103 protein-coding genes, 1 tRNA gene and 4 pseudogenes (1 of these 108 only partly in view) are annotated in these 114,642 nt (G+C 62.6%); 47 read left to right on the top strand and 61 right to left on the bottom strand.

Going from position 1 to position 114,642, the window contains the following annotated elements; translation table 11 throughout:
- Positions 1-373: 373 nt before the first annotated feature.
- From F6X39_RS06750 to F6X39_RS06785, 8 genes are all read right to left on the bottom strand, one after another.
- Positions 374-2,080 carry a fibronectin type III domain-containing protein gene (locus F6X39_RS06750; RefSeq protein WP_187616045.1) on the bottom strand — a complete coding sequence of 569 codons (1,707 nt, stop codon included), beginning with the start codon at positions 2,078-2,080 and terminating at the stop codon, positions 374-376.
- A 231-nt stretch (positions 2,081-2,311) separates the two neighbouring features.
- Positions 2,312-2,536 carry a hypothetical protein gene (locus tag F6X39_RS06755; protein ID WP_090807650.1) on the bottom strand — a complete coding sequence of 75 codons (225 nt, stop codon included), beginning with the start codon at positions 2,534-2,536 and terminating at the stop codon, positions 2,312-2,314.
- A gap of 115 nt (positions 2,537-2,651) precedes the next feature.
- Positions 2,652-3,074 carry a hypothetical protein gene (locus tag F6X39_RS06760; RefSeq protein ID WP_187616046.1) on the bottom strand — a complete coding sequence of 141 codons (423 nt, stop codon included), beginning with the start codon at positions 3,072-3,074 and terminating at the stop codon, positions 2,652-2,654.
- Between the two features lie 29 nt (positions 3,075-3,103).
- Positions 3,104-5,053: a putative bifunctional diguanylate cyclase/phosphodiesterase gene (locus F6X39_RS06765; RefSeq protein WP_187616047.1), complete on the bottom strand. Its 1,950-nt coding sequence runs from the start codon at positions 5,051-5,053 to the stop codon at positions 3,104-3,106.
- A gap of 330 nt (positions 5,054-5,383) precedes the next feature.
- Positions 5,384-6,325, bottom strand: a complete 942-nt coding sequence (locus F6X39_RS06770; RefSeq protein ID WP_187616048.1) for an ABC transporter substrate-binding protein — start codon at positions 6,323-6,325, stop codon at positions 5,384-5,386.
- Positions 6,326-6,444: 119 nt separating this feature from the next.
- Positions 6,445-7,473, bottom strand: a complete 1,029-nt coding sequence (locus F6X39_RS06775; RefSeq protein WP_187616049.1) for an ABC transporter permease — start codon at positions 7,471-7,473, stop codon at positions 6,445-6,447.
- A gap of 13 nt (positions 7,474-7,486) precedes the next feature.
- Positions 7,487-9,004: a sugar ABC transporter ATP-binding protein gene (locus F6X39_RS06780; protein ID WP_187616050.1), complete on the bottom strand. Its 1,518-nt coding sequence runs from the start codon at positions 9,002-9,004 to the stop codon at positions 7,487-7,489.
- A 91-nt stretch (positions 9,005-9,095) separates the two neighbouring features.
- Entirely contained in the window at positions 9,096-9,857 is a 762-nt protein-coding gene (locus tag F6X39_RS06785; protein WP_187616051.1) for a GntR family transcriptional regulator, read from the bottom strand.
- Between the two features lie 191 nt (positions 9,858-10,048).
- Here F6X39_RS06785 and F6X39_RS06790 point away from each other — a divergent pair, with 191 nt between their 5' ends.
- The 4 genes and pseudogenes from F6X39_RS06790 to F6X39_RS06805 all read left to right on the top strand — a co-directional run bounded on the left by F6X39_RS06790 (position 10,049) and on the right by F6X39_RS06805 (position 13,939).
- A complete protein-coding gene (locus F6X39_RS06790) occupies positions 10,049-11,344 on the top strand; it encodes an L-fuconate dehydratase (RefSeq protein ID WP_187616052.1) in 1,296 nt (431 codons plus the stop codon).
- 15 nt (positions 11,345-11,359) lie between these two features.
- A pseudogene (locus F6X39_RS06795) lies at positions 11,360-11,617 on the top strand (RidA family protein); the annotation flags it as partial.
- Between the two features lie 27 nt (positions 11,618-11,644).
- Positions 11,645-12,841: an aminotransferase class V-fold PLP-dependent enzyme gene (locus tag F6X39_RS06800; protein ID WP_187616053.1), complete on the top strand. Its 1,197-nt coding sequence runs from the start codon at positions 11,645-11,647 to the stop codon at positions 12,839-12,841.
- 78 nt (positions 12,842-12,919) lie between these two features.
- Positions 12,920-13,939 (top strand): D-cysteine desulfhydrase family protein, encoded by a 1,020-nt coding sequence (locus F6X39_RS06805; protein WP_187616054.1) that lies wholly within the window; start codon positions 12,920-12,922, stop codon positions 13,937-13,939.
- A 92-nt stretch (positions 13,940-14,031) separates the two neighbouring features.
- Here F6X39_RS06805 and F6X39_RS06810 read toward each other — a convergent pair.
- Positions 14,032-14,116 (bottom strand) — tRNA-Leu (locus tag F6X39_RS06810).
- A 265-nt stretch (positions 14,117-14,381) separates the two neighbouring features.
- Between F6X39_RS06810 and F6X39_RS06815 the strand changes: the two genes are divergently transcribed.
- The 4 genes from F6X39_RS06815 (at position 14,382) to F6X39_RS06830 (ending at position 17,108) form a co-directional block, all read left to right on the top strand.
- Positions 14,382-14,579, top strand: coding sequence for a hypothetical protein (locus F6X39_RS06815; protein WP_162634082.1), 198 nt, complete (start codon positions 14,382-14,384; stop codon positions 14,577-14,579).
- A 72-nt stretch (positions 14,580-14,651) separates the two neighbouring features.
- Positions 14,652-15,284 (top strand): glutathione transferase, encoded by a 633-nt coding sequence (gene yfcF, locus F6X39_RS06820; protein ID WP_187616055.1) that lies wholly within the window; start codon positions 14,652-14,654, stop codon positions 15,282-15,284.
- A 589-nt stretch (positions 15,285-15,873) separates the two neighbouring features.
- Positions 15,874-16,599, top strand: coding sequence for a cytochrome c oxidase assembly protein (locus F6X39_RS06825; RefSeq protein WP_262413544.1), 726 nt, complete (start codon positions 15,874-15,876; stop codon positions 16,597-16,599).
- A complete protein-coding gene (locus F6X39_RS06830) occupies positions 16,596-17,108 on the top strand; it encodes a CopD family protein (protein WP_184040088.1) in 513 nt (170 codons plus the stop codon). Before F6X39_RS06825 ends, F6X39_RS06830 begins: the two co-directional genes overlap by 4 nt.
- On the opposite strand, the gene F6X39_RS06835 is transcribed toward F6X39_RS06830, so the two are convergent.
- Entirely contained in the window at positions 17,072-17,584 is a 513-nt protein-coding gene (locus F6X39_RS06835; RefSeq protein ID WP_187616056.1) for a DUF2231 domain-containing protein, read from the bottom strand. The two genes, F6X39_RS06830 and F6X39_RS06835, sit on opposite strands and share 37 nt — an antisense overlap.
- Before the next feature lie 51 nt (positions 17,585-17,635).
- On the opposite strand from F6X39_RS06835, the gene coxB reads away from it, so the two are divergent.
- From coxB to F6X39_RS06875, 8 genes are all read left to right on the top strand, one after another.
- Entirely contained in the window at positions 17,636-18,322 is a 687-nt protein-coding gene (coxB, locus tag F6X39_RS06840; RefSeq protein ID WP_187616057.1) for a cytochrome c oxidase subunit II, read from the top strand.
- Complete coding sequence (gene ctaD, locus F6X39_RS06845; protein WP_187616058.1) at positions 18,319-20,856, top strand: cytochrome c oxidase subunit I; 2,538 nt, start codon at positions 18,319-18,321, stop codon at positions 20,854-20,856. The genes coxB and ctaD overlap by 4 nt, the downstream gene beginning before the upstream one ends.
- Positions 20,853-21,188, top strand: a complete 336-nt coding sequence (locus F6X39_RS06850) for a hypothetical protein (RefSeq protein WP_018423781.1) — start codon at positions 20,853-20,855, stop codon at positions 21,186-21,188. Before ctaD ends, F6X39_RS06850 begins: the two co-directional genes overlap by 4 nt.
- Before the next feature lie 51 nt (positions 21,189-21,239).
- Positions 21,240-22,565 carry a ferric reductase-like transmembrane domain-containing protein gene (locus F6X39_RS06855; RefSeq protein ID WP_187616059.1) on the top strand — a complete coding sequence of 442 codons (1,326 nt, stop codon included), beginning with the start codon at positions 21,240-21,242 and terminating at the stop codon, positions 22,563-22,565.
- A gap of 176 nt (positions 22,566-22,741) precedes the next feature.
- Entirely contained in the window at positions 22,742-23,512 is a 771-nt protein-coding gene (locus F6X39_RS06860; protein WP_187616060.1) for a tetratricopeptide repeat protein, read from the top strand.
- A 20-nt stretch (positions 23,513-23,532) separates the two neighbouring features.
- A complete protein-coding gene (locus tag F6X39_RS06865) occupies positions 23,533-24,231 on the top strand; it encodes a hypothetical protein (RefSeq protein ID WP_187616061.1) in 699 nt (232 codons plus the stop codon).
- Positions 24,228-25,145: a hypothetical protein gene (locus F6X39_RS06870; protein ID WP_262413550.1), complete on the top strand. Its 918-nt coding sequence runs from the start codon at positions 24,228-24,230 to the stop codon at positions 25,143-25,145. Before F6X39_RS06865 ends, F6X39_RS06870 begins: the two co-directional genes overlap by 4 nt.
- A gap of 267 nt (positions 25,146-25,412) precedes the next feature.
- Positions 25,413-25,802, top strand: coding sequence for a hypothetical protein (locus F6X39_RS06875; RefSeq protein WP_187616062.1), 390 nt, complete (start codon positions 25,413-25,415; stop codon positions 25,800-25,802).
- Between the two features lie 62 nt (positions 25,803-25,864).
- On the opposite strand, the gene F6X39_RS06880 is transcribed toward F6X39_RS06875, so the two are convergent.
- Together F6X39_RS06880 and F6X39_RS06885 are read right to left on the bottom strand one after the other, a co-directional pair.
- Positions 25,865-27,214 (bottom strand): MFS transporter, encoded by a 1,350-nt coding sequence (locus F6X39_RS06880; protein ID WP_187616063.1) that lies wholly within the window; start codon positions 27,212-27,214, stop codon positions 25,865-25,867.
- A 209-nt stretch (positions 27,215-27,423) separates the two neighbouring features.
- Entirely contained in the window at positions 27,424-28,011 is a 588-nt protein-coding gene (locus F6X39_RS06885) for an ATP-binding cassette domain-containing protein (RefSeq protein ID WP_262413553.1), read from the bottom strand.
- 288 nt (positions 28,012-28,299) lie between these two features.
- Here F6X39_RS06885 and doeA point away from each other — a divergent pair, with 288 nt between their 5' ends.
- The 9 genes and pseudogenes from doeA to F6X39_RS36620 all read left to right on the top strand — a co-directional run bounded on the left by doeA (position 28,300) and on the right by F6X39_RS36620 (position 34,322).
- Positions 28,300-29,520 carry an ectoine hydrolase DoeA gene (gene doeA / locus F6X39_RS06890; RefSeq protein WP_187616064.1) on the top strand — a complete coding sequence of 407 codons (1,221 nt, stop codon included), beginning with the start codon at positions 28,300-28,302 and terminating at the stop codon, positions 29,518-29,520.
- 65 nt (positions 29,521-29,585) lie between these two features.
- Complete coding sequence (locus F6X39_RS06895; RefSeq protein WP_187616065.1) at positions 29,586-30,677, top strand: alcohol dehydrogenase family protein; 1,092 nt, start codon at positions 29,586-29,588, stop codon at positions 30,675-30,677.
- Between the two features lie 192 nt (positions 30,678-30,869).
- Positions 30,870-31,229, top strand: a complete 360-nt coding sequence (locus tag F6X39_RS36615; protein WP_262413556.1) for a hypothetical protein — start codon at positions 30,870-30,872, stop codon at positions 31,227-31,229.
- Positions 31,229-31,732, top strand: coding sequence for a DUF4123 domain-containing protein (locus F6X39_RS06905; protein ID WP_184040040.1), 504 nt, complete (start codon positions 31,229-31,231; stop codon positions 31,730-31,732). The genes F6X39_RS36615 and F6X39_RS06905 overlap by 1 nt, the downstream gene beginning before the upstream one ends.
- On the top strand, positions 31,719-32,063 hold the full coding sequence (locus F6X39_RS06910; protein ID WP_184056866.1) for a hypothetical protein: 345 nt from the start codon (positions 31,719-31,721) through the stop codon (positions 32,061-32,063). Before F6X39_RS06905 ends, F6X39_RS06910 begins: the two co-directional genes overlap by 14 nt.
- Positions 32,063-32,686, top strand: coding sequence for a restriction endonuclease fold toxin 5 domain-containing protein (locus F6X39_RS06915; RefSeq protein WP_262413558.1), 624 nt, complete (start codon positions 32,063-32,065; stop codon positions 32,684-32,686). Before F6X39_RS06910 ends, F6X39_RS06915 begins: the two co-directional genes overlap by 1 nt.
- Before the next feature lie 7 nt (positions 32,687-32,693).
- On the top strand, positions 32,694-33,425 hold the full coding sequence (locus tag F6X39_RS06920) for an immunity 52 family protein (protein ID WP_184055001.1): 732 nt from the start codon (positions 32,694-32,696) through the stop codon (positions 33,423-33,425).
- 410 nt (positions 33,426-33,835) lie between these two features.
- The gene (locus F6X39_RS06925) at positions 33,836-34,081 is read left to right on the top strand and encodes a hypothetical protein (protein WP_187616066.1); all 246 of its coding nucleotides are present in this window, start codon (positions 33,836-33,838) and stop codon (positions 34,079-34,081) included.
- A pseudogene (locus F6X39_RS36620) lies at positions 34,082-34,322 on the top strand (hypothetical protein).
- A gap of 37 nt (positions 34,323-34,359) precedes the next feature.
- Here the strand turns inward: F6X39_RS36620 and F6X39_RS06930 are convergent.
- From F6X39_RS06930 to F6X39_RS06960, 7 genes are all read right to left on the bottom strand, one after another.
- Positions 34,360-35,757 (bottom strand): aspartate aminotransferase family protein, encoded by a 1,398-nt coding sequence (locus F6X39_RS06930; RefSeq protein WP_187616067.1) that lies wholly within the window; start codon positions 35,755-35,757, stop codon positions 34,360-34,362.
- Between the two features lie 44 nt (positions 35,758-35,801).
- Positions 35,802-37,325, bottom strand: coding sequence for an NAD-dependent succinate-semialdehyde dehydrogenase (locus F6X39_RS06935; protein WP_187616068.1), 1,524 nt, complete (start codon positions 37,323-37,325; stop codon positions 35,802-35,804).
- A gap of 166 nt (positions 37,326-37,491) precedes the next feature.
- A complete protein-coding gene (locus tag F6X39_RS06940; protein ID WP_187616069.1) occupies positions 37,492-37,983 on the bottom strand; it encodes an Lrp/AsnC family transcriptional regulator in 492 nt (163 codons plus the stop codon).
- Between the two features lie 7 nt (positions 37,984-37,990).
- Positions 37,991-39,028, bottom strand: coding sequence for a N(2)-acetyl-L-2,4-diaminobutanoate deacetylase DoeB (gene doeB / locus F6X39_RS06945; RefSeq protein ID WP_187616070.1), 1,038 nt, complete (start codon positions 39,026-39,028; stop codon positions 37,991-37,993).
- Between the two features lie 53 nt (positions 39,029-39,081).
- Positions 39,082-40,086 carry a cyclodeaminase gene (locus F6X39_RS06950; RefSeq protein ID WP_187616071.1) on the bottom strand — a complete coding sequence of 335 codons (1,005 nt, stop codon included), beginning with the start codon at positions 40,084-40,086 and terminating at the stop codon, positions 39,082-39,084.
- Entirely contained in the window at positions 40,083-41,114 is a 1,032-nt protein-coding gene (gene eutB, locus F6X39_RS06955) for a hydroxyectoine utilization dehydratase EutB (RefSeq protein WP_187616072.1), read from the bottom strand. The genes F6X39_RS06950 and eutB overlap by 4 nt, the downstream gene beginning before the upstream one ends.
- A 181-nt stretch (positions 41,115-41,295) precedes the next feature.
- On the bottom strand, positions 41,296-42,693 hold the full coding sequence (locus F6X39_RS06960; RefSeq protein ID WP_187616073.1) for a PLP-dependent aminotransferase family protein: 1,398 nt from the start codon (positions 42,691-42,693) through the stop codon (positions 41,296-41,298).
- 385 nt (positions 42,694-43,078) lie between these two features.
- Between F6X39_RS06960 and F6X39_RS06965 the strand changes: the two genes are divergently transcribed.
- Positions 43,079-44,515, top strand: a complete 1,437-nt coding sequence (locus tag F6X39_RS06965) for a PQQ-dependent sugar dehydrogenase (RefSeq protein ID WP_187616074.1) — start codon at positions 43,079-43,081, stop codon at positions 44,513-44,515.
- Between the two features lie 20 nt (positions 44,516-44,535).
- Here the strand turns inward: F6X39_RS06965 and F6X39_RS06970 are convergent, their stop codons facing one another.
- From F6X39_RS06970 to F6X39_RS06995, 6 genes are read right to left on the bottom strand one after another with little or no spacing between them, the layout of a single operon-like run.
- Positions 44,536-45,072 (bottom strand): chromate transporter, encoded by a 537-nt coding sequence (locus tag F6X39_RS06970; RefSeq protein ID WP_187616075.1) that lies wholly within the window; start codon positions 45,070-45,072, stop codon positions 44,536-44,538.
- A 44-nt stretch (positions 45,073-45,116) separates the two neighbouring features.
- Positions 45,117-45,743: a chromate transporter gene (locus F6X39_RS06975; RefSeq protein WP_187616076.1), complete on the bottom strand. Its 627-nt coding sequence runs from the start codon at positions 45,741-45,743 to the stop codon at positions 45,117-45,119.
- A gap of 9 nt (positions 45,744-45,752) precedes the next feature.
- Complete coding sequence (locus F6X39_RS06980; RefSeq protein WP_187616077.1) at positions 45,753-47,381, bottom strand: efflux transporter outer membrane subunit; 1,629 nt, start codon at positions 47,379-47,381, stop codon at positions 45,753-45,755.
- On the bottom strand, positions 47,378-50,695 hold the full coding sequence (locus F6X39_RS06985; RefSeq protein WP_187616078.1) for an efflux RND transporter permease subunit: 3,318 nt from the start codon (positions 50,693-50,695) through the stop codon (positions 47,378-47,380). Before F6X39_RS06985 ends, F6X39_RS06980 begins: the two co-directional genes overlap by 4 nt.
- A complete protein-coding gene (locus tag F6X39_RS06990; RefSeq protein WP_187616079.1) occupies positions 50,692-53,847 on the bottom strand; it encodes an efflux RND transporter permease subunit in 3,156 nt (1,051 codons plus the stop codon). The genes F6X39_RS06985 and F6X39_RS06990 overlap by 4 nt, the downstream gene beginning before the upstream one ends.
- Positions 53,848-53,862: 15 nt before the next feature.
- Complete coding sequence (locus tag F6X39_RS06995; protein ID WP_187616080.1) at positions 53,863-55,098, bottom strand: efflux RND transporter periplasmic adaptor subunit; 1,236 nt, start codon at positions 55,096-55,098, stop codon at positions 53,863-53,865.
- Positions 55,099-55,539: 441 nt separating this feature from the next.
- On the opposite strand from F6X39_RS06995, the gene F6X39_RS07000 reads away from it, so the two are divergent.
- Positions 55,540-56,430, top strand: a complete 891-nt coding sequence (locus F6X39_RS07000; protein WP_187616081.1) for a 2OG-Fe(II) oxygenase — start codon at positions 55,540-55,542, stop codon at positions 56,428-56,430.
- A 188-nt stretch (positions 56,431-56,618) separates the two neighbouring features.
- Here the strand turns inward: F6X39_RS07000 and F6X39_RS07005 are convergent, their stop codons facing one another.
- From F6X39_RS07005 to F6X39_RS07040, 8 genes are all read right to left on the bottom strand, one after another.
- Positions 56,619-57,626 carry a response regulator gene (locus F6X39_RS07005; protein WP_187616082.1) on the bottom strand — a complete coding sequence of 336 codons (1,008 nt, stop codon included), beginning with the start codon at positions 57,624-57,626 and terminating at the stop codon, positions 56,619-56,621.
- Positions 57,626-58,750, bottom strand: a complete 1,125-nt coding sequence (locus F6X39_RS07010) for a hybrid sensor histidine kinase/response regulator (protein WP_187616083.1) — start codon at positions 58,748-58,750, stop codon at positions 57,626-57,628. Before F6X39_RS07010 ends, F6X39_RS07005 begins: the two co-directional genes overlap by 1 nt.
- An 8-nt stretch (positions 58,751-58,758) precedes the next feature.
- The gene (locus tag F6X39_RS07015) at positions 58,759-60,114 is read right to left on the bottom strand and encodes a sensor histidine kinase (protein WP_090807732.1); all 1,356 of its coding nucleotides are present in this window, start codon (positions 60,112-60,114) and stop codon (positions 58,759-58,761) included.
- Between the two features lie 22 nt (positions 60,115-60,136).
- Positions 60,137-61,528, bottom strand: coding sequence for a class I SAM-dependent methyltransferase (locus tag F6X39_RS07020; RefSeq protein ID WP_187616084.1), 1,392 nt, complete (start codon positions 61,526-61,528; stop codon positions 60,137-60,139).
- Between the two features lie 101 nt (positions 61,529-61,629).
- The gene (locus F6X39_RS07025; RefSeq protein WP_187616085.1) at positions 61,630-61,872 is read right to left on the bottom strand and encodes a hypothetical protein; all 243 of its coding nucleotides are present in this window, start codon (positions 61,870-61,872) and stop codon (positions 61,630-61,632) included.
- Positions 61,873-62,080: 208 nt separating this feature from the next.
- Positions 62,081-62,488 (bottom strand): DUF2000 domain-containing protein, encoded by a 408-nt coding sequence (locus tag F6X39_RS07030; protein WP_090807737.1) that lies wholly within the window; start codon positions 62,486-62,488, stop codon positions 62,081-62,083.
- A 44-nt stretch (positions 62,489-62,532) separates the two neighbouring features.
- A complete protein-coding gene (locus F6X39_RS07035; RefSeq protein ID WP_187616086.1) occupies positions 62,533-63,375 on the bottom strand; it encodes an AraC family transcriptional regulator in 843 nt (280 codons plus the stop codon).
- 106 nt (positions 63,376-63,481) lie between these two features.
- Positions 63,482-63,994: a hypothetical protein gene (locus tag F6X39_RS07040; protein WP_410449883.1), complete on the bottom strand. Its 513-nt coding sequence runs from the start codon at positions 63,992-63,994 to the stop codon at positions 63,482-63,484.
- Positions 63,995-64,344: 350 nt separating this feature from the next.
- On the opposite strand from F6X39_RS07040, the gene F6X39_RS07045 reads away from it, so the two are divergent.
- Positions 64,345-66,852: an alkaline phosphatase family protein gene (locus F6X39_RS07045; RefSeq protein ID WP_262413566.1), complete on the top strand. Its 2,508-nt coding sequence runs from the start codon at positions 64,345-64,347 to the stop codon at positions 66,850-66,852.
- A gap of 66 nt (positions 66,853-66,918) precedes the next feature.
- Complete coding sequence (locus F6X39_RS07050) at positions 66,919-68,292, top strand: cytochrome-c peroxidase (RefSeq protein WP_187616087.1); 1,374 nt, start codon at positions 66,919-66,921, stop codon at positions 68,290-68,292.
- Positions 68,293-68,359: 67 nt separating this feature from the next.
- Here the strand turns inward: F6X39_RS07050 and F6X39_RS07055 are convergent, their stop codons facing one another.
- Positions 68,360-68,992, bottom strand: a complete 633-nt coding sequence (locus F6X39_RS07055) for an isochorismatase family cysteine hydrolase (RefSeq protein ID WP_187616088.1) — start codon at positions 68,990-68,992, stop codon at positions 68,360-68,362.
- 233 nt (positions 68,993-69,225) lie between these two features.
- Here F6X39_RS07055 and F6X39_RS07060 point away from each other — a divergent pair, with 233 nt between their 5' ends.
- Both F6X39_RS07060 and F6X39_RS07065 read left to right on the top strand, forming a co-directional pair.
- A complete protein-coding gene (locus F6X39_RS07060) occupies positions 69,226-70,221 on the top strand; it encodes an aldo/keto reductase (protein WP_187616198.1) in 996 nt (331 codons plus the stop codon).
- 93 nt (positions 70,222-70,314) lie between these two features.
- Positions 70,315-70,707: a hypothetical protein gene (locus F6X39_RS07065; protein WP_187616089.1), complete on the top strand. Its 393-nt coding sequence runs from the start codon at positions 70,315-70,317 to the stop codon at positions 70,705-70,707.
- A 10-nt stretch (positions 70,708-70,717) separates the two neighbouring features.
- On the opposite strand, the gene F6X39_RS07070 is transcribed toward F6X39_RS07065, so the two are convergent.
- Positions 70,718-72,358: an MFS transporter gene (locus F6X39_RS07070; RefSeq protein ID WP_187616090.1), complete on the bottom strand. Its 1,641-nt coding sequence runs from the start codon at positions 72,356-72,358 to the stop codon at positions 70,718-70,720.
- Positions 72,359-72,560: 202 nt separating this feature from the next.
- Between F6X39_RS07070 and F6X39_RS07075 the strand changes: the two genes are divergently transcribed.
- Positions 72,561-73,802, top strand: coding sequence for a cystathionine gamma-synthase family protein (locus F6X39_RS07075; RefSeq protein WP_187616091.1), 1,242 nt, complete (start codon positions 72,561-72,563; stop codon positions 73,800-73,802).
- A gap of 103 nt (positions 73,803-73,905) precedes the next feature.
- On the opposite strand, the gene F6X39_RS07080 is transcribed toward F6X39_RS07075, so the two are convergent.
- Positions 73,906-74,274 (bottom strand): NUDIX hydrolase, encoded by a 369-nt coding sequence (locus tag F6X39_RS07080; RefSeq protein WP_184030126.1) that lies wholly within the window; start codon positions 74,272-74,274, stop codon positions 73,906-73,908.
- Between the two features lie 246 nt (positions 74,275-74,520).
- Here F6X39_RS07080 and F6X39_RS07085 point away from each other — a divergent pair, with 246 nt between their 5' ends.
- Positions 74,521-75,432, top strand: coding sequence for a CHAD domain-containing protein (locus tag F6X39_RS07085; RefSeq protein ID WP_187616092.1), 912 nt, complete (start codon positions 74,521-74,523; stop codon positions 75,430-75,432).
- A gap of 564 nt (positions 75,433-75,996) precedes the next feature.
- The gene (locus F6X39_RS07090) at positions 75,997-79,821 is read left to right on the top strand and encodes an autotransporter outer membrane beta-barrel domain-containing protein (protein ID WP_187616093.1); all 3,825 of its coding nucleotides are present in this window, start codon (positions 75,997-75,999) and stop codon (positions 79,819-79,821) included.
- 285 nt (positions 79,822-80,106) lie between these two features.
- On the opposite strand, the gene F6X39_RS07095 is transcribed toward F6X39_RS07090, so the two are convergent.
- Complete coding sequence (locus F6X39_RS07095) at positions 80,107-80,358, bottom strand: DUF1488 domain-containing protein (RefSeq protein WP_018425166.1); 252 nt, start codon at positions 80,356-80,358, stop codon at positions 80,107-80,109.
- A gap of 69 nt (positions 80,359-80,427) precedes the next feature.
- On the bottom strand, positions 80,428-80,745 hold the full coding sequence (locus F6X39_RS07100) for a hypothetical protein (protein WP_184070281.1): 318 nt from the start codon (positions 80,743-80,745) through the stop codon (positions 80,428-80,430).
- On the opposite strand from F6X39_RS07100, the gene F6X39_RS07105 reads away from it, so the two are divergent.
- Positions 80,737-80,982 carry a hypothetical protein gene (locus F6X39_RS07105; protein WP_187616094.1) on the top strand — a complete coding sequence of 82 codons (246 nt, stop codon included), beginning with the start codon at positions 80,737-80,739 and terminating at the stop codon, positions 80,980-80,982. The genes F6X39_RS07100 and F6X39_RS07105 overlap by 9 nt on opposite strands.
- A 137-nt stretch (positions 80,983-81,119) precedes the next feature.
- Here F6X39_RS07105 and F6X39_RS07110 read toward each other — a convergent pair whose 3' ends face one another.
- Positions 81,120-81,725 carry a TetR/AcrR family transcriptional regulator gene (locus tag F6X39_RS07110; protein ID WP_187616095.1) on the bottom strand — a complete coding sequence of 202 codons (606 nt, stop codon included), beginning with the start codon at positions 81,723-81,725 and terminating at the stop codon, positions 81,120-81,122.
- A gap of 130 nt (positions 81,726-81,855) precedes the next feature.
- Between F6X39_RS07110 and F6X39_RS07115 the strand changes: the two genes are divergently transcribed.
- Positions 81,856-82,779: an NAD-dependent epimerase/dehydratase family protein gene (locus F6X39_RS07115; RefSeq protein WP_187616096.1), complete on the top strand. Its 924-nt coding sequence runs from the start codon at positions 81,856-81,858 to the stop codon at positions 82,777-82,779.
- 2 nt (positions 82,780-82,781) lie between these two features.
- Entirely contained in the window at positions 82,782-83,126 is a 345-nt protein-coding gene (locus tag F6X39_RS07120; RefSeq protein WP_187616097.1) for a DoxX family protein, read from the top strand.
- A gap of 258 nt (positions 83,127-83,384) precedes the next feature.
- On the opposite strand, the pseudogene F6X39_RS07125 reads toward F6X39_RS07120, so the two are convergent.
- A pseudogene (locus F6X39_RS07125) lies at positions 83,385-83,519 on the bottom strand (alkene reductase); the annotation flags it as partial.
- Between the two features lie 30 nt (positions 83,520-83,549).
- Positions 83,550-84,254 (bottom strand): SDR family oxidoreductase, encoded by a 705-nt coding sequence (locus F6X39_RS07130; protein ID WP_184004977.1) that lies wholly within the window; start codon positions 84,252-84,254, stop codon positions 83,550-83,552.
- Positions 84,255-84,589: 335 nt separating this feature from the next.
- Between F6X39_RS07130 and F6X39_RS07135 the strand changes: the two genes are divergently transcribed.
- A complete protein-coding gene (locus F6X39_RS07135) occupies positions 84,590-85,201 on the top strand; it encodes a TetR/AcrR family transcriptional regulator (protein ID WP_187616199.1) in 612 nt (203 codons plus the stop codon).
- Positions 85,202-85,450: 249 nt separating this feature from the next.
- Here the strand turns inward: F6X39_RS07135 and F6X39_RS07140 are convergent, their stop codons facing one another.
- The 4 genes from F6X39_RS07140 to F6X39_RS07155 all read right to left on the bottom strand — a co-directional run bounded on the left by F6X39_RS07140 (position 85,451) and on the right by F6X39_RS07155 (position 87,443).
- Entirely contained in the window at positions 85,451-86,167 is a 717-nt protein-coding gene (locus F6X39_RS07140) for an O-methyltransferase (protein ID WP_187616098.1), read from the bottom strand.
- A 74-nt stretch (positions 86,168-86,241) separates the two neighbouring features.
- On the bottom strand, positions 86,242-86,538 hold the full coding sequence (locus F6X39_RS07145) for a 4Fe-4S binding protein (RefSeq protein WP_187616099.1): 297 nt from the start codon (positions 86,536-86,538) through the stop codon (positions 86,242-86,244).
- 2 nt (positions 86,539-86,540) lie between these two features.
- On the bottom strand, positions 86,541-86,849 hold the full coding sequence (locus F6X39_RS07150; protein WP_187616100.1) for a hypothetical protein: 309 nt from the start codon (positions 86,847-86,849) through the stop codon (positions 86,541-86,543).
- A 12-nt stretch (positions 86,850-86,861) separates the two neighbouring features.
- Positions 86,862-87,443 (bottom strand): RNA polymerase sigma factor, encoded by a 582-nt coding sequence (locus F6X39_RS07155; protein ID WP_187616101.1) that lies wholly within the window; start codon positions 87,441-87,443, stop codon positions 86,862-86,864.
- Positions 87,444-87,748: 305 nt separating this feature from the next.
- Here F6X39_RS07155 and F6X39_RS07160 point away from each other — a divergent pair, with 305 nt between their 5' ends.
- A complete protein-coding gene (locus F6X39_RS07160) occupies positions 87,749-88,486 on the top strand; it encodes a transporter substrate-binding domain-containing protein (protein ID WP_187616102.1) in 738 nt (245 codons plus the stop codon).
- A 284-nt stretch (positions 88,487-88,770) separates the two neighbouring features.
- Here F6X39_RS07160 and F6X39_RS07165 read toward each other — a convergent pair whose 3' ends face one another.
- Entirely contained in the window at positions 88,771-89,967 is a 1,197-nt protein-coding gene (locus tag F6X39_RS07165; RefSeq protein ID WP_187616103.1) for a TIGR03118 family protein, read from the bottom strand.
- A gap of 261 nt (positions 89,968-90,228) precedes the next feature.
- Here F6X39_RS07165 and F6X39_RS07170 point away from each other — a divergent pair, with 261 nt between their 5' ends.
- Positions 90,229-90,564, top strand: coding sequence for a hypothetical protein (locus F6X39_RS07170; RefSeq protein WP_187616104.1), 336 nt, complete (start codon positions 90,229-90,231; stop codon positions 90,562-90,564).
- A gap of 247 nt (positions 90,565-90,811) precedes the next feature.
- Here F6X39_RS07170 and F6X39_RS07175 read toward each other — a convergent pair whose 3' ends face one another.
- The gene (locus tag F6X39_RS07175; protein WP_187616105.1) at positions 90,812-92,029 is read right to left on the bottom strand and encodes an FAD-dependent monooxygenase; all 1,218 of its coding nucleotides are present in this window, start codon (positions 92,027-92,029) and stop codon (positions 90,812-90,814) included.
- A gap of 172 nt (positions 92,030-92,201) precedes the next feature.
- Between F6X39_RS07175 and F6X39_RS07180 the strand changes: the two genes are divergently transcribed.
- Positions 92,202-93,146, top strand: coding sequence for a LysR family transcriptional regulator (locus tag F6X39_RS07180; protein ID WP_187616106.1), 945 nt, complete (start codon positions 92,202-92,204; stop codon positions 93,144-93,146).
- Between the two features lie 36 nt (positions 93,147-93,182).
- On the opposite strand, the gene F6X39_RS07185 is transcribed toward F6X39_RS07180, so the two are convergent.
- Positions 93,183-93,800: a dihydrofolate reductase family protein gene (locus F6X39_RS07185; protein ID WP_187616107.1), complete on the bottom strand. Its 618-nt coding sequence runs from the start codon at positions 93,798-93,800 to the stop codon at positions 93,183-93,185.
- Between the two features lie 405 nt (positions 93,801-94,205).
- Here F6X39_RS07185 and F6X39_RS07190 point away from each other — a divergent pair, with 405 nt between their 5' ends.
- Positions 94,206-94,382 carry a hypothetical protein gene (locus F6X39_RS07190; RefSeq protein WP_262413568.1) on the top strand — a complete coding sequence of 59 codons (177 nt, stop codon included), beginning with the start codon at positions 94,206-94,208 and terminating at the stop codon, positions 94,380-94,382.
- Positions 94,383-94,442: 60 nt separating this feature from the next.
- Here the strand turns inward: F6X39_RS07190 and F6X39_RS07195 are convergent, their stop codons facing one another.
- Both F6X39_RS07195 and F6X39_RS07200 read right to left on the bottom strand, forming a co-directional pair.
- Positions 94,443-95,510: a rhodanese-like domain-containing protein gene (locus tag F6X39_RS07195; protein ID WP_187616108.1), complete on the bottom strand. Its 1,068-nt coding sequence runs from the start codon at positions 95,508-95,510 to the stop codon at positions 94,443-94,445.
- A 57-nt stretch (positions 95,511-95,567) separates the two neighbouring features.
- The gene (locus F6X39_RS07200) at positions 95,568-96,224 is read right to left on the bottom strand and encodes a peroxiredoxin (RefSeq protein WP_187616109.1); all 657 of its coding nucleotides are present in this window, start codon (positions 96,222-96,224) and stop codon (positions 95,568-95,570) included.
- Between the two features lie 913 nt (positions 96,225-97,137).
- On the opposite strand from F6X39_RS07200, the gene F6X39_RS07205 reads away from it, so the two are divergent.
- Together F6X39_RS07205 and F6X39_RS07210 are read left to right on the top strand one after the other, a co-directional pair.
- A complete protein-coding gene (locus F6X39_RS07205; protein WP_187611630.1) occupies positions 97,138-97,419 on the top strand; it encodes a DUF4148 domain-containing protein in 282 nt (93 codons plus the stop codon).
- 516 nt (positions 97,420-97,935) lie between these two features.
- A complete protein-coding gene (locus F6X39_RS07210) occupies positions 97,936-99,918 on the top strand; it encodes an acid phosphatase (RefSeq protein ID WP_187616110.1) in 1,983 nt (660 codons plus the stop codon).
- A gap of 695 nt (positions 99,919-100,613) precedes the next feature.
- On the opposite strand, the gene F6X39_RS07215 is transcribed toward F6X39_RS07210, so the two are convergent.
- Both F6X39_RS07215 and F6X39_RS07220 read right to left on the bottom strand, forming a co-directional pair.
- Positions 100,614-101,579 carry a sterol desaturase family protein gene (locus F6X39_RS07215; protein ID WP_187616111.1) on the bottom strand — a complete coding sequence of 322 codons (966 nt, stop codon included), beginning with the start codon at positions 101,577-101,579 and terminating at the stop codon, positions 100,614-100,616.
- 8 nt (positions 101,580-101,587) lie between these two features.
- The gene (locus F6X39_RS07220) at positions 101,588-102,604 is read right to left on the bottom strand and encodes a YncE family protein (protein WP_260321023.1); all 1,017 of its coding nucleotides are present in this window, start codon (positions 102,602-102,604) and stop codon (positions 101,588-101,590) included.
- A gap of 317 nt (positions 102,605-102,921) precedes the next feature.
- Between F6X39_RS07220 and F6X39_RS07225 the strand changes: the two genes are divergently transcribed.
- Positions 102,922-104,232 carry an Nramp family divalent metal transporter gene (locus F6X39_RS07225; RefSeq protein ID WP_187616112.1) on the top strand — a complete coding sequence of 437 codons (1,311 nt, stop codon included), beginning with the start codon at positions 102,922-102,924 and terminating at the stop codon, positions 104,230-104,232.
- Between the two features lie 344 nt (positions 104,233-104,576).
- Here F6X39_RS07225 and F6X39_RS36340 read toward each other — a convergent pair whose 3' ends face one another.
- Together F6X39_RS36340 and F6X39_RS07235 are read right to left on the bottom strand one after the other, a co-directional pair.
- Positions 104,577-105,320, bottom strand: a complete 744-nt coding sequence (locus tag F6X39_RS36340) for a hypothetical protein (RefSeq protein WP_222945141.1) — start codon at positions 105,318-105,320, stop codon at positions 104,577-104,579.
- Between the two features lie 276 nt (positions 105,321-105,596).
- Complete coding sequence (locus F6X39_RS07235) at positions 105,597-106,928, bottom strand: PLP-dependent aminotransferase family protein (RefSeq protein WP_187616113.1); 1,332 nt, start codon at positions 106,926-106,928, stop codon at positions 105,597-105,599.
- Positions 106,929-107,018: 90 nt separating this feature from the next.
- Here F6X39_RS07235 and F6X39_RS07240 point away from each other — a divergent pair, with 90 nt between their 5' ends.
- Together F6X39_RS07240 and F6X39_RS07245 are read left to right on the top strand one after the other, a co-directional pair.
- The gene (locus F6X39_RS07240; RefSeq protein ID WP_090807823.1) at positions 107,019-107,615 is read left to right on the top strand and encodes a DJ-1/PfpI family protein; all 597 of its coding nucleotides are present in this window, start codon (positions 107,019-107,021) and stop codon (positions 107,613-107,615) included.
- Between the two features lie 56 nt (positions 107,616-107,671).
- On the top strand, positions 107,672-107,878 hold the full coding sequence (locus F6X39_RS07245; protein WP_187616114.1) for a hypothetical protein: 207 nt from the start codon (positions 107,672-107,674) through the stop codon (positions 107,876-107,878).
- Between the two features lie 186 nt (positions 107,879-108,064).
- On the opposite strand, the pseudogene F6X39_RS07250 reads toward F6X39_RS07245, so the two are convergent.
- The 7 genes and pseudogenes from F6X39_RS07250 to tssA all read right to left on the bottom strand — a co-directional run.
- A pseudogene (locus tag F6X39_RS07250) lies at positions 108,065-108,503 on the bottom strand (SET domain-containing protein).
- Positions 108,504-108,570: 67 nt separating this feature from the next.
- The gene (locus tag F6X39_RS07255) at positions 108,571-109,680 is read right to left on the bottom strand and encodes a DUF746 domain-containing protein (RefSeq protein WP_262413604.1); all 1,110 of its coding nucleotides are present in this window, start codon (positions 109,678-109,680) and stop codon (positions 108,571-108,573) included.
- A 352-nt stretch (positions 109,681-110,032) separates the two neighbouring features.
- Entirely contained in the window at positions 110,033-110,698 is a 666-nt protein-coding gene (locus F6X39_RS07260) for a hypothetical protein (RefSeq protein ID WP_187616116.1), read from the bottom strand.
- 62 nt (positions 110,699-110,760) lie between these two features.
- Positions 110,761-111,282, bottom strand: a complete 522-nt coding sequence (gene tssJ / locus F6X39_RS07265) for a type VI secretion system lipoprotein TssJ (RefSeq protein WP_184030273.1) — start codon at positions 111,280-111,282, stop codon at positions 110,761-110,763.
- Between the two features lie 13 nt (positions 111,283-111,295).
- Positions 111,296-112,393, bottom strand: a complete 1,098-nt coding sequence (gene tssG / locus F6X39_RS07270) for a type VI secretion system baseplate subunit TssG (protein ID WP_187616117.1) — start codon at positions 112,391-112,393, stop codon at positions 111,296-111,298.
- Positions 112,390-114,204 (bottom strand): type VI secretion system baseplate subunit TssF, encoded by a 1,815-nt coding sequence (tssF, locus tag F6X39_RS07275; protein ID WP_187616118.1) that lies wholly within the window; start codon positions 114,202-114,204, stop codon positions 112,390-112,392. Before tssF ends, tssG begins: the two co-directional genes overlap by 4 nt.
- Before the next feature lie 23 nt (positions 114,205-114,227).
- A protein-coding gene (gene tssA, locus F6X39_RS07280) for a type VI secretion system protein TssA (RefSeq protein ID WP_187616119.1) crosses the window boundary here: on the bottom strand, positions 114,228-114,642 show its end. The gene runs 1,166 nt beyond the window's last position; only the last 415 of its 1,581 coding nucleotides appear in the window; its start codon lies beyond the right edge, outside the window — the gene reads right to left on this strand; it ends in the stop codon at positions 114,228-114,230.

Consider the following 114,642-nt stretch of genomic DNA (forward strand, 5'->3'; position numbering starts at 1 on the left):
CCGCCGATCACCGCGCCGGTGCTACCGCCCACCGCGCCGCCGACCGCCGCGCCAGCGACGCCACCGAGCGCGCCACCGAGCATGTTGTTCATATCACCGGCGAGTGCCGGCAACGACGCCGCGGCGCTCAATGCAGCCACGGCAACCATCTGGATGATCTTCTTGGACATATCGGGTCTTTGTTTTAGTGAGACGGCGCCGAGTATAGCGGGGCTTCGGAAAGGGCTTTGTAACCTTGACAGTCCGTGGCGGTAAGACGTGTAACAAAATGAATGGGGCGTTGTTTTTTGCGGTGACCGTGAAAAAACAAGGGCCGCTCGTGATAAGCGGCCCCTGGAAATTGAATGCCGATCAGTGAATCAAATCTATCCTTCTACCCGCGCCGCTTCTTCTTCAATTCGATCGTCTCGAACAGATCGTATTCCGGTGTCGGCGTCTGATCCGCGCCCGGCGCGTGGTAGTAGTTCATCGTGATCGTGGTGTCGCCGCCCGGCTGCCCCGGATCGTAGTCGAACACCGCGATGCCGTAGCCGGTGCCGGTGTCGCGTTGGGCGGACCAGATCGCGTCTTCGACCGCGTCGGCGCTCGCGCGCACGAACGTGCCCGCGGCCGTCGACGGCACCGGGCGATTCGGCTTCGTGAAGATGCGCGCCTGCGGCAGGCCTGTGCCAGCATCGACGCCATACACGTCGAGCGGCGCGCTCGTGCCGCCGCCGCCGAGAATCAGGTGGATCGTGCCGTGGCTCGTATCGAACGTCGATGCGCCCGCCGATACCGCCGACATGATCGGCTTGGGCTGCAACGTATCGACCGGGTGCCCCGTCGCGATGTCGGTGCCCTTGTTGTGATTGCAACCGCGCACCGGATAGCTGCGCTCGTAGTCGTGATCGTGACCGCACAGCACGAGGTCCACGCCATAGCGATCGAACAGCGGCAGCCACGCTTCGCGAATGCCCTTGTCGGAACCGTTGCCGGTCTTCGACGAGCTGAGTGCGTCCTGATGCATCTGCACGATGATCCAGTCCACGTCGTTATCGTGCGACGCATGCTGCAGCACTTTTTCGAGCCAGCGTGTCTGCTCGCCATCGCTATAGCCGCGCACGTACAGCGACGTGCCCGCCGGAAGCGGCGGATTGCCGGTACTCGCGATCGGCGTCAGCGGCGCGGGACCGGCGACGAAAGCGGCGGCATCCTGATAGACGACGTCGTCCGCATCGAGCGAAATGAACAGCACCGAGCCGACGCGGAAGCTGTACCAGCGGCCCGGAAAACGCGTGTGGTTATCGGGCAGCACGTAGCGCGACAGATACGACGCAAGGCCCTGCTCGCCGTTGTTGAATTCGAGCTCGTGATTGCCGGGACACGGCATCCACGGCCGGTTCGACGCCGACGTCTGCGCGTTGTTGCCGAAGTCGCGCCACACCTCGGGCTGCTGCGTCGGATTCAGATTCGCATAGCAGAGGTCACCGTTCAGCAGATGGAAGAGCGGCTGAAAGCGCTCGACGGCCGCCACCGCGAAGCGGCTTTGCGGCGACGACAGCACCCAGTTCGTATTCGGCGTCGCGAGATCGCCGTAGCTCGTCCAGCGAAACGGCGCGCGGCCGCGCGGCGCAGTACGAAAACTCGCGGTGAAGGGTTGCGCTGCGTTGCCGTCGTTATCGGTCGTCACTTCGTACTGATAGCTCGTGTCGGCCTTCAACTCGCGCACGCGCGCGTGATAGTTGAATACGACCTCGCCGTTGATGCCGTCGGTGTAAGTGCTTTGCACCGCGTGCACCGTATGTTTCGCGTGGTCCCCGTTATTGGCGCCGCTTATGCGCACCTGCGGATTGACCGCGGGCGCGAGCGACGACCACGACACGGTAATTTCGCTCGTCGGGTCGCTGCCCCAGGTCAGATGGATCTGTTCGGGCGTGCCATCGGGTGTGCCGCTATTGGCGCCGCGCGCGGTCGATGCGAGCGCGCCCGCCGCCGTCGCGAGACTCGATGCGCCGGCGAACTTCAGAAAGCCGCGACGCGAGACGATCGATGCGCCGTGCTCATCGGCAGGCGTTGTCTTGACGATTTTTCTGTTCGACATGTCCGGTATGGTTGTTCAGGTGGAATAATGCCAGCGCAAAACAACGCCCCGCGGGGCGAGCGCGGACGGAAAGTGACGGACAATCGTAGCCGGACGGCGATGACAGCCCGATGAAACATCGGGCGAATAGCGGAAGGAGCGTTCGATATCGAAAGGTTTATAAAAACAGATTGCCGGTGCAGCGCGTGGTTCGATCGCGCGCATGCAACCGGCAATTCGCTTGACGTCCGTTCAGGTCTGGGAGCTTGTATCGTCCGCGGCTTGAGCGTTGTCGGCGTCGTCCTGTTTCTCTTCTTCTTTCTTTTCCACCAGCGATTCCAGCTTTCCAGCGCCTTCGAAACCGGCGATAGCGGCCACGCCTTTGGTCAGCAGACCCGCTTGTGGATCGACTTTCTCCGCGGCTTCAACGGCGGCAACCGCACCGGCAATCTTGCCCACTTCGTCCAGAAGTCCCATGTCGCACTCCCACAAAAATAAGTGAAATTGCATCGTCTCACGAACTTCGCGGCATGTCCTCAAATGTTAAACCGCTTGACCATGAAGCTTTCGGACTGAAATTTGAGCGGCTGCCTCACGCGCGCGCGGGCGGCTGCGGATTGTTCCCGGGATTCGTGTCGTACCGTGACACGCGAACAATACCGTTCGCGTCGATCAGCTTCGACAAGCCGGCCTCGAGGGCATCGGCGACGTCCTTGTCATAGACTTCGTCGCCATTCACATGGAGCGTGAACGACTGCAGGTACTTCGCTTTCTTCTCCGGGTTCTCGATGGTTTGCCGTGTCCATTGATAAAGCGGGTAGTTCTCGATGTCCATTCTCTGCGCTTCGCTCACGTAGTCGGCGAATGTATCGAACTGGCATTTGAGCGTTGCGTGATGCGTTTGCAAAATGGCACGTAGCGCTGGATGCGCGGCGCACGAAGGGTCCGCGCGCAGCGAGTTGGCGAGTTCCATCGACGCGGTGATTCGCAGTTGATATTGCAAGGGAGACGACATCACGACCTCGATCGCATCGGTAACGGATATCAAAAGTCCGCAGGCGCGGCCTTGTCGGCGACACGCGCGTCGAGCACCGCTTCGCACTGCTCGATTTCTTCGTTGCACATCGGCTTGCCGAGCAGATAACCCTGCGCATGCGTGCAACCGCATACGCGCACGAAATTGAGCTGCTCCTGGGTTTCGATGCCCTCGGCCGTGGTCGGCATGCCGATCTCGCGCGCCAGCGCGACGATGCCGCGCACCACGGCCGCCGATTCGCGCCGATGCACGGACTCGCGGACGAACGAACTGTCGATCTTCAGCTTGTCGAACGAGAAGCGCACGAGCGTGGACATCGTCGAAAAGCCGGTGCCGAAGTCGTCGAGCGCCAGCCCGATACCCAATGCGCGCAATCTGGTGATATTGCGGCGAGTCACTTCGTCGTCGTTCAGCAGTGCCGTTTCCGTAACCTCGAGATTGAGCCGCGTCGGCGGCAGCCTCGTTTTCCGAAGTATTGCCGTCACCGTCGATGCGAACGATTCCTCGCGCAATTGCACCGGCGATACATTGACCGCGACGATCACCTTGTCGCGCCACGCCGACGCCGCCGTGCACGATTGCAGCAGCACCCATTCACCCAATGCGAGGATCAGGCCGGTGCGCTCGGCGGTCGGAATGAACGCGGACGGCGACAACTCGCCGCGCGTCGGATGGGCCCAGCGAATCAGCGCCTCGCGGCCCGCTACCGCGCCGGTATGCAGATCGATGATCGGCTGATACTCCATGCGCAAACCATTGAACGACTTCAGCGCGCCTTCGAGGTCGCTGCGCAGCAGGCTCAGGCTTTCGTCGGATACGTGCTTCTCGGCATCGAAAATCGCGAACGCGCTTTTGCCGCTGCGCTTGACGCCGTACAACGCGCGGTCCGCGCAGACCAGCAATTGCGGACCCGTTTTCGCATGTTCGGGATAGAGCGCGATGCCGACGCTCGCGCCAATATGCACGAGCGCTTCGCTCAACACGAACGGCCGCGCCAGCGTTCTGACGATGCGATCGGCCAGCACGCGCACGTCGCGAAGCTGCCCGGCGTCGTCCGAAATCGCGACGAACTCGTCGCCCGCCAGGCGGCCAACGTGGTCGCCGCTCGGCAGCAGATCGCGCAAACGGGATGCCGCTTCCTGCAGAATCTGGTCGCCGGCGGCATGACCGAGACTGTCGTTGATCGCCTTGAAACCGTCGAGGTCGATCAGCAGCACCGCGAACGCCTCGCCCTGCCGCGTCGAACTCTCGCCGGTGCGTTCGATCAGCAGCTCGTTGATACGCGCGCGATTCGGCAAACCGGTCAGGCTATCCTGGCGCGCGAGGCGATGACTGTTTTCCCGCGCGAGCAGCAACGCAACGGTGTCGCGATTACTGCGCAGCGCGACCGTGAAGAAGCCGGCCGCGCAAAACGGAGCCTGAAATAGCAGCACGAGCTTGCCATTGCCCGGCGACATCGCCGCGCCGACACTCAGAAAGCCGAGAATAAAAACGATCTGCAATAACGCAAGCCGCGGCGTGCCCGCATTGCGTCCGGCCAATCCGCCGATCACACCGACCGCACAAACGTTTCCAAGCAGAAAAAGCGCGGGACTTCCGCTGATATTGCACAGGAATGTGCCAAACCCGAATAACGCGCTCCACAACAGACTCGCGAAAATAAACGCGGAAGTCGGCGTGGGCAGCCCAAGGGCGGCCCGCGTGCGGCATAACCAGATCAGCGTGAGCCGCGCGATCAGCAATGCGACGACCGCAATGCCCCACGCGGCATATAGAGGAATCGGATAAAGATAATACGCGGTTGCGCAAACGCTGATTTCGCAAATCGACGCGAAAACGATCGATGCGGTTCGCGTGAACAGGTTGGCAAGCAGAATCTGCCGGTTGTCCGGACTCAGGTTCTGGGCCGAGGACACGACCCACCTGGAAAATGGAGACCTTGGTTCGGTAAAAGCCATGACCTGCGCATTCGACGGTGGGTGGGTCCGAATCGGCATGCGAATGGACGGCTCGTGCAGCGATTACATCAACATAAAGTATCAGATTAATGCATGCAATGGCGTGAAATGACCGGCAGCCGTGGATCAAAAGCCCTGCATGAGCGCGAATCACGACTTGCTCGACGGAGTACGAGCGTTCGGATTACATGTTGTTGCGGCGCAACGGACCGCTCGATATAGCGCGATTCCGAAGTTGCGGAACGGCAATAAAAAAGAGGAAGATCGTGGCTCTCCCTCTTTGATGATTGTCGCAGCCTCGGCTTCCCGAGTCGCGATCGCCGGCCTCGCTTAGTCGTACAGCACGGCTGCGATCTTCGGATCGTTGATGTTGGTCTTGTCGTACCAGTAGAAACCGGTGTCGATCTTCTTCGGCAGCTTCTCGCCGTGCAGCGCCTTGACCGCCGAGTCGACCGTGCATTTGCCGATACCGACCGGATTCTGCGTAATCGCGCCGGCCATCAAGCCCGACATGATGTTCTCCTTCTGCTCCTTGCCGGAGTCGAAGCCGATCAGCACGAGTTTCTTGCCCGATTCCTTGACGCCGATCGCCGCGCCTTCCGCGGAACCTTCGTTTGCACCGAAGATACCCTTCAGGTTCGGATTCGCCTGGATCATGGTCTTGGCGATTTCCGCGGACTTCAGGTGATCGCCGGCGCCGTATTGCACGGACACGATCTTGATGTTCGGATGCTTCGACTTGATCTGATTGACGAAACCGTCGCGGCGATCGACACCGGTGCGGCTCGTCTGGTCGTGCACGATCACGCCGACTTCGCCGGAATTGCCGATCAGCGCGGCCATCTTGTCGGCGGCGAGCGCGGCGGCGGCGACGTTGTCCGTCGAGCAGGTCGTCAACGGAATATCGCTGTCGACGCCCGAGTCGAATGCAATCACCGGAATCTTGTCGTTCTGGGCGCGTTTGAGCAAGGGGATGGCCGCCTTACTGTCGAGCGCCGCGATGCCGAGCGCCTGCGGCTTCTTCGCGAGCGCGGCCGACAGCATGTCGATCTGCTTATCGACCATCGCTTCCGTTTCCGGTCCCTCGAACGTGATCCTGACGTTGTTCGCTTTCGCGGACTGCTCGGCGCCCGATTTGACGGCTTGCCAGAACTGATGCTGGAATCCTTTCGAAATAAGCGGAATATACGGCTCGTCCGCATACGCGAGACTACTTCCGCCGACGAGCGCACCGACACCGACCACGATACCGATTAGTCTTCTCTTCAACATGGGGCCTCCTCCAATGGTTGGGCTATCAAGCCGCTATCGAGCTTTCGAGGGAGCCTTCACGTGCCCTCTCTCTCCTGCTCCTGCGTTCCCTGCTTATTTGCTGCTGCCTTGCTCCTGCGTCAACTTCTCCGGCTGCGCCGCAGGATGTCCGCATACACCGCCAGAATGATGATCAAACCCGTCACGACGATCTGCCACTCCTGCGCGACCGACATGATGCGCAGTCCGTTGGTCAGCACGCTCATGATGAAAGCGCCGATGATGGTGCCGAGTATCGTTCCCGAACCGCCGCTCAACGACGTGCCGCCGATCACGACCGCCGCGATCGCATCGAGCTCGTAGCCTTGACCGAGCGCCGGCTGCGCCGAATTGAGCCGCGACGCGATCAGCAGACCCGCGATGCCGCAGATCGCGCCGCCCACGCCGTAAATCGCGATCTTCCAGCGATCGACATTGACGCCCGAGAGCCGCACCGCTTCCTCATTGCTGCCGAGTGCGAACGTATAGCGGCCGAGCGCGGTGCGATTGAGCGTAATAGAGCTGACGATCGCGAGAACGAACAGGATCAGTACCGCATTCGGAATCGGCATGCTCGGCAGGAAATAGCCGATCAGCGAATCCTGGGAAATACGGTAGAAGTTCTCGGTATCGGTGAAATAGATCGGCTTGTCCGCCGACACGACGAGTGAAAGACCTTTGAGCAGCATCATCATGCCGAGCGTCGCGATGAATGGCGGGATCTTCATTTTGGCGGTCAGCGTGCCCGATACCGTGCCGCATACCGCGCCCGTCGCGAGTGCCGCGAGCACGCCCATCCACATCGGCAGATGCCAATACGTGAGAAACACTCCGCAAATCACGGCGGTAAATGTCATCAACGTACCGACCGACAGATCGATGCCGCCCGTAATGATCACGAACGTGGCGGCGATCGCCAGCACGCCGTTCACCGCTGTCGCCTGAAAAATGCCGAGGATGTTGTCCATCTGCATGAAGGACGGCGACGCGAAGCTGAAGAACACCAGCAGCAGGATGAGGCTCGCGAACGCGAGCATCTTTTGCACGGCGGTCGGCGCGAAAATTCGCGCTTTCAGCCCGGAAGTGCGCCTTTCGTCGTCCAGCGCCGCGGCATTCGTTCGCAATGTCATGTCGTAGACCTCTTCAGGCTTGTACCGTTTTCTGGGTTTCGCGCAGCGTCGCGAGATGCATGATGCGCTCCTGCGTCGCTTCGCTGGCGGACAGCTCGCCGGTAATGCGGCCTTCGCACATCACGACGATGCGGTCGCTCATGCGCAGAACTTCCGGCAGCTCGGAGGAGATCATCACGATCGCCTTGCCTTGCGCCGCCAGCGAGCGCAGCAGCTTGTAGATTTCGCTTTTCGCGCCGACGTCGATGCCGCGCGTCGGTTCATCGAAGAACAGTACGTCGCAATCGCGCTCGAGCCATTTCGCGATCACGATCTTCTGTTGATTGCCGCCCGACAGGAGCCGCACCTGCTGCGTCGCCGAAGGCGTGCGAATCGCAAGCAGCTTGATGAAGTGCTGCGCTCTTTTGCGAATCTGCCCGCGACGCAGAAACATATTGATTGACAGGAACTTGCCGAGATCGGCCATCACGATGTTCGATTCGACGTCCATTCCCGTAGCGAGGCCGAAGCGCTTGCGATCTTCGGACAGGTAGCCGATGCCGCGCTTGACCGCATCACTGGGCCTCTTGATCGACGCCTTCACGCCTTTCACGAGTATCTCCCCCGATTCGACCGGATCGGCGCCGAACACCGCGCGCGCGACCTCCGTGCGGCCCGCGCCCATCAAGCCTGCGAAACCGAGTATTTCGCCCTTGCGCAATTCGAAACTGACGTCGCGCACGAGCGGACCTGCGACGAGATTTCTCACTTCGAGCGCGAGTTCGCCTTTCACCGGCGCGCTCTCGACCGGCGTCACGTCGCCCAGCGTGCGTCCGACCATCATGCCGATGATCGTCTCGACGCCGGTGCCCTCGGTCGGCACGGTGGCCACATACTCACCGTCGCGCATCACGGTCACGCGATCGGTGATCTGCTTCAACTCGTCCATCTTGTGCGAGATATAGACGACCCCGACGCCGCGCTCTCTCAATTGACGGATGATCCGGAACAGCTCGGCGATCTCGGCATCGTTGAGCGCGGACGTGGGTTCGTCCATGATCAGCACGCGCGAATCGAAAGACAGTGCTTTCGCGATCTCGACCATCTGCTGACTCGCGACGGTCAACGTGCCGACCATCGTGTGCGGATCGAGCTTCACGTGCATGCGGGCGAGGATCTCGCTTGCCTGTGCATTCAGTTTGTCTTCATCGAGAAAGAGGCCAAGACCCTTGCGCGGCTCACGGCCGATAAAGATGTTCTGCGCGATGCTCAGATGATTCATCAGTTGCAGTTCCTGATGAATGATGCCGATGCCGACAGCTTGCGCGTCGCGCGGACCTTGAAAATCGACGGGTTTGCCGTCGAAGAGAATTTCGCCGGAATCGCGCGTATAGACGCCGGCGAGAATTTTCATCAGCGTCGACTTGCCCGCGCCGTTCTCGCCCATCAGCGCATGGACCTCGCCGGCCATGAGTTCGAACCGGACGTTATGAAGCGCTCTTACGCCCGGAAAGCTCTTGCAAAGATTGCTGACGGAAATGAGTGGGTTCATGTGCTGATCTGTCGACGGCTGCCTATATCACCAACGTTTTTACGGTGGAGCTTTTTACGGCTTGAACAACGGCTTTCATTCCAGCTTTCATTCAAGGCGCGAACAGGTCGGGCCGCTCTTTTGCGGACCGGTGCAATTCGGCGACGACCTGGTCGAGATGATCGTGCATCGCTTTCGCGGCCGCATCGTCGTCGCCGGCGCAAAGGGCCTTGAAGATGCTTTCGTGCTCTTCCAGCGTATCCATGAGCCGTTCTGGACTCGCGAGCAATTGTCTCGCGCGGTCCAGCGCATTGCGCGACACCGCGACGATCTCCTTCACACGCGGCAGCTTCACCGCGTCGAGCAGGATTTCATGGAAAGCCAGATCGAGCGCGTGAAACGCCAGACGTTCGCCACTTCCAGCCAGACTGCGCTGCTGATCGAGATTGCTTGCCAATGCGTCGAGCGTCGCCGTGTCGTGCATCAGCGCGACCCCACGCACCGTCTCGACTTCCAGTGCGCTGCGGATGAACAGATGCTGGCGGATGTCGTCGAGCGCGATCGGTTTGACGCGCGTGCCGCGTTGCGGCAAAACCTCGACGAGACCTGCATGCGCAAGCCTCGCCAATGCGGATGACACCGGAAAGCGCGACACGCCCATCCGTTCGCACACGGCCATCTTGTCGATCATCATGCCGGGTTCCAACGCCAACGTAACAATCGCTTCTCGCAACGCCGCCTCGACCGCGTCGGTCAAGCTGCCGCGCTCGCCGCCGCCGACTTTTTGCAGTGCGACATACGGGTCCCCGGCGGCATTCTCAAGTTCGGTCGAGGAATTCACGAAGGCCTTGATTTCGAGAAGACATGCTAGCATGCTAGAAAGTGAATGCCGTGTTGTCAACGCGTACAAATGCCTGGAAATACTTGGGGATGCTTGGTATCTGGCAACTCCGGGCTTACCCGTATGCGCAGCAGGAACGCGCACACAGAGAACGTGCGCAAGAAACCGATCCGTCTGCGTCCGCAGACGACAAGCCGATAGCCACAGCCCCGGAGGGTGCGCAGATGACAACGATCACAAGGCTGTCCGTTCGGGACATCCGGTTCCCCACCTCACGTTCGCTGGACGGCTCCGACGCGATGAATGCCGCGCCGGACTACTCCGCCACTTACGTCACGCTCGAAACCGACACGCCGAATCTCACCGGCCACGGCCTCACGTTCACGATTGGCCGCGGCAATGAAATCTGCGTGACCGCCGTGAATGCACTCACGCCGTTGATCGTCGGCAAGAAGCTCGAAGATATCGCCGCGAATATGGGCGCTTTCTGGCGCGCATTTACTTCGGATAGCCAACTGCGCTGGATTGGCCCGGACAAAGGTGCGATTCATCTTGCCACCGCGGCGGTCGTCAACGCGGTGTGGGACCTGTGGGCGAAATCCGTCGGCAAGCCGGTCTGGAAGCTGCTGGTCGACATGAGCCCGGAAGAACTCGTGCGCTGCCTCGACTTTCGCTACGTGACTGATGCAATCACGCCGCACGAAGCACTCGCGATGCTGCATCGTCATGCGAAGACCAAAGGCGAGCGTGAAAAGGAAATGCTCGCGCACGGCTATCCGGCCTATACGACATCGGCGGGCTGGCTCGGTTACGACGACGACAAGATTCGCCGTCTCGCGCGCGAAGGCGTCGCGCAGGGATGGACGCATTTCAAGCAGAAGGTCGGCGGCGATCTGCAGGAAGACGTACGGCGCGCGCGCATTCTGCGCGAAGAGATCGGCGAGAACCGGAAGCTGATGATGGACGCGAACCAGGTGTGGGACGTCGATGAGGCGATCGCGAACATGCGCCGTCTCGCCGAGTTCGACCCGTGGTGGATCGAGGAGCCCACGAGTCCCGACGACATCCTCGGTCATGCGGCGATTCGCCGGCGGCTCGGTTCGATTGGCGTCGCAACCGGCGAGCATTGCCACAATCGCGTGATGTTCAAGCAACTGCTGCAGGCGCAAGCCATCGACTTCTGCCAGATCGACAGTTGCCGGCTCGGCGGACTCAACGAAGTGATCGTCGTACTGCTGATGGCCGCGAAGTTCGGTGTGCCGGTGTGCCCGCATGCGGGTGGTGTCGGCTTGTGCGAGTACGTGCAGCATATTTCGCTGTTCGACTATATCTGCGTGTCGGCTTCGCTCGAGAATCGCGTGCTCGAATACGTCGATCATTTGCACGAGCATTTCGTGGATCCCGTGGTGATCCGCAACGGGCACTATATGCCGCCGCAAAGGGCCGGGTATAGCATCGAGATGCTCGAAGGGACGCTGGACAGGTACTGGTATCCGGAAGGAGAAGCGTGGCAGGAATGATGCTGGAGGGTAAGGGTTGGTGTCGTCGCGCAGATCGTCACGGCGACGGGCGACCGGCTCGAGCGCGTGGTACGCATCGTGCGCCTGAACGTGTTCATCGCGAGCACGCCGGCATTCAGTGCTCAAAGCACGGTTGCCAATGGCGCGTCGGACGTGATCGTGCAGATCTTCGGTGACGCCGGCCGTCACGCGCGCAGCGCGGTGGGTGTTGCGTCGCTGCCGGCAGGGGCCGCCGTCGAAGTCGAAGCGGTTGTCGCCTTGAAGAACGTCTGAATTCAACTCATACACTCGGAGCCGCCAATGTCTTCTCCGCTGTCGCCCGCTGTCATCGACGCAATGCGTGCCCGCACACCCGGTGTGCGCAGTACCACGCACTTCAATCATGCGGGCGCGTCGCTGCCGTCGGCCGCCACGCTCGAAGCGATTCACGCGCATCTGTTGCGCGAAGCCTCGATGGGACCCATGGAAGCGGGCGCGGCTGCCCGCGAACAGACCGAACGGGCGCGCACGCTCGCCGCGCGACTGCTGAACGCTCAGCCCGCCGAGATCGCGTTGACGACGGGCAACTCGCCGGGCTGGGGCGCTGCTTTCGCGGCATTGGGTCCGTGGCGCGAGGGGCAACGCATCCTCGTTGCGCGGCACGAATGGGGCGGCAATCTCGCGACGATGCGTCTTCTGGCGCAGCGCGCGGGCGCATCGATAGAGACGATTCCTTCCGATGAGAGCGGCAGGGTCGATCCTCGCGCGCTCGAAGCGATGCTCGACGACCGGGTCCGACTGATTGCGCTGACGTGGCTGCCGGCCAATGGCGGACTGATCAATCCGGCCGCCGCGATTGGGCAGATAGCACGCCGTCACGGCATTCCGTATTTCATCGATGCGGCGCAGGCCGTCGGACAGCTTCCGATCGACGTCGTCGAAGTCGGCTGCGATGTGCTGGCCGGCGCGGGCCGCAAGGCACTGCGTGGACCGCGCGGCACCGGGCTGCTATACGTCCGGCGGGATTTTTTGCCCCGTTTGACGCCGGCCTTCGTCGACACATATTCCGCGCCGCTCGACGCCAATGGCGACCCTGTACTGCGCGACGATGCCGTGCGTTTCGAATCATCGGAAGCGTCGCTTGCACTGCATTGCGGATTGGCGAATGCATTGGACGAAGCGCTGGAAATCGGCATCGACAACATCCGCGCGCAGATCGATCGGACCGCGCAGACATTGCGCGAGCGGTTGGCCGCGATGGAGGGCGTGTGGGTGCTCGACCAGGGTGTCGAACGATCCGGTCTGGTGTCGTTCAATGTAGCCGGACTCGATGCCACGTCGGTGCGACGCGCGTTGGCGGCACAGGGCATCACGATCGGCTCGAATGGCGTCGCGTACACGCCGTTCGATATGAACAGCAGAGGGCTGACGCAGATCGCGCGTGCATCGGTCAGCTATCTGACCACCGACGCCGAAGTTGATAAATTACTGGCTGGGATACGGACGTTGACGCATTGAGCACTCGAGTCAAAGAGAACTTTGCGTCAGTCAAATGAATTGAAACCTCTCTTTCAACTCAATCGCCCGCACACGACCATGAACTCCGCCTCATCGCACCACCTCGATTTATCAAAGTTTCCGCGCCATGCCCTTCTCGAAGGCCCGACGCCAATTCAGCACCTTGCGCGTCTGAGCGCTCGCCTCGGCGGGGCGGACATCTACGTCAAAAGAGAAGATCTGACGGGACTAGGTGGCGGCGGCAACAAGTTGCGCAAGCTCGAATTCCTGATTGGCGAAGCGCTCGCGCGCGGCGCGGACACCATCGTTACCGTCGGCGCGCGGCAATCGAATCATGCGCGCCTCACGGCGGCCGCGGCGGCTCGCGTCGGACTTCGATGCGAGCTGGTGCTGACGAGAACCGTGCCACGTTTCGACCACGACTACATGGAGAACGGCAACGTGTTGCTCGATGCGCTATTCGATGCGCGCGTGCATGATCTTCCCGGCACGGCCAACGCATTGCAATTCGCCGAGGAACGCGCGAACGAGTTGCGCGCGCAGGGCCGTAACGTCTATGTGTGTCCGTTGGGCGGTTCGAGCCCGGTCGGTTGTCTCGGCTACGCGGACTGCGCAGCTGAAATCGTCGCGCAATCGCAAGCGCAAAACGTGGCCTTCGATCGCATCGTGGTGCCGAATGGAAGCGGCGGCATGCATGCGGGGCTGCTCGCGGGTTTTGTTGCACTGGGCCTGGATCCGTCGCGTGTTGCCGCATTCACGGTGTATGGGGATGCTGGCCACGCGCGCACGGTTACTTTGGATAAGGCGAATCAGACGGTCCGGCTGATCGATCCAGACCTAAGCGTGAGTGATGACGCCATCTCGATCGACGAAGCGCAGCTCGGACCCGGCTATGGCATTCCAACCGATAACATGCGCGCGGCTGTTCGGCTGATGGCATCGACGGAAGGTCTGTTGCTCGATCCCGTGTATAGCGGCAAAGCATTTGCGGGTCTTGTGGAAAACGTGAGCAACGGGAAGTACAGTGCCGGACAGAAAATTCTATTCGTGATGAGCGGCGGTGTTCCGGGGCTATTTGCCTATCGGAACGAGTTCTGAGCGCAGAAGCGGGACAACGCGATGGTCTGATACGGCCGCCGTTGTCTGAAGAAAGCGCGAAGCGCTTGAAGATTCGAATCGACGATTCGAAATGGTGCCCAGGGCGGGATTTGAACCCACACGCCTTTCGGCGCTACCCCCTCAAGATAGTGCGTCTACCAATTTCGCCACCTGGGCAGAGGGGCGCCATTGTATCAGCCTGATTATTTTTTTGAAGCCCCTTGCGTGATTTTGTCCTGCAGTTGCAATACCGGTCGAAAAACCGACGAGGCGTTCTCCCCGTATCGCTGCCCGGCGACCGATTCGAGCGCGGCCCGGCGCCTCGCAAGAGCTCGTAAGGTCTGACGCTTGTCGCCCGCTACTCGGGTGAATGCGACAAATGGCGGACCGCTATGCTCGTACGCTGATGCGCTGAAAGAGCGCCCTTCACGCCGAACATATCATGTCACCACGACGCACATCTTCTTCGCGACTTCGGTATCGTCTTTTTCTCGCGTCGCTGCTGACGTCGATAACGCTGCTGCAGGGTTGCGCAACGACGGCGGAGAACCTTGCCGTAGGATTTGGTCTCGGCGCGGTCGGCACCGTGTCGGCGTTAGGCTGCCTGCTCGCCTGCGAGATGGCCAATCCGCACTGGTGAAAGGCTGCACGGCGCGCGACGAGCAGCTAGTATTCGAAGTTCGACATCGATGACTAACGAAAACGGACCCCTGTGGCACACCCGCCCTTCCACCTCTACACCGACGCCCAATTCGCTAGCCCCTACGCGATGTCCGTCTTCGTGACGCTTCGCGAGAAGCGCTTGCCGTTCGACCTTTCGACCGTCGATCTCGCGAACAAGGCGAATCACGCCACCGACTATGCGGCCCGCTCATTGACGCGGCGCGTGCCGACCCTGATACACGAAGACTTTGCGTTATCCGAGTCGTCGGCGATCACCGAGTACCTCGAAGAGACTTTCCCGGACACCCCGGTCTATCCTCAAGATCGGCGTCTGCGCGCGCGAGCGCGCCAGCTGCAGGCCTGGCTGCGCAGCGATCTGCTGCCGGTTCGCCAGGAGCGCTCCACCGAAGTCATTTTCTACGGATCGCGCGGCGGCCCGCTTTCCGCCAGCGCACAAGAAGCGGCACAAAAACTCTTCGCCGCCGCCGATGCATTGCTTACGGCCAATTCGCCAAATCTGTTCGGCGAGTGGTGCATCGCCGATACGGACCTCGCATTGATGCTCAATCGCCTCGTGCTGAATGGCGATCCCGTTCCGCACAAGCTCAAGGAGTACGCCACGCAACAATGGCAGCGCGCCAGCGTGCAGCAGTGGGTCCAACTGGAGCGTCCACCGCTATAAAGTCGACCAGCGTGGCTGCCGCCACGCCGAAAAGTCATCGATAGAAGTGACAAAGACCAGCAAAAATAGCTGAATACGAAAGTATTAAAAGATGCAGTAAACGCGAATATTACATTCGCGTTTTATCAGAGCTTCGCTGCTCCGCCATGGCCCGATTCCGCGCCCGCTTCCTTTGCCGCCTCGCGCGTACGATGCTGACAACGATCAGCACGATCGCAAGCAATGTCAATTCGATCATTGCGGGAATTCGGATGGGATCATGAAACATGGCGGGCCTCCGTCACATGATTTCGTCATAGTACGCCGGGCAGGTAAGCCTGAAGTATTGCGCCGCACCATTGCAGTCTTACCGTCGCCATTACACCGGCCTTTATTCCGCCGGCAAATGCCTCGAGTGACAAATTGAAAACATTCTGTCACGCAAAAACTTACAGGATTCAGATAGCCGTCCCTAAAACAGTTTATTTGCGCTAGAGTACATGAGCGATCAGTTGGATCGTGAGCCGTCCCGACAATTCGAAGGCGTTATCTGTCACGCGTTTTCTTGCGTGTACTAAAGAAGCACCTGGACTCGTTGAAGACATCGCCCATGCCATATTTTCCTGTCGCCTACTGTGGTCCCGCGGCTGTTCCTGAAAGCTTGTGGCTGCGCTGGAATACGGATCCGCCATTGCTCGTCGCGCTCGCGGCGCTCGCATGGTTCGTGGCCAGCAACCGCTCGGCGAATGCACGGGCGGCATGGGGCGCCGTCGCATTGATGGCCCTCGTGTTCGTGTCGCCGCTCTGCGCGTTGTCCTCGGCATTGTTCTCCGCGCGCGTCACCCATCACATCATTCTGATCGCTGCCGTCGCCCCCCTGCTTGCCCTCGCGTTTCCGCTGCCGCGCCTCGCGCATCCGCCGCTCGTGCCGGTGGTCGCCGCGCATGCAGTGATCATCTGGCTGTGGCATGCGCCGGGGCCGTATGCATGGGGACTGTCGACCGTACCCGGCTACTGGCTGATGCAAATTACTTTGCTTGGCAGTGCATGGCTCATGTGGCGCAGCATCTTCTCGCCGTCGCTGCCGACCGGCCCCGCGCTGATGGCGCTCGTCGCGACGATCGGCCATATGGGATTGCTCGGCGCGTTGATCGTGTTCGCGCCGGTGCCGCTCTACGTCGCGCACTTCGCGACCACCGCCGCGTGGGGGCTCACCCCGCTCGCCGACCAGCAACTCGCCGGACTGTTGATGTGGGTACTGGCGATGATCCCTTATCTCGCGGCAGGACTTTCGCTCGTCTGGTCAAGCCTGCGCGTCAGAGAGCCCGCGCTGTGACGACCCTGCTGAAGTTCATTCATCTGGCCGCGATCGCCGTCTGGTCGGGCGGTTTGATCGTGCTGCCGTATCTGTTCTGGCAGCGCCGCGGGCTCGCGGCGGGCACCGAACTCGACCGGCTGCACCGCATCACGCGTCTCGTGTTCGTGGAGTTGACCTCGCCCGCCGCTTTCGTCGCGATTGCGAGCGGCACCGCGCTGATTTTTCTGCAGGCCACCTTCGTCGAATGGTTCACCGCGAAGATGGTGTTCGTCGGCATCATGGCGATGCTGCATGTGCTGGCCGGCCTCGTACTGCACGATCTGTATCTGCCCGACGGCAGGTTCAGCCGTGCCTCGGCGATCGCGCTGACCATCGCTTATCTGATCGTGATCGTCGCGATCATCTGGATCGTGCTGGCCAAGCCTCACATCGACTCGAACCTACTGGCCCCGCATCTGTTCGAGCCCGGTGGACTTGGCCGCTGGCTGCATCACTCCTTCGGCGAAACGAGAATTCCGACGCCATGATCGAACACGAGCTTGCCCCCATGCCAGCCGGCGAAGCCCGTCATCACCGAGCTGAGCGCCGACAGCACGAGCCCATGCGGCAGGATCTCATCGGGGTAATAAAGGCGCACGCCCCAGTTCGCACCCGCGAGCGCGACGAGCGTCATCGCGGCGACCGCATGCGACCAGCTCGCTTCCTTCAGGCGGATACCGCGCACCAGCAGCAGCTCGGCGGTACCGACCACGCTCGCAGCCACGCCGCTCCAGAACGCGAAGCCGGCGGCCCACAAGCCGACGCGAATCCAGAACGGGTCGCCCGTCCACCAGTAGATTACGTCGACGCCCAACGTCGCGACGACGAACGCGATCGGGAAATGCACCATCATCACGTGAATCGGATGACCGACGAGCGCCACCACCGACCCCTTGTCGAGCCGCAACAGCTCGAGCATCACTTCGCTTCGCGTCTCGTTTCCAGCATTGCCTTTGTTTGCCATGATGGTGTGTCCTCGCATCGAATGCCTGGTGATGCAAACCATCATAGCTGCTTGCGCCTGGCCGTCCAAGCCGGATCGCTCGCCGCGTTGTCCGGCTGCACCGGGCCGCTCTCGACGCTCGAGCCATCGGGTCCGGCCGCCGCATCGATCGCCGGGCTGTGGTGGGTGATGCTGGCGGGCGCCGCGATCCTGTTCGCGATGGTGCTCGTACTGTTTCTGATGACGGTCTTCCGGCCCGGCTGGGGCTCGCACGTTTCGCCCGCGCGCTGGATCGTGCTCGGCGGTCTCGTGCTGCCGGCAGTGATCCTGATCCCGTTGATCTGCTACGCGCTGTACGCGGGCGAGTTGCTGCTGCCGCTGCGCGCGCATGCGCCCGCGCGCATCGAGGCGATCGCGCAGCAATGGCGCTGGACCTTCCGCTATCCGGAACTCGGCAACGTCGAAACCGGGAACGTGCTGCATCTGCCAGCGGGTACGCCGGTCGATATCGTCGTGACGAGCCTCGACGTCGTGCACGCGTTCTGGATTCCACGCTTCGCGGGCAAGATCGACGCGGTCCCTGGCCACCACAACCTGCTGCGTATCCAGGCCGATCAGCCCGGCCAGTACGCCGGACAATGCAACCAGTTTTGCGGCATCGGTCATGCGGGAATGCACTTCACCGTGATCGTCGATCGTCCGGAAGATTTTCCGGCTGCTGTCAAAAACGCCGCCGCCAACGGGGAGGTGAAGAAATGAGTGTGCCCGTCGAGCCGCCATCACAGGGCATCACCGCGCTGCGGCTGCATCGCCAGCTTGCCGCGATCTGGGCCACCGGGCCAGGCGTGCAGAGGCTCGCCGCGGTCAACCATACGGTCCTCGGCTTGCGCATGATGATCACGTCGTTCGTGTTCTTCGCGATCGCCGGGATTCTCGGCATGCTCACGCGCGTGCAGCTCGCGACGCCGCATGCGGCCTTCATGGACGTGGAGACCTATAACCAGGTCTTCACGATGCATGGATCGATGATGCTGTTCCTGTTCGCGATCCCGATGGTGGAGAGCTTCGCGGTCTATCTGACGCCGAAGTTTCTCGGCGCGCGCGACTTCGCGTTTCCGCGCCTGACCGCTTACGGCTACTGGTGCTATCTGTTCGGCGGCACGATTCTGACCGTGTCGCTGATTCTGCGCAGCGCGCCCGACGGCGGCTGGTTCATGTACACGCCGCTCAGCTCCAACGTGTACACGCCGGGGTTGAACGCCGACGTGTGGCTGCTCGGCGTCACGTTCGTCGAGATTTCGGCGCTGTCGCTCGCGATGGAAATCGTCGTGTCGATCCTGAAGATGCGCGCGCCGGGCATGTCGCTGGATCGCATGCCGATCTTCGCGTGGTACATCCTCGTCACCGCGATGATGATGATCGTCGCGTTTCCGCCGCTGATTCTCGGCTCGATCCTGCTCGAGGTGGAGCGCGCGTTCAACCTGCCGTTCTTCGATCCGACGCGCGGCGGCGATCCGCTGCTGTGGCAGCATCTGTTCTGGCTGTTCGGCCACCCGGACGTGTACATCATCTTCCTGCCGATGGCCGGCGTGCTGTCGACGATGATCCCCGTGTTCGCGCGCCGCAAGCTCGTCGGCTATCGCACGATCGTCGTCGCGATCATCGCGCTCGCGTTCCTGAGCTTCGGCATCTGGGTGCATCACATGTTTACGGTGGGCATTCCGCATCTGGCGCTCGCGTTCTTCTCGGCGGGCTCGGCGATCGTCGCGGTGCCCACCGCGATCCAGTTCTTCGCGTGGCTCGCCACGCTGTCGCACGGCCGCCCGCGCTGGGACGTGCCGATGCTGTACATCTTCGGCTTCTTCTTCGTGTTCACGTGCGGCGGGCTGACCGGCGTGATGCTCGCGATCGTGCCGTTCGACTGGCAGGCGCACGACACCTACTTCGTCGTCGCGCACCTGCACTACGTGGTGGCCGGCGCGCTCGCGTTTCCGATGCTCGCGGCGTTCTATTACTGGTTGCCGCTGCTGACCGGGCGCACCGCCGTGCATAACCTTTCGGTGCCGGCGTTCTGGCTCGTGTTCATCGGCTTCAACATGACGTTCTTCCTGATGCACCTGACCGGCCTGCTAGGCATGCCGCGGCGCGTCTTCACCTATAGCGGCGACGAAGGCTGGAACTGGCTCAATCTGCTGTCGTCGGTGGGCAGCTTCGTGATGACGATCGGCTTCGCGCTCGTCGTGATCGACATCATCGCGCAGCTGCGTTTCGGCCAGCGCGTGCGACGCAATCCGTGGGACTCGACCACGCTCGAATGGGCGATGCCGATTCCGCCCGCGCCGTACGCATTCGCGTCGATCCCGCACATGGACGCCGAAACCGAACAGGTGCCCCCTGGCCAGCTAGCGACCTCTCTGGCGCGCGGCGAGGGTTACCTCGGTTTCACGCGCAACGGCTGGCAGGAGACGCTAGGCGTGCATATGACATCGGGCGAGCCCGAACAGCTGATCGTGCTGCCGAACTCGACGTATCTGCCGCTCGTCACCGCGCTCATGACCGCCGCCGCGGTGCTCGCGATGCTGTTCAAGTTCTATCTGCTGTCGGTCGCATTCGCATTCGTGACGTTTGGCCTCTTCATCTACGCGGGCCAGAGCGCGGGGCACGCGCGCGATTACGGCGCGCTGCCGGTCGGCCGAGGCGTCAGCGTGCCGCCGCATACCGAGGTCGCCGGTGCGCCGTCATGGCTTTCGATGATCTGCGCGCTGATCGCGAACAGCACGCTGTTCACCTCGCTGATCTTCGGCACGTTCTACCTGTGGATTGCCGCGCCGAACTGGCCGGCAGCCGTGACGCCGCATCCGAACCGCGTGCTCGCGCTCGTCGCGGCCGTCGCGCTCGCGGTGGCCGCAGCCGCCACGCGTGGCTCGTTGCGTGCGGCGGCCGCCGAGCGCAAACCGCACGGCACGATCGGGCTGAGCGCGATCGCGCTGATCGTCGCGCTCATCGCCTGCGTGATGCTGATCAACGGCGTGACACCGAATCCGCGCGAGCACGCGCTCGGCGCGACGGCCGCGGCGCTGCTCACGTACATCGCAGTTCACGCGGGCGTCGGGTTGTTGTTCCTCATCAGCAACGTGCTGCGCATCGGCGCGGGCTTCGTTTCCGCGCGACGCCTGACCGATCTGCGCCTCACCCGTCTGTGGGTCGATTACACGCTGGCGACAGGCATCATCGCGCTTGGACTCGTGCTCGCGCTGCCGAGCCTCGTCGCCGTGCTGGGAGCCAGACCATGAATGCGCGTCCGCTTTCGCCGCGACGGTTGTGGTGGCTCGCCGTCGGCTTCACGATCTGGTGTCTCGCGTTCGTGATCCTGTATGCGCTGCACGCGATCGGCTGCGCGTTCGCGTGGCCCACCGGCCCGCTGCGCGCGAGTCTCGCGATCATCCTGCTGCTGCATCTGATCGCGATCGGCTGGCTATGGCGCTATCGCGCCGCGACCCGCGACCCTGGTCCCGAACGCATCAGCTCGTTCATGCATACCGTCGTCGTCTGGACCCTGATCGCGGCGCTGGTCGCGACCGTGATCACGTTCGGGCCCGCGCTGCTGCTCACCACCTGCGTCTGAACGCGGACTGAGCACGAGCGGGACCGCCGCACCCGGCATGGAGAAGCACCGATGCAGTCTCGAGATCTCGTGCGCAAGGCCGTCTGGTCGGTCATCTATCTACTGTTCATTCTCGCGCCGCTGTTTGCGCTGCTGACCGGCACGCTCCCGCCCGCGCGCAACTTCGGCACCGAATTCTCGGTGGCGCTCGGCTATTCCGGACTCGCGATGATGGGCCTGCAATTCGGCCTCACCGCGCGCTTTCGTCACGTGACCGAGCCGTGGGGCGAAGACGTTATCTATCATTTCCATCGACGCGTGTCGCTGCTCGCGGTCAGCCTGGTCGTCGTGCATCCGCTGATCCTGTTCGCGATCCGCTCGGACAAGGTCGCGATGCCCGACTCGCTGCTCGAGGTTCCGTGGGGTGCGTGGTTCGCGTTCCTGTCGATCGGCTCGGTGATCGTGCTGGTGATCACCGCGCTATGGCGCAAGCAATTGAGGATTGGTTACGAGCTGTGGCATCTGTCGCATATCGGGCTCGCGCTCGTCGCGATCTTCGGCGGCGTGCTGCATATGATCGGCTGGGGCTTCTATCTGACCGATCCGTTCAAGCGCACGCTGTGGATCTGCATGACAGTATTCTGGGTAGCGCTGCTGCTGTACGTGCGTCTGTTCAAGCCGCTCTTCATGATCAGGCGTCCGTACCGGATCGCGGAAGTGCGCGCCGAACGCGGCGACACGACGACGCTCGTGATGCAGCCCGACGGCCACGCTGGCTTTCGCTTCAAGCCCGGCCAGTTCGGCTGGCTCAACGTGTGGGGCAGCCCGTTCAGGATCACCGGACATCCTTTTTCGTTCTCGTCGAGCGCCGAGGCCGCGAACGGCCGCGTCGAGATGACGATCCGCAATCTCGGCGATTTCACGAGCCAGGTAAAGACGATCGAAACAGGTCGGCGTGTGTATCTGGACGGACCGTATGGCGCGTTCACGATCGGGCATCCGACCGACATGCACGTGCTGATCGCGGGCGGTATCGGCATCACGCCGATGATGAGCATGATCCGCACGCTCGCCGATCGCGGCGACCAACGTCCGCTCGTGCTACTGTACAGCGGCAAGACTTGGGACTCGCTGACTTTCCGCGAGGAGCTCGATGCGCTGAAAGCGCGGCTCGATCTGCGCATCGTCTATGTGCTGTCGGACCCGCCCGAAGGCTGGAGCGGGGAAGTCGGGCGCATCGACGCCGCGGTGTTCCGGCGACATCTACCGCCCGAGTTCGCCGATCACGAGTATTTCATCTGCGGCCCGGACTCCATGATGGATGCGATCGAAACGGCGCTCGGCGAAATGAGAGTGCCGCGCATCCGCTACCATTCCGAACGCTACAGTTTCGTCTAGGAGACTTGCGATGCGCCGACTGTTGGCCAACCGTCTCGTCGTTGCCACCGGCGTGATCGTCGTGGCGTTGTCGCTTCTATTCGCGTATCTGCGGGTCGGTTCGCTGCATTAGGGCCCGGTTACGCCAAAGACGGGCTCGCGGCGCGCTTTTCCTCATGCTCGAAGGTTGAATCGATATGCCCTACTTTTTTGGAATTGGTCTTCACGTTTTCATCGCGATCTTTTTCGCCGTCCACGCGATGCGCAATAACCAGGGCATCTACTGGCTATTCATTCTGTTTGCTTTTCCGCTGCTCGGCAGTGTCGTGTACTTCTTCGCGATCTATCTGCCGGGTCTGCGCCACTCGCGCGGCGCGCGGGTGGCCACGCAGGCGATCACGCAATTCGTCGATCCGAATCGCGCGCTGCGTGAAGCGCGCGCCGATTTCGACCGCGCGCCGACCGTGCAGCATCGGATGCGGCTCGGCGAGGCCTTGCTCGCGGCCGGCAATCCGCGCGAAGCGCTCGAACATTTCCAGACCGCGGCGAACGGCCCATTTGCAAACGATCCTGCGCTGCTGCTCGGTCTCGCGCGCTCGCAGTTCGCGCTCGGCGACTACACGGCCGCGGATGCGACCTTGGCGGATCTGTTCTCGGTCAATCCGCGGGCACGCAACCAGGGCGAGCCGGCGCTGCTGAACGCGCGCACGCTGGCCGCGCGGAATGCGCCGGGCGCACGCGCGGCATTCGAACAGGCGCTGACCTGCGCGACCGACGTCGCGCCGCGCTGCCTGTTCGCCGACTGGCTCGCCGCGCAACCGGAAGATGCGGACCGCCGCCGCGCCGGCGCGCTCTATGCGGAAATCGTGCAGGACGCCAAACATTGGCCGCGCCACGCGCGCGAGCATAATCGCGAGTGGTTGCAACGGGCGCAGGCGGCGTTGGCGGCCGGCGCGGCTCGAACGTGAGCAAGCCGAGGAGAACTTCGATGCGACGCACGACCCGGTCTTTTGCTTCGGCGCTGTGCGCCGCGTTTGCGGCGATTGCATTCGGTGCCGGTGGCGCTTCGACTTCCGCGCAGGCTGCTGGCATGGACAAGCAGTTCGAATGGCCCGCGTCGTTCGTCGTGCTCGGCGATGGCTATCCGCACTCGGGCGATGCATGTCGGCGGCTCGGCGAGTCGGCCGCGACCGTGAACTATCTCGACCATATGGCGATGCTGGTCGGCTGTCCGGGCTCGCGCGACAGCGCCGCCGTGCGCGCGATCGTCGGGCATCAGCGGCACGCGCGCGTGGTCGGCGAAGCGGAAGGCGTGACGCTGATTTCGATTTCGACTGAAAGCGCTCAGGCCGGCTCGCAGAACGGCCACGGGCCCGTGAAGGAATCGCCTATCAGCGCGAGCGGCACGTTGCCGTGCGAGCGTGGCAACGGACAGACCAAAACGATGTGCAAGTTCGGCGTCGTGCATCACAGTGATCGATCGACTACGGTCGTGGTCTACTGGCCCGACGGCACGACGCGGGCGATTTTCTTCGGCGTCGACGGCCGGGTAGTCGGCACGGCCGTGTCCGCGAGCGATCGGCCGATGCCCGGCGACACGCTGACGCGCAAGCATGCCGGCATCAATCTGATTTCAGTTGGCAATGAGCGCTACGAAGTCGAGGACACGGTTCTGTCCGGCGGTTGAATTGCGTTGAAGCACATCGGCGCAAGCCATCCGCGGTCGAACGCCTGATTCGACGCGCGTCACGATTATTTCTATCCCCTTCGCTTCTCGGTAATGTCCCCGCGACGCTGACGCTGAACCAGGACGGCACGGAATCGCTCACCGTACAGAACGGCAGCAAAACGACCACCGTACCGGTCCTCAACGGCTTCGCGACGATCACGCTGCCCGGCACCTCCGGCGCCTTGACCGTTCAGTTGGCGCAACCGCCAACCGCCTTGACCGCGCAGGCGCCGACGCAGCAACTGACGATCGGCAACGACTTGCCCGCGCTTACCGGCACGCCGGCCCAACTCGCTCTCGTTACGACGAACGGCGTGCAGATTCCTGCTCTCGGCACCTTGGCCGGCCAGGCCTATCGCAAACGTTTCGGCACGATGAACCAGTCGAACGGCGGCACCGCCGTGCCCGCCACCGACATCTCCGGCGTAAATCGCGGCGCCGCGATGGTCACGAGCACGAATGGTTCGGCCGTGTCGAACATTCACGAAGTGATCCGTGTGCAGGGCGGCCAGTCGTACACGTTCACCGACTACGTGCTCGCCACCACCAACGCGACGGTGTTCCCCGGCGGCTCGATCCAGACCGACGACCCGAGCGGCACCGAGTTCGGCTGGGTGCTGAACACCAACACCGGCGCGATCGTGCGCGGCACATGGGGCGCGGGGCAAGCGACGGCGCTAAGCGCGGTGAAATCCGGCAACTGGTGGAAAGTGACGATGACGCTGACGGCACCGGCGGGATCGAACAACGCGCAGGTATTCATCGATCCGCCGACGTCGAGCAGCGCAGGCGTGCGCTCGCAGCAGGCCGCGTATCTGAGCGCGACGCACTACTGCCCGAGCCTCGCGATCCTGAGCGGCGCGAAGTCGTAAGCACGGTCAGCGCCACGCAGTTATCGATGATTCGTTGACGCGTCGCGCAATCGAAGGCACACTCGCTCACTATGCAAGCCCTCAAGTACCGCCCGACTGCAAAGCATCATCATGCGCATGCCCGCGTGGGACTGCCTGTGGGGACTCGCATACGCATACGCCTCTAGACATCATTCGCAGCGACATGCGCCAGAAAGCCCCGCCGGCAACGACGGGGCTTTTTGTTTTCCACGACCTTTTCCGCTCATCGAACGAAGGATTGCCGCCATGACACAGGAAGCACAGACGCCTGCCGTATCGAAGCCCTTTGCGACGCCCATCGATCTATACCGCGTGCTTGCACGCGTATGGGCCGGCGATACGTCGAGCCCCACGCACGCGTGGTCGTCGACGAATCCCGCGCAGAATCATTGCAGCGTTACGTCTCTGATCATGCAAGACTATTTCGGTGGCGAGATTCTGACGACGCGTACGTCGGGGGGCACGCACTTCTACAGCCTGATCGACAGCAGCAGATGGGATCTGACGGTCAGCCAGTTTGCCGAGCCGATTCCATTCGACGATACGCGTTCGAGTCGTGAGGCGGCGTTCGCTGATACGTCGCGGGAGAAATACGAACTGCTGAAGTCGAGGCTCGCGCAAAGCCAGCTGAAATAAACGCTCAATCAAACACGCGTGGCCGAACTGCATCGATACGCGGTTGGCCACGCCATGTCACTTCAACCAATCACTTCCTGCTTCCCCGGAATGCCTTGCCCGCGCAACGAACACCCGCGCGTTTCAGGCACGTAGACCAACGCAATCGCCCCCACGACGCACGCGGCCATCATGTAATAAGCGGGCACCAGCGCATTGCCCGTATGCGCGACCAGCCATTCGTTCGCCATCGGCGCCGTGCCGCCGAAAATCGACGTCGACACGTTATACGCAATCGCCATCCCCGCGTAACGGACCTGGGTCGGAAACATCGCGGGGAACATCGCGGAGATGCTGGCCAGTTGCGGCACGTACAACAGCCCGAGCACCGCAAAGCCGATGAACGCGCCCGCCACGCCGAGCTTCATCAGCAGGAACATCGGAATCGCCGCGACGAACAGGCCAATCAGCGAAAACCACCAGACGTTCTTGCGTCCCACGCGATCCGAGAACGTGCCCGCGAACGGCAGAAACACCATCATCGCGAGCATGCCGATCAGCGGTACGAGCAGGGACATGTTGTCGCTCATGCCGAGCTGCTTCTGCATGAAAGTCGGCATATAGGCGAGCAGCACGTAGTTGACGATATTCAAAGCAACCACGAGTCCACCGAGTTGGATCAGCGGTTTCCAATAGTCGCGCAGCAATGCCTTCAGCGTGACGCAGCTATGCTGCTCCTTGTGCATCGTTTGTTCGAGTTCGCGAAAGACCGGCGTGTCTTCGAGCCTGGAGCGCAGATAGAAACCGATCAGGCCGAGCGGCGCTGCAATCAGAAACGGCAGACGCCATCCCCACGCATGCATTGCCGTGTTGCCGAGCACGACGGAGCAGCCGAGCATCAGAAACGCACCGAGCGAGAAGCCCGACAGCGTCGCGAATTCGAGGAAGCTGCCACAAAAGCCGCGCTTATTGTCCGGCGCGTATTCGGCCATGAAAGTCGCCGCGCCGCCATATTCGCCGCCCGTCGAAAAGCCCTGGATCATCCGCAGAACGACGAGGATAACCGGTGCCCACCAGCCGATGCTCGCGTAAGTCGGCACGAGTCCGACCAGCAGCGTTGCGACCGACATCAGGATGATCGTCAACGCGAGCACGTGCTTGCGGCCGAGGCGATCGCCGAGCGGCCCCCAGAACAGGCCGCCAAGCGGACGCACGAGAAACGAAATGGCGAACGTCGCGAGCGCGAACAACGTGGCCTGCGCGGTGCTGCCGGGAAACAACGCGGCCGAAATATAGCTCAGGCCGTAGGCGTAAATACCGTAGTCGAACCACTCGGTCGCGTTTCCGAGTGCCGACGCCGCGATTGCGCGTCGCAGCAAGCTGCGCGCCTGCGGTTGCGCGCTCTGCGCGGTCCATGAATGTGCGTAGTGCATGTCTTCTCCTGGGATGTTTCTATGCGACACAGGCAACGTCGCCCGAATCCACGATACCGGCGACCCGCGCCTGCAACGATGTTCTAGGACGATGCAGGCATCGGGGTTTTCCATAAAGCCTGCAACGGCTGCGGTAATCCGTACGCGTGCGTCGGCGGCGCGTCGCGCGCGTTCGGGAAAAACAACATGATTGGCGTCGCGCAGTGCTCTCAGCGCATCAGCAACGGCAGCGTCATCAAACGACCCTGCTGTGGCCTCGCCTCGTTCTCGCCGCAAAGGTCGAGCGCGCGCCTCTCGGCCGACTCACGGCTCTCGCCCTTCGTCAGCATCGGCGCGAGCGTCACGTTGTCGAGCACGCTCTTGTGCGGAAACAGATTGAAGTGCTGAAACACCATGCCGATCTTCTCGCGCATCTTTTGCAGATGCCGTTCGTTCGCGGGCACCATCTGGCCGCCGCGCGGCATATGGAACAACTGTTCGCCGTCCACTTCGATATGACCGCCGTCGATCGTCTCCAGCGTCATCAGGATGCGCAGGATCGTCGTCTTGCCCGATCCCGACGGACCGATTAGCGCGAGCTTCTCGCCGGGCATCACGTCGAGCGACAGTTCGTCGAGCACGGTCAGCGCGCCATATCGTTTCGTGATCCGGTCGAGCCGGATCAATGGCTTGCTCGCCGGGCTTTCGTCTCGGCGCGCCGGTGTGCTTGCGGGGGCGACCGCGCGCTCCTCGGATGAATGACTCGCCGGGGCGATGCCTGAAGCGCTCAGCAAATCGGTGACTCGCGCGGTGTTCATATCGATTCGATCCCGTTCGTCGTACGTGTGGTGCGAACCAGAATACGCAGCCATATTTGCGATCCAGATTGCTCTAGAACAATTCTTTTCTACATGCGGAGAGGGGCGGCGCAGCGTGCACTGCAACAAACATCCAGCGTCCGTCGATAACGTCGCGAACATTGAACTAGCACATTCAGCGGCGTTTTTTCGCGGCATTAGACTGCGGCGAGAGATACCCGTGGCGCCGCATTCTCGTGCACCGCGCGCCACTTCCCGCAACGACGTCACGCTCAGAGAGAGGGGAAGATGTCAGATACGACGCTACACGAATCGCGAATTGAGGCGCCCGTCGTGCGCCTGCCGTTCGAACGCGACGAATACGCCGCGCGTCTCGCGAAAACGCGCAAGGCCATGCAGGCGTCCGGCATCGAACTATTGATCGTGTCGGACCCGACCAATATGGCCTGGCTCACCGGCTATGACGGCTGGTCGTTTTACGTGCATCAGTGCGTGCTGCTCGCGCTGGATGGCGAGCCGGTCTGGTTCGGTCGCGGTCAGGACGCGAACGGTGCCAAGCGCACCGTCTTCATGCAGCACGATCAGATCGTCGGCTATCCGGATCATTACGTGCAATCCACCGCGCGTCATCCGATGGACTACCTCGCGCGCGACGTGATCGCCGCACGCGGCTGGGCCAACGCGAAGATCGGCGTCGAAATGGACAACTACTATTTCAGCGCCGCCGCTTATCGCTCGCTCGTCGCGCATCTGCCGGACGCGAAATGGCAGGACGCAACCGGCCTCGTCAATTGGCAACGCGCGGTCAAATCCGCGCGCGAGATCGAGTACATGCGCGTGGCCGCGCGCATCGTCGAGAAGATGCACGCGCACATCGTCGAGCGAATCGAGCCGGGCATGCGCAAGAATGACCTCGTCGCGGAGATCTACTCGGCAGGCATTACCGGCATCGACGGTTATGGCGGCGACTATCCGGCGATCGTGCCGCTGCTGCCGACCGGCGCCGACGCGGCCGCCCCGCATTTGACCTGGGACGACACGCCGTTCGCGAAGGACGCCGGCACGTTCTTCGAAATTGCCGGCTGCTTCAAGCGTTATCACTGCCCGCAGTCGCGCACCGTGTACCTCGGCAAGCCGCCGAAGCATTTCATCGAAGGCGAACGCGCGGTGGTCGAAGGGATCGAAGCCGGGCTCGCCGCGGCGAAACCCGGCAATACCTGCGAGGACATCGCCAATGCATTCTTCGCGGTGCTGCATAAATACGGCATCGAGAAGAACAGCCGCTGCGGCTATCCGATCGGCGCGAGCTATCCGCCGGACTGGGGCGAGCGCACGATGAGCCTGCGCCCTGGGGACAAGACCGTCCTCGAACCCGGCATGACGTTTCACTTCATGCCGGGCCTGTGGCTCGACGACTGGGGCCTCGAAATCACCGAGAGCATTCTGATTACGCGGACCGGCGTCGAGCCCTTTTGCAAGACGCCACGCAAGCTGTTCGTCAAACCGTGATTGCGCGGGCGTCGTGCCCGCGTGAACTCGCGGAGCACGACGCCCGTTTCAACGAAAGGGGAAACATGCTTCCGAAAACGATGAAGGCCGTCGTGCTGACCGCGCACGGCGGCCTCGACAAACTGGTCTATCGCGACGACGTGCCGGTGCCCTCGTGCGCGGCTGGCGAGGTACTGATCGACGTCACCGCATGCGGTCTCAACAATACCGACGTGTGGGTCCGCCAGGGCGCCTACGGCACCGACGACGATCCGCAAGCGGTGTCGACGTGGCGACGCGGCCGCTCGACGCTGACGTTTCCGCGCATTCAGGGCGCGGATATCGTCGGACGCGTGGTCGCGGTGAGTCGCGGCGTCAGCGACGCGCGTATCGGCGAGCGCGTGATCGTCGACGCGTCGATCTACAACCGCGACGACGACAGCCTCGCCGATATCGACTACATCGGCCACGGCCGCGACGGCGGCTACGCCGAATACACGGCCGTGCCCGCGGAAAACGCGCATCGGGTCGACTGCACCTATTCCGACGCCGAACTCGCCACGTTCTGGTGCGCTTATCACACCGGCGAGCAGATGATCGAGCGCGCGGCCGTCAAGCACGGCGAAACGGTGCTGATTACCGGCGCGTCCGGCGGTGTCGGCTCGGCCATCATCCAGCTATGCCGCGCGCGCGGCGCGATTCCGTATGCGGTGGTCAGCAAGGGTAAGGAAGAGGCCGTGCTAGCGCTCGGCGCGCAAGGGGTGATGCTGCGCGACAGCGGCGATTTCGTCGGGGACGTCGAACGGATGACCGAGGGGCGGGCCGTCGATGTAGTCGCCGATCTTGTCGGCGGGGCGCTGTTCGGCAAGCTGTTGAACGTGTTGCGGCCTGAGGGACGATATACGACCGCGGGCGCGATCGCGGGGCCGGTCGTGCAGCTCGATCTGCGCACGATGTATCTGAAGCAGTTGCAGTTGAATGGATCGTCGCAGGGCACGCGCGGTGCGTTCAAACGCGTGCTGGACTATATTCAGAACGGGACGATCCGCCCGGTTCTGGCGGCGACTTATCCGCTGTCGAAGTTTCACGACGCGCAGACGCGGTTCATGGAGAAGCGCTTTGTGGGGAATATCGTTGTGATTCCGGATCGGCATTATGGCGAGGAGGCCGCGGATTAGTTTTCGGTAACTCCCGGTGCAATCGGAACATGCGAGCCCGCCCAGCAAGGCGGGCTTTTTTTTCGCGCTTGGCAAGTACTGGAATTGTGAAAACCTGTCAAAGCGGCTTTATCTCAATTTAAAACCGTTGACCTTGTCGTGATTTTGATGGTTAATTCCTCGACTGTGTTCTGAACAATCAGCAGAGGTCAAATGGAACAACGGAAACAGGATGAAACCGGGGACAAGGAAGAGTGCCAGCTTTGCCGCATCACCTATTCAATCTACTCAAACTTCCCGACAATGCCGTCGGCAATGGCGCTGAACGCCGAAACCGGCGAGTGGTTTCCGTTCGATAGTCTGAAGTCCTGTGCAACCGGTTACGAGATGGCCGAAGCCCTGGGTTACGCATGGGCATGCGATTGTCGCGGACGCGCCCCTGATGCCGTGCAGAAAAAAGGCCCGATATCGCTCGACGGCGCAACGCCCCGGTCGGTGCTTCCGCAGTCGTCCATCTGTCTCGAATGCATGATCCACGCTGCCGGGCAAGGCGCGATGACCCTGGAGCGCTGATGATCCCCGCCTCGGTCAATGAACAGCTTCGCAAGAACGGGGAACGGCACTTCAGTGGCCACGTGCTGGCGCTGGTGGACGGTATCCAGTACCAGCAGCATACCGGCCAGCAACTGATGCCCGAAAACGATAGGACGGTTTCGCTGTTCGCGGGCACGAGCGACATGGCACTCGCACACGCGGGGCCGTGGCTGTTTGATCCGAAGACGACGCCCGATCATCTTGCGGAGCTGCGCGAACTCGAACAGGCCCGCCCTGGCGTGATCTGGCTGATCACCTCAGAGACCCTGGAAAGGCAGGCCGCAAAGCTGCGCCCACACCTGAGTATCCGAATACCGGACGGACGATCCGCCCTGCTGCGCTTCTGGGACCCCAGGGTGTTGCATGCGCTCAATGTGGTATGCCACGGTAAGAGCGAGCGCGAGCTTTTCAGGTCTGCCGACGCGTGGCACTACCTCAACGAAGGACGACGGTTCACCATCAACGACAATGGAATTTACTGAAGGACAATGGGCGCTTCTGAAAGACTACGAAGACCGTAACTATGTGGACTTTATCCGTGGTCATATCGTGCGAGACTATCCCGCGCTGGCCAATGATCCGACCTTGCGCGACCGGCTTAATGCGGCCTTCGCGCAAACCAAGGTACTCCGCTTTACGCGTGACGTGCCGATAGTCGATTTCCTGTATGCGGAAGCCACCACGCCGGGGTTTTACTCGCTTCCGGCGGTCACGGCATGGCTGCACAAATCAGGCGTTCCGGCTGAACAGCAATTCGAAATGCTGCTACAGGCGACGGGTAAAAGACAACAGGAAATGAAGGAGAAACGCTGATGGGTATTCCATTCCCGGCGACGCTCGCACGCGCAGCAAACGCAATGGCGCAGGCAATGCCTATGCCTGTTCCGGTCCCCACCACCGCACCGTCTGCTGGTCCTGCGGGCAGCAGCGGCACTGGCGCGGGTGCAGACGGCGGATGGGGCGAACTGCCGCGTGACCGGAGCCGCGAACGAGAAAGACCGTGCAAGTGCCCGCCTGAAAAGAGCGGTGAAAAAGTGCGGCGAAACCACAATATGAATCCCAAGCCGCGACGTTACCAGGCCCGCATAACAGCGTTTGAGTATGGGATAGTCGCGGACGGAAATGGCAAGGAGACCAGCCAGGGCTGGAGCATGGAGTGGAGTTGGCTCGGCACAGACTTCGATGGGTTTCAGCCCTCCCAATGTCTCTTGCAGGAAGCCAAGGGGAACTATGACCAATTTATCGGAGGGAATGATAAGCCAAAGCCGTTTTTCGCGGGCTTCAAGAAAATGGCGGACCAGATAATAGACCAAGGGGCTAAAGTGCGCGCCAATCCCCCGGCAAGGCTAATGTGGTATTTCCAGACCCCAAAGACGAGGCAATATATGCTTTCGACGCTTCGGATCGCCGGAGTGCCGTCTGTCAATCAACCTTGATTCAATCATGAATCTATTCGCACAACATCGTGATAGCGGCGCCGTTTCCTCTTCGGCCTTTGAATTTCACATTCGCCGGCTGCGACTTCTTGTTGATTTAATCTCACAAAAAGACAGCACCTTGGCTAATTGGTATATTCAAGCTGATACGATCGTGGAGGCGTTGCAGTGCAACGTCTACGAGAACAATGAGCCATCTAAGGCCGCGATTCTCGCATTGTCCAATGAATACAAAAATGTAAGTCAGAGCGCGACAAAATCGATCGGAATTTGGAATGGCACCGAATCAGAGGAAGAAGGAGCCACCGCTTACGTTTCGTTCGATGGCGGGGGGGAAATTTCCCAAATGATTGATCTGGAGATGAGTGAGAAAAATTGTCACTCATCTAGATTGGGCGATTACAAATCCGTTGCTGAAGTTATAGCGAGAACGGTAGGAATTTATGAGTCGCTTTATGTGACGTTTGGACCGCGTAAGTACGCTACTGAAGCTGTTTTCGACGACCGCCCAGGCGTAAGCTGGATGCTCTACCTGCCGCACGTTCTCACGCTGGCCCAGGTGCCAGAAGCGCGCGCCCTGATTCAGGTCGTGCGCGACGGAGGACAACAAGGCACGATCATCGTCAGCGTGACGGATGAAGTCTTTGACGTGAACAACCGGGAGCATGTCAAGGCGGCAAACGATATCGAAATCCGCCTCGCCGATCAGAACCTGTTGCCGCGTTTCGTTGATCTCTGAGTCCGGCTTGCTACCCCGATGGTTTCCGCAGGATCGGCTTCGGTCGTATTCGACCGGTTACGCAATGGCCAAAGCCCTGGGTTACGCATGGGCGTGCGATTGTCGCGGGCGCGCGCAACAAGCGGACGACGTTAGCATGGCACGCTCGCAATATGGCAGCAGCCCGCCCATACCGCAGAATCTGGGCAATGCCCAGCCGTTCGAGTATTCTGACACTTCGACAGGCGGAGATGTGACGATCCTTGGTGCACGCGGTGTGGCGAACGGCAAGAGATCGAGTGCGAGATGGAATATGAGCGCAATATGATCGCGTGCAAGATGCTGTCAAAAACATACGGCGGCGATTTGAGAACTCGCTTTGCGTGCGAGCAACGTGCTTTTGAAACATACAACCAGTGCAGAGGCTATTGATGGTCCGAGACCTTGCTGTCGTCTTTATCTACGACGACGACACGAATACGCTCAAAATGAGCAACGTGTCGCGTCGTGCTATTCAATCAACCCTGGATCGGGCGATGTTCCTCGATATTCCTGAAGCACCGGAAACTCCATTGGATGACGAATCGGCCCGCAAGCTTGGAGCGATGGCACTTCGATGTCTAGGCGAAGCGCATCCGGATCTGGCCGCGCGACTGAATCTTTCAGCGCCAAAGTAGCTGTTCTTGCGATCTCAGGTCGCGCTATTTTTCGGCCTTTTCGTTCTGTCGATCTATTATGTCCACCCATACCCCTATCCGTGGACGGAAAGCGAGGCGCTCGCATGGTGGCGTGCTTCGGATTCTATATTTCGTAGTGTGGATGACTATTGAATTGATCGTGGCAGCGCTTGCCTACGTGACGATCATCAAGCTATGGCGGTACTACCGCACGAAGCAAATAAAAACCCCGACCGCATGACAAGACAGCAGCCGGGGTTCTCTTTCACCTCACTTGATCAAAGCGAAGCAGCCGGCGCAAACACCTGCGACGCCACCTCATCCACCGCCTCGCGCGTCAGCTTCACGATCTCGTCCACGTCGCCGCGCGACGTCACCAGCGGCGGCGCAAAGCCGAGAATGTCGCCGTGCGGCATCGCCCGCGCGATCAGTCCGCGCTGCATCGCGGCAGCGGACACACGCGGCCCGACCTTCAGCGCCGCATCGAACGGCGTGCGGACATCCTTGTCGGCCATGAACTCCAGCGCGGCCAGCATGCCCACGCCGCGCACTTCGCCGACGAGCGGATGCGAGTCGAACGCCGCATGCAATTGCTCCAGCAGATAAGCGCCGGTTTGCGCCGCATTCTGCATCAGGTTCTCGCGTTCGAGAATATCGAGGTTGGCGAGCGCCGCCGCCGCGCAGATCGGATGGCCCGAATAGGTCCAGCCATGCCCCAACGCACCCGATTCCTGCGATGCCTTATCGATCACGTCCCATACGCCTTCGCTGACGATCACGCCGGACAGCGGCGCGTAAGCACTCGTCAAACCCTTCGCGACAGTGATCAGATCGGGTTGAATGCCGTAGTGCTGCGCACCCATCTTCGAGCCGAGCCGGCCGAAACCGCACACCACTTCGTCGCAGATCAACAGGATGTCGTGCTTCTTCAGCACCTGCTGGATCGCGGGCCAGTAACCGGCCGGCGGCGGTACGATGCCGCCCGTGCCCATCACCGGTTCGCCGATAAAGGCCGCGATCGTATCGGCGCCTTCGCGCGCGATCAGTTTTTCGAGTTCGTCGACGCAGTACGCGACGAACTGCGTTTCGTTCATACCGGCCGGCGCGCGACGATACCAGTGCGGACACACGGTATGCTTGACGCGCTCGATCGGCAGATCGAAGAACTGGTGGAAGCTCGGCAATCCCGTGAGACTGCCGGTGACGATGCCCGAGCCGTGATAGCCGCGCTCGCGCGAAATGATCTTCTTCTTGTTCGGGCGGCCCTTCACATTGTTGTAGTACCAGACGAGCTTGATCTGCGTTTCGTTCGCGTCCGAACCGGACATGCCGTAGTACACCTTCTTCATGCCCTGCGGCGACCAGTCGATGATGCGCGACGACAGTTCGATGATCGTATCGGTCGAGTGGCCGACATACGTGTGGTAATACGCGAGCTTCTTCGCCTGCTCGTAAATCGCTTCGGCCACTTCGGTGCGGCCGTAGCCGATGTTCACGCAATAAAGGCCGGCAAATGCATCGATAAAAGTCTCGCCTTGATGGTCTTCGATACGGATGCCTTTCGCGCCGGTCACGATCCGGCCCGGCAGCGCGCCGCTCGCGTGATCGTGCGCGTGCGTCGACGGATGCATGAAGTGCGCGCGATCGGCGCTAAGCAGTTGATCGAATTGAGTCATGGGTCGCTCCTTCGTGTGATGTCTGGATGAATGAATCGGTAGGTTCAGGCCGTTGCGTCCGTCGCCATCGCATGTGCAGCGGCACGAGCGGGGGCGCTGTCGCTGACCGGCAAGCCAAGCTGGCCAAGGCAGAAATAACGTGTCTCGACGAACGGCTCGAAGCCTTCGACGCCGCCTTCGCGTCCAAGCCCCGACGACTTGATGCCGCCGAACGGAATCGGTGCGCCGGTGAATTTCGCGCCGTTGATGGACACCATCGCGAAGTCGAGTCGGCGGATCAGTTGAAACACGGTGTTCAGATCTTTCGCGCACACGTAGGCGGCGAGTCCATACTCGGTGTCGTTCGCGCGTTCGACCACTTCGTCGAGCGAATCGAACGGCGTGACCGCCGAGATCGGCGCGAAATTTTCTTCGTCGTAAATGCGCATGCCGGGCGCCGCATCGGCGACCACGGTCGGCTCGAAGAACCAGCCGCCGCGCTCGTGCGCCGCGCCGCCTACCGTGACGCGCGCACCCTTCTCACGCGCGTCGGCGACGCGCTGCACGGTCGTGTCGAACGCGGCCTGGTGCATCAGCGGGCCGACGTCCACGTTCGGGTCGAATGCGCCGCCCACTTTCAACGCCTTCACGGCATCGCTATATCGCGCGACGAACGCTTCATACAACGAACGCGCGACGAAGATCCGGTTTGCCGCGCAGCAGTCCTGGCCCGAGGTCTGGAACTTCGCCGCGACCGCGACGCGCACGGCCTGTTCGAGGTTCGCATCTTCGGTCACGATGAAAGGCGCGTTGCCGCCCAGTTCGAGCGCGGTCTTCTTGATGCCTGCCCGTGCGGCCGTTTGCATCACTAGCGCGCCGACACGCGTCGAGCCGGTGAAGCTGACCGAGCGCACGCGGCTATCTGAAACCAGCATTTCCATCGCCATTTGCGGCTCGCCGAGCACGACGTTGAACACGCCGGCCGGAAAGCCCGCTTCTTCGGCGAGTTGCGCGAGCGCGAGCGCGGAGAACGGCGTCTCGTGTGCGGGCTTCGCGACCACTGTGCAACCGGCGGCGAGCGCGGCGGCGGCCTTGCGGGTGAGCATCGCGCACGGGAAATTCCACGGCGTGATCAGCGCGGCCACGCCGACCGGCTCGATGATCGTGCCCAGATGAGCGCCATCGATATGCGTCGGAATCGTGCGCCCATTCAGGCGCCGCACCTCATGCGCGAACCATTCGACGAAGCTCGCGCCATACGCAATTTCGCCGCGCGCTTCAGCAAGCGGCTTGCCCTGTTCGAGCGACAGAATCGCGGCGAGATCCTGCTGATGACGCAGAATCAGTTCATGCCAGCGCAACAGCAGCGCCGAACGTTTGGCGACCGGCACCCAGCGCCACGTGTCGAACGCGCGCTGCGCGGCATCGACCGCGGCGGTGATCTGCGCCGCGTCGAGCATCGGCACATGGCCGAGCACTTCCTGATTCGCGGGATTCTGCACCGCGACGCTCGCGGCGCTCGCGCTATGAACCCAGCGTCCATCCACGTAGCACAGCGATTTGAATAAGACCGGATGACCCAGCAACATGACGACCTCCTGTGTGCGATGTCTGCTATCACTGTAGGTCCGGCGGCACTGCGGTTTTTTTTGTTGTCGCTTCTCGAAGGCTACGTTTTTTCTGCAATTCGCCACATGGTTATCGTTTTTTCGGGTGGGGCTTTTCGTCGTACTTCGACCGCATGTAGCGCGCCACTCAGCCGTTCTCGCCAATCGACTGCTCCGCCCATTCGGGCAAGCCTTCGGCCCCGCTTTTCACCACCTTCGTGACGATATAGGTGAAGTACTTTTCGATGCCCAATTCGTCGGTCAGCAACGTATCGATGAAGCGCTGATAGTGGTCGATATCGCGCGACAGCACCTGCATCACATAGTCGACACCGCCACCCGTCGCGAGGCATTGCACGACTTCGGACGCGGCCGCGATGCGCTCCTCGAAGCGCCGCATGTCCGGCGCGGTATGACGCGCGAGCGTGACCTCGACCACCACGCGGCTGCCTTTGAACGCGCGCACCCAATCGATATCCGCGCGATACCCGCGAATCACGCCCTCTTCTTCGAGGCGCTTCACGCGCTCCCATGCCGGCGAAATCGACAGATTGATTTCTTCGGCGAGGCTCGACTTCGTGATGCGTCCATCGCTCGCGAGAATGCGCAAAATCGCGAGATCGTAGCGGTCGAATTTCATCGCGTGTTCAGACCGTTACCGGTATGCCTCGTTCGAGCACGTCGGCGACCACCGCAACCGTGTCGCCGCTCTGCACGAGCCCCGGAAAATGCCGCGCGGCCAGCATGCCGCCGCGTCGCGCGCGATATTCGATCGGCGCGGCGCCGGTGCGCTTCGCGTCGTAGATCCGCGCGATCACCTCGCCGCCGTCGACCATGTCGCCGAGGTCCTTGCACAGTTCGAGCAGGCCATCGTGCTCGCTCGTCGTGTAGCAGGTGCCGTCGGGCATATCGAGCAGCGTCGTCGTGCGCGGCGCGCTCGCGCTCGAGTGACCCCTTGCTTCGCCTTGCCTGATGATTCCCGCATGCTGCAGAAAGCCGCGCACACCACGCTCCGTAATCGCCACGCTCTGCACGGTCGCCGTGCCGCCACCCCCGAGTTCGGTCGACACGAACACCTTGCCCGCTTCTTCGACGGCCGTGTCGTAAAGGCCGACGCTATCGAGTTCGAGCATCCGCATCGAGTACGGCGCGCCGAATGCACGCATCGCTGCCTCGCAGCGCGCCTGCTGCGTCGCGTCGGGCAGCACGTGAATCGCGGCGAACGGCACGAAGTCGAGCGTGCGGCCACCCGCGTGCAGATCGAGCACATAGTCGGCGAGCGGCAGCAGATAGCGCTGAAAATAATCGGCGATCTTCTCGGTCACGGTGCCGTCCGGCTTGCCCGGAAAGCTGCGATTCAGATTGCCGCGATCGATCGGCGACGTGCGCGTGCCCGCGCGAAACGCCGGAAAATTCATGAACGGCACGATGATCACGCGCCCGCGTACGTCACTCGCCTTCAACGTGGCGGCGAGCTTCGACAGCGCAATCGGCCCTTCGTATTCGTCACCGTGATTGCCGCCCGTTAGCAGCGCGGTCGGTCCCTCGCCGTTGCGGATCACGGTCATGGGGATCATCTCCGCGCCCCATGCGGAGACGTCGTGCGAATGAGGCAGCTTCAGGAAACCATGCTGTTCGCCGTCGGCGTTGAAATCGACCGTCGGTTGAATCGGGGATGCCCGCATCTGTGCTACTCCTTCTTGAGCCGCTGGCGCGGCGTATTGCCGTTCATCGCGTGTCATTTAGGCGGCGCGTCATTGCCAAATGTCGTTCCCGCCTTCGCGGCACGCGCGCGCTGCAATGCGAGCGCGGCGATAGCGGTGTCCTGCGCGCCGGTTCCGGTCAGATCGCAGATCGTCACGTCGGCGTCGCTCGTGCGGCCCGCGGCCTGTTTCGCGATCACCTGGCCCAATTCGACGATCGCCGCATCGTCACGCATCGTGCCCGCGGCGAGCGCGTGATGCAGTTCGCCGAGCACGCGCGTTTGCTGCGCGCGGTCGCATACGTAGCGCGCCGCCGCCAGCGCGGCCGGCGCGATTTCGTTCTTGTGCTCGGCGTCGGAACCCATCGCAGTGATGTGCAGGCCCGGATGCAGATCGGCCGCTTCGATCAGCGGCGTGCGGCTCGGCGTGGTGGTAATCGCGACGTCCGCTTCGGCGAGCGCATCATGAACGCTGGCCGCGACATCGCATCGCACGCCGGGCGTGTCGTTCACTTCCGCGGAGAAACGCAGCGCGCTCGCCGCGTCGCGCGCCCAGACGCGCACGTGTTCGACGCGGCGCACCAGCATCAAGGCCCGCAGTTGCAGACGCGCCTGCTCGCCCGCGCCGATCACCGCGACCTGCGGCGTGTGCGCTTTCGCGAGCCAGCGCGCCGCGACCGCGCCGGCGGCCGCCGTGCGTATCGCGGTCAGATAGCCGTTGTCGAGCAGCACCGCTTCGGTCAGCCCGGTCTTCGCCGACAACACGAGCATCAGACCATTCAGGCTCGGCAGACCGAGCGACGGGTTGTCGAAGAAGCCTGGACTGACCTTGATCGCGAAGCTGTCGAGGCGCGGCAGCCACGCGGTCTTCACGTCGACTTCGCCGTTATGCGCGGGCAGATCGAGCCGCAGGATCGGCGGCATCGCGACCGCCTCGGTCGCGAGCGCGACAAAGGCGGCTTCGATCTGATCGATGGCCGCGAGATCGAGCGGCACGAGTTTGCGGAGCTCGGCTTCGCCAAGGAGCGTGATCGAGGTCATGATGGGGTGTGTGAGTTCGGTGACGGCGCGGCTTGCGAGGTTTCGTTGCCGATGATCCGCCGATGCAGATCCATATCGATGTTCGCGCCCGTCACGACGAGCACGAGCGGCCCGCGCGCGATGCGTTCAGCGGGCAGCGCGTGATCGAGCACCGCGGCAATCCCCACCGCCGCCGCGCCTTCGACGACGAGCCGTTCCTGCCGATACGCATGCGCGATGCCGCGCGCGATCGACGCCTCGTCGAGCAGCACGGTCTCGTCGATCAGATCGCGCGTCAGCGCATACGTATAGCGGTTTTCGAGTCCGATGCCGCCGCCGAGCGAATCGGCGAGCGTGTCGACTTCCTCGACCAGCACCGGCCGTCCGACCGCGAGACTCGCATGCATCGCGGCGCCGCGCGCCATCGTGACGCCGGTCAGGCCAATCGTGGGATTGGTGCTTTTCGCCGCGAGCGCGATGCCGGCAAACAGCCCGCCGCCCGACAACGGCACCACGATGTTCGCGACATCGGGCAAGGCCTCGACGATTTCGAGCCCGATCGTCCCCTGTCCGGCGATCACGCGCGGATCGTCGAATGGCGGCACGTATGCATAGCCTTCTTCGCGCGCGAGCCGCAATGCTTCGTGCTCGGCCTCGTCCTGACTTTGGCCGGTAATCCGCACGTGCGCGCCGAGCGCCCGTACCGCGTCGACCTTGTTGGCGGGCACGAGGCGCGACAGACACACGGTCGCGTCCATACCGAGCGCGCGCGCCGCATGCGCGAGCGCGCGGCCATGATTACCGGTCGATGCGGTCACCACGCGAGTGCAGCCCTGCTCGGCCAACTGCGCCAGCGCATTGGTCGCGCCGCGCAGCTTGAAGCTGCCGGTCGGCTGCACGGTTTCGAGCTTCAGATAAACCGGCGTGCCCGCGTGCGCCGACAGGCTCGCCGATTCGACGAGCGGCGTACGGCATACGCGAGCGTCGATACGGCTGCGCGCGCGGTAAATGTCGGCTAACGAAAGATTGGCTGACGATGGAACGGACATGCATGAGGCCCTGCATCAAAGAGGTCGATTCGCTATTCGATGCGGGCACGGCTATCGCAGATAACCGCAGTGACTCGCGACCGCATCGCTTTCCATGCAGCCCAGTCTAGTGTTCTAAAAAAGGATTTCTATTGTCCTAGTTCATTTCGGTCAGCGTTACGCAATTCGCGCACCGGCGCGATCAGGTGAAATCGTGCACCTGCGGGTACTGCTCGAACACGTCGCGCATCGTTTCGAGCGCGGCTTTATAGGCGTCTTCGCTGACCTCGGCGCCGACGCAAACCCGCACCGCGTTAGGCCGGTCGGCGTCGCGCACGAGAAACGGATCGGGCGACGTGACTGCGATGTCGCGGTTGCGCAGTTCGCGCACCAGCCGATCGGTGCGCCAGTGATCGGGCACCCGCAGCCACGCCGATAGCGCCTGCGGATGCGCGCCCAGGACATATTTACCGAGCGTCTGCTGCAATTGCGACTGACGCCGCCCGAGCCGCTCGCGCTGAATTTCGACGAGCCGCGCGGCCGTGCCGTCGACGATCCAGCGCGTGGCGATCTCGGCCATCGGCGGCGTCGCCATCCAACTGCTCACGCGCAGCACGCTCTCGGCGCGCAGCGCGAGCCGGCGCGGCGTCGTCATATAACCGATGCGCAAGCCGGCCATCACCGACTTCGTAAAACTCGTGCAGTAGAACGAAAGATCCGGAATCAGGCTCGAAATGGGCGTGGAATGTTTGGCCGGCAACGGCCCGTACACGTCGTCCTCGATCACGTATACGCCATAGCGTTCGGCGATTTTCGCAATCGCGCGACGCCGTGAATCGGGCATCAACGCGACGGTCGGATTGTTCAGCGTCGGTGTGCAGACGAGCGCCGAGATGCGCTCGCTGTCGCACATCTCCTCGAAATGCTCGGGGTGAATGCCGTACTCGTCGATCTCGAGGCCCTTCAGCGTGAAGCCGAGCACGTTGGCCGAACCTATCACGCCGTGATCCGTCAGGCTTTCGCACAGCACGGTGTCGCCCGGCCCCACCAGCGAAGCGAGCGCGAGAAAAATGCCGTGGGCGGCGCCGTTCGTGACGAGCAGCGTATCGGCCGAAGCCGGCATGCCGAGCGACGCGAGCCATGCAATACCCGCCTGGCGATGATGCTCGAAGCCCGCGATCGGCCGGAACGCGCGAATCCACGGCTGATCGTCGAGCGTCGACAGCGTCGCGCAGACCTTGCGCCACATCGCGTCATGCTCGGACGTGTGAATGATGCGCGCGATCGAAAAGTCGACCACCGAACGCTCGGCCGTATCGAGCATGTAGCTCGACATCGTTTCGGTGACGCGAGCCGTGACGAAGCTGCCGCGCCCGACCTCGCAGCGGATCAGGCCTTGCCGCTCCAGTTCCTTGTACGCGTTGGTCACGGTTTGCACGCTGATCGCGAGTTCGGCGGCGACGTCGCGCTGCGGCGGCAGGCGCGCGCCCGGCGGCAGCGACGTGTTCTCGATGTCGCCGGCAATCGCCTTGACCAGCCGCTTGTATTTCGATTCCACGCCGTGCACCGCGCGCACGGCCTCGCGCCACTGCTCGATCACCGCTGCTCCTATGTTGTGGTGGATGCTGGCGCCGTGAGGAGTCGGCGTCGTCTCGCCTGATCTCCCATAGTGCGGCAGAAACGGGGGAGGAAATTAATGTCCTAGGGCATTTAACGCGAAAAAATGTGGGGCAGGATCTCGCCAAGCGGCGCCATCCAAGGATGACGGTTGAACGAGGCCACCTATTCCAGCGTCGCCAGTTCAACATGGAAAACGCGTGAGTGGACGTTATGCGGCTTGCGCGAGGTGGCGTGCGGCGGCAGAGAATTGGCGACCATTCGCGGGTGTGAGTCCTATCATTCAACCATTCACAATTCGCGAATCGCGATGCACATAGAGCGGTCAGCTGGTGTTTTTGTATTCAACTCGCGAACAGGAGGATAAGGTGTCGCCCCGTGTTTTCTGGCGGGCAACTCAGACCCGCGTGATCGTCATACTGGCAGCGCTGCTGGGGTTGGCATGTTTCGCCGATCCGGCGCACGCCGATCCTCCCAGGAACCCTGGTGTACCGACCTCCGTCGCCATTGGGCAATCGGTCACATGTCAGCCCGTCTCCACGACCCGGCCGCAGCCGGTGCTTCCAAAGGGATTTACGGAGCGGATTTTATACAGCGGTTGTCTCAATCAGCCGACGGCAATCAGTTTCAACGCAAGCCAGACCAGAGTCTTCATCGCCGAAAAAGGCGGCAGGGTTTGGAATTGCGACCTGGCGACGCCTACCTGTACGTTGATCGCCGACCTCAGCAATGAAGTCTGCAACGATGTCGACCGGGGACTTCTCGGGATTGCGGTCGATCCTCGGAACGACGGCAAAATTTACGTGCTTTACACGACGCCTCCAGCTACAGGGGCCTGTAGCGGAAACGTTCTGACTCACGGCCAGCTTTCGCTGCTGACAACGGCGGGAGCGGGCACGACCGAAACGAAGATCCTCCCTCCCGCAGGGTCAGGCAATCAAACGTGGTGTTTTTTCTACACGTCTCACAGTATTGGCGGACTAGTCTTCGGAGTTGACAACAGAACGCTGTACGTTAGCGCTGGCGACGGCGCGAGCTTCGATCAGGTGGACTACGGACAGTTGGATACTGCGTGCGGCGATGGCACGAATCTGCCGCAGGGCGCGTTTCGCAGTCAAGGCGTGTCTCCCTATAGCGACGGCGCTGTTCTCCGGATCACGAACCCGGGTTCGACAACTCAAAGCGTTGCCCTGGTTGCGCAAGGCTTACGCAATCCGTTCCGGTTCGCCCGCCTGCCTGGTAGTACGGACGAGCTGTATATCGGCAATGTGGGCTGGAACAGTTGGGAGGCAATCGATCATGTCACTGTCGACGGCCAGGACTTCGGCTGGCCGTGCTACGAAGGATGGAGCCCTGGCGCCAACTTCGCTGCGGCTCCCGAGCCCGACTATCAAAACACGGGCTACTGCGGAAAGTTCGCGGGTGCCACGGCGCCGTTTTATGCGTACGCTCACACGAGCTACATTTCAGCCGATGACAGTCGTGGAAGAACCTGCGGCGGCAAGCCGAACGGCGGAGGGCCGGACCGGAACGGCAGAGGGCCGGACCAGAACGGCAGTGTCATCTCTGCGATCGGGTTTACCGACGATACGAGCCCAACCTACCCTGCTCAATTCAAAAACGCACTGTACTTTGGTGATCTTCTGCGGCAATGCATCTGGACCATGCAACCTCCGAACAACGTGCCCCAGACTTTCGCAAGGGGTCTGCAGGGAGGACCGGTGGATCTGAAGGCGGGCCAGAATGGCGACCTGTTCTACGTGGATCTCGTGACCAGTACGATCAGGCGAATTACACACAACTAGGAAGAAGTATCGGTGGCGCGCTACAGCAACCCCGCAAAATGCGCCACCACGAACACAACCGCGCCGCCCGCGATCAGCACCAACGCATTGATACGCGTCGTCATCACGAGCACGGTCGCGATGGCCGCGGTGAGCCACGCAATCCACCCGCCTTCGAGCTCCTTGAGCAGCACATAGACGGCCGCGAGAATCAACCCGGCAGCCACCGGCCGCAACCCGGCCTGCAACGCATTCAGCCAGCGCGCGCCTTCGTGCCGGTTCCATACGTGCACGACGCCATACATCAGAAACGCAGTCGGCCCAAATAGCGCGACGGTCGCGACGAGCGCGCCACCGAGTCCGCCGACCTGATAGCCAATCAGCGTCGCGAGCAGCGAGCCGGGGCCGGGCGCGAGCCGCGCGATCGCGAAGTCGCTGAGAAATTGCGCATGGGTCATCCAGTGATGCACGTCGACGACCTGGCGCTGCACTTCGGGGATGATCCCTTGCCCGCCACCGACGGTGACGATCGACAGCGGCGCGAACACCGAAAACAGGGCGATAAGAGTTCTGAGCACGGCAGAAGCTTTTGTGGAGTTTGACTAGCGGCGATAAAAGCCGATCAGGGCTGGCGCGCCTCGCGCACGTATTCATAGCCGACGCTCAACCCGCCGGCGATCAGCACGGTCCACACCAGCGATACGCGAAACACCGCGGCGGCCGCGAACGTCGCGAGCAGCACCAGATACGGAAACACGCGGCGCGGCAGCCGGCGTGCGGCGGTGATCGCCATCGACAGCGACAGCCCGATCGCGCCGGCCGCGGCGCCAGCGAGCGCGATATGCGTGAGCGGAAACGATGCGATCGCCGAGAAGAACGCGCCGAGCAGAATGATCACGACGGCCGCCGGAAAGATGATGCCGCAGAATCCCGCAACAGCGCCGCGCCAGCCGAGCAGCCGGTAGCCGATCCAGATCGCCAGATTCTTCACGTTGACACCGGGCAGCGCCTGCGACAACGCGAGGCCGTTGAGAAATTCGTCTTCGCTCATCCAATGGCGGTCGTGCACGAACTCGCGCATGAACCATCCGCTCAGTCCGCCGCCGAAACTCGTCAGACCGATGCGGGCGAAGATCAGAAAGAGGCCGAGCGAGGTCACTTCGCGCGGCGGCGGTGCGTGGTGTGGCGCGTCGTCTTCGGGTGTCGATACCGGGTCGCTGACGTCTTGCCCGTGGATGCCTTTGGCCAATGCTCGTCCTTAGTCGTTTTGATCGTGCCGCACTGGCCGCGCGCCCGGCATGATAGCCGCAGACGTAGCCGATGACGTAGCCGATGAAGCAGACGCAGCCGAAGGCGAGGAAGCCGAAGAAGGTGCCGTGGATGAAGCCGCCGCCGGATGCCGCGGATTATGCAGCTCATCGGTCGACCACCCGCCGCCCAGATCGCCAAACAACGACGCCGCGTGCAGCAAGCGCGATTCCTGCACGTTCAGCGCGGTCTGCCGCGTCGTCAATTGCGTCGCTTGCGCAACCGCGACCGTCGTGTAATCGACGGTGCCCGCCTGGTATTCGTTGAACGCGATCTCCGCGCCACGGTCCGCGTCGCGCACCGCCGTTTCGAGCACGAGCGCCTGCTCGGCGAGAATGCGCAGGCCGGACAGATCGTCCTCGACGTTCTGGAACGCGCCCAGCACCGTGCCGCGATAGTTGGCAACGGCCGCGTCGTAGGCCGCCTTCGCCGCGTCGACATCCGCGCTGCGCAGGCCGCCGTCGAACAGCGTCTCGGTCGCGCTGCCGCCGAGCGACCACACGTAGTTCGCGGCCTTCAGCAGACCGGACAGCGGCGACTGGGTGAATCCGGCCACGGCCGACAGCGAGATGTCCGGGTAATACGCGGCCACCTCGACGCCGATCGCCGCATTTTGCGCGGCCATCCTGCGCTCGGCGGCGGCGATGTCGGGGCGGCGTTCGAGCAGCGTCGACGGCACGCCGACCGGCGCCGACGGCAGCGCCGGCATCGCGGTGCTGTGCGTGATCGACAGCTCTTCCGGGTTCTTGCCGACCAGCACCGCGATCGCATGCGCGTTCTGCGCGCGCGCGACGCCGAGCGCGATCAGATCGGACTTCGCGGTATTCAACTGGCTGCGCGCGGTGATCACGTCGCTCGGCGGAATCGTGCCCGCGCGATCCTGCTCGGTGACGACGTCGAGATAGTGCTGATACGCGACGACCGTTTGCTGCAGCAGGTCGATGTTCGCGTCGCTGGTGCGCAGCTCGATGATCGCGGTCGCGAGCGCGACCTGCTCGGAGAGCGTCGCATTCGCGAGCGTCGCTTCGCTCGACTGCGCACTCGCGGCGTTTTCCTCGACGGTGCGGCGCACCTGGCCCCACAGATCCGGCGCCCAGCTCACGTTGCCTTCCAGCGAGCCCGAATTGACGATGCGCGTCGCCGTACCATTGACGAAGCTTCCGGATGCACTGACCGAACCGCTGCTCGCGCGTTCGCGCGTCGCCGAACCGGTAGCGCCGATGGTCGGAAACAGGGCCGCGTGCGCGGCGCGCACTTCGGCGAGCGCTTGCTGGTAGTTCGCGTAGTCCACGCGCACGGTCTGGTTCGACACCGCGACGAGCGGTTCGAGTTCGTCGATCAACGGATCGTTGAACGCGCTCCACCATGTGCCCTTCGGGCCGGTCGCGTTCGGCTCGGCCTGGGTCCAGCCCGGCAGTTCCGAGTACGTGGCGGGCACGCTGACCTGCGGCCGGTGATAGTCCGGGCCGACCATGCAACCGGCGTTGAACAGCGCCAGCAGCGCGACGGCGAGCGTCGCGATGCTCGGCAACCCGGCGCGAGACCCTGTCATTCGTTCAGTCGCAATCTTCATCGTCATGCCTTCGTATCCGCTTGTCCCGGCTTCGCGTCGCGGTTCCAGCGCAGCCCCGCGGACCATCTGACCAGCCGTGCACGCAGACGGTCGAGATACAGATAAATCACCGGCGTCGTATAGAGCGTAAACATCTGGCTCAGGATCAGCCCGCCCATCACCGTGATACCGAGCGGCTGGCGCAGCGAGCCGCCCTGGCCCATGCCGACCGCAAGCGGCACCGCGCCGAGCACGGCCGCGAACGTCGTCATCATGATCGGCCGCAGACGGATCAGCGCGGCCGCGTGGATTGCGTCGCGCGCGGGCATCTGTTGCTGGCGCTGCAACTGGATCGCGACGTCGACCATCATGATGCCGTTCTTCTTGACGATACCGATCAGCAGGATGATGCCGATCATCGCGATCACCGAGAACGGCGTGCCGAAGATCAGCAGCGCGAGCGTCGCGCCGATGCCCGCGGACGGCAGCGTCGACAGAATCGTCAGCGGGTGGATCGAGCTCTCGTACAGCACGCCGAGCACGATGTAGACGACGCCGAGCGCCGCGAGAATCAGCAGCGGCACCACGCCCATCGACTGCGAATAGGCCGCCGCCGCGCCCGCGAACGAGCCGTGGATGCTCGCGGGCATGCCGATCTCGCGGATCGTTTCGTTGATCGCCGCGCCCGCCTGGCTCAGCGACCCGCCGGCCGGCAGGTTGAACGAGATCGTCGCGGCGACGAGCCCGCTCTGGTGGTTCACCTGCGTCGACGTATGGCTGTTCCTATACGAGGTCAGCACCGACAGCGGCACCATCGTTTCGGCAGCCGTGCTGTCCGCGCTACCGGTCGAACTGCCGCCCTTGCTGTTGGCGATGCTGTTGTTGGTCGCGTTCGACTGCGCGTCCGAGTTGCGCGAGTTCGTGTTCGACGACGTGCCGGTCGTGGTCGCGGTAGTCGTCGTCGCCGACACCGTGCCGCGCGGCATCTGTGTCGCGGCCGTGCCGGTCGGATTGCCGGCGGACGTGCTCAGATAGATCCGGTTCAGCGTCTCTGGATACTGCCAGTACTCTGGCGCGACCTCCATCACGACGAAGTACTGGTTCAGCGGGTTGTAGATCGTCGACACGGTGCGCTGGCCGAACGCGTCGTACAGCACGTTGTCGATCTGATTCGGCGCAAAACCGTAGCGCGCGGCGGTCGCGCGATTGATCGTCAGGTAGGTCTGCAGGCCGTTCTGCTGCAAGTCGGAGTTCACGTCGAGCAGCCGCCCGCGCTCCTTCGACAACGCGGCGACGAGCTTCGGCGTCCACGCAAACAGCGCGGCGGAATCGTCGCTCGTCAGCGTGTACTGGTACTCGGCCGCCGATTGCCGCCCGCCGATGCGCAAATCCTGCTGCGCCTGCAGAAAGAGCCGCGCGCCCGACACTTCGTCGAGCTTCGGCCGCAGCCGGTTGACGACCTGGGTGGCCGTTGCGTGCCGCTGCGACAGCGGCTTCAGCTCGATGAACACGTTGGCGGTGTTGAGCGCGCGCCCGCCGGTAAAGCCCGCGACGGACTGCACCGCCGGATCCCTTTGCACGATCGACTGCAACTGCGCGAGCTTCTTCTGCATCGCCGTGAACGAAATGCTCTGGTCGGCGATAATCTGCCCGATCACGATGCCGGTGTCCTGCTCGGGGAAGAAGGTGGCCGGCACCAGCTTCAGCATGAACACGTTGCCGACCAGCAGCGCGAACAGCAGCAGGATCACCAGCAGCGAATGATCGAGCACGGCCGTCAGCGTGCGTGCGTAGACGCCCTTGAAGCGATCGAACTGCCGCTCGATCCACTGTGCCCAGCGCGCTTTCGAATGACCTGCGTTGTCGCGGCTCAGCACGTACGCGCACATCGCGGGCGTGACCGTCAACGAGATCACTAGCGAAATCAGGATCGCGATCGACAGCGTGATCGCGAACTCATGGAACATCAGTCCGACGATGCCCGGAAACAGGATGATCGGCAGAAACACCGCGATCAGCGACAGGCTCATCGAGATCACCGTAAAGCCGACTTCGCCCGCGCCCTTCAGCGCGGCCTCTTTCGGACCCAACCCCTGCTCCATGTACCGCACGACGTTTTCGAGCACGACGACCGCGTCGTCGACGACGAAGCCGGTGCCGATGGTCAGCGCCATCAGCGACAGATTGTCGATGCTATAGCCGAGCAGATACATCGGCCCGAAGGTACCGACGATCGACAGCGGCAACGCGACCGCCGGTATGAGCGTCGCGCGCGGCGACTGCAGAAAGATGAACACGACGCCGACCACCAGCAGCATCGCGATGAACAGCGTGCGCTCGGTATCGCTGACCGACGAGGTGACCGACTGCGAGCGATCGATCGCGACATCGACGTGCACGCTGCTCGGCAACGTCGCTTCGATCGCCGGCAGCACGTTGCGTATCTGCTGCACCGTGCTGACCACGTTGCTGCCCGGCATCGGATAGACGATCACGAGAATCGCCGACTTGCCGTTGAAGAGCCCCGCGTTGCGGATGTTTTCGTTCGAGTCGCGCACCTGGGCGACGTCGCGCAACAGCACCGGCGCGCCGTCGCGATACGCGACCACCAGATCGCGATACGGCGCCGCGTGCGTGATCTGATCGTTCGACGTGACCACGTAGCGCTGATCGCCGACGTCGATATGCCCCTTCGCGCTGTCGGCATTGGCCGCACTGATCGCCGCGCGCACGTCTTCCATGCCGATCCCGTAGCTATTGAGCTTGCCCGGCTGCAACTCGACGCGCACGCTCGGCAACGCGCCGCCGCCGAGCGTGATCTGACCGACGCCCTGCACCTGCGACAGTTGCTGCTGGATCACCGAATCGGCGGAGTCGTAGAGCTGCGCTTTGGTCAGCGTGTCCGAGGTCAGCGACAGCACCATGATCGGCGCGTCGGCCGGGTTGTACTGGCGGTAGCTCGGATTGCTGCGCAAGGTGGTGGGCAGATCGGCGCGCGCGGCCTGGATCGCCGCCTCGACGTCGCGCGCGGCGCCGTTGATGTCGCGCTTCAGGCCGAACTCGACGATGATCAACGACGAGCCGACATAGCTGATCGAGGTCAGCTCCGCGACGTCGGCGATCGTCGCGAGCCGCCGCTCGAGCGGCTCGGCCACCGTCGACGCCATGATGTTCGGGCTCGCGCCGGCCATGTTGGCCTGCACGACGATCACCGGAAACGCGATGTTCGGCAGCGGCGCGACCGGCATGCGGAAATACGCGAGCGTGCCGGAGATCAGGATCGCGATCGCGAGCAGCGTCGTCGCGACCGGCCGCCGGATGAAGATCGCCGGGATGTTCACCGCGTGCCCTCCGCGCCGCCTTCCGGAGGGCGCCCGCCCGGCTCGTCGCCGCCGTTGCGCCTGGCGCGCTCGGCGCGCCAGCGGTTCACGCGCGTGGCCATACGGTCGAAGAACAGATAGATCACCGGCGTCGTGAACAGCGTCAGCACCTGGCTCAGCGTCAGGCCGCCGATGATCGCGAGACCGAGCGGCCGGCGCAGTTCCGAACCGGTGCCGGTGCCGAGCAGCATCGGCAGTGCGCCGAGCATCGCGGCGAACGTCGTCATCAGGATCGGCCGGAAACGCAGCAGCGACGCCTCGAAGATCGCATCGCGCGGCGCCTTGCCATGATTGCGTTCGGCATCGAGCGCGAAGTCGACCATCATGATCGCGTTCTTCTTGACGATGCCGATCAAGAGCACGATGCCGATGATGCCGATCACGTCGAGATCCATACCCGCGAGCATCAGCGAGAGCAGCGCGCCGATACCGGCCGACGGCAGCGTCGACAGGATCGTGACCGGATGGATGAAGCTCTCGTACAGCACGCCGAGCACGATATACACGGCAACGAGCGCCGCGATCAGCAGATAGACCTCGCTGGAGAGCGAATCCTCGAACGCCGCGGTCGCGCCTTGCAGCGACGACGTGATCGACGGCGGCAGGTCGATCGACTGCTCGGCCTGGTGAATCTCCTTGACCGCGGTGCTCAACGATGCGCCCTTCGCGAGATTGAACGACACCGTCACCGACGGAAACTGCGCGAGATGGCTGATCACGAGCGGCGCCTTCGCGATCTGGATCTTCGCAATGCCGGAAAGCGGCACCTGACCCGTGCTGCTGGTCTGGCTCGGCAGATACAGATTGCCGATCGACTGCACGGTCGGCATCGTTTCCGGCTTCGCGACCAGAATGACGCGGTACTGGGCCGACTGCTCGAAGATCGTCGACACGATGCGCTGGCCGAGCGCGTCGTACAACGCGTTGTCGATCGTCGCGGGCGTGATGCCGAAGCGCGCGGCCAGTTGCCGGTTCACTTCGACGTTCACGCTGAGGCCGTCGCTATTGAGATCGCTCTGCACGTCCGACAGCGACGGAATCTGCTTCAGGCGCGCGACGAGTTCCGGCACGTACTTCTGGAACGCCTGCTGGCTCGGTCCGCGCAACACGAAGCTGTACTGGTTCGGCGACACGGTCGTGTCGAGCGTCAGGTCCTGCTCGGGCTGCATGAACAGCTTCACGCCGGGCACGTGCGCGACTTCCTGCGCGAGCCGGCGCGCGATTTCCTGGGCGGTGTCCGAACGCTTGTCGCGCTCGCGCAGATTGATCAGGAAGCGTCCGTTGTTCAGCGTCGCGTTGGTGCCGTCGATGCCCACGTACGACGTCAGCGACACCACGTCCGGGTCCTTCAGGATCGCCTCGGCGAGCGCGCTCTGGCGCTGCACCATCGCCGCGTACGACACCGAGTTGTCGGCGACGCTGATGCCCTGGATCACGCCGACGTCCTGCACCGGAAACAGTCCCTTCGGAATCACCACATACAGGATGCCGGTCAGCACCACGGTGGCGATCGCGACCATCAGCGTCAGCGTCTGATGGTCGAGCACCCAGCGCAGGCCGCGCTCGTAGGCGGCGAGCGTCTTGTCGAACAGACCCTCGCTGATGCGCTCGAAGCGGCTCGGATGGCGCTCGGCCTGCGCGCGCAGCATCCGCGCGCACAGCATCGGCACCACCGTCAGCGACACGACCGCCGAAATCACGATCGTGACCGCGAGCGTCACCGCGAACTCGCTGAACAGCCGCCCGATCACGCCGCCCATGAACAACAGCGGAATCAGCACCGCGATCAGCGAAATAGTCAGCGACAGGATCGTGAAGCCGATCTGCCCCGCGCCTTCGAGAGCGGCTTCGAGCGGCGACATGCCCTCTTCCAGATAGCGCACGATGTTCTCGATCATCACGATCGAGTCGTCGACCACGAAGCCGGTCGCGATGATCAACGCCATCAGCGACAGGTTGTCGATCGAGTAGTTGAGCTGGTACATCACCGCGAGCGTGCCGATCAGCGAGACCGGCACCGAGATGCTCGGAATCAGCGTGGCGGGCACGTTGCGCAGGAACACGAAGATCACCGCGACCACCAGCACGATCGCGAGAATCAGTTCGAACGCGGCGTCCGCGACCGACGCGCGGATCACGCCGGTGCTGTCCGACACCACGGTCACTTTCATGCCGGCCGGCAGCGTCGATTCGAGCTGCGGCAGCTCCTTCATGATCTGGTTGACCGTCTGGATCACGTTCGCGCCCGGCTGGCGCTGCACGTTCAGCACGATCGCGGGCGAGCCGTTGTACCAGGCGCCGCGCTCGACGTCCTGGGCGGCCTGGCTCACGCGCGCGACGTCGCGCATGAATACGGGCGAGCCGTTCTGGTAGGCGATTACGGTGTCGAGGTAGTCCTTCGGATCGCTGATCTGATCATTGCCGTTGATCGTGTAGTCGAGATCGGGGCCGTCGAAATTGCCCTTCGGCTGGCTCACGTTGACATAGCTGAGCAGCGTGCGCAGATCGTCGATGTTCAGACCGTAGGCGGCGAGCTTGTGCGGGTCGGCTTCGACGCGGATCGCGGGCACGTTGCCGCCGCTCGTCGTCACGACGCCGACGCCCGCCACTTCCGAGATCTTCGTGCCGAGGCGGTTGTTCGCGACGTCCTCCAGTTGCGTCAGCGACATCGACTTCGAGGTGACCGCGAGCGTCAGAATGGGCTGGTCGGCGGGATTGACCTTTGCGTAGGTCGGCGGTGCCGGCAAGCCAGACGGCAGATAGCTGTTCGCCGCGTTGATCGCCTGCTGCACGTTCTGCTCGGCGATGTCGAGGTTCAGCGACAGATCGAACTGCAGCGTGATCACCGACGCCCCGTCCGAACTGTACGAGGTCATCTGCTGCAGGCCCGGAATCTCGCCGAGCTGCACCTCGAGCGGCGCGGTCACGGTGGTCGCCATCACCGTCGGGCTCGCGCCCGGATAAAAGGTCTGCACCTGAATCGTCGGATAGTCGACGTTCGGCAGCGACGACACCGGCAGCACGCGCATCGCGATCAGACCGACGAGCACGAGCGCGATCATCAGCAGCAGCGTCGCGACCGGGCGAAGAATGAACAGGCGGGAAATGTTCATCGGCGCGGGGGTCCGTTACGACGAGGCGGCTTCGGACGCGGCGGCGGGCGCCTTCGGGCCGGTTGCGGAGGTGCCGGTTGCGGAGGTGCCGCTCGCCGCGGCGGCGGACTTCGGATGCGCCGGCTGGATCTTCGCGCCGTCGTTCAGACGATCCATGCCGTCCGTCACGACCTGGTTGCCGGCCGCGAGTCCCGACACGATCACCGTGTTCTTGCCGTCGCTCGGTCCGAGCTTGACCTTGTGCACGGACACCGTGCTGTCCGGATTGACCAGATAGACGAAGTCGCCCGGCGCGCCGGACTGTACCGCGGCGGTCGGCACGAGCACCGCGTTCTGCATCGTGTCGACGAGCAGCTTCACGTTGACGAACTCGTTCGGGAACAGCGTTTCGTCGTCGTTCGCGAAGGTCGCGCGCAAGGTGACGGTGCCGGTCGCGGTGGCCATCTGGTTGCTGACCGCGTACAGCGTGCCGGTCGCGATCTCGCGCGAGTTATCGCTCGAATACGCGGTGACCGGCAGCTTCGCGCCGGTGGCCAGACGCTGCACGATCGACGCGAGCGAATCCTGCGGCACCGTGAACTGCACCGTGGTCGGCTTCTCGGTCGTGATGACGACGATGCCCGTCGACGACGACGCGGTCACGTAGTTGCCCGGATCGACGAGCCGCAAGCCGACCTTGCCCGCGATCGGCGCGGTGATGCGGCAATAGGCGAGGTCGAGATCGAATTGGGCGATGTTGGCGAGGTCGACCTTCACCGCCGCTTCGTCCTGCTGCACGAGGAATTGCTGATCCGCGAAGGTTTGCTGCGCGATCGACTTGCGTTCGTTCAACTGCGTATAGCGCTCGAGATCGGCGCGCGCCTGCGCGAGCGACGCGCGGTCTTTCGCGAGCGTCGCTTCCGCCTGCTGCTTGCTGATCTGATACTGGCGCGGATCGATCTGCGCGAGGAACTGGCCTTTTTGCACCTCCTGGCCTTCGTGATAGCCGACTTCGGTCAGATAGCCGCTCAGCTGCGGCAGCACGGTCACGGTTGCGATCGGCGTGACGGTGCCGAGCTCGCTCAGTGTGACCGGCATCGAACCGAGCGTCGCCTGCGCGACGGTGACGACGATCGCCGCGTTCTCGCGCACCGGCTTCTTGCGCGTTATCAGATGAACCACGACGAGCGCGACCAGCACGAGCACGACAACCGCGAAGATGATGAGCCCGCGTCGGGAGCGCTTTGGCGGCGGGGACACGGTTTCGCTCATGTTGATCTCCGGGAACGGATATGGGTGTTGATACTCGGTTGGAAGCTCGTCCGCTGACGGGACTGCGCAAAAGTGCCATGGTTCACGCGCGTTGTCATCAGTCGAAGGCCTCCGGACGTGTTGTTATGAAGACGTAAGGAAGTGGGGCAAGAGCTTGAATACGGGCATGCGTGAATGTAACCGGCTTGCGCCGGCCTTGAGTTACAGGGGCGCAACATGTTGGCCGGTGGAAGAGTCCGGGGCATCGATCGGGCGACACGTGGGGGCGGACACCCGCATGGGCAGAGTTATGGGCCAGGCGGGACATCGCAATATGCGGTAACAGACGACAGCCAACTGACAACCGGGCCGTGCGTCCAGAATCGTCACAATCGTCCGCTATCATCGCGAGCCAGCGTCGCGCGCGCCGCGACTGTCACGACACCCCACAACCTCGCCCCGATGTCCATCACCGTCAATTTCCCAGCCGAAATCCGCGACTGGATCGCCGCCAACCTTTCGCGCGGCGTCGCGCCCCAAGCGATCGTCAACGAACTGGTGAGCCGCGGCAACGCGGCCGAGCTCGCGTCGGCGATGGTCGATGCGGTCGCATCGGCGTTCCTGTACGGTATGGCGCTGCCCGGCGACAAGCTCGAAGTCGGCAGCGCGCCGCTCAGCTACCAGCCCGAGCCGCTGCGCGTGCCCGACGCTCCGCTGATCCAACTCGGCGAGCGCAAGGTGCGCGTGCTGTCGCGGCTGCAACGACCGGCCGCCGTGCACATCGCCAATTTCCTGAGTGCCGATGAATGCGAGCAGCTGATCGCGCTCGCACAGCCGCGGCTCGACCGGTCGGCCGTCGTCGATCCAGTGACCGGCCGCGATATGATCGCCGGTCATCGCAGCAGTCACGGGATGTTTTTCCGTTTGGGCGAGACGCCGTTGATCTCGCGCATCGAGGCGCGCATCGCGGAACTCACGGCAACCCCGGTCGAGAACGGCGAAGGCTTGCAAATGCTGCACTATGAGGAAGGCGCGGAGTCGACGCCGCACGTCGACTATCTGATGACGAGCAACGAAGCGAATCGCGAGTCGATCGCGCGCAGCGGCCAGCGCATGGGCACGCTGCTGATGTATCTGAAAGATGTCGAAGGCGGCGGTGAGACGGTGTTTCCGCAGATTGGCTGGTCGGTCGCGCCGCAGCGCGGGCATGCGCTCTACTTCGAATATGGGAACCGCTTTGGGCTGTGCGATCCGAGTTCGCTGCACGCGAGCACGCCGCTGCGTTCGGGAGACAAGTGGGTGGCTACCAAGTGGATTCGGACGCGGCGGTTTGTGCCGCGCGATCAGGCTTGAGAAGTCAGGCCTGAAAGGCAACGCGTGTCGAGGTGAAAAGGGCGTGCTGTCTGTCCGCGCGCGTGGAAAAACATTCGAACGACTCGCGCGAGCCTTGATCAGAGTCGCGCTGCTAGCCGCGGCGGGCTGCAGCGCGAAGCCGGTAGCAGGATGGGCGCGTCAGACGCCGCGCCCTCGAAGCAAGGTAATCAGAACTGCTCGATCCACGTGGCGAGGCGATCGGCGGCGAACTCGCTACCGCGCTGCGCCGGCCGGAGCGCGATCGCATTGCCTTCGCTTGCCGGCTGCAGTGCAACGTCATTGCCGTCGAGCCACAGAAGGCTCGCCAGCCATACCGCGTGCCCGCTCGACACCGCGTTGTTGCCCGGCTCAGCGAGAAACTCCGCGAGTGTGGCCGGCTGGTCGCACACGAGACCATCGCCTTCGCGGCGCACATTGACGCCTGCCTCGGAAAATACCCCGGCCAGCGTCGTCAGTGCGTCGCTCGCAGTCACGCTCGCGCTGCCGTGACGGTTACGCAGCGTGGCGAGGTGCGCGGCCACCGTATGACCGAACGCGCCGCTGCGGGCACTCTCGGCCGCGATCAGATCGGAGTAGTCCTGCAGCAGCCAGTCCGGCTCGGAGTTCGGCACGTCGGCGAGTACCGCTGCGGCGAGATACGTCTCGACCGGCTGAAAGCGCTCGGGCCCGATCAGCGTGGCCGACAGCGAACGCAACAGACCGATGCGAGTGGCGACCACCTGCTTTTGCAGCACGCCCAGCTTCTCGCGCACCAGCGTGTCGCGCTCCTTGCGCAGCTCGGCCAGCTCGAGCGCCTGCTTCAGCTCCATGCGCAGCGCCGTGATGTCCCAAGGCTTCTTGATGTAGCGATGGATATGACCGAGGTTGACGGCCGCGACGGTCTGATCGATTTCCGAATACGCGGTGGTCAGAATCCGCACGACATGCGGAAAGCGCTCGCTCGCATAGCGCAGCAGCTCGTTGCCGAACTCGCCCGGCATACGCTGGTCGGAGACCAGCACCCCCACCCTGTCGCCGTGCTCGTCGAGCAGGGCCTTGCCCTCTTCCACCGAGCCGCCCGTCAGGACCGGCGCCAGGCTTCCGATGGCACGCTGGAAGTACTTGACGGCGGTAGCTTCGTCATCGACGAAGATGATCGCCGGCGCCAACTCCTCTGTGGCTTTTGCTTCGTTCATCAACAACTCCTGTGCGTTTGACCTTTGATATGGGGAAAATCCAGCACGACGGTGGTGCCTCCCCACGACGTGGACTCGATCCTGAGTCCGCCGCCACAGGACTGCATGACACGGTTGCATAGAATCAGGCCCAAGCCGTTCCCCCCGGATTTCGCGTGCGTTGTAATTGGGTCCGTCAACAGGCGGTCTTTGATCTCGGGCGGAATTCCCGGCCCGTTGTCGCAGATGCCGATGCTCGGGTGGGGTTCCGTTGTCACGGTAAAGCGCACCGACGGCGACGACACATCCGCGAGCGCGCGCAACGCGTTGGACAACAGCGACGACAGCACGAGCGCCACGCAATTCGGCTGCGTGAGCACGGCAAAGTCGCTGTCGACGTCGACCTGCACCCACGAGCGCTGCGCGGTCGTAAACGGATACGTATCGAGCAACGCCGAGATCAGCCCATGCGCGGTACTCTCGATGCGCGCCTCGTCGCCCTCCAGTTGCCGGCGCCGCCCGTTGTGCACCGAGCGCCAGAAGGACGACACCACCGCCATGCAGTACTGCGCGCTCTCGCGCATCGATTTCGCGGCGCCGAGAATTTCGCCTTCCGCATCGCGCTCCGCGTCGATGCGATCTTCGATGCTGTGCGCGTTCAACGCGATCGCCGCGAGCGGCGTGTTCAGTTCGTGCGCGATGAACGCCAGGGTTTCGTCGATGGCGATCAGGCGCTGATTCTGCATCGTGCGTTCGTGGTAACGATCAAACGCCAGTTGCAGCGTATCGCGCACTGCCGCCGGCTTCAGCGGCTTTTCGAGGATGCGGAACACCTCGCCGGTGTTGACCGTCTGCAATAGCATCTCGACGTCTGCATAAGCCGTGACCAGAATCCGCACGATGTGCGGATATTCCAGCGCCACCTGGCGCAGCAGGTCGCCACCGTCACGCCCCGGCATGCGGAAGTCCGTGACCAGCACCGCGATGCGGGCGTTGTCCTGCTCGAGGATAGCGATCGCCTCGTCGCTGCTCGTCGCGAGCAGGACCTCGTAATCGGCACCTACGGTGCGCGCGAAATATTTACAGGCCAACTCTTCGTCATCGACGTAGAGAAGAGTGGGCTGTGTCTGTCGGATGTCATTCATGGCATTTCTCAGGGTGCGGGCGACAGATCGAAACTGAACGACGCCCAACTTCCCTGCTCGCTCTCAGCAAACAGCAGGCCGCCATGACGCTCGATCACCGCATAGCTGATCGACAGCCCGAGGCCCAGGCCCTGTCCCACTTCGCGGGTGGTAAAAAATGGCTCGAACACGCGCGCGAGATGCTCCGGCGCGATGCCCGGCCCGTTGTCTTTTACCGTCACATGCAGGCGGTCTTCGGTCCATCTGACGTTGACGTGAATCGCCGGCGCGGGCGTGCCCGCCTTGCGCATCGCCAGCACCGCATTCGACAGCAGGTTGATCAGCACGCCGATGATGGCCGCCTCGTCGCCCTGCACCAGCGTATCCGCGGGCAGCTCGCGCGTGACGGTGACGCCCCGCAATTCATGCCCGACGAGCCGGATCGCCGAATCGAGCGCCTTTTCGAACAGGAACGGCGTGCCCAGCTCCGCCTCGGCGCCGGGCTTGCGATACGCGAACGTCTTCAGGTCCGACACGATGTGCTGGATCCGCTGCATGCCCTGCCGCGCATCGACCAGACATTCCTGCAGCGTCGGCTCCTTCTTCGAGATCGGCTCTTCCAGCGCAACCTCGATTGCCATCAGACAGAAGTTCACCGGGTTGTTCACTTCATGCAGCAGGCCGGCCGCGAGCGTACCGATCGCCGCCATTTTTTCCTGCTGCAGCAGTTGGCCCTTGATGTCGAGCAACTGCCGATTGATCACTTCGAGTTCGGCGTTCTTCGCGGAGACCTCCGCGTTTTTCTCGGACACCTCGGCCTTCAGGCGAAACAGCATGAAGCGCACACGTTCGTTGAAAAACGTGTAGACGGCACTTGCGGCAGCGGCGAACAGAAGGAGCAGAACATTGACGGTCATCGTGCCGAGCGGCACGCCGTCATGCGGAGGCAACAGGCAGGCCAGCAGATACAGAAAGCAGGACAGCACGCCGAACACGAGGTTTTGCCACAGACCGAATGGCAACGCAATGCCGGACGCGAAGATGGCCAGATTCAGGCCCATGTAGTAGGGCGACAGAACACCATCGGTGCGCCAGATCATCCATGAAATCATCGCCTGCGGCAGCAGCAGCCAGGACAGCGTCAGCCATGGAGTAAGCCGCCGCCCCATGCTGGTGTCGAGCAAGGCGATGATACCGCCGATCATCAACGACACGAGCAGGCGCGCGAGCGCGAACGACGTCTGATACTGCGGATACTGCGCGTAATCCAGCCCCACGCCGAGCAGCACGAGCGCAATCGCTGTGCACGCGCCGCCCCGGCTGAACGTGACGCGAAAGTCGGCCAGCTCGGTTTGATAGCCGCTCTGCAGGGGACTGGTAGTCATGAACAGGGATGTCGACACGGTTTCAGAGGATCGTGGCTTCCGCGAACACATTCACCCCGGTCTCGTCGACGTAGAGCTTCTGGTCACTGGAGTTGGCGGGAAGCAGCGAGCTCATGCCGCTTTCGTTCCGATAAATCAGATACCACTCGAGCAGATGCTCCATCCCGTACTTCTCCGGATTCGCCGAATGGACGTTGGTGACCAGCAACTGGCCGCCAGCTCGCGTGCGAGCGGCGAAGTAACTGAGGAGACGCGCGCAGACCTTGTCCGACAGATAGTCGAACAGACCCGCGCAGTACACCGCGTCGAATTCGCGCGCGGAGGGGTCCGCTGAAATTTTACGCTTGAGCAGATCGTGCACCGACTGATGCACCATTTGCACCGAGGCTTTATGGCCCGCGGCATTCGCCGAGCTTTCGATCGCGTCCTTCGTAAACGCCAGCGTTTCCTCGCTGAAGTCGACCAGCTCGAACGACAGCAGCTCCGGATGCGGATATTCGCGCACGAAGCGCTGGATCTCGAAAGCGGGCCCGCAACCGACGTTGAGGATGCGGAACGGCCTGCCGGCAGCGCGCGCCGCTTCGGCCTGACGCGTCAGAAAGTCGATCAGCAGCGTGATGCGGTTGCGGTGCGCGGTCGCGACCGCCGCGTGCAGGAACGCGGTATTGACGATCTGGAAGTATGTGGTCGGTCCCTGCTGCGGATCGCTGAGGATCTGGTTGACCATCTCGTAGTCGCCGGCATAGCCGAGCGGCTTGGTGAACGTGCGGTAGACGAATGGCGCGCGCAGCAGCAACGGATGCAGTGCCGCTTGCGCATACGTGCGATGCACGGGTGCGGTCTCGGCGTCGACGCGCTCGGCCTCTTCCTCGAGGCGGTCGAGGAAGAACTTGATCTTGAGCATGATCGGCGTGGCGAGCTCGTAGAACAGGTCCTCGCGCAGCCTGCCTTCTTCGGTCTTCGGCAAGCTCTCGGTCAGGTCGACCTGCTCGACCCAGCGCGACACTTCCGACAGGAATGCGCGCATCTCGTTCACGACGATCTGATAGTCGCGCCGGATATTGAAGCGCGCGTCCCAGTCGCTGATAAAGAGTTCTGCTTCCCGGCCGACCGACTTCGCTTCATTGGGCAGAACGCTAAGCTCGCGCCATTCGTCGATGAGTGCCAGCGAAACCACCGCGGTCAGACCGGTGTTCACCAGACTCACCACCACCGCCTTGCCGAGATAGGCATTCTTGGTGCCCATGCGCACGCTCAGCTCGCTTAACACCTCGCTGACCTGCACGATGGAATAGGGGTTATAGACCTCCATGACCAAAGACTTTCTCTGGAGGTTAATGATCGTCCCACGCACGTGCTCGCGCTGCGAGTTGCGGAAGCTGATCACCGGGTCGATTTGCGTTTGAGAGTACACGGTATTAGTACCTGAGGAATCCGGGAACGCAGCAGGGTGTTGGAGAAGTCCTGTGAATGGCTGCCGCACGCACGACACCGGCGACAAGTCGTGGACGCGTTTCAAACCACAGTTGAGCTGGAAACACCAAAGCCCTTTGCCAGAATGGCTCCAGCGGCTTGCAGTGTAACATCAACACGTTCAATTCTGACTGAGGTCAAATTCAGGATGAAACGTATATGCAAGGATTTCTTGCGAGCATGTCCGTGCTGTAGAAAGCCGTTTTTGCAAAGAACCATTTGAAACGAGTTGGCGAGCGCGCGGGTGCAATCGCCGACAATTCGTTTCTCGACAACGACTTGCAATCGCATTGCCACGATGGCGGCACGATCCGCTATTGAAGGGGTGCGTTACTTGTGCCTTTCTGACCTATGCCCTTTGGATATGCCCCGTGCATTCGCCGAATAAGCCTTCTTTGTTTTAACGCAATTCGCGTCCGGCGCGGCAAACGTTTTTCTTTTAGAGTTCGGCGCGAATACCGCCGACAATCGAGCGGCTCGCGCACTCGTTGACTCATTCGTGCAAGGCCAAACCTTTCACGGCCTTATCGACGGCTTTCTTCGGTCCGTGCAGTGCGAGACCGACGAGATCGAGATTCGCCGCGTCCTCGGCGCGAAAGACTGCGCGATTCGCCGCGTCATGCCCCGTCGAAAACATCGCGTGCACATACGGCACGATTCCGAGCTCGCGCGACAGCGCCTGCCGATGCGCGCCCTGCAGACCGAACCGGTCGGCGGCGAACACCATCATCGGCTGGCCGAGCATGCGGCCGTAGCGGTGCCCGGCGGCATCCTCGTAGGGTTCGCCCAGCGCATCGGGCGCCGCGGCCGCGACACCGGTCGCGAGAAACGCGACCACATTGAGCTTCTGCCAGACCGCGAGATCGCTGCGCACGATCAGCGCCACTTTGGTATCGAACATGATGACTCCTCGTTGAGCCGCTCATGATCGACGATGCCGCGCGATCAGTCTGGAACGTTTGTGCACATCTGCCGGTACGCCGCCGGCGTCATGCGGTACGCCCGACGAAACCAGCGGCCGAGATGGCTCTGATCCGCGAAGCCGACTTCGGCGGCGACCCGCGCGGGCGTGCGGCCGGTCGCGAGCAGGCGCCGCGCGGCGCGCAGGCGCAAGCGCACCAGATACGCATGCGGCGAGGTGCCGAACGCGCGCTGAAACAGACGCGTCAACCTGAACCGGTCGATGCCGGCAACTTCGGCGAGTTCGTCGAGCCCGAGATTGCCGTCCATGTGTTCGTGCAACAGATCGCGCACCCGCGTGATCGCAGGTGACGCGGCGGGGTCGCCGGTCAGAGGCGCGCGTAGCTGGGCGCCGAGTTGCAGCAGCAGACGATCGAGCGTCTGGTCGCGCGCGAGCCGGCCCTCGTTGCCGTAGATCGCGGCGAAGGCCTGGCCGATCGCATCGACGAGCGCACGGTCGTCGACCAGCGTATGGCCGAACGCCGCCTCGACGCCGGCCAGTCCCGGCAGACCGAGCCGCCGCGCCGCGCGCTCGACCCAGGCTTGCGGCAGATACAGCATCGCGTAGGTGAAGCCGGCCGCCTCTGGCGCGTAACCGTCGTGCAGCGCGCCGGGCTCGATCAGGATCGCGCGGCCCGGCACGCTCGTGTGCAACGACCGATGACACTGGAAGCGTTGCACGCCCTGCTCCGTATAGCCGATCAACATATCGTCGTGATCGTGCGGATCGTAGGCGTGGCCGCCGAAATGCGCGCGCAGGCTCTCGATGCCGGTTTCGGCATCGCGACGGGCGATTAGCCAGTTGGCGGGACTGAGTGAAGTGGGCATGGGTTGGAGCTGGCGGGCAGCGGGCAATGCGGCCAGCGGACAGTGTACGGCAGCGGGGGAATCGGGTCGGGCCAACGACCGTTCCTGTCGACGAAGGCAACCAGCGTCACGGCTTCTTCGAACGCGGAGGCCGTGCGTTGACGAACGGGTTATAGCCGCGCGAACCCGCCGGCCGATCCTGTTCGGTCGCGCGGCGGCGCTTGCCGGATCGTCCGTCACCCGACAATTGCGCAAGCAGTTCTTGCGATTCGGACTCCGACTCCGCGTCCGTTTCATCCACCGGCGGCGCGGTTTTTTTGCGTCGCGCGGTTTTTGGCTGCGCAGCTTTCTCGTCCGTATCCGGCGCGACGCCCGCGATGTGTTCGATCACGGTCATGAACGATGCCGATGCCGATCGGACAGGTTGTCCCGGCAGCATCGTCAGCGCGACGATTTCGTGCAGTGAACGACCGTCGACGGAGCGGCCCTGCACCGTGTCATGCCAGTCGACATCCGCTTGCGCGAAGGCGCCGATCACACGTTCGAGCACGGCCGGCGACAGGACGCCGCCGTCGTACAAGCGGATGACGACGCTTTCGAACATCTGGAGCGGGGCGATGCCCGTTGTTTTCGACGCCACGTTTTGTCATCCGGTTGGTTTCTCTTCCAGTATCAGCCAGCAAATCACATGCCGATGTGGCGAGTAACTCATCGTGATCGCCGAATACGGCATGCACGAGGCGTGAATCATGCTCGCATGCAGGAAGTCGGCCCGCTTGCACAAGCAGGGCGTCGCCGGTCGAGCCAAATCGACCGCGCCGTCGTAGCAAATTAGAGAGAACCGTCGATCGAGCCGCGGGACGTCATCACGGCCTTGTCATATGGCGTTGGGAAGATCGCGGCGCCATCCAGGCCCGCGACGTCGAGCGGTCTTGAGTCTTGCGGCACAGAAAAAAAACGACGACCGACAACCCACACGACCCAACGACCATGAAAAGAAGCGCCTCGACACTCGCCGGTTTGGGAGTCATGCTTTCGCTCGCCGCTTGCGGCCCCGACAATGTCAGCTCGCCCGCCACCGGCTCGAGTGCCAGCGCGAATACCAGCACCAGCGTCACCGCGACGGGCATCGCCGCCGCCGGCGCGCCCATCGTCGGCGTCACCGTCACGGTGACGGACAGCGACGGGAAGAGCACGCAGTCGAGCCAAACCGACGCGACCGGCAAGTTCACCGTGTCGACGACGGGCAAGGCGCCGTTCGTTCTGACCGCGCCATTCAACGATGCGGACGGCACGCCGGCCACCCTGTCCGCGGTCATCGATCCCGCGCCCGCGTCGTCGGGTGCGGCCGTGTCCGTGGTCGCCAATCTGAATCCGCTGACGTCGCTGCTCACGCAGCGCGTGCTGGGGATCGTGCCCAATGGCGCGCCGACCAGCGCGCAGATCGCGTCGGCGAAGATCTCCGCGAGCAGCATCGCCCAGGCCGACGCGGCCGTCGCGGGCGCGTTGCAGCCACTGTTCAGCGCGTTCAACGTGCCGGTCAATACCGTCGCGGACCCGATCGGCACGCCCTATCAGGCGAATGCGAGTAACCCGCTCGACAACCTGTTCGATATCGCGCGCTTCACGGTGCACGCCGGCACGGTCGCCGCCGGTGTCGACGCCAGCCGCGCGCAGGTTTCGATCCCGCCCACGGGCGCGGTCTCCGGCGCGATGCCGGCCGCCGCCGTGACCTCGGCGCTCGCGTTGAGCAACAGCGCGACCACGACGCCGATTCAGCACGTCATCGTCGTGGTCGGCGAGAACCAGACTTTCGACGGCCTGTTCGGCGGCTACGTCGCGCCGGACGGCCAGACGGTCAAGAACCTGCTGTCGGAAGGCATCATCAACGCGGACGGCACGCCGGGTCCGAACTTCGCGCAGGCCGCCCAGAACCAGGGCACGACGCAAACGGCCTACACGATCAACCCGACGCGCGGCGCGGCGTACGCGACTCTGCCGCAGCCGGAACAGATCGGCATCGAAAACCTCCAGACCTTCACGACCGGCGGCGGCACGGCCGACACGCGCTTCCCGGCCACGCTGCCTAACGGCCCGTTCCAGATCACCAGGTACGTACCGTACGCGCAGCAGGTCACGGCCGTCGCGCCCTTGCTGACGCTCTACGCGATGACCGGCGACCCGGTCCATCGCTTCTTCCAGATGTGGCAGCAAACCGGCGGCGACAACAGCAAGCACGACATGTTCACGTGGGTGGCCACCACGGTCGGCCAGGGCGGCGATACGACCGGCATCACGCCGCAGAATCCGTCGCAGGGCGGCGAACTGATGGGCTTCATGAACATGTCGACCGGCGATGCGCCGTATTTCCAGTCACTCGCGCAAACCTACGCGGTCAGCGACAACTATCACCAGTCGATCATGGGCGGCACCGGCGCGAACTTCTTCTCGATCGCGACGGCCGACGAGCCGTACTTCAACACGGCCGGCACCGTCGCAACGCCGCCGGCCAACCAGATCGAAAATCCTGACCCGATGGCGCAAACGGCGAACTTCTACACGCAGGACGGCTACGAAGGCGGCTCCTACGTGAACTGTTCCGATGCGAGCCAGGCCGGCGTGTCAGCCATTCTCAATTTCCTCGCCACGAAGAAGGTCGCAAGCAATTGCGACGCGGGCAAGTACTATCTCGTCAACAACTACAACCCCGGTTATGACCTGAACGGCAACGTCCAGCCGATCGGTCCGAACAACTACAACTACCCGCCGCAGACCGTGCCCACCATCGCCGAGGCGCTGGCCGCCAAGGGCGTGTCGTGGAAGTGGTATACGGGCGGGCGCACCACCAGCGACCTTGCAGCTGAAACCCAGCTGCTGGAACTCGCGGACGGGTTGCCGGCGGCGCAGGCGGCGGCGCTTGCACAGTCGGCGCAGTACAACGTCATCGGCGACCCGCTGGTCGCGTCGAGCAAGGTGATGGGCACGCCCGCGCTGAAGGCGAACCTGACCGATCTGACGACGTTCGCCAACGACATCAAGAACAGCACGCTGCCCGCCGTGTCGTTCGTCGTGCCGAAGAACCTCGACAGCGGTCACCCCGGCTATTCGGCACCGGCCACCTATGAGGCGTTCCTGAAGACCGTGATCGCCAACGTTCAGGCCAATTCGACGCTGTGGGCGCATACGGCGATCCTGATCACCACCGACGAAGGCGGCGGCCACTTCGACACCGGCGCGATCCAGAACCTCGATTTCTTCGGCGACGGTCCGCGCATTCCGATGCTCGTGGTGTCGCCGTATGCCCGCAAGGGGATGGTCGACCACACCTACTACGATCATGCGTCGGTGCTCAAATTCATCGAACGCAACTGGCGCCTGCAGCCGCTGTCGACGCGTAGCCGTGACCGTCTGCCGAATCCGGTCACCTCGACGCAAAGCCCGTATCTGCCGATCAACACGACTTCGATCGGCGACCTGATGGCGATGTTCAATTTCTGATCGACGAGAGCATCGAAAAAACGGTGGGGCCTTCGCTCCACCGTCTTCCGTTGAAACGACGCACGCATGCAGATGATTCGAGATTGCTTCAAAGTGGCGAGTGGATTGGGCGCTGCAACGATTGCCGCCTTCGCCGCCTTCACGCTGGGTGCGAGCTTTTCAGCCACGGCACAAGCACCGTCGAGCAATGGACTGACGGCCGCCGCGGGCGGCTTTGCCGCGGCATCGAAAGCGGTGCCCCAGGCGGCCGCCAAAGTCTCGGTGCAAAGATGGGTTCGCTACCCCGCGAGCGCTGCCGCGTTGAGCCAGCGGGCCGAACTTGGCAAACAGATATTCTTCGACGCGTCGCTATCGGCCTCGGGAAAGATGTCATGCGCGAGCTGCCATAGTCCCGAGCACGCCTACGGTCCACCGAACGGCCTTGCCGTGCAACTGGGCGGCGCCGACATGCGCCAGCCGGGTACGCGTTCGGTGCCGTCGCTGCGCTATCTGAGCTTCACGCCGTTGTTCAGCCGGCACTTCTATACGCCCGCCTCGGAAGATACCGAGGACGAAGGACCGACGGGCGGCTTCATGCGCGACGGCGCCGCCGCATCGTTGCACGATCAGGCGTCGATGCCGCTGCTCAATCCGAACGAGATGGCCAACCGCAGCGCGGCCGAAGTCGTCGCGAAGCTGCGGCACAGCGCTTATGCCGACACCTTCAGAAAAGTCTTCGGCGCCCAGGTCTTCTCGCAGACGGACAAGGCATTCGCGCACATCGGCGAAGCACTCGAAGCGTTTCAGACCGAAGACATGAGCTTCCATCCGTACACGAGCAAGTTCGATGCGGCGATGTCGGGCAATGCGGACTTCACGGCGCAGGAACTGCGCGGCTACGCGCTGTTCAACAACCCCGACAAGGGCAATTGCGCAAAATGCCATCTGGACGCGCCCGGGCCCGGTGGACGGCCGGCGCAATTCGCCGATTTTTCGTTCATTGCGCTCGGGGTGCCGCGCAACCCGGACATTCCGGCCAATCGCGATCCGACGTATTTCGACCTTGGCCTGTGCGGCCCCTATCGCTCTGATCTGGCGAAGGAAACCGGCTTCTGCGGCATGTTCAAGTCACCGACGCTGCGCAACGTTGCGACGCGCTCGGTGTTTTTCCACAACGGCCGCTTTCATAAGCTTGAGGACGTGATGCGCTTCTATGTCGAGCGCGATACCAATCCGGCAAAGTGGTATCCGAAGGGGGCCAACGGCAAGGTCGACAAATTCGACGATCTGCCGCGCCGCTATCGCAACAACGTCGACTTCGCGGATGCGCCAATGGATCGGAAGCTCGGCGGCAAGCCCGCGCTGAACGAGGCCGAGATTCGCGACGTCATCGCATTCCTGCAGACGTTGAACGACGGTTACTCGGTCACGCCGGGCGGCCCGAAAGCGCTGGTGCGATAGCGAGGTTTGTTCGTAGCGAAACCAACGGAACGCCGGGGAAAGACGTAATCGAGCTGGCGATATTGGTCTACGCGAGCAGCAGTAACGCATCCTCCAGTGACAGCACCGTTGTGCGTGAATCGAATGCGGTAGAAAACAGATGCTCGTGGACCACCTGGTCCGGGTCGTAACAGCAATCCTTCACCGTATATAGGCGGAAGTCCGCGTCGCTGGCGTACGCGACCGAGGAGAGCACGACTCCGGTCGACGCGATGCCGACCATGATCAGCGAATCGATACCTTGCTCCGAAAGCTTCGCCTCCAGATCGGTGCCGAAGAACACGCTCGCACGATGCGCGATGACGAGCGGTTCGTTGGCCTGCTGGCCCAACTCCGGCGCGATCCGGTCTGCGAGGAAGAGGCCAAGACTTTTGATTCCCTGCCCGTTCCTGTTCAACGGGCTGACTTCCGGATAGCCCGGACTGAACCTGAGGTTGGCGAAATAGACGCTGACGCCTTTGGCCCGGGCCGCGTCGCATAAGCTGCGCGTATTGGCGAGCAAGGCGGGCGCGACCGACGGAAAGAGTCCGAGAATGTCGGTCTGGTAGTGCATGACGACAAGCGCGGTTCGCGATGGTGCGATGGCCGGAATCCGTGCACTCGTGCGCGTGACGCCGAGCCCGTCGTTCGCGATGCCGTCAGAACCTGCGTTGGTTGTCATTACGCCACCTTTATCCGGGTTCCACGTCCTGTTGTCGGAGCGGCCGCTTCGATGCCGTGGAAATCATACTTCATCGCATCGCGCGGGCGGTCATCGATTCCGCCCGGACGCATACCCTACTTCAACGGCCCTGCCCGCTTGCTACACTATGTACAAAGGTCGCCGGCGCTCCCGCAAGGGTCATGAACCACCTGCGACGCAACTTCGCAAAAAAACAGAGGATGAGCATCCAAATGACGCTTTCGACGAGAAAATTTGGTCGTACCGGCTGGAATGTGTCGGAAATCGGTTTTGGGGCATGGGCGATCGGCGGCTCGTGGGGCAGTGTTGCGGAAGATGACGCCAAGGCCGCGCTGAATGCCGCGCTCGATAACGGTGTCACGTTCATCGACACGGCCGATGTCTACGGCGACGGTCGCTCCGAACGGATCATCCGCGACGTGCTGCGGCAACGAGGCGGCGAACGTCCGATTGTCGCCACCAAGCTCGGGCGCCGACTCGACCCGCATGTGACCAGCGGCTATCTGAACAAGCGGGAGCTCGAAGCTTTCATCGACCGGAGTCGCTCGAATCTCGGCGTCGACACGCTCGACCTGGTCCAGCTGCATTGCCCGCCGACGGAGGTTTACTACCGTCCCGAGGTGTTCGACGCAATGGACGACTTCGTCGCCGCGGGCAAGATCCGCTACTACGGCGTGTCGGTCGAAAAGGTGGAAGAGGCGCTGAAGGCGATCGAATATCCAAACGTGGTTTCGGTGCAGATCATCTACAACATGTTCCGTCAGCGTCCATCCGATCTGTTCTTCAGGCAAGCGCAAAAGAAAGACGTTGCGGTCATCGCGCGAGTGCCTCTGGCCAGCGGCATGCTCACGGGCAAGATGTCCGCGGATTCGACTTTTGCATCAGACGACCATCGTGCATTCAATCGGCATGGCGAGGCGTTCGACGTCGGCGAAACGTTCTCCGGCGTGCCCTACGACGTCGCGTTGCAAGCGGTCGACGAACTGCGCGGCCTCGTACCCGTGAACGCCTCCATGGCGCAGCTGGCTCTGCGCTGGATCCTGATGGAGGATGCCGTCTCCGTCATCATCCCGGGCAGTAAAAACGCGGCCCAGGCAGCGTCGAACGTCTCGGCCGCGAGCCTCGCGCCGCTGTCCGACGAGATAATGCAACGGGTCCGGGATGTGTATCAGCGCCATATCGCGCCGCACGTCCACCAGCGCTGGTAAAGGCAACGCGGTGGCGGCTTCGCGGTGGGCGCATTCGACATGCAGGGAGCACTCGGAATAAATTGTGTTTGCACCTGGACTCTGGAGAACCTCATGACAGACATCGCACTTGCACGCAAAGATGCTTGCCTCGCAGTAGTTCATGCGGTACTGACGGACTTGAGCGACGACAGCAATCTGGTCGGCGCGGCTCTACGTGTTGCGGACTACCTCGTAGATGATCTCGAAGGCAAGATCACCGAGACCGACGCCATACTGCTTGCTGTCACCGCACTAACCAAGGTCAATCGCGCGATTCGCGAGTGGAACGACGTGGACGGCAACTCGATGGACGCGATGAGAGTCGCGGATTTCGTCGTCGATGAACAAATGAACGGGTACGACAGCGCGCCACATCAACCGACTTCGTCGGCGGCAAGAATCGAGGCGCGAGCGGCCGCGGTGATCCGGCCGACGGGGTCCCCGGCGCGGCCTGTTCACCACTGAGTTTCGTATCTCACTCCGGGCGCGCCACCGCCGGCCGTTTCAGCGGCTGGATGGTGGCCATCGCAAGCCCCGCTCCGGCGAACGCACACGCGGCGCAGACGAGCGCGACGGCCCGCAGCGCGTCGGTCATCGCATCGGCTTGCGCGCGCGCCACGGATGTCTCGCGCGGCGTATGCGAGTCGCCCGCCGCCCCTCCCGCTTGCTCGACCGGCGCCAGCAATTGCCCGATCTGGCGCGTATCTTGCGGCACATGCAGTTCGTCGAGGCGCGCCGATAGCGCCGCGTGGTGCGACCACACGAATACGATGCCGAGCACCGCAATCGCCAGCAGGCCCGCCACACGCGCCACGGCGTTATTGATGCCGGACGCCACGCCTGTGCGCTCGCTCGGCACCGCGCCCATCACGGTCGTGGTAAGCGGCGCGACGGTGATCGTCATGCCGAGCCCGAGCACGACGAGCGCAGGGAAGAATTCAGCCCAATAGCTGCCGCGCACGAACGGCAGCGCCAGCAACGTGAACCCCACTCCGGCGACGCCCGGGCCAACGGTCAGCAGCGTGCGCGAACCGAAGCGGCTAGTCAGACCGCCAGTGAAGCGCGATAGCAAACCGATGATGAAAGGCACCGGCAACAGCGCCGCCCCCGCTTCGGTCGCAGTGTAGCCATGCGCGCGGATCAACGTGAACGGCAGGAAAAAGAACGTGCCGCCAAGGCCGAAGTAAAGCAGCAGTGTGACGAGGTTGGCGCCGGCGAAGTCGCGCGAGCGAAACAGGTCGAGCGGCATCATCGGGTTGGGGCTGCGCGCCTCAATGGTCACGAATGCGGCGAGCATCAGCACGCCGGCGCCAATCGCACAGAATACGAGCGGATGCGCGAAGCCACGCGCCGATGCTTCGGTCAGGCCGAACGTCAGCGCGGCGAGGCCCGTGGCCGCGCTCAGTGCGCCGGGCCAGTCGAGCTGTCCAGGCGCATCGGCCCCGTGGCTGTTGGGCACCGCCGATATGGCGAGCGCGATCGTCAGCGCCGCGAGCGGGACGTTCAGGAAGAAGATCGCGCGCCACGACCACGCGTCGACGAGCCAGCCGCCCGCCACCGGCCCCACGGCCGACGTGATCGCGCCGACGCCCGCCCAGGTGCCGATTGCCCGTCCGCGCTCTGCGTCGTCGAACACTGCGCCGATGATCGCGAGACTGCTGGGTACCAGCAGTGACGCGCCGATGCCTTGAACCGCGCGCGCGGCGACCAGCGCAAACGCATTCGGTGCCAACCCGCAAGCGGCCGACGCCAGCGTGAAAAGCGCGACGCCCGCGATGAACACCGTGCGCCGGCCGAGCTTGTCGCCCATCGATCCGCCGACCAGCACGAGGGAGCCGAGAAACAGCAGATACGCGTTGACGACCCACTGCATCGCCGCGACGCTCGCGCCGAGTTCGCTCTGAATGGCCGGCAGCGCGACGTTGACGACGGAGCCATCGATGAACGCCATGCTCGAACCACCGATCGTCGCGGCCAGCGCGAGGCGCTTGCGCTGGCACGGGCGGCCGCTCGTGATGGGCTGCGTGCGGATGACGAGCTCGTCGCACGGGCTCGCCTGCGCGGCGATGATGTGCGCCGTCCTCGGCTTGCTACCAGGATGATCAGGGTCGGCCACGTTCGCTCCCGTGCTGGTCGATGAAGACTTAGAGCCTGTTCGTGCCACCGAGGCTAGTCAACCCCGCAGCGCAACATCGCGGAGCGGGTTTTGCCCATTTGGGGTATCCCGCGCCGCCGGACGGGACGCCAAGGACTTCGCCGGCGAGCGGTTACAGGCGATAATCGGTTGGAAGCAATCGATCTAAAAAAGCGGAGAAGGAATGGACAAGCAAGGTTTCACCACTGGCATCGTTCACGGCGACAGAATTGCGGGCACCGAGCACGGTGCCTTGCGTCAGCCAGTTCATACGTCCGTGCAATATGGTTTCGAGCGCGTCGAGGACCTGATCGGCGTGTTCCAGGGCACGAAGAAAGGCGGCTTCAATTACGCACGGCAGGGCACGCCCACCACCGCCGCGCTCGAGCGCAAGATCACCAGCCTCGAAGAAGGCGTCGGCACCATCTGCTTCAGCACAGGCATGGCCGGCATCACCGCGACGTTCCTCACGCTGCTGCGCGCGGGCGATCATCTCGTGTCGAGCCGTTACGTGTTCGGCAACACAAACAGTCTGTTCGGCACGTTGCGGGCGCTCGGCATCGAAGTCACGACCGTCGACGCGTGCAACGTCGACGACGTGAAGAACGCAATCCGGCCGAATACGCGCATGGTGTTCGTCGAAACCATCGCGAATCCGGGCACGCAGATTCCCGACCTGCAAGGTATCGGTGACGTGTGCCGTGAGCGCGGCATCGTGTACTTCGTCGATAACACGATTACCTCGCCCGCATTGTTCAAGCCAAAGGCGGTCGGCGCGAGCCTCGTCATCAACTCGCTGACGAAGACTATCGCGGGTCATGGCGCGGCCCTCGGCGGCGCGGTGACGGATACCGGTCTGTTCGACTGGAGCGCGTATCCGAACATCGCCGACGACTATCGGCGTTCGGCGGCGAAGGATCAGGGGCTGCTGCAGATCCGCAAGAAAGGCCTGCGAGACATGGGCGCGGCATTGTCGTCCGAGCAGGCGCACTCGATCGCGATGGGCGCGGAAACGCTCGCCTTGCGCGTGAAGCAAAGCAGCGACAATGCGCTCGCGCTCGCGCAGTTTCTCGAAGGGCACGAAGCGATCGGCAACGTGTTCTATCCTGGCCTGAAGAGCCATCCGCAATACGAGATCGCACAGACGCTGTTCAAGGGCGCGTCGTGGCTGTTGTCGTTCGAATTACTCAACGTGGATCGCATGGTCGAAGTCGTCAACGCGCTCAAGCTGCCGGTCAAGGCGACCGGTCTCGGCGACACGCGCACGCTGATCATTCCCGTCGCGCCGACGATCTTTTTCGAAGCCGGGCCGGAAACGCGCAAGGCGATGGGCATTTCCGACGGCATGCTGCGGCTGTCCGCGGGCATCGAGGATATCGACGACCTGATTGCGGATTTCGCACAGGCGCTCAGGTTCGCGGCGTAGTTTTTCGGGCCTTCGAAATTCTGAGCGAGGCTGGTGCGCCGGCCTCGCTTGTTTAGTTCCTGGCAGTGCAATCGGACGCCGGGGTATCAGTTGAAGGTCTGGGCTACTTCCTGCGCCGCTGATACATGAGCTTCACGATATCGGTCGTCGGCCCGCTGGTCATGAGGCGACGGATCTCGTCCATGTGAACCCAGCGACACCTGGCTATTTCGTTACTCGGGCGAGCTTTGGCCCGATTCGGGATGTCGCAGGAAAACACGTGATGGTGCTTCTGCTTGCCACGGAAGTCGAAGAGATGCTTGGCCGACTTGCCGGATAGTTGAGTTTCTTCCTTGAGTTCCCGAAGTGCGGCGTCCGTGCGATGTTCTCCACGCTTGAGGATCCCGCCCGGTAAAGCCCACTTTGCTTGACTACGTGCGACCAGAAGGATTCGCTTACCTCTGCGACAGATCACGGTGGCGCGTTTTTTCAAACCGAACTCCCACTTATGCCCCAGATACTCTCAAGACGCGCACCACACGGCGGCGTATCGGGCGTTGCCAGACATAGTTGATTGAGCATCCTAATACAGAACAGCAGAAGCCGGTAATGTTTCGAAGCGAGGACAGCGGACGCGCGGCAGCTTAAAGCATGTCATCACCGCGTCACAATCTCGGCGCTAGAGGGTCGCTATGGTAAGGTCTCGGCAAATGGATTTTCTATTCGACTCGAGGCTGCAATGAATATGGATGGTGACTGGTCCTTGCCACGGCCAAACACTCTCTTCAAAGTCAACCGCCGGACGGCAGGTTCATCACTTTCAAAAACGAGTTCCATCGCCAGTACCTTCTCGTCGCTGGCGGCGCCAGTGGTGGCCGAAGCCGTGCAAAGGGCAAGAGAGCTATCCACGCAGAGCGATGCAGAAGGGTTTCATCAGCTTCGCGTGGCTTTCAGAAAGCTTCGGGCTTTGTACTGGGCGTACTCTCCATACCTCGGAGAGGAATCGACCGCGCAAGCCACCGAAGAATTCAAGCGTCTTGCGGCCGTGGCAGGCCGAACCCGTGACTGGGACATAGCAGGCGATCTGCTGAGAGCCGCCGAGGAGTCCGGCGCCTCGATCGAACTGCTCGTAGCCGCGGCGCGCGAGAAGCGCGCGCAGGCGGTGGTGCATAGCCGGACGATGATCAAAAGCGACGATGTCGAGGCGTTTCTGAACGATGTCCTGCTTCGCGCGCAAACCACACTGCTGTCGCGTTGCGACGATCTACCCATTCAGGCGTTCGCCGAGAAGCGTGTCCGTCTAGCACAGCGTGCACTTCAAAAGCGAAGCAGACGCGCTGCACGCAGCGAGGACACCCACGAGGAGGTTCTTCACGACGTTCGAAAGGCAGGCAAAAAACTGAGGTACCTGCTGGAGTTTTTTCAACCCGTTATCAAAGGCGGACACGGTCGCACCATCAAGGAATTGACATCCGTGCAGAACAAGCTGGGGCAGTTCAACGACATTGCCGCAAGCGAGGCGCTGATTCGCAGCGCATCATTCAATGAGGTTCCGCCCGAGGTCGTGCGGGAATCGCTGCAATGGTTGGGAAAGCAGAAGTCCCAACGGATGCGGGAGGCATCGCGGCGGGTCCGAGGCATCTCTAACTGAGGCGGGCGCGATCTGACTGAGTGGATGCCGAAGTATCACCGGGTTGTCGCGCGGTTGGTAAACGGCTGCGCTCGGCCGCGAGGAGCCGCTCACCGGAAGCATCGCCGGGACAGTCAAACGTCAGTGGCAATCTGGAAAGCGGAGATCCAATCGGGACACGACGATATGCTCAGGCGCTTTTCTCGGGTGGCGAGCCGTTGGTAACTCGCATGACAGGACCGCAATCGACGCCTTCCAGGTTAATTCTTGACAAATCAATCTGCCTACCTACCCTTAGCAGAACTTGGCAACAACTCAATCGCGTGCGCACAACCAGTAAGGCAACGACTGTTCGGGGAGATGCTTTCCAAAGTCAACGTCGATGGGTCGGTCTCCCGAAGTCAAGCTCGCTTGACTTGGCAAACTTCCACCGGCAGGTAACGGAGGGTCGTCGTGGCGGCAAGAGCGATTCATCGCGCATCGTTAAGCACGTTGGCCGGCGGCGCGCGCGGTCGATTGACGATTCCGCTGACGACGCGGCACCAGCGACTCAACTCTTTCTGCATCCTCCATGCCATATGGCTCATGGGCCTGTCACCCGTGCCGGCATTGGCGCAGCAGACGGTGACTGAACGGCCCAATCTCTCCGGGAGCGAAACGATCGACACCCCCGCCAACAACGTCCTGTTTGTTGGCACCGATAACACGAGCACCAGCTTCTCGGGCACGATCAACAATGCTGGCGTTGCGAGCGATCCAACGTCGCAACAAGGCCAGTTTGTCAAAACGGGCGGCGGAACACTGACGATCGACGGCGCAAGGATCCGGGGGGGCTCCGCATTCGTGATTGGCGGTGGACTGGCGGCGACGAGCAGCGACGCCGCCATCGACTATCTTTCGCTGGGCCTGGGCAATGCCCCAACTCTTCCCGGATCGACGTCGTCTGGCACGTTGAACGTGAGCGGCGGCACGCTCACGTTCAACTCCGCGCTCCAGGTCGGCGACTTCGGCGGCACGGGCACGGTTACGCAGACCGCGGGCAACGTCGTCTTCGGTATGCCGGGCACGCCGGTGTCGCTGAACATCGGCAACCAGGGCGGTACGGGCACCTACAACCTGGCGGGCGGAACGGTCACATTCGGCAACAGCACCACCGACTTCATGACGCTCGGCCGCAATACGCAAGGCAACCCGAGCAGCGGCACGCTCAATCTGAGCGGCGGCACCTTCAACGTGGCTAACGGGACGCTGTTCATCGGCTCGAACGTCACGTCCACGGGTAGCCAGGGCACCGGTACGATCAACCAGACCGGCGGTACCCTTGCAATCGGCAGCGCGTCGAGACTGTTCCTCGCGGCGGCCGGCAACGGCACGTATAACCTGTCGGGCGGCACACTGCAGATCGGCGGAAGTTCGCTGTTCGGCGACTTCAACAATCTGGGTGGCACCTATGCATTCAATCTCGGTGGAGGAACGATACAGGTGGTGGGTTCGGCGCTGAGCGCAGGCGTCAACGCAACGCTGGTCGGAGGCACCACGTCGACCATCGACACCAACGGCATGGGCGCGACATGGTCCGGCGTGCTCTCCGGAAGCGGGGCACTGGCCAAGGCCGGCAACGGCGTGCTCACGCTGACCAATGCGAATACCTATACCGGCATGACGACCATCTCTGCCGGCACGCTGGCGCTGACGGGAAGCGGCAGCATCAATTTGACCAGCGGGATGTTAAACAACGGCACCTTCGATATTTCGGGCGTCACAACCACTCCGATTCCGGGGGTCGCGACGGGCGTCGTGCCGCTGCCGAACCTGTCGGGCAGCGGCACCGTGATCGACGGCACGAACATACTGGTGGTTGGCACCGATAACACGAGCACCAGCTTCTCCGGCACGATCATCAATGCCGGCACGGCGAGCGACGCGCTGCAAGGCATCTTCGTCAAGACTGGCGCAGGGACGTTCACGATCAACGGTGCGCGGATTCAGGGCGGCTCGGCTTTTGTGGTGGGCGGTGGACTAGCGGTCTCCAGCGGCAGCACCGCGATCGACTATCTTTCGCTGGGCCTCGGCAATACCCTCGCGACGCAGGTCCCCGGATCGACGTCGTCTGGCACGTTGAACGTGAGCGGCGGCACGCTCACGTTCAACTCCGCGCTCCAGGTCGGCGACTTCGGCGGCACGGGCACGGTTACGCAGACCGCGGGCAACGTCGTCTTCGGTATGCCGGGCACGCCGGTGTCGCTGAACATCGGCAACCAGGGCGGTACGGGCACCTACAACCTGGCGGGCGGAACGGTCACATTCGGCAACAGCACCACCGACTTCATGACGCTCGGCCGCAATACGCAAGGCAACCCGAGCAGCGGCACGCTCAATCTGAGCGGCGGCACCTTCAACGTGGCTAACGGGACGCTGTTCATCGGCTCGAACGTCACGTCCACGGGTAGCCAGGGCACCGGTACGATCAACCAGACCGGCGGTACCCTTGCAATCGGCAGCGCGTCGAGACTGTTCCTCGCGGCGGCCGGCAACGGCACGTATAACCTGTCGGGCGGCACACTGCAGATCGGCGGAAGTTCGCTGTTCGGCGACTTCAACAATCTGGGTGGCACCTATGCATTCAATCTCGGTGGAGGAACGATACAGGTGGTGGGTTCGGCGCTGAGCGCAGGCGTCAACGCAACGCTGGTCGGAGGCACCACGTCGACCATCGACACCAACGGCATGGGCGCGACATGGTCCGGCGTGCTCTCCGGAAGCGGGGCACTGGCCAAGGCCGGCAACGGCGTGCTCACGTTATCCGGCCAGAACACCTTTACTGGTCCGACCAACGTTCGCAATGGCGTGCTCAATCTGACCGGCTCGTTGCAGTCGCCGGTCAATGTGGAGGCGAACGGAACCCTGGGCGGTACAGGAACGGACTTGAACACCGTCACCAATGCCGGAACGGTTGAGCCGGGCTTCGGGCTCCCGGCAGGGCAATTCGGTGCGATGACTGTCAAAAATTTCGTGGGTGCCGGCGGCACGCTCGCGCTGCGCACCTTCCTCGGTCTGGATGGCTCGCCGTCGGACAGACTCATCATCAACGGCGGCAACGCCGACCCTTCAGCCGTACGTATCACGAACGCGGGCGGCTCCGGTGGGTTGACGACGGGCAACGGCATTCTCGTCGTCGAGACAACCAACGGTGGCACCACGGCGTCGGACGCCTTTGCGCTCGTCGGCGAGGCGCGCGGTGGCGCCGAAGACTATCGTTTGTTTCGCGGCGGCCTCAACAGCAGCAATCCCGAGGACTGGTTTCTGCGCTCGTCGTTCGTCGTGCCGCCCCCACCGGAGGGAGGCGAAGAGGAACCGGGAACTGGACCTGGCACCGAGCCCCCACCGGATCCGCTGCCGCCAGGCGTCTACCCGATCATCGGGCCGGAACTGGCCACCTATGGCGTAGTTCAACCGGTCGCCCGGCAGATGGGTGTCGAAATGCTCGGGACGCTCCATGAGCGCATCGGCGACACGCTCACGACGGAGAGCGGCGGTGCGGGCGGCTCGGGCTGGGCAAGCTCCGCCTGGGGACGCGTGTTCGGCGGCCAGATCGACAACCGCTACGAGGCTTACGCCGATCCGCGCGTGAGCGGCGGAGTCGGAGGCGTGCAGACCGGTCTCGACCTATGGCGTGGAAGCGTCTGGCCCGGTCATCGCGACGCTGCAGGCGTCTACTTTGCATACGGCTACGGCAGTGCAGATGTCGATGGCCTGGTCACCAACGCAGCGGCAACCGGATACACGCTGGAGCACACCGGCTCAATGCATCTGAATGCATATACAGGCGGAGGCTACTGGACGCACTACGGCCCCAGTGGCTGGTATGTCGATGCGGTTGTGCAGGGTACGCACTACGACGGCGCCGCGACCACTCAGTTTGCGAATCTGCCGGTCCGGGGTACGGGCTTTGCGACATCACTAGAGGGGGGCTATCCGATCCCGCTGCCGCTCGGCCCGGGTTTCGAGCTGGAGCCGCAGGCGCAGATCATCTGGCAGCACGTGTCGTTTTCCGACGCGAACGATGGTCTGGGTGAAGTCTCCCTCGGCTCCACTTCGGGCGCGAGTGGCCGCCTCGGCGTGCGCGGGAAGTGGACCATCGAAGGCAGCCAGGGAGCGGTGTGGCAGCCGTATGTGCGTGCCAACCTGTGGCGGGATTTCAATGCCCAGGCCACCACGACCTTCGCCAATGACCGGGTGCCGCTGAATGTGCAGGCCACGCGACTGGAGCTCGCCGGCGGTGTCACCGCCAGGCTCAAGGAGCGGCTGAACCTTTACGGACAGTTCGGCTACCAGTTCGCCGTGAGTGGAGACAGCAATGTCCGCCGTAGTGGCGTCGAGGGCGATCTCGGCGTGCGCTACCAATGGTAGGGCCTCCAGACGTGCAAGGTGTCCTGCATCCCGACCTTTCAGGTCGTGGATGCACAAATGGAGGCAGGCAAAGGAGACTGATAACTGCCTTGCCAGTCCTGATATCAAGAGTCGACTTCGGTCGAGAAGTCGTCAGCGATCGCCCCGGCGACTGGCCGAAGTGCATCAAAAACAGCCTCAGGATGCGGAAGCCGTCGACCGGCAGCAGCGGATCGAGCCTGTATGAAAACGCGTTGATCGCCTGAACTGGATCAACTCATTCAGCATGGGTGACCGGATGAAGCTTTAGTGCAGCGTGTAGAGAGTCTGCGGCCCCTCGGCATAGAGGGTCATGGCGACCTTCAGGATCTCATTGCGATTCCGGTCGAAGGAGGCCAGCACCTCGGCTTCGTCAGTACCTAGGGCGGAGTCGAAATGCTTCAGTACGCGGTCTTCCACAAAGAAGGTAATCTCGCGTGCTTTGTCGTATCCCCAGAACCACACGCCATGCCTGATCCCATCATAGCTGCGGCTGGGGTTGGAAAAACTGAGTGCCATGTGTCGTCCTTCGTTCTACGCCTCAGATGGACCGGGTTGCACGCTCACTACCTGCGCGGCGCGCTCCCGCTAGTGCGGATCGCCTTTCATGCTTTCGGCTTCCATCGCGGCATGCAATTCCTCATACGCCTCGATTGGTTCCATGTCCTGATCGACGAACGCGGCTGCGCGCTCAGCGGCGCTCGACGCGTCGCCCGGGATATCGCTCTCGCTGTCGTCGTCGGTACTTGGCGGCAGCAGCATGTCCTCAAGCATCCCGCGCAGCTCGGGAGTATTCCATGGCTTGCCCAGCTTGGCCTTCCTGTTCAGGTAGTGACGAATTTCCGAGTCTTGCTCGGCCGTGAGCGGAAGCCCACGAAAAGTGGGGTCCGAGTGGTGATGGATCATGATGCGCCTCCCGAAGCGGTTTGCGCCTTCAATGTGGAGATATCAATTTACTGCTGTGAACGTTACAAGTTGCATGTGATCGCTGTGCCGCGTGTCCGCGGCCAACCGATTTACGTCTTCTTCTTGGCGACACCTTCGTTCGCAACCCGCGAACGAACCGTGCTGAACGGCTTCGCCGGCACTGACGGCTTCGCGGGTTGCTTGGGCTTTTTCGCTTCGCGAGTGCTGCGTAATTGACTCTTGGCCATGGTGTTGCTCCTGATGCGTTGCGTGACAAGGTGGTATTCCCAGCATACGCGCTTAGTTTGGTCGCGGCGTCAAAATGAACTGATGTGGAGTGTCGCTACGCGGAAAACTGACAGGGTTGGCCCATTTTAGCGAAGTGCCACCGACACCGCCTCGTCAATCTGCAGCGCAAAGCGCGCTTCAACATCGGGCACCGTGTAGCCAATTGACAGTTCCAGATACGCGTCGCCTAGCACCAACTGAACGAATGTCGCTGCCCGCAATACAGCAGTCGATTCGTCAAATCGCTTTCGCAGAATTTTTGCCGCGAAGGCACGCACGACCTTTGCGCCATTTTCGTAAAACACCTGGCCGAGTTCCGGAAGACGCTCGGCCTCAGCGACGATGGCCCGGTAAAGCCGCAGGTAATCCGGCACGATAAGGCTTCGTGCCAGCAACCACCCCAACTCGTGCAACTCGACTTCGGGTGATCCATCGGATTGCTCGTCCTGAGCCCCGGCAAGAAGTCCCCCCACCTGAGCGCACATCGAGCTCACCAGACCAACGAAGAGTGCCTCCTTCGACTTGAAGTGGCGGTAGACCGTCTGTTTGCCGACGCCAGCGGCCGCGGCGACATCGTCCATTGTTGCCAGGCCGAAACCTTGGCTTAAAAAAACGGTTCTCGCGCCTTCTAGGATGGCGGACCGCTTACGGCGTTGCAGCGGGCTCAGGTCGGGGAGAGAGGGTGTGTTCATCCCAGATAAATAACAGATCGCCGAGTAGTTGACAAGACTGGTCAGTCTCGTTTAGATTTGTCAAAACGAGACCGGTAAGTCTCGTTCGTGTGACTTATCAACTTCGCAGGGAATCATCGAGGAGAACGCTATGGAACTGTTCATGACAGGTGGTACTGGCTACATCGGGCAAGCGGTCGCGCGCAAGGCAATCAGCCGCGGCCATCAGGTGACGGCGCTGGTGCGCCAGGACAGGTCGGCTGCTGCCAGCGCGCTGGCAGATCTCGGCGTGACACTGCATTCCGGCGACCTGCGTGAGCCACAGTCTTTCGCTGCGACTGCCGGTGCCGCTGAGGGCGTGGTGCACATGGCGTCGACCAATGATGCTTCCGCCGGTGCCGTTGATGAGGCTGCGGCTGTAGCGATGCTTTCGCATTTGCAGCCGGGCGCGGCGTTTGTCTATACGTCGGGCACCTGGGTCTACGGCAATACGGAGGGGGAGCCCGCGACTGAAGCTTCGGCGCTGAACCCGACACCACTCATCGCCTGGCGGCCCGCAGTGGAGCAACATGTGCGGGCGCTAGCGGCGAGCCGCTCGATTGCCGCAGTGATTCTCAGGCCGGCGATGGTGCACGGCTACGGCGGTGGCGTCTTCGGCATGCTTGCCGGGATGGTCCGTCAGACCGGCAGTGTGAGGGTCGTCGGCGATGGTCGCGGTCACTGGCCTGCCGTTCACGTCGACGATCTCGCCACGGCTTACCTGAGCGCGGTGGAGCAGGCGGCAAGCGGGGACGGTCGGGTCACGGGACAGATCTTCAACGTGGTCGCGGAAGATGCCGTTGCCGTTGCCGAAATGGGTGAAGCGATTCGGGCCTCGGTCGGCGCCGATCGCGTCGAACTCTGGTCGCTCGACGATGCTCGCAAATCGCTTGGACTGTTCGCTGACGCACTGGCGCTCGACCAGACAGTAAGCGGCCAGCATGCCCGCCGAGTTCTTGCGTGGGAGCCCCATGGCCCCGGCCTGATTGCGGACCTCTCTGCACAAAAACACTTTCAGCAAATCAACGGAGCATGACGATGGTGTGGAACAGTGCGTCTTTAGAATCGATCCTCGCGACGATCGTAGCGGTTCTGTTCGCGGTTGCTGGGGTGGTCAATCTCGCAAGACCCGGCGCGGTGAAGCGCGACTTCGCACGCTGGGGTTATCCGGCATGGTTTCAGTGGCTCTGTGGCGCTCTCGAGTTGTTGAGTGCGGCACTTCTTGCTGGACGACAAACCAGAGTCTTAGGCCTAACGCTGGCCGGTGCGATCATGATCGGCGCGCTCTTCACGTTGCTACGAAATCGGGAACCGTTCCGGCATCTCGCCCCGGCGCTGATCTTCTCGGCTCTCATTGTGGTTACTGTGGCGGTCCGCGGTTGAGGCTTCCTTGCCACCAGGCGAGTGAGCCCGGGACGCTAACAGGCCGTGCGGGCAATCCGTGCTGCAGGTACTTGAAATACGCACACGGATAGCTGCATTGGAGCAACTCCAGTTTGATCACGTGCGTCATGCGTCCGTTTTTTTGTAGCGATGGCTGGGCGCTCCGGGTCGCCTGCCGCAGATCGCCGCCTTACGTGCCACGGGAAACGGTCCCTCATGCATGGGGCAGCGCGCGGCCACTACCGGCCATTCGTGGCGCATATCCCCGGCGTGGAAGATGGGATCGGAGACTCGCCCGACGTGCCAGAGCTGGGAGACGATCAGACCGCCGGCTGCGTGAACCGCAGAGGTCACCTCCTTCCAGCCCGCGACCTGCTTTTCCGTCCAGATGCCCGCGCGCGACGAGCGGTCGCTCCGGCGCCTTCAGTGCGGCGCCGGAGCGTCGAGATAGACGCCTGCCGACAACCCGGCCTTCACCTGCCGCGTGAACTCGTCGGTGGACACTTCCTCCGCCCCTGCCTCGATCGCGTCGTATGCCTGACGCACGACGTCGGCCGGCGTCGCCTTCGGCACTTCCAGCCCGCGCGTCAGATCCGTATCGATAAAACCGGCATGCAGCCCGACCACCTGCGTGTGCTGCTCGCGCAGCGAGTGACGCAGGCCGTTGGTCACCGCCCACGCGGCCGACTTCGACACGCCATAAGCCGCGAGGATCGGCCGGTTTATCCAGCTCGCAACAGACAGTACGTTCAGGATCGCGCCGCCGCCGTTGCCGGCAAGGTTGCCCGCGAACGCCTGCGACATCGACAGCATCCCGAACACGTTGGTGTCGAAGTGATCGCGTAACGCGTCGAGCGCGCCGTCGTCCGTCAGACTGCCGAGCCGCGCGATGCCCGCGTTGTTGATCAGAAGCGTGACGTCGCCCGCCGCGTCGGCGGCAGCGGCCACGGCCGCCGGATCGGTCACGTCAAGCTTCACGGGCACGACGCCCGGCAGCGTTACGCTGGCCGGATCGCGCGCGCCCGCATAGACCTTGCGCGCTCCTCTTTCGAGCGCCTGCTTCGCGAACTCGAGGCCAAGCCCGCGGTTCGCACCCGTCACGAAAACAACAGCACCTTCGATCTTCATATCTCATCCTTTCGCATGATGAATCGCATGTGCGCCGGTTCGCAGCGCGCATGAAATCCGGAGAAAACAAACTTGCCCTTGCGTACCGAACCGTTGCGCCGCCGAACGGCGCCAACATCCGCCGCCCGCCGGCATCAAAGAACCGCGATCAACCTGGACTGCCATCCGTGCCACGCCGGCGTTGCTTCGCGTTGTGCGCGAAAGTCGGCTACACTCATCTCAATGTCGATCACCATCGTCTTATGGCGAATTGTGTCGACGTAATTCGGGCATGTCAATGGTGATCGACATTGTGTTTTTCAATCGACGCGATCGCTTGTATAAGGGAGAAATCGATGGGGGTGTCACGACAGCAGGCCGCCGAGAACCGCAGCGCGATTGTCGCGGCCGCCGAGCGGCTTTTCCGGGTACGCGGAGTCGATGCCGTGGGGCTGACGGAGTTGATGAAGGAAGCCGGTTTTAGCCAGGGCGGCTTCTACAACCACTTCAAGTCGAAGGATGCGCTGGTCACCGCGGTCATGGAAAAGGCGATGCAAGACTACGCGGATTCGCCAAACGGCGGCAGCCTGGGGAAGCAGGCGGCACGCTACCTGTGCGCCTCGCACCGCGACAACGTCGCAGCAGGGTGCCCGCTGTCCGGCTTCGCTGGCGACGCTCCACGGATGACCGACGCGGCGCGTGCGTCCTACGCGCGCGGCCTCGCCGCGTATCTCGACCGGCTTGCAGCCATGATCGCCACGGAAGGCGCGACGACGGAACAAACCCGTCGCGATGCGATTGCAGCGTTCAGTCAGATGGTCGGGGCGCTCGTGCTGTCGCGTGCGATCGCAGGCGCCGATCCGGCCTTCGCCGACGAAATCCTCGACGCGGGGCGGCGCACGCTCGTCGACGCGCTCGACGACCCGATCACGCCGGACAGCGGGCGCAGCAGCAGGTCGGATGGCTGATACGCCGCCTGCGGCCCCGGAGGCCCTGCGTGGGAATGCGTAGGTCGGCGGGGGCAGCACGATTTGCGCGCAGTCTGTCCACAGGCGCAGCGCAGGCCATTCCGCCATCGTGCTGTCCGGACTTGACGAGGAGTTGCTATGACATTTAGCGCATCCGCCCCGGATGGTCGACAAGACATCGCATCGCCGAACCTTCCAGCTTGAATGGCACATGAACCGGATTCTGGACGGCGTCCACTCTTCGTCAGCCTATGACACGACGACTGTAAATTCGACCCCTGATTCAAAGTCCAGCGTCGTGGTCGAAAAGCGCGGATCGTCGTCGAGGTAGTGCTTGTATGGCCGAACGGCGTCCTCGGCGGTGTACATGTTGTCGGCGAGAACGATGGATCCCGGGCGTAGCAGGCGCTCAATCTGCTTGAACAGATTCAGATAGGTGTTGGCCCAGACGTCGATAAACACCATGTCGAAAGTGCCGTCCAGTTCGGAAACGGTCTGGAAGACATCGCCCTCCCGCAGGTCAACATAAGCGTCTACGCCCGCCGTTCTGACGTGGGTCCGAAGTTGTGCGCACTTAACAGCATCGAGTTCAGTCGCGACAACCGTCCCACTGCCTAACGTGCGAAGGGCCTCGGCGAAATACAGCGTGGACACGCCGCAGGAACTGCCGAGTTCGAGGATTCGAGCCGGCTTGTGCGAAAGCACCATGTTGCGTAAGAACCGTCCCGTTTCCGCTGACACGGCTAACGATAGAGGAGCACCTTGCGAGGATTCGAAATCTTCGCTCGATAGCCCGAGCGTTTCGAGAAACCGTCCACGGAGTCGAGGTACGAGCGTTTCGTATTCCTCCGCGAGAGTCAGAAACTCCTCGCTCGACCCCTGAAATTGCGCCTGTGCGCGGGCTATCACTTCTGTCTGGCTCTGTTCGTGAAGCTGTCGCAGAAGATCCGTGGTTGATGAAGCCATGTGCGCTCCTTGAGGAGATCGATAATACTGACCACTGCGCCAGGCGGCCTGCGCTGCTCTTAAAACGCGTAACGCTATGCCGTTCTGGCGAGCTTGATCGCGCGTTCAGGGCACGCCGTCACGCAAAGACCGCACGCGCGGCAGGCGTGCGCGTTCGGTGTGTAGGCGACTTTCATTCCATGCACGCGTAGCTTGAGGCGGTGCATCAAATCGAGGCTGAGATAATCGACCTCGTCGATGCGCCGGATCTCAAACACATTCTCAGGGCAGACCTCCAGGCAATCGCCCTTGCCTTCGCAACGTTTCAGGTCGACGACTGGCGCAATCACGCCCGGCTTCTGTTTGCAGTCGCCCGTTGATTTCTCGCGCATGGTCAATCTCCCGCGCGCCGGCCGCGGCCCGATCGCCATGCCGTCTGGAAATGCTCCCGTTCTTCGGGCGTCATCGCTTCCCATTTGCGCCAGTGACGCCGTTCGCGCCAGCCGCCGTGTCCGCGGAATCCGCCAAACAGGATGCGGCTCAAAACCAGCAAGCCCAACGCATGCGCGAAGTCGATCGCACGGGCGCCAACGAATAGCGCCGGAATCACCCAATTCCATAGCGTCATGACCACCCATCCGAGCACGCCTATGGCGACCACCACCAGCAGCGCTTTGCCCACACATCTGATTCGAAACTTCATCCCTCGACTCCTCTATATATCCAGTTCGTCATAAATGGCCTGCAGTCGGGCGCGCAGATGCAAGACCGCGTAGCGTTTGCGCGCGAGCAGCGTATTGAGCGCGACGCCGCTTTCCGCCGCCATGTCTTTGAAGGGCCGCCCCTCCAGCTCGTGCGCGATAAATACTTCACGTTGATTCGGCGGCAACTCATCGAGCGCATCCTGCAAGGCCTTGAGCAATACAGCGCGAGCGTAAAGCGCTTCGGGGCCTGCATCGTGCGCCGGCAGGGCGAGGTCGAGGCGATACTCACCGCTGGCGTCGTCTTCGGCCTCAGACAGATCGGTCAGCGGTTGCTCCTTCTTCTTGCGAAAACGATCGATGATGCGATTGCGCGCGGCACGGAAAAGCCACGCGCTCGCCTGTTCGATCGGAGCGGGAAGTCGGTAAGCCTGCACGAATTCGTGGAACACATCCTGCAGGATGTCTTCGGCGTCGTCCGGGTCGCGTATTCGACGCCGGATAAAATTGACGAGCCTCGTGCGCTCACGCACCACGGTCGCGGTGATGTCGCTGTCTCGGTCGGTCATCGGGTGCGAGGTGGGTGGCGGTTCCATGCGCCTGAAGACGTTTCAGGAGCGCGAATATTGTGGTGAGCGCGAAAAATCTTTCCTTGAACAACTGCCGCTTCGCTTGAGGCAGTGCGTGACAGGGTTGTGACCATGGATTGACCGGAAGACGTGGGTGCGTTTCCGTAGCGATGCCGCGCAATCCAACCAACGTCCATAAGACCGACACCCGATCCAGGCATAACCGCGTTCGTTTCAGAGAGAGCCGCCGCAACGACAACCGCGCATGTAAGTAGAATCGTCAACATTCGGCCCGGCATTTGATGGCCGTTCCCGATTGGCGAGACACAGCGATGAAGGTAACGATTGCGTACATCGAAGAACCCCCGTTCGGTTGGACGGAAGCAGATGGTACCCCCACGGGCGCTGACATCGATCTGGCCGACGCGGTTCTTCGGGCGGTCGGCGTAGCCCGGATCGAGCATCATCTGACGTCGTTTAGTGAACTCCTGCCCGGCGTTGAAGCAGGCAGGTGGGATATGAACGTTCCGCTGTTCGTCACACGCGAACGCACCAATATGGTCGCGTTCAGCGTCCCGGTATGGGGGATCGCAGACGGTTTTCTGGTTCGGACTGGAAACCCGAAAGCGCTCGACAGCTACGTGTCGCTTGCCAAACGCGCTGATGCGCGCCTTGGCATCATAGCCGGACAGGTGCAGCACGACTCAGCGAAAGCGTCTGGCGTAAGCGAGGACCAAATAGTCGTCTTCGAGCATCAGGCCGACGCTGTCGAAGCGGTTCTCTCTGGCGCCGTCGATGCGTATGCGAGCACGGCCTTGGGGAATCGGATCATTGCGAACCGGATCGGAGGCTCAATGCTCGAGGCTATCGAGCACGAACCGGGAACGAAGGGCAAGCAGCAGAAGCCTCCGCTCGGGGCATTCTCGTTCAATAGAAGTAACAGCGATCTGATCCAGGCGGTAAACAAAGCCCTTCGTTCATATCTGGGCTCGCCAGATCATCGTGCTCGCATGGCGGAATTCGGCCTGACAAACAACGAGATCGATCCCGCTCTCGCGGGTCGAGTATAAGACGGGCGTCGGCCAGGTCTTGCACCGAACCGCAAAATGCTACGATTGCCCGCTGCAGAATGTGCAATCCGTGCGAGGGGCATTTGCAGTTCAGCAGATATTGCGGGCATGCCGGCGTCAGAATCAGATGTGAGTCAGGGCAGCCAGGACCTGACATCGCTGGTGCTCAACCACGCGTGGATGTGATGATCATCACACGCACTGCTCATGCACACATCGTCTCGCATAAGCAATACCGCCGCTCTCGCAATTGAGAGCGGCGCTTCTCAATTGCGCGCTTAGCGCTACATTCCAATGCTCATCCCGCCGCCCGCGCTTGTGCCGGTGTTCGTACCCGTGTTCGTACCCGTGTTCGTACCTGAGCTCGACGTCGTATTCAGATCGATTCTTCCGTAGACGCCATCGGCTTCGTCATTCGGCCCCGCCGCGAAGAAGAGCGTGCTGGAAGGCTGATTGCTGAGATCGTTGCCGAACGCGATGCCCCACACGCCCTGCTCGACGATCGGACTGCCGTTCGGTCCACTGATCTGTCCGATCGACTGACCGCTCGACGCGTTGAACGCATTGATCATGCCATCGCCGAAATTGCCGATCAGTATTGCGCCGCTCATCGAGCCGAAGTTCGCGGGCGCTTGCGCAATGCCCCACGGCGCGTTCAACGGACCGCCTGTCGCGAAGCGTTGCTTCAGGTTGCCCGCGGTGTCGTACACATCGACCATGCCGAGCCCCGCGCCCGGGACATCGTCGTGTTTAGCTGCGTCTTGCATCGCGTAGGTGACGAACAGATTCGAGCCGATCGCCTGAATGCCGAACGGCGCGAAGCCGGCTGGAATCGCCGGGTCCGTGAAGGCGCCGGGCATCGCGACCTTCGTGAACGAGGTATCGAAGACGTCGATCTTGTTGTTATGGAAGTCCGTCGCGTAAAGGAAGTTGCCGTTGTTCATCGCGGCGAGCGCAAGACCCTTGTAGACGGCGCCGCCCGTACCGTCGTCGTACATGACGAACGCATTGGTCGGCCCTACGGCGGGCGCCCACGCGGTGATGGTGCCGCCTTCGCCCGTGAAGATGAACGCAGCGACTCCAGACTTGCCGTTTTCCGTGACGCGGAAGCTTTGTGTTCCATTGAAAACGATGCCCGTGGGCGATGCGGAGCCGTTCTTGCCGTCGGGTATCGTGACGACCAGCGATTGCGGCACGCCATTGCCGTCATAGAGCGTCGCGACGTTGGTGCCGTTGTCCGCGACCCAGACGAAACCTTTGGGATTGAAGGCCACGCCCCAAGGGTTTTTCAGATTAGCGTCGGTGTGTGCTGCGGGCACCGCGCCATCGGATACGAGGGCCGTCGCTGCGAATGACGACTGGACGGGTGGGCTCGCGCTGCTCGAACTCGAGCCACCGCCGCCACCGCCGCCGCATGACATCAGAGTCGCGACGGCCGCGCCGCATGCAACGACGCCGAATAGAGCGAGTAGAGACTTCATGACCGCACTCCTTGTTCTGCCCAAAGGACTTAACGGTCAATGAACGAGAACGGCGCGGGGTTTATTCCGGCGGAGAGCGGCTTATTTCGCGGCAGATCTCGTGCGATCCAACGGCTGGAGTCGCCCCACGACCGCCACTTCGTGCGCCGCCGATCGCTTCGCTACCTACAAAAGCACGCGGCACGCTGTTTGCGACATTGCTGTAGCGCAGGCGGCAACTGTCTGCGTCTATCTTCCAGTCCAATTAAGGAGGTGCGGATCATGAGCAAGGCAACCATCACACTAGTCGCGGCCGTCGCCGCACTCTCGCTGTCGGGCGGCGCTTATGCGCAGGCGGCCGGAGGCCAGAGTGGCAGCGGTTCGACCGGTACAGCCGGCAGCACGGCTAGTCCGTCGAACCAGATGAACGGCGCAACGACGGGCGGCTACGGCATGCCGGGCACCACCAACTCGGACAGCGGCATGGGCGCCAAGGCACCGAACTCGGGCCTGCCGAGCAGCAATAGCAGCTCGACGTCTGACACCACCGCCGCTCCCAAGAGCAACAACACGCTGGCGACCCCGAGCGTGGTGTCGCCAGCCGCTACCGGCCATTGACAGCTGGTAGAAATGACCGTCAGCCGTGAATCAGCGCAAGCACAAAGGGCTGCAATCGCAGCGACATAGGTGCAATTGCCACCGGCGCGCAGTTTCCCGGATAGTAGACGAGCGGCAATATAGGTAACGTGATCAGGTTGACGCGCCACTCGGTCAACGGGTTGCATGTGACGCGTAGTGGCTGGAGAGAGGCGCCTGGCATGAGCATGCGGCCCACCGCCTCCCTATTGAAGCCTCATGGAGAGGCTCAAAGCCACGTGCCGCCTTGTCGCGCGCTCGGCTCTTGCGCAAGCGCGTCGAAATCGTGAATCCAGTCGAGATGATGCAGCATGCTGTCGCGCGCCCCTAGCCGCGCGTTGCGTTCCTGCGCGGCGGGGCCGTCCGGCAGATGCAGTACGTCCGCCGTGCTGATCGACGCGTACTGCACCTTGCGCGTGCGGCCCCGGCGCAGACGCTCGTAGGCTTCCTGCGCTTCCCGCCACTTACCCGGGCCCGCCTTGGCGAGTTGCGCGGCCAGCACCACGGCATCCTCGATCGACTGGTTGGCGCCCTGGCCGTGATGCGGCACGAGCGCATGCGCGGCATCGCCGATCAGCGTCACGCGGCCCTTGCTCCAGCGGCCGAGCGGCGGACGGTGAAACAGGCCCCAGCGCTGACTGATCGGCACGGCCGTGATCATCTGCACGACGGCCGGATGCCAGTCCTTGAACAGGCGCAGCTGCTCGCCTTCGGTCGACGGCATGACCCAGTCGCGCGACGGCCACGGCGACGGATGACGCTCGACCAGCAGGAAGTTCTGATCGCCCTTGTCGCCGATCGGATAATGCAGCAGATGGCCGCCGGGCCCGACCCAGAACTGGATCGTCTCCGGATCGGGCAACAGGTCCATGCGCTCGGCCGGCACGATGCCACGAAAGCCCGAGCAACCGGAATACAGCACGTCGTCATAGCCGAGCATCCAGCGTCGCGTGATCGAGCGTGCGCCGTCGGCGCCGATCACGAGATCGGCATCGATGCGCCGACCGTTGTCGAACGCGAGACTCACGCGATCGGGATGCTGCACGAGATCGACCAGGCGATGGCTGAGCTCGATGTGCTCGAGACCAACTGCCTTCGACAGCACCGCCTGCAGATCGGCGCGATGAACGCCCCAGTACGAGCCACCGAACTGCTCGCGATAGCTGGGCATGCCGCGATGATGTCCAATGACGCTGCCGCTGCGGCCATCACGATAAATGAGCCCGGGTACTTCGGCGCACACGTTTTCGAACGCGGAGCGTAGCCCCATGCGCTCGTAAAAGCGCGTCGCGTTGGCCGACAGTGCGACGGCCGCGCCCACTTCGCGCAACTCATCGGTCTGCTCGTAGAGTTGCGCATCGATGCCATGTTCGCGTAGTGCGAGCGCCAGCGTAAGGCCGCCGATGCCGGCGCCGACGATCGCGATGCTCAGATCCATCCGGTTCATGATTGTGTCTCCGATATGCGGGTTTATCGATTCGGGCCACTCTGGAACGCGCGCCCGGCGCGTCGCATGCGGATACCGTGTTGGTATTTTCAGCACTAGACGATCATTGCTCAATAAGATGAAATGAATCTACTTCATCACTGAAATGAATGACCTTAGGCATGCCGAAGCCATGGAACTGAGCGATCTCGATCTCAACCTGCTGCTGCTGTTCCAGCGGCTGATGCAGGAGCGGCGCGTGGCGAGCGTCGCCGAGCAAATGAACATGAGCCAGCCGGGCGTCAGCAATGCGCTCGCGAAGCTGCGCCGCCTGCTCGGTGATCCGCTGTTCGTGCGGGCGCCGGGCGGCGTGGTGCCTACCCCGTTCGCGCTGCGTCTCGCGGAACCGGTCTCGCAAGCGCTCGCCACCTTGCACGCCGCGCTCAATCCGGTGACGGGCTTCGATCCGCTGCGCGAGATGCGAACGATGACGATCGGCATGACCGACATCGGCGAAGTCGTGTTTTTGCCCGCATTGCTGGAACGATTGTCGCGCATCGCGCCAGGCATCGCGATGAATACGGTGCGCAATACGAGCGTCAATCTGAGCAACGAAATGGCCGACGGCCGGGTCGACTTGGCGATCGGTCTGTTGCCGCAGTTGAAGGGGGGTTTCTATCAGCGGCGTCTGTTCGATCAGCGCTACGTCTGTCTGTTCAGGCGCGCTCACCCACTCGAGGACGCGCCGCTCACGCTTTCCGCGTGGCGCGAAGCCGAGCATCTGGTGGTGGTGTCGGCCGGCACCGGCCACGGTCAAGTAGACGAGTGGCTGAAACGGCGCGGCGTGCGGCGTCAGGTGCGACTGACGGTGCCGCACTTCATGAGCGTCGGCTACATCCTGCAACGTACCGACCTGATCGCCACGGTGCCCGAGCGCCTCGCTCTGGAGTTGGCCACGCCGTTCTCGCTCAGCCTGCGCGCGCTGCCGATGACGCTGCCCGCCGCGCCGATCCATTTGTTGTGGCACGAGCGCGTCCACCAGGATGAAGGCAATCGCTGGCTGCGCGAGGTCGTGATCGACCTGTTCGCCGATACCGTGGCGCGTGGCAGGCGAGCGCGGGACGTGAGGAAGAAATAGGCCTTCGTTTGTAAGCGTCGATCGGAAGCTTCGCGCTTACTCGAACGTTCCGGTTCGGACTTCGCCGTTGCGGGTGTAGCGCGTGATCAGCACGCCGCCGGGGGTGCTCGTCGCGTGTGCCAGCGTGAAGGCGGACGCTTGCGCATCGTTGCCGAACAGGCGTTTGCCGTGCCCGAGGATGACGGGATAAATCAGGAGTTGGAGTTCATCCACGAGGCCCGCCGCCAGCAGTTGGCGCACCATGTCGCCGCTACCGAACGTCAATAGATCGGCACCGTCCTGAAGTTTCAGCGCGCGTATCGCGTCGGCAAGGTCGCCCTTCAGTGCATGACTGTTGTGCCAACCGAGCGTATCGGATCGATGCGTGGCCACGTGCTTGCGGACCTGATTGAACTGGTCGGCCATGTCGCGGTTGCGTGAATCGGCCGGTACATATGGCCAATAAGACGCGAATATGTCGTACGTGCAACGCCCTAGCAGCAACTCGAACGGCTGCGCGAGCAGATGATGCACACTTGCGCCGATCGCTTCGTCGGCGTAAGGGACGATCCAGCCACCCAAACGAAAATCACCACTGGCATCCTCCTCGGGCGCGCCGGGGGATTGAGCGACGCCATCCAGACTGAGGGACATGGAAACGATGTGCTTGCGCATGATGTGCTCCTGGGCGATGAACCTGATCGGTTCCATCTATACGACGAACGAGTCGCGTGCGGATCGACAATCTGCGTCCGCAACGGGTGAAGCCGCGTGAGCGAGCATCGCGCGGTCGGCGCACAATGACTGGACCCACGGGTGCCTGCGCCGCAGGTGTGAAGGTGCGCACCACTCGCCAGCGCATGGTCGGAAGATCGCCCGACACAGTGATGCGGACATAGCAGCCGGCGTAACGTCCGGTCGCCCGTGGCATTTCGTTCGATGGCCGATGGGCCTCAGCGGCCGTATGCGGCGTGCCCGTGCGACGCGTGGCAAGACGCGAAGCAGCCGCATCCGCCTGCGCTTCATTAACCACGTTGCGCTTCACCCTTGAAACCGCCCGGAAAGCGCATTTCGCAGAGCATGGACGTCATGGTCATGACGGGTTATCAACTCGGGTTTGGCGGCGCCGCTCTGCTTGCGGCGGGCTACGCGACCGGTGGTTCGTTGCACGCGTTCACGCTGGGATCGATGGCATTGCTGGCCTATCTCGCTTTGCTGTCCGCAGTGGCCTTCACCTTGTGGAGTCTTCTGAAATAAATCGAGGCTGTCGCCAAGGCCAAGGCTGAGCTTGTGAGGGTCCCGAAGCGCCGATTCCCCTCAAACACTATCCGACGCAACCGGCAACCCCTCCGTCCGCCACCGCAGCATCCCACCGGCAAGATTCGCCACCTTGCCGAACCCCGCCTTCGTCAGCAACACGCTTGCCTGCGCCGAGCGCACGCCGGACCGGCACACCGCGACCACCGGCCGCTCGCGCTCCAGTTCATCGAGCCGCCCTGTCAATTGCGACAGCGGCACCAGCTTCGCGCCCGGCAGATGACCCAAACGATCGATGAACTCGGGCGCCTCGCGCACATCGACGATCTGAAACGCGGCGCCATGCTCGAGCAGCGCCATCGGCTCGATTTCCCACACGCCGCTAAAGCGCAGCGTCAACGGTGCCCAATCCGGCGTTTCGGTCGCAACTTCGGCGCCGCCTTCCGGCTGCCCGCAACGCATGTTTGCGGGCACCGCGACCGCCATCTGCTTCGGATGCGGCAAATTCAGGTTGTTCATGTACCCGGCGAAATCGCCGACGTCGACGTCGCCGCCCAGACGCGGATTGAAGCGCCGCTCCTCGGTCACGCTCGTCACCGTGATGCCGCGATAATCGTGCGCGGGATAGAGGAGGCAGTCGTCCGGCAGTGACAGGATCTGCTCGCGCACGGACGCGAACAACTGCTGCGGACTGCCCTGCTGGAAATCGGTGCGGCCACAGCCGCGAATCAGCAGGCTGTCGCCGGAAAAGGCCATGCTCAGATCGTCGAGCACGAAGGTCACGCAGCCGTTCGTATGGCCAGGCGTCGCGCGCACGGTCAGATGACGCGTGCCGAAGTCGATCCGATCGCCATGCGCGAGCGCTCGCGTGACGCCTTTCGCCTCGACGACCCCGGCAAGCCCGATCTCGCTGCCGCAACGCAAACGCATGCGCCATGCGCCGGTTACGTGATCAGCGTGCACGTGGGTATCGAGCGTCGTGAGCAGCCATAGGCCCAGCTCGCGCAGCAGCGCCTGATCGCGCGGCACCTGCTCGTAGACGGGGTCGATGAGCACCGCCTCGCCGCTGTCGCCGAGTAAGTACGTGTAGGTCGACGAAGCAGGATCGAACAGCTGACGAAAAATCATCTGTATCCCTTAGGAAGGTCGGCGAGGCGGCCGCAAGCGGCCGCCGTGCCACATCTGTCAGCCCGGTTGCCTGGTGGTGCGCAGATACGGTTTGATGGTCTTGAAACCAGGGAAAATCTGCTGCGCCTCGTCGTTGCTGACCGCGGACGTGATGATCACGTCTTCGCCCTGCTTCCAGTTGACCGGCGTCGCGACCTTGTGTTTGGCGGTCAGTTGGATCGAATCGAGCACGCGCAGGATTTCGTCGAAGTTGCGGCCGGTGCTCATCGGGTAGGTCAGCGTCAGCTTGATCTTCTTGTCGGGACCGATGATGAAAACCGAGCGCACGGTCGCGTTGGTCGCGGCGGTGCGGCCCTCGCTGGTATCGCCCGCGTCGGCCGGCAGCATGTTGTACAGCTTGGCGATGGCGAGGTCGGTGTCGCCGATCATCGGGTATTTGACGGCGGCGCCCTGCGTTTCCTCGATGTCCGCAGCCCATTTTTCGTGGTCTTCGACCGGATCGACCGACAACCCGATCAGCTTCGCGTTACGCCTGGTGAACTCCGGCTCGATCTTCGCCATGTAGCCCAGTTCAGTCGTGCAAACCGGCGTGAAGTCTTTCGGATGAGAGAACAGGACCGCCCATTGGTCGCCGATCCAGTCGTGGAAATCGATGGTGCCCTGCGTGGTCCGCGCGGTGAAGTTGGGCGCGGTGTCATTGATACGAAGTGACATATTGCCGTCCTGTGAAGTCGTGGTTAAGCGGAAGACCCGAGCCAGGCCTGGCTGCAACGGTCCAACACGAGCCCGGTTAATCTCGGGGATTGAAAATCACCAACGCTCACAACGATAGACGAAGCTTTCGCGGCGCATACACGCGCGGCAAGTAGGGCGTCGCCGTGCAGAAGAAGCTCGAGATCGTCGCCTGTCGGGCGAATACGAGCATTGCCGCATCGCGCAGTGAGGTTTCAAATATAGCGCGTTACGCACAAGCCATGCTGACACCCATCGAAGTCAGTCCGGCTGGCCACTTCGAAACGACTTAGGGGAATGACGTTTACCGGTAAATCATGGACATTCGACTCGCCGGCGTGTGTTCGATAGCGCACAGATTTACCGACCCTGATTGGATCAGACCGTTCGGTCGTCCAATGCCGGGCGCTAACGCGTGGTGCCCGGCGTGGCCGTCTCGTCGTCCACGCCATGCGAGCAAGCGCGAGGCGTCGGAGCGTGCGGTACTGAAGCGCTTGCAACAAACGCAGCCTCCGTCTGCTCGAAAAACATCTGCTGAATGCTCGCCATGATGGCCCGGTTTAACGGCGCAGTGCGGATATTCGCGATTGCGGCGGGTCAGTCCGCAGTGCCTGGCGAGTCAGGCGAACCCGGTTCGTCAAAGAGACTGCCAAATCGCCTTTATCGATAAACGGTCGGAACATGGCTGGCGGATGCCGCGCATTTTTCGGAGACGGGATAAGCGGCTTTTAAGGTTGCAGGGCGTACCGTCATATCCACGCACTGAATACCGGGCATCCCGTCGATCGCTATCTGTTCGCGGTCCACCTCAGCGTGAAGATCGACTCGCTTTCAATGCAGTTAGCGTGGTCCATTCGATCCATCTAAATTTGCTTATTCACTAAGGAGCCAACTTATGAAAGTACTTATCGCTCATGCGATCCTTGCAACCACAATCGCCATTCCAGCGCTCTCGTCGGCGCAGCCCCTCACTCGCTCCGAGGTGGAAGCGAACGTCATACAGGCGGAACAGAACGGCACGCTCCATCAGTCGAAAGTGCACTATCCGGACGAGAGCAGCCCGCGGCAGGCACACGCGAATAACGACTACGGTTCAGGGCCGGTAGTGAATTCGCAATCCGGACATCGCCTTTCCTTCGCAACGCCCTCAGATAACGCGCTTTTCTCGCATCACTGAAGTGCTGGTGAGCGTTCGACATTCCATACGAGCGCGTTTCGATACTTCCACACGCCTAACTTCCGGTTCTCATGCGGACGTCGCGTGTCCGATCCAACGTCGATATGAAAAAGCTAGTGCGCTCGATTGACTTCATTCTGTTGACCGCCGCGTCGGTGGGCCTCGTCATGTTTGTCGTCTGGCGAGTGGCGACGGTAAAGGGGTGGTTTTAGGCTCACGCGAAACGGCTGTCCGTTAAAGGATCGCCCTGTGGTTGGCGTTCCGAATCGACATTGCACCAATACCTCGCGGAATGAAACCTTTCGCATGCTTCGCGAATGTGGATGAGCCGCAATCAAATACTAAGGAGTTCTGCGTTCACATGTCTGCGACGCATGTGCAGCTTCCACCACCAGGTCTTCCGGGATACCTGCGAATCGCGCCACGATATCCGATACCGCGTAACCAGTCGCAACAATGCCGTCATAATTCACCCGCACAATCCGACGCCACCAACAACCACAAGAAAGTCTCGTGATGCCACATTTTCGCGTCCCTCTCCCGCTGCGCCTCACGGTGCTCGCAAGCGTGGCGGTACTAGCCGCGTGCGGTGGTAGCAATGATTCTTCTACGCCGAGCGCCTCGAACACTTCGACGACGACGGCGACGGCCTCGATCCCGGCGCCCCCTGCCGACCCCGGTTTTGTCGACAACGCCGCAATCCCCGACGTGCCCGCGTTCGTCGATACGATTGCGACTAACCAGCGCGGCGATGCGCGATATGCGACGCTCGCCACGAATGCGGGCGTGCGTGTCGTCTCGCGATTCCTCGACATCTGGCAACCGTTGACCGAGATCGTCGATGCGGGCGTCTCCGCGCCCGCCAACGGTTCCTTTCCGGCTGTCGTGCAGTCCACGTGGACAGGACTACCCAATGACGGTACGCCGGGTGGGGCTGTCGTGAACAGTGCCGTCCATGCCGCAAACATTCAATTCGTGGTCACCGAGACGACCAACCGAACTCCGGCACAGGCCGACGCAGCCTACTACGACGACCGGCGCGGCAAAGGTTATAGCGTGACCGATGGCATGGGACCGCTCACCAATGCGTGGCGCGCGGCGGCGCAGCAGGTAACGACCATCACGTCGATTCCGGCGGATGCGACGACCGTTCTGTACAACGACAACGGCAACAACATCGGCGTCGGCAGCAGTGGCGGCAACACCAGTTTCGGCCAGGTTGTCGACCTGCTCAACATCATGGGCAACAACGCGTCCACCGAGCCGGCCAAGCGCTTCTACAAATACGCCCGGCCATACCGCTGGAGCACGAGTGTCGTGATAGATCCGACTCTGGTGCCTGCCGAGAGCACCACGCCTTCGACCGATGGCGGATTTATCAGCGGTCACGAGGCGGAGGCCATGCGCGACGCGATGACGATGGCCTACGTGCTGCCGGAGCGGTTCCAGGAGATGGCGAGCCGCGGCCTCGAACTTGGCGAAAACCGCATTTTCGCCGGTATGCACTCGCCGCTCGACGTCATTGCTGGTCGAATGTTTGCACTTGCGGCGACTGCTGCGAATCTTTCCGATCCGAGCAACGCCACGTTGAAGAGCGCCGCATTTAGCCAGGCGCACGCGGCCCTGATGCAGTCGACGAATACCAATCCGACGAGCTTCGCCGCTTTCGCCCACTCCGGCACGGCAGCGACGGACCGCTTCGCCGACTACGCGACGAACAAAGCGGACTTCACTCGCCGTATGACGTTCGGCTTTGCTCCGATCGAATCGACCAATGCGCCTCCCGTTGTGCCGAAGGGTGCGGAGGTGTTACTGGAGACGCGCTTTCCGTATCTGAGCACTGAGCAGCGCCGCGTGGTGCTCAAAACGACCGAGCTTCCTTCCGGCTATCCGGTCATGGACGATGCGGAAGGGTGGGGCCGCCTCAACATGTTTGCAGCCGGGGACGGATATGGTGCGTTCCATGGCAGCGTCATCGTTTCGATGGATGCGTCCCTGGGCGGATTCAACGCGTCGGATTTGTGGCGCAACGACATTGCCGGCGCAGGGAAGTTGACGCTGCAGGGTAGCGGAACATTGAAGCTCGGCGGCAACAACACCTGGTCGGGCGGCTCCCAGGTAAGCGGCGGCGTGCTCGAGGCCGATTCTCCGAATGCGTTCGGCACGGGCGACGTGTATGTGGGTGCGGGTGGCATCACCATCGCGGCGGCGTCGCCCGTGTCCATCGTCGGCAAGTACACGCAGCTCGCCGGCACGACACTCGAACTCGACATTGACGGTAAAGGCGCCGGCCAACTGCACGTTGGTAATCAGCTGACCATCGCCGGCGGCACGCTACACGTGAAGTTCGTGAGCGGCTATGCGCCCAAGGTCGGCGACACCATCGATCTGATCGATGGCAACGGGGCGACGAAGCAGTTCACGACGATCACGGTCGACGGCCACAAGGCAACGCCGGTCTACTCGTCGACCGGCGTGTCGGTGCACATCGATTCGTAATCCGGCCATATTTGACTATGCGTCGCCCGGATAACCCGCTGTCTGCAATGCGGATGATCGGTGATCGCGCCTGAACACCAGGGAAAGGAAGTCGAAGCGTCGGGCTACCAGCCGCGAGGGCGCTGCTCTGTAGCTCCAGACGCTCGACGTTTGCATCGCGGGACTGCCTGGAAATCAAATGCGCCACGCCTGTCTTTGACGTTTAGCCTTCGGAGACGCGTCGTAGCAGATACACGACAATCACTGCGGAACCGCCGACAAAGATTGCCAGCCCGATCGCTTTACGCGCGAGCGTGCGAACGCGCGCGCGGGGCGTGTAACGCACAAACCAGGAACTGGTTCTGCGCAACATCATTCACTCCATGGGCGCCTTGACGGGCGCGTCGCGTCGGGGAGAGACAGCCCCCTATGTTGCCGGAGCGCAGGCCGTATCGCGACGTGTATGTGCCCTGATCTTTGCTTGACAGTCTCTACCACTTCGAACTCTTTGAACTGAGGATAGCTGGATAGATCGGGTAGATGCCGGTATCCGGGCATTCTGAAACCGGCAACTGCAATTATCGCACCTCAGGTTCAAAGGCACAGAGCAGATGCTTTACGGTCTGCTGACAGGGTCTTTGCACCAGCCGGTCCGGATCAAATCCAGGCGCACATGAACCGGCCCGTTTGGGCATTGGCGCAATGCAGGGATGTTCTCAGGAGGAACTGCGGCGAGCCTTTGCCGGTTGCCGCCACTGTTCAAGGAAAAACTGCAAGCCGCCCAGTTGCTGTGCGATGTAGCCGCCCGTGGCCATCGATTCCGGTGCGCGCCGGTCGCCTGTAGGCGGGTACTCGGCGGAGAAGTCCGCTGTGCCAAACACGATGTCCCAGATCGGGAAGACGGCGCCGTAGTTACACGAATTGCGGCCGGCCGCGCGCAGGCCATGATGCAACCGGTGAAAGCGTGGCGAGACGATCAACCGGTCCCCAAGCCAGCCGAACGAAAGCTTGATATTGGCGTGGCTCAGGCTTTCGATGAAGCGCATGAACAGGAACAGCAGTGGAAACTGCAGCGGCGGAATACCGATCGCGAGGCCGACGATGCCGAACCAGATTGCGGCGACCAGGTCGTCAAGCAGATGGTTGCGGTCGTCCGACCAGAAACTCATCTGTCGCTGCGCATGATGCAACGCATGCAGTGCGTACCAGCTACGGTATGAGTGCGACAGGCGGTGACGCCAGTAATCGGCACAGTCCAGAATCAGCGCGTACGCGATGAAGGTAATGACCGGATGTCCGAGAAGCGGCGGTATCAACGTCTCAAGCGTTGGCGGTATGTAGCCGTGATCGACCACGAAGCCGTTCACCCACACCTGCACCTGGTAGAACAGCAGGAAACTGACGACAGGCAACACCCCGACGCGGTTGAGGATCGTATAGAACGCGTCGGTTACGACGGCTTTGCGGTCATCCCAGCGTTCAATCGGAAAGAGTGCTTCGAGCGGCCAGCAAACCGCATACGTGACGATAACCGCGAAGAGGCCATAGACGCAGATCAGCGCCCAGTCGAAGGAAAGCTCTTCCCATTGCATCCAGCCGAAGTGATACAGCAACGGCAGAACGAGATACTGGTCGATTTCACCGGCCAGCATATTGAAGAATCTGTCGAGAAATATCAGCATGATGGGCGTTAGAGCGTTTCGGCGGTAACGAGACCTGGGCGGCTCATTTCGGTGGTCAGGAAGATGCCGTGCGGCGAGCGTCCGACATCAATGGTCTCGTAGTTGCCGCTGGCTGGATCGAGTACGGCGACCTGCTCCCGGAAACGCAGCGTCACCCATAGCTTGCCGTCGGGGCCGACAGCAATATCATCTGGCCCCGCAGCGTGGAACGGATAGGTACGACGAAGCTCGAGGGTGGTTGGATCGAGCGCCACCAGCGAGCCGCCGATCCGGTTGCTCACGTAGAGCGTCGCGCCGTCGGGCGTAAGAAAGACATTGTGCGGGCCGACGCCGGTTTTCACCCGCCGCAGCACGTTACCCGTCACTGGATCGACTTCCGCCACATGGTCGCTGCCCATCACGCAGACCAGTACCTTGCCGTTGTGCCAGAGCACGCCGGCGGGGGTCGATCCGACGTTCGACTTCCAGCGGATCGTCAGGTTCGTCAGGTCGAATGAAACGAGCGTGCCGGACTCCTGCATCGAATTGAAGCTCCAGCGCGAGTCCGGCGAGAAGTCGAGGTGGCTCGGCATGCCGCCGGGCGAGAAGCGCTTGACGAGCGTCAGGTCGTCGGGGCGGTAGATGTCGACATAGTTGAGCCGCAGTGCATTGACGACGAGGTAGCGGAAATCCGGCGTGAAGCCAAGCTGGTACGGATCGGCGATCACCTTATGGCCAAGCGCCAAACCGGTGTGCGGGTCGACAATGAACAGTGCATTGCCGCTGGCGTCGGCAATATAGAGCTTGCTTCTGTCGCGCGAAAGCGCCCAGTGACTGGGTTCGCGCAACGTCGGCAAGGTCCGGACGATCTTGTGCGACGCCATGTCGATGACCGAAACGCTGGCTTCGCCGGAATTCATTACGATAGCGAGATTGGGGGGCGCCGCGCTGGCGATACCTGAACGAAGGGCGAGGAAAGGCGACAGGCCGAGACTCAGGGGAATGGCCAGACTACGGCCAAGTACTTCGCGACGTGAAAGCTTCATGGAGGGCATGCATGAGAGAATTAACCACTCATTCTGCTGGATGGATTCACCGTCACGCAAGGACGAATTGCGAATGGCGCTGATATGGAGCGATGCTCAACCGCTTCCTGTCAGTCGCCTAACAAATTTCGGGCGAAGCTGACGATGCGCATGCGATTTCGCCGTATTTGACCGAGCTTCCCGCGGCCCCTGGCGCGCTTTGCGCAGCACCCGCCCCGATCATCCGCGGAGTTTGGCCGTTGTATATCGCCATCACGCGCTAAAGAGCCTGGAGTAATAGCAATGCCACGTTCGTTCAGAGAAGTCGGGAAGTGTCCATGAACAGCACTGCCGGCAAAAATACGCTCACAGATCGCACGACTGTTGCGATTCGCGATGTGCTGGCCGGCAAACGACGCGGCTTGCGCTCTGCGCTGTTGTTCGCCGGACCCGCAGTGATTGCCTCGATCGCCTACATGGACCCAGGCAATTTCGCGACCAACATCCAGGCCGGTTCCCAGTTTGGGTACACGCTGCTGTGGGTGGTACTGATGGCCAACCTGATCGCCATGCTGTTCCAGGCGCTCTCTGCCAAACTCGGCATCGTGACGGGGCGTAATCTGGCGGAAATGTGTCGCGAGCAACTGCCGCGCAAGGCCGTCTTCGTCATGTGGTGTGTCAGCGAAGTGGCTGCGATGGCAACCGACCTGGCCGAATTCCTCGGTGGCGCAATCGGCCTCGCGTTGCTGCTCAAAATGCCGTTGATGGCCGGCATGGCGGTGACCGCGGTGGTGACATACGGCATCCTCGTGTTTGAAAAAAGTGGCTACCGGCCAATGGAGATCATCATCGGCGCGCTCGTTGCTGTGATCGGTCTGTGTTACCTGGTCGAATTGTTCATTGCGCCCGTCGCATGGGGACAGGCCGGATTGCACTCGATCTTGCCCTCAATGTCGAACCGGGAAGCGCTGACCGTTTCGGTCGGTATCGTGGGCGCCACCGTGATGCCACATGCGATCTATCTCCATTCCGGGCTGACTCAGGGCCGGACTCCGGCGAGCAACGCGAGCGAGCACCGCGCACTGCTGCGTTTTTCGAACCGGGAAGTCATCGTTGCGCTTTTCTTCGCAGGTCTCGTCAACATGGCCATGGTAATCATGGCCAGCGCGGCATTCCATGCCGGCCACCGCGACGTCGCGGAAATCGAAACTGCTTACCATACGCTCACGCCGTTGCTCGGTGCGGGCGCGGCGGCGGTTTTCCTGATTTCGCTCATCAGCTCGGGTATCTCCAGCTCCGTTGTCGGCACCATGGCTGGCCAGATGATCATGCAGGGCTTCGTCGGTTTCCGGATTCCCGTCTGGGTGCGGCGTCTGGTGACCATGGTGCCGGCGTTCGTGGTGGTCGGCCTCGGCGTGAATGCCACCCAGGCGCTGGTGATCAGTCAGGTCGTTCTTTCGTTTGCGTTGCCGATCCCAATGGTGGCGCTGGTGCTCTTCACCCGCCGCAAAGACATCATGGGCGAGTTCGTCAATAGACGGCTAACGGACATTGCAGCGATTGCCGCGACGGTCGTCATCCTCGCGCTGAATGCGGTGCTATTGCTTCAGTCGTTCGGCGTCAGCATTCCGGGCATGCCTGCAAGCTGATGCAGCCCACCCGGACTCTTTGGGGATGGGCCGCGCTCCCGGTGCGATGGACGGCGAAGTTAGTTCGCTAGCCATCGACTGACCGCTGGGGGACCAGAGCTCCGGCTCCAAAAACGGCTTGTCGATGATGTTGCAGTTGGCGTGGCGCACTTCCAACCGAGGCAGGACGTGCTCGACAACAGGTTGCGCGAACACCAGGGAGATGCGCAACAGGTTCGCTGGCACCTCCGGCCCTGACGGTTGGACGGCAACAGGCACCACACCAGCAGCGACCGCCTGGGCAGCGGCCGCCCGTCCACAGGGCCAGCGCGCACAGAACTCGCGACGCCTTCATCACACCGGCCTCAATTGTGCGTATTGATGAGCTCGGGGAACCCTTTCTGCTTCATCAGGATGTCATGGGCAGGCCTGAAGTACTTGTGCTGACTCGTTGTTGTTGTATCTGTACGCAAGTCGTATTCGGAGACGAAATCGGTCAGCCGGAACAGCATTGATTTGTCGAACGACACCAACTGCAGCGCATCCGTCTCCAGCGCCCGGCGCACGACGATGAAAAACTGGTCGTCGAGGTTGTCGATCCGGGTGGCACCCACCAGCGGTACCGGCGTTTCCTGCACGCCGACGATCTGACCGGCAGGCACCGGCTTCTCGATGCCGGGCTTGTCGTTCGCAGCCTCGATCTCGGAGACCGGGATGATGTTGCCCGAGCGATGGTAGTTCGACAGCATCAGCATGTCTTGCGGCGTGCCGCTCGGGTCGTTGGCGCTGTACGAAATCATGTCCGCGGGCGTGTTGCCGTAGCCCAGTTCTGCGATGACTTTGCCCTTGATGTGCGCACCGTCCTTCAGGTCCTCAAGCGGGATGGTCACGAGCGGCGTGCAGACATACGCGGCGATGACGTAGGGCTTTGCGCCAAGCGTTGCGAACGACAGCGCGCGAATGAGAGCGCGCGTTTCAATCTGGTTGTGCGTGGTGTGGTAGACCTCCACCGACCTTTGATGGCGATCTGCCTGCTTGCCACCCCTCTGGCGTCTGGCTGGGCTGGCGCTTGCACGCGATGTTGGACCAGCGGCAGATGTACAGGGCATGCTACGGATTGCTGGTGGTCACGGCCATAAAGCTGCTGTGGGACGGTGTATCAGGTTATCTTCAGTGAATGTAAGGGATACAAATCAATATCCGCACACGCCGGCGTCTGAAAAGCGACGCATTCCGTGTCGAGGGTCGTTTCGTGCGATGTCGTCGGGAAAGGGTATGTCGCGGCGTGTTCTACGGTTGCATCGCAACAGAAAGTACGTCGTAGTGAGACGACAGGTCCTGGCCGGACAACCCTGGTGGACAGACCGCGCCCTTGCGCTTGCCGGTCAGTAGGTCTGTTCGGTAATAACCCGGGCCACTGTTTCCAGCGACCGGCGCAGCGTGGCCAGATCGACGGACCCAATCGCGAGGCGGATGGCGTGAGGTACATGCGTCGATGTCGCGAACGGCAGGGCCGTCGACACTGAAATGCGCTCACGCATCAGCGCCATCGCAATCGCGTCGGCGCGGACTTCCTGCGTCAGGGGCATCCAGATGAAGTACGACGCTGGATGGCTCATCGTCTTAAGCTTGCCGAGCGCTTCGGCGGCAAGGATTTGGCGCGTCTTCGCATCCCGCCGCTTCTCGTCTTCGAGCCGGGCCACCGTGCCGTCGTTTATCCAGTTGCAGGCAATTGCCGTCATGGTTGCGGGAGTGTTCCACGTCGTGGCCCGGATTACCCGTTCAAGCCTGGGAATCCATTCGCGTGGTGCGCAGACGAAACCGACGCGCAGACCTGTCGCGACACTCTTCGACAAGCTCGAGACATAGATCGTCGTCTCCGGAGCAATCGATGCCAACGGCGGCGGAGCATCTTCTGCGAGGTATGCGTAGGCCCCGTCCTCGATGAGGATCAGTCCATGCCGTCGAGCGATACTGACAAGCTCGCGGCGCCGCCGCGCGCTCATTACCCAGCCAAGAGGGTTGTGCAGCGTCGGCATTGCGTAGACGGCGCGTACGCGTCGTCGCTTGCATAGGGCCGTCAACGCGTCCAGATCGGGGCCGCGCCCCGCGGCTGGGATCGGCACGAGTTCCAGTCGAACGGCCTCGGCGGCCAGCTTGAATCCCGGGTAAGTCAGCGCGTCCACGGCAACCACGTCGCCGGGTTCGAGCAGCGCCATAGCGGCCGTCGTCAGTCCGTGTTGCGCGCCGCTCACGAGCAACGTCGTTCCGGCTGTTGCTGCCAGACCTCGGTTCGCCAGGTGGCGTGCCGCAGTAGCGCGCTCGTGCTCGCGGCCACCGTGCGGCTGGTATCGAAGCAGCGACTCGAGGTCGCCGGCCGCCGCGAGCTGACGCAGCGCTGCCCGAAGAAGGTCTGTCTGACCCGGTGCAGAGGGATAGTTGAAGCTCAGGTCGATCGTGATGGCGCTCCAGGCGTGCAAGTCAACGCCTTGGCCACGAGGGAGTGGTTCCTTGACGAATGTGCCACGGCCAGCTTCGCCGCTCACCAGACCCATCGTATGAAGCTCGGCATAGACACGCGTCGCGGTGACCAGCGCCAGGCCCTCGCGAGCAGCCAGCGCGCGGTGCGTGGGCAGACGCGTCCCGGGGGGAAGGCGGCCGTCGCGGATGTCAGCCGCAAGGCGGTCAACCAATTGCTTGTAACGGGCCCCAGGCATGGCTCAATGTATCCATGACAATGATTTGATTGTATTGATTATCGGCCCTACCATGATCTTGCACAACCTCTCCATCTGCCCGAGGACGTCATGCACATCACCATTCTGACCTTTGAAGGCTTCAACGAACTCGACTCGCTAATCGCGCTGAATATCCTTAACCGGGTCAGAAAGCCGGGCTGGCAGGTATCGATTGCCAGCCCAGCGGCGAAGATCCGTTCGATGAACGGAGTGGTCCTGGAGGCGCAAGCGTCGCTGAAGGACGCTTGCGAGGCCGACGCGGTGCTGGTCGGCAGTGGAATACAGACACGTGGAGTGGCCGCCGATGCCGCGCTGATGTCGCAGTTGCGGCTCGATCCGACGCGCCAACTGCTGGGCGCGCAATGCTCGGGCACGCTGATACTCGCGAAACTGGGCCTGCTGGATGGCGTTCCGGCCTGCACGGATCTGACTACCAAACCGTGGGTCGAAGAGGCGGGCGTGCCGGTGCTCAATCAGCCGTTCGTGGCGAAGGGAAATGTCGCGACGGCAGGCGGGTGCCTGGCGTCGCAGTATCTGGCCGTGTGGGTGATCGCGCGTCTGGAGGGCGTCGAGGCTGCGCGCGCCGCGATGCAGCATGTCGCCCCGGTAGGCGAGAGGGAGATCTACGTGACGCGGGCGATGGCGAACATCGCGCCATTCATCTGACGCAAAACAGAGGCGCTTCGCACGTCTTCAAAGCCGACATTGCTGGAGTCCAGTCTGTGGTCATCGTTCTTGTTTTCAAGCTCCTCGTTACGCCGCTGTTGTTATTGACCGCAAGCCTTGCCGGTCGTCGCTGGGGTGATGCGATCGGCGGTTTGCTGGTGGGATTCTGGAACGGCGGCCGATCCGTCGTGCCTGTCCGCGGCCGACGACAAGACGCCGACGGCGGTACTGCAGGCAGGCACCCTACGTTCTATCGAGCCTGAGCTCGTCCTCTAGCTTCCCGTTGTTCGTCCATTGCACGCAGCGATGTTCGACTGGAACGTGCTGCACACCAGAATCACGCCCCCGGGCAACGTCCGGTAGGCAATGTGATCCACAGACCGACATGCCGTCGCCATCGCGGTGGTGCGGGTGTGTCGAGATGAAATTGCGTTCGGCACGGATGAGGTTCACGGGGTGCCGAGCATCGTCCCGCGACACGCGTTCGAACCACACCGGCACGCGTACTGCGCTTCGACTTCATCGGTAACGGCATCGTCCAGCACCAGGCCGTACCGGATAAACAACTCGTCGCCAGCGGCGATGTCGCACACCGCTTCAACAAACACGCGCCCGTTCTCTTCCACGGCTTCGCAATTTGCGTCGCATGCTTGGTTCAGCCAGCGTGCGCTGTTGCCACCCTGCGCGCCGTCGATCACGCGCCCGTTCGAGAGTCCGAACAGGAACGTATGTCCGGGCTTCCCAGTACGCTTATAGCGGCTCGCCGCTCGCCGCCAACTGGTCACTTCGCCCTTGTATTCGAGGATCCGTTCGCCAGCGGCGAGCGCTCGTAGCGCGAACACCCCCCCTGCCGTGGACCGGCGAACGCCGGACTATTACACGTCTCATATCATCTCGGTTAGTCATTGAACGGCGGAAGTATACGCATCCAATAGTCGGCGCAGTCTCGGCACGCTCATATGTTCCGTTGCTCCTTAACCGGTACGTCGAAAAATCGTGTGCAGAGCGTACAGCGGAAAAGGCGCCGCTTGAGCATCTGCGCGGATTGCGTCCGGGTTCGCTTGAAGCCATGCGGCATTGCGGGCGCTTCCTGATGGCAATGCGGACACGCCAGCACCGGCCAGGGCGCTTTCAGGCCGAGTTTGACCCGCTGTTCACGATGTCCGGACGGGTCGAGCACGATCAGCCATTGCCGGAATCGCTTGACCCACGCCTTCACGATTTCCGGTGAGGTGTTCAACTCCGCCGCGGCATGCGCGAGTGGTCGATGTTGCGACAGCCACGGCAGAAAGTTGAACAGCATGTCGCGCCGGAGCATATTCGCCATCGGCGTACGCGTCGCGCGCGTGAAATATCGCGTACACGCGCGGCACTGGAAGGTCGGCAACGCCGTCGGGGTGCGCGGCCGACTCGACAGTTGCGTGTTGACGCCCTCGCAGTGCGGACACGCTGGAGGCTCAATGTTCTGCGAGAAGACCTTGCCGATTTCGTCGGCAAGAAAGGCCGTGAGTTCGCGATCCTCGATATGACGACGCGGCAACGGGCTGTTTGCGCGCAGTGGCTGGCTGAAGTCGAAACGATTTGCGTGCGGGGCTGGAACGGACGGCGCGGTAACTGATGCAGGCGCGGCGCGAGCGGGAATTTTCAGGATCGCGTGCTCGGCGCTCGCGAGCGCGGGCGCGACTTGCCCTGCTCGCGTGCGGCGTGCGACGGCAGTCAGCGCAAGATCCTTCACGACGCGTACCGTGATGTCCGCACCCTCCACGCCGGGGGCAATCGACCAGGTGCGGCTGCAGTGCGGACATAGGGCGCAGCGCCGCGTGTCCGGGCCGAAGCCGCCATTCCGAAGCTGCCCACTGTAGCCGCAGTGCGGGCATGTCCCGGTTGGCTGGTATTTGACACCAAGCCGCACGCGCGAGGTCCATCGGTCATCCGGATCATGCTGCGCGATCAGCTCGCGAAAGCGCATCAGCCAGTTCGACAGGGCCGTGTAATCGACGCGGAGTCGACGCGAGGCTTCCTCGAGCGGAATCGGCTGGGACAGCAGCCGGATGAAGGCGGGCATTTTCACGGCAAACCGCAGCCGCGCGAGAGGCGTCCCGGTTAGGCGCGAGTAGGTCCGCTTGCACGCGCGGCACCGGAAAAACGGTAATGCATGATGGCGATTCGGCCGGTTCTGCACCCGCGTGTTGCCACTCTTGCAGGCCGGGCACGGTGGCACGGGCGTCGTCTCTCGCGAGTACAACTCGTCCCAGATTCCGGTTACGAATGTTGTTAACAACGGATCGTCCTCGTCGCTGTACGCGCGGCCCGCAGCATGCGTGACCGGTAGCGTCGCGTCGAACTCGGGGATCAACGTTTGCGTTGGACTGCACGCGGTCGAGCCGCGGTGGTCCTTGTGCTCCGCGTGCTTACGTTTATGCGCGCGCGTCATGTTCGCTGTTCAAAGCTTCCTGCGGGGGTTTGATACTCTGGTGATGGCAGCTCTGGCACCAGTCACCCGCCAGCACGCCCTCCAGGCTGGCGAGCCATGTATGACCGGCCGCGCAGCGCCACCGTAGTTTTTCCCTGGTGCTCTCGTATTGGGTCGACAGGCACTGGCCACCCTTTGCCGCCGCGAGCGCACGCGCCTCCTCAAGCGAGTGAATCGTTGCGCGCTCATAGGCGCAAGCCTGGCACCAGCTACCCACGCGCAGCATGTGAATCAGCATCGGGAACCGGTGTCCCGCTGCGCACTCGAACTCGAGCGGCACCTTGTAGCCCTCATACGTGGCCGAGACGCATTGCCCACCCCACGCCCGCGCGAGTTTGCGGATCGCGGCGAAGGCCCGCTCACGATAGTCGGGCGCGCCGCTTCCGCCCGGTCCGGGCAGGCCGTCCCGTGCACGTTGTACGCGCTGTCTCGTGCCTGCGGGAACCCGCTCTGACCATACCGCAGTCGCGATCGGTCGGGTCCGCCGGGCTGTCGACTTCGCCCGACCTCCCGATCCGGTTTCGTGTTCACGGGCGAGCCGGATGTCAACATCCAGCTGATCGAGTTCCAACGGGTCGAGTTCCTGCTGCAGTTCGCGAAGCGTCTTCATCGGGCCGCCCCGTCATGCAAACACGTTGGGCACAGACACTTCCGCACGTCGTGTCATTCCGGCTAGTCCTTCTGGCGATCACCGGATGCGACCAGTTCCTGATCCATCAGCGTGAGCTTCAGCGGGGCATCGGCAGACAGCTTCTTCTTTACGATCACGTATTTCCAGCCATCGCCGTTGCCGGGATTGCGATAGAACGCGACGATCGCCACGTACTTCGTGTCTGCCTGCATGGGCTGAGACAGGCTGACCGACGCGCCCGGATTGACGACGGCTGCCATACTGGCCTGCAGGTCCTGCGCGAGTACGGTCCTGTCGTTCTTCAGCAGATCGTCGTAGGACACGCCGTCAAACAGCTTTCGATCCTTGAGCTGATAGACGCGGACCGCGAGTGACGTCGAACGGCCCGCGTCATCCGGATTCAACTCGGCACGCGCGGTCAGGTCGACGTCAAGCACCTTGACCTGCCTGAAAAACACCGAGTGATACGCGCTGGAAGTCGTATCAGATACGGACTGCCAGGCGCCGCATGCGGAAAGCAGCAGACCTGACGCGAGGGCGGCCACGGTTAAACGTAAAGGCATGGTTTCTCCAGATTCAGGCTGCGCGCGGAACCCGATGCGGGTTCGGTCCGGGCGTGGGAAAGACTTCGTAGACGCCGAGCGCAATGGTGATGATGCGTTCCTCATCAGACGGCAACACGACGGTCCATCCCAGCCGCGGTGCCGGTCCGGTCGCAGCCGTGCCGACCGACGGCGCGGGCGCGAGACGCGACGACACCTCCATGCGCAGGTGTACGTCGGCCTTCGTGCCCACATACAGGCGGATGAACGCCATCAGCTCGCGATGCAGCCATGCGCCGGGAAGCAGGTCGTGCGCCTGCTGACCGCCCGAAGGGCGCAGCGTTACCCGCACGGCGCGACTGCGATACTCGAGGCGGTTGCCGAGCACGTAGCCCCCGCCGAGTCCGCGGCGCTTGCTGTCTTCCTGAGCGCCGGCGAGCCTGCCTGACGATGTGAGGGGCTGCGGCTGTCCTGCGCGCCTGAGCGTCGGCCAGAACTCGTCGACACGCACCTCGACACCGGGCACCGCCAGCGCCACCACACCAGCAAGTCCCTCGGGCGTGCGCGTGCGCTGGACCAGCAGACCCAGCAGCGCGAGCACGCGCGAATCCGGCAGACCCGACCGGGCCGGCTTCTCGCCCCACCCGAAGCCGGCGAGGCACAGGAGGTTGCGCGACTGCGCATCGGTGCCGCCCGCCTGGAAACTTTCCGGGTAGCGGTACTTCTTCCAGGCGCGGTACAGCAGCGCCACGTAGCGGTGGTTGAACTGGTCGAGAAACGCTTCGACGGCTTCATGTCCTTCCTCGCGCAGGACGATCTCATCGATCATGTGCGATGGCACCGCGGCGTCGACGCCATACAGGCCCAGGAAGGTCGTGCGCACGGTCGGCGGCGCATCGGGACGCTCGTCATCGAATTCGACCGCGGCGATCTCACCGGCCGGGAACCCCAGCCGCGACCTCGGCCGGAACCTCACCGGCTCGTGCCCCGGCGTGTCTCGCGTGCCGAAGCCGGGTTGATCGGGTACACGCACTTCGAGCAGCCTGCATAGCTGCATGAAATTCATCTTCGGCGCGCGCGCAAGCAATGACGCCACGAGCGGTTCAAGATTCGGCAACTCGCGTGGTTTCATAGGGGAGCGCGCTGCGCCTTGCTGCGCGGCCAGTCGGTACGGGTTTGCGAAGGCAGGCTCACGATGGCGAGCTTCGTGAACAGGTTGATCTCCGCATACAGCCCGAAGAAACGGTGCAGCAGTTCGCCGAACAGCATCACGTCGCCCTCGCCCGCGAACGCGTGCGAATCGAGCGTGACTTCGATCAGTACGCCCCGCTCGACCGAGCCGCCCGACACCTCCTCGAGCAGCTCCTCCGACACATGCAGGATGCCGGCGAGGCGTCGGCGGTTCAGCTCGTCGTTGGTCCAGTCGTAGAGCGCCAGTGCGCCCCGCAGCACTTCCGCGTCCATCATCGACAGGAAGTTCGGCGCGAGGTGCGACAGTACTCTCCACTGGAAACGATCGCCGGTCGGCGGGTAGAGCGGCAGCGTTGGCGCCACCAGGTTACTTACACCCGCGACATTAGGCGTGCTTGCGGCCAGTTCGTCAATGCTGGCCTCGCGCAGACCCTTGCGCGGCAGCATGCCGTTCGTGCCGGTTACGCGCAGCGATACGCTCTCCTCGGGCAGATCCTCCATCGTCTCCCACGCGTGGCCGCCGAGGATCACCCACGTTTCATGCAGACCGGTCACGCCCGGCCGCACGCGGGTGTGGAAATACCGTTCGGGCGCTTCATGGCGCAACATGCCGCCGCGATGCCGGAAGGTGGCGAACGGCACATACTCGTAACGCTCAGCCGTCACATGGTCGAACGATTCGATCGCGTCGACCGAATAGGTTTCGACATGTTCGCCCTGGTGCCCGGCCGGGACGACCCGGTATTCGGTCTCGTGGTGATCGATCACGATCGGCGCGGCATCAAGCTCGAACAGATTGATGACCGGCGTGCAGAACAGCCGCACGTTCTCCGCGCTGAAACGCTGGTCGGACGGATACGCCCGCTTGAGCACGACCTCCAGTTCGAAGCGCGTTGTGCTCGACGGCAGCTTCGTAACATCGAGTCCGCACAGGTCGACAAAGAGGAATTTCTCGCGGAAAGTGAAGTATTCGAGAAGCATCTGGTAGCCCGAAAACGACGCCTCAGCTTTGGGCCACAACCGCTCTTCGGTCGAAAATCCGGCCGGTTCCATCGTCACGCCGGCCAGCGGCAGCACCTCGCCATCACGCACTTCGGGAATCCGCCATGCCACTGAATCAACCTGGCGGGTCAGCGCAAGATGCATCGCGAATGCGGTCGGCAGATCCGCGTTCAGATACAGGCGCACACGGGACAGGTCTGTCGCTTCGCGTCGCGCAGACTGGTCCAGATAGAATCCGAGGCGGATCACCGAGCGGCCGTCATGTCGCACGGTAGGGCCCGCATGCGTGAGGCGCAGCGGCTGCAGCGTAACCTCCTGCGTGGTCCGGTACAGGCACTGCACAGTCCTGGGCGTCGTGCCCTCGGCGCCCGCTGCCGGCGGCACGGCGATGGATGCGGAGCGCACCGGCACGCCGGCAGGCACGCTTTCCGTCTTCTGCAGTGTCTCGGCCAGCGGGATCAGCTCGACGACCGACAGCGACGGCATCATGCGCAGGTAGTGTGGCCACAGCAGGCTGACGAGGCCTTCCGTCAGTTCCGGTAGTTCATCGTCGAGCGTCTGCTGCAGGCGTCCGGTCAGGAACGCAAAACCTTCGTGCAGGCGCTCGACATAGGGATCGCGCTCGCCGACGCGATCGAGGTTGAGCATGCGCGCCCGGTCGGGATGCGCTTTCGCGAATTCCTTGCCGGACTCGCGCAGATAGCGCATCTCGGCTTCGTAGTAGCGCAGGATCGGATCTTCGTTTTCCATGGTGTTCTCTTGTTTTTGTTCTCTTATGACAGCGTCAGCGCACGGGCCGGGTCGAGCACAGTCAGCTCATCGCGCAACTGACCGATGCGGTGCGCGAGCGCTGGCTTGTCCGCGTCCTTGCGGCTGCTTGCCGCTTTCAGCGCACGCATCAACTGGTGCTTCACCTCGAAGATGAGCGCCGGCTCCCAGCGCATCAGTGGCAACGAGCGGGCAGCAGCATCGAGTTCGGTCAGCAGCGCCATCGCCGTCTCCGTACGGCCCGCGTGATCGGCGAGTCGCGCCATCACGAGCCGCTGCAGGTAGCGCTGGCGTTCCGTCCGGATGCCAGGCAGTGCTTCGAGCCATGCGAAGGCGGCCTCGATACCGTCGCCGGCCACCATGTCGCGTGCCTGCGCTTCGATCTCGGGCCAGTCGCCGGCGGCACCATCATCGCTGTCA

Origin of the sequence: Paraburkholderia sp. UCT2, assembly GCF_014397665.1 — a bacterium.
In the GTDB taxonomy this organism is placed as follows: Bacteria; Pseudomonadota; Gammaproteobacteria; order Burkholderiales; family Burkholderiaceae; genus Paraburkholderia; species Paraburkholderia tuberum.

Excerpts from the sequence above, each read along its gene's own strand:
- F6X39_RS06750 (WP_187616045.1), bottom strand. The coding sequence starts at position 2,080 with ATGTCGAACAGAAAAATCGTCAAGACAACGCCTGCCGATGAGCACGGC.
- F6X39_RS06755 (WP_090807650.1), bottom strand. The coding sequence starts at position 2,536 with ATGGGACTTCTGGACGAAGTGGGCAAGATTGCCGGTGCGGTTGCCGCC.
- F6X39_RS06760 (WP_187616046.1), bottom strand. The coding sequence starts at position 3,074 with ATGTCGTCTCCCTTGCAATATCAACTGCGAATCACCGCGTCGATGGAA.
- F6X39_RS06765 (WP_187616047.1), bottom strand. The coding sequence starts at position 5,053 with ATGGCTTTTACCGAACCAAGGTCTCCATTTTCCAGGTGGGTCGTGTCC.
- F6X39_RS06770 (WP_187616048.1), bottom strand. The coding sequence starts at position 6,325 with ATGTTGAAGAGAAGACTAATCGGTATCGTGGTCGGTGTCGGTGCGCTC.
- F6X39_RS06775 (WP_187616049.1), bottom strand. The coding sequence starts at position 7,473 with ATGACATTGCGAACGAATGCCGCGGCGCTGGACGACGAAAGGCGCACT.
- F6X39_RS06780 (WP_187616050.1), bottom strand. The coding sequence starts at position 9,004 with ATGAACCCACTCATTTCCGTCAGCAATCTTTGCAAGAGCTTTCCGGGC.
- F6X39_RS06785 (WP_187616051.1), bottom strand. The coding sequence starts at position 9,857 with ATGCTAGCATGTCTTCTCGAAATCAAGGCCTTCGTGAATTCCTCGACC.
- F6X39_RS06790 (WP_187616052.1), top strand. The coding sequence starts at position 10,049 with ATGACAACGATCACAAGGCTGTCCGTTCGGGACATCCGGTTCCCCACC.
- F6X39_RS06800 (WP_187616053.1), top strand. The coding sequence starts at position 11,645 with ATGTCTTCTCCGCTGTCGCCCGCTGTCATCGACGCAATGCGTGCCCGC.
- F6X39_RS06805 (WP_187616054.1), top strand. The coding sequence starts at position 12,920 with ATGAACTCCGCCTCATCGCACCACCTCGATTTATCAAAGTTTCCGCGC.
- F6X39_RS06815 (WP_162634082.1), top strand. The coding sequence starts at position 14,382 with ATGTCACCACGACGCACATCTTCTTCGCGACTTCGGTATCGTCTTTTT.
- F6X39_RS06825 (WP_262413544.1), top strand. The coding sequence starts at position 15,874 with ATGCCATATTTTCCTGTCGCCTACTGTGGTCCCGCGGCTGTTCCTGAA.
- F6X39_RS06835 (WP_187616056.1), bottom strand. The coding sequence starts at position 17,584 with ATGGCAAACAAAGGCAATGCTGGAAACGAGACGCGAAGCGAAGTGATG.
- ctaD (WP_187616058.1), top strand. The coding sequence starts at position 18,319 with ATGAGTGTGCCCGTCGAGCCGCCATCACAGGGCATCACCGCGCTGCGG.
- F6X39_RS06850 (WP_018423781.1), top strand. The coding sequence starts at position 20,853 with ATGAATGCGCGTCCGCTTTCGCCGCGACGGTTGTGGTGGCTCGCCGTC.
- F6X39_RS06855 (WP_187616059.1), top strand. The coding sequence starts at position 21,240 with ATGCAGTCTCGAGATCTCGTGCGCAAGGCCGTCTGGTCGGTCATCTAT.
- F6X39_RS06860 (WP_187616060.1), top strand. The coding sequence starts at position 22,742 with ATGCCCTACTTTTTTGGAATTGGTCTTCACGTTTTCATCGCGATCTTT.
- F6X39_RS06865 (WP_187616061.1), top strand. The coding sequence starts at position 23,533 with ATGCGACGCACGACCCGGTCTTTTGCTTCGGCGCTGTGCGCCGCGTTT.
- F6X39_RS06875 (WP_187616062.1), top strand. The coding sequence starts at position 25,413 with ATGACACAGGAAGCACAGACGCCTGCCGTATCGAAGCCCTTTGCGACG.
- F6X39_RS06880 (WP_187616063.1), bottom strand. The coding sequence starts at position 27,214 with ATGCACTACGCACATTCATGGACCGCGCAGAGCGCGCAACCGCAGGCG.
- F6X39_RS06885 (WP_262413553.1), bottom strand. The coding sequence starts at position 28,011 with ATGAACACCGCGCGAGTCACCGATTTGCTGAGCGCTTCAGGCATCGCC.
- doeA (WP_187616064.1), top strand. The coding sequence starts at position 28,300 with ATGTCAGATACGACGCTACACGAATCGCGAATTGAGGCGCCCGTCGTG.
- F6X39_RS06895 (WP_187616065.1), top strand. The coding sequence starts at position 29,586 with ATGCTTCCGAAAACGATGAAGGCCGTCGTGCTGACCGCGCACGGCGGC.
- F6X39_RS36615 (WP_262413556.1), top strand. The coding sequence starts at position 30,870 with ATGGAACAACGGAAACAGGATGAAACCGGGGACAAGGAAGAGTGCCAG.
- F6X39_RS06905 (WP_184040040.1), top strand. The coding sequence starts at position 31,229 with ATGATCCCCGCCTCGGTCAATGAACAGCTTCGCAAGAACGGGGAACGG.
- F6X39_RS06910 (WP_184056866.1), top strand. The coding sequence starts at position 31,719 with ATGGAATTTACTGAAGGACAATGGGCGCTTCTGAAAGACTACGAAGAC.
- F6X39_RS06915 (WP_262413558.1), top strand. The coding sequence starts at position 32,063 with ATGGGTATTCCATTCCCGGCGACGCTCGCACGCGCAGCAAACGCAATG.
- F6X39_RS06920 (WP_184055001.1), top strand. The coding sequence starts at position 32,694 with ATGAATCTATTCGCACAACATCGTGATAGCGGCGCCGTTTCCTCTTCG.
- F6X39_RS06925 (WP_187616066.1), top strand. The coding sequence starts at position 33,836 with ATGGTCCGAGACCTTGCTGTCGTCTTTATCTACGACGACGACACGAAT.
- F6X39_RS06930 (WP_187616067.1), bottom strand. The coding sequence starts at position 35,757 with ATGACTCAATTCGATCAACTGCTTAGCGCCGATCGCGCGCACTTCATG.
- F6X39_RS06935 (WP_187616068.1), bottom strand. The coding sequence starts at position 37,325 with ATGTTGCTGGGTCATCCGGTCTTATTCAAATCGCTGTGCTACGTGGAT.
- F6X39_RS06940 (WP_187616069.1), bottom strand. The coding sequence starts at position 37,983 with ATGAAATTCGACCGCTACGATCTCGCGATTTTGCGCATTCTCGCGAGC.
- doeB (WP_187616070.1), bottom strand. The coding sequence starts at position 39,028 with ATGCGGGCATCCCCGATTCAACCGACGGTCGATTTCAACGCCGACGGC.
- F6X39_RS06950 (WP_187616071.1), bottom strand. The coding sequence starts at position 40,086 with ATGACCTCGATCACGCTCCTTGGCGAAGCCGAGCTCCGCAAACTCGTG.
- eutB (WP_187616072.1), bottom strand. The coding sequence starts at position 41,114 with ATGTCCGTTCCATCGTCAGCCAATCTTTCGTTAGCCGACATTTACCGC.
- F6X39_RS06980 (WP_187616077.1), bottom strand. The coding sequence starts at position 47,381 with ATGACGATGAAGATTGCGACTGAACGAATGACAGGGTCTCGCGCCGGG.
- F6X39_RS06990 (WP_187616079.1), bottom strand. The coding sequence starts at position 53,847 with ATGAACATTTCCCGCCTGTTCATTCTTCGCCCGGTCGCGACGCTGCTG.
- F6X39_RS06995 (WP_187616080.1), bottom strand. The coding sequence starts at position 55,098 with ATGAGCGAAACCGTGTCCCCGCCGCCAAAGCGCTCCCGACGCGGGCTC.
- F6X39_RS07000 (WP_187616081.1), top strand. The coding sequence starts at position 55,540 with ATGTCCATCACCGTCAATTTCCCAGCCGAAATCCGCGACTGGATCGCC.
- F6X39_RS07005 (WP_187616082.1), bottom strand. The coding sequence starts at position 57,626 with ATGAACGAAGCAAAAGCCACAGAGGAGTTGGCGCCGGCGATCATCTTC.
- F6X39_RS07010 (WP_187616083.1), bottom strand. The coding sequence starts at position 58,750 with ATGAATGACATCCGACAGACACAGCCCACTCTTCTCTACGTCGATGAC.
- F6X39_RS07015 (WP_090807732.1), bottom strand. The coding sequence starts at position 60,114 with ATGACTACCAGTCCCCTGCAGAGCGGCTATCAAACCGAGCTGGCCGAC.
- F6X39_RS07030 (WP_090807737.1), bottom strand. The coding sequence starts at position 62,488 with ATGTTCGATACCAAAGTGGCGCTGATCGTGCGCAGCGATCTCGCGGTC.
- F6X39_RS07035 (WP_187616086.1), bottom strand. The coding sequence starts at position 63,375 with ATGCCCACTTCACTCAGTCCCGCCAACTGGCTAATCGCCCGTCGCGAT.
- F6X39_RS07045 (WP_262413566.1), top strand. The coding sequence starts at position 64,345 with ATGAAAAGAAGCGCCTCGACACTCGCCGGTTTGGGAGTCATGCTTTCG.
- F6X39_RS07050 (WP_187616087.1), top strand. The coding sequence starts at position 66,919 with ATGCAGATGATTCGAGATTGCTTCAAAGTGGCGAGTGGATTGGGCGCT.
- F6X39_RS07055 (WP_187616088.1), bottom strand. The coding sequence starts at position 68,992 with ATGACAACCAACGCAGGTTCTGACGGCATCGCGAACGACGGGCTCGGC.
- F6X39_RS07060 (WP_187616198.1), top strand. The coding sequence starts at position 69,226 with ATGACGCTTTCGACGAGAAAATTTGGTCGTACCGGCTGGAATGTGTCG.
- F6X39_RS07065 (WP_187616089.1), top strand. The coding sequence starts at position 70,315 with ATGACAGACATCGCACTTGCACGCAAAGATGCTTGCCTCGCAGTAGTT.
- F6X39_RS07075 (WP_187616091.1), top strand. The coding sequence starts at position 72,561 with ATGGACAAGCAAGGTTTCACCACTGGCATCGTTCACGGCGACAGAATT.
- F6X39_RS07085 (WP_187616092.1), top strand. The coding sequence starts at position 74,521 with ATGAATATGGATGGTGACTGGTCCTTGCCACGGCCAAACACTCTCTTC.
- F6X39_RS07090 (WP_187616093.1), top strand. The coding sequence starts at position 75,997 with ATGGGCCTGTCACCCGTGCCGGCATTGGCGCAGCAGACGGTGACTGAA.
- F6X39_RS07095 (WP_018425166.1), bottom strand. The coding sequence starts at position 80,358 with ATGGCACTCAGTTTTTCCAACCCCAGCCGCAGCTATGATGGGATCAGG.
- F6X39_RS07105 (WP_187616094.1), top strand. The coding sequence starts at position 80,737 with ATGGATCATGATGCGCCTCCCGAAGCGGTTTGCGCCTTCAATGTGGAG.
- F6X39_RS07100 (WP_184070281.1), bottom strand. The coding sequence starts at position 80,745 with ATGATCCATCACCACTCGGACCCCACTTTTCGTGGGCTTCCGCTCACG.
- F6X39_RS07110 (WP_187616095.1), bottom strand. The coding sequence starts at position 81,725 with ATGAACACACCCTCTCTCCCCGACCTGAGCCCGCTGCAACGCCGTAAG.
- F6X39_RS07115 (WP_187616096.1), top strand. The coding sequence starts at position 81,856 with ATGGAACTGTTCATGACAGGTGGTACTGGCTACATCGGGCAAGCGGTC.
- F6X39_RS07120 (WP_187616097.1), top strand. The coding sequence starts at position 82,782 with ATGGTGTGGAACAGTGCGTCTTTAGAATCGATCCTCGCGACGATCGTA.
- F6X39_RS07130 (WP_184004977.1), bottom strand. The coding sequence starts at position 84,254 with ATGAAGATCGAAGGTGCTGTTGTTTTCGTGACGGGTGCGAACCGCGGG.
- F6X39_RS07135 (WP_187616199.1), top strand. The coding sequence starts at position 84,590 with ATGGGGGTGTCACGACAGCAGGCCGCCGAGAACCGCAGCGCGATTGTC.
- F6X39_RS07140 (WP_187616098.1), bottom strand. The coding sequence starts at position 86,167 with ATGGCTTCATCAACCACGGATCTTCTGCGACAGCTTCACGAACAGAGC.
- F6X39_RS07145 (WP_187616099.1), bottom strand. The coding sequence starts at position 86,538 with ATGCGCGAGAAATCAACGGGCGACTGCAAACAGAAGCCGGGCGTGATT.
- F6X39_RS07150 (WP_187616100.1), bottom strand. The coding sequence starts at position 86,849 with ATGAAGTTTCGAATCAGATGTGTGGGCAAAGCGCTGCTGGTGGTGGTC.
- F6X39_RS07155 (WP_187616101.1), bottom strand. The coding sequence starts at position 87,443 with ATGGAACCGCCACCCACCTCGCACCCGATGACCGACCGAGACAGCGAC.
- F6X39_RS07160 (WP_187616102.1), top strand. The coding sequence starts at position 87,749 with ATGAAGGTAACGATTGCGTACATCGAAGAACCCCCGTTCGGTTGGACG.
- F6X39_RS07165 (WP_187616103.1), bottom strand. The coding sequence starts at position 89,967 with ATGAAGTCTCTACTCGCTCTATTCGGCGTCGTTGCATGCGGCGCGGCC.
- F6X39_RS07170 (WP_187616104.1), top strand. The coding sequence starts at position 90,229 with ATGAGCAAGGCAACCATCACACTAGTCGCGGCCGTCGCCGCACTCTCG.
- F6X39_RS07175 (WP_187616105.1), bottom strand. The coding sequence starts at position 92,029 with ATGAACCGGATGGATCTGAGCATCGCGATCGTCGGCGCCGGCATCGGC.
- F6X39_RS07180 (WP_187616106.1), top strand. The coding sequence starts at position 92,202 with ATGGAACTGAGCGATCTCGATCTCAACCTGCTGCTGCTGTTCCAGCGG.
- F6X39_RS07185 (WP_187616107.1), bottom strand. The coding sequence starts at position 93,800 with ATGCGCAAGCACATCGTTTCCATGTCCCTCAGTCTGGATGGCGTCGCT.
- F6X39_RS07190 (WP_262413568.1), top strand. The coding sequence starts at position 94,206 with ATGGACGTCATGGTCATGACGGGTTATCAACTCGGGTTTGGCGGCGCC.
- F6X39_RS07195 (WP_187616108.1), bottom strand. The coding sequence starts at position 95,510 with ATGATTTTTCGTCAGCTGTTCGATCCTGCTTCGTCGACCTACACGTAC.
- F6X39_RS07200 (WP_187616109.1), bottom strand. The coding sequence starts at position 96,224 with ATGTCACTTCGTATCAATGACACCGCGCCCAACTTCACCGCGCGGACC.
- F6X39_RS07205 (WP_187611630.1), top strand. The coding sequence starts at position 97,138 with ATGAAAGTACTTATCGCTCATGCGATCCTTGCAACCACAATCGCCATT.
- F6X39_RS07210 (WP_187616110.1), top strand. The coding sequence starts at position 97,936 with ATGCCACATTTTCGCGTCCCTCTCCCGCTGCGCCTCACGGTGCTCGCA.
- F6X39_RS07215 (WP_187616111.1), bottom strand. The coding sequence starts at position 101,579 with ATGCTGATATTTCTCGACAGATTCTTCAATATGCTGGCCGGTGAAATC.
- F6X39_RS07220 (WP_260321023.1), bottom strand. The coding sequence starts at position 102,604 with ATGAAGCTTTCACGTCGCGAAGTACTTGGCCGTAGTCTGGCCATTCCC.
- F6X39_RS07225 (WP_187616112.1), top strand. The coding sequence starts at position 102,922 with ATGAACAGCACTGCCGGCAAAAATACGCTCACAGATCGCACGACTGTT.
- F6X39_RS36340 (WP_222945141.1), bottom strand. The coding sequence starts at position 105,320 with ATGCCCTGTACATCTGCCGCTGGTCCAACATCGCGTGCAAGCGCCAGC.
- F6X39_RS07235 (WP_187616113.1), bottom strand. The coding sequence starts at position 106,928 with ATGCCTGGGGCCCGTTACAAGCAATTGGTTGACCGCCTTGCGGCTGAC.
- F6X39_RS07240 (WP_090807823.1), top strand. The coding sequence starts at position 107,019 with ATGCACATCACCATTCTGACCTTTGAAGGCTTCAACGAACTCGACTCG.
- F6X39_RS07255 (WP_262413604.1), bottom strand. The coding sequence starts at position 109,680 with ATGCCCGCCTTCATCCGGCTGCTGTCCCAGCCGATTCCGCTCGAGGAA.
- F6X39_RS07260 (WP_187616116.1), bottom strand. The coding sequence starts at position 110,698 with ATGAAGACGCTTCGCGAACTGCAGCAGGAACTCGACCCGTTGGAACTC.
- tssJ (WP_184030273.1), bottom strand. The coding sequence starts at position 111,282 with ATGCCTTTACGTTTAACCGTGGCCGCCCTCGCGTCAGGTCTGCTGCTT.
- tssG (WP_187616117.1), bottom strand. The coding sequence starts at position 112,393 with ATGAAACCACGCGAGTTGCCGAATCTTGAACCGCTCGTGGCGTCATTG.
- tssF (WP_187616118.1), bottom strand. The coding sequence starts at position 114,204 with ATGGAAAACGAAGATCCGATCCTGCGCTACTACGAAGCCGAGATGCGC.